Raw genomic sequence first — 113,913 nt, forward strand, 5'->3', positions numbered from 1 at the left:
CGAGCTTGGCCACACCCACGTGACACCTGAGCTTCCGTGCAGCCGCCAGTGCAGCCTTGAGCTGAGGTCTGCGGTCCAGTGCATCGGCTCCCTTGCCAGTCTCGACTTCCACGAACTCGCGGGCCACCTCGTATCCTTCAGCAGCAGCGAAGTGGGCGAGGCCTTGTCGCTGCGCCTCAATGCCCAAGCCAGAGCGGCCTTGGCTGGTGGTGCTGACGCGGATGTAGGTGATGAGAGGGGTCGTGGACACGTCGGAGGTCCTCCAGAGGCTGGTCTGTAAAGAACCTTATCGACCAATTAGATTTTATACAAGAAGATGTTATAAACCAATTCCTCGTATAGAAGAAACATCACACGCGCGGCCTCGACGACGAACATCCAAAGACGGCGCTGCTGGAATTGGCATAAACTAGCAAGTTACTGGCTCACTCTCGCAAGACCGCGCCTCGTTGCAGCCAGTAGTGACGCTCGGATACTGAGAGCCGCGGCGGGCTGGCGGCGGGCGGTAGTACAGAGGAGGCTGCAAAGCCTGTCCGTTCCTCCGTGGGCAAATGTACAACTAACGTCAATTCTATCGTCTACTGCACCAAACGGGTGATTTGCGAAGGGCAAGCCGGTGCGCATCGATCAAAAGCGTCTCGACGTTGCAATAGCCGCTGAACGGGTTTTCAACTTTTCGGAAGTTGAATGGCGACCCTGATCCCTAGCCTTGGCTACGCGCGCTTCGACAGCCGCGGTGAGTTGCGTCTAGCGGAGCGTCTTAAGGACTTCCTCGAAGACAACGCTGTAGTTTGGCATAACCTCCCGACAGGCCCACGCGGCCGCCATCCCGACTTCATCATCGCTCATCCGGCGAATGGCCTCCTGGTGCTTGAGGTGAAGGACTGGCGTCTTGAGACGATAGCTTCGGCAGACAAGACAAAGGTCGAGCTGCTGACTAGTCGAGGACTGGTGCGGGAGAGCAATCCTCTCGAGCAAGCTCGCAAGTATACACTTGATGTAGTGCGGACGCTGGAGCGGGATGGGCAATTACTCTTTCCGCCAGGTCATCGCTTCATGGGCCGATCCCTTCTTCCGTTCGGGTTTGGAGCCGTATTCACGAATATCACGCGGAGGCAGTTCGATCAGACCAATCTCAAGGAGGTGTTCGTCGAACATCTATGCGTATTCAAGGATGAAATGACGGAGGGCACTGACCCTGAAGAGTTTCGATCCAGATTGTGGCGAATGGTCTATCCGCGCCTCGGAGACCCCCTTTCGATGCCGCAGTTCGACCGGCTGCGTGCGCTGCTATTTCCCGAAATTCGCATACGGCAAATTGCTCTGCCTCTGGACGAAGCCGTGGTGCCCGATCAATCCGACCGGACACTTGCAGTTATGGACCTGCATCAGGAACAGATTGCGCGCAGCTTGGGAGAAGGGCATCGGATCATTCGCGGCGTCGCTGGATCGGGTAAGACGCTGATCCTTGCCTTTCGAGCTGAGTATCAGGCGCGTGCGGCAACAAAGCCAGTGCTCGTCTTATGTTACGCCAATGGCATTGCAGGGCGAATTGAGGATGTGATGCAAGCCCGAGGCGTAGAGAACCGGGTTCAGGTCCTCACCTTCCATGCGTGGTGTTACCGGATGCTCCGGACTTATGGGATTTCTGCTCCATCCGAGCGAGACTATCCGGATTACGCAGAGCGATTGGCGGCGAGCGTTTCAGAGGTGCTAAAGGCTGTTGATCAGGGACATATCCCAACGGAGCAATACGACGCTGTCCTCATCGACGAGGCCCACGACTTCGAACCGCAATGGCTCGCACTCGCGGCGAGGATGGTAAACCCCCGCACGAAAGCGCTGATGGTCGTCTATGACGATATACAAGCCATTTACAAGGGACGTGAGCGCCCGGTGTGGAGGCAACTTGGCATTGATGCGCAGGGCCGAACGACCGTGCTAAAGGTCAATTACCGCAACACTGCCCAAATCCTCGCATTCGCCCGACGCTTCGCTGCGGACGTGATCGGCGCTCCGGGTACAATAGCCGATGATGAGAACGCTATCCTACTGCCCGAAGACGCTGGTCGGCAGGGACTTACGCCAGAAGTGCGGCAGTGTGTGAGCATTGATGCAGAAGCTCACTGCATTGCAGAATGGTTTCTCGGACGGAAAAAGGCGGGCTACGAGTGGCCGCAGATGGCCTGCGTTTATCCGGAGCATTGGATCGGGGAGCGGGTCGCTCAGGTACTCGTCAAGCATCAAGTGCCGATCGACATAGCCAAGAACAACAGGAACAGAGTTTCGACGAAGCGTGTAGCGGTCCGGTTCTTGAGCATGCATAGCGCGAAAGGGCTCGAGTTTCCTTGCGTAGCTATCGCAGGGCTGGGCTTTCTCGGCCGCCACGGGGAACCGCTCGAGGAATGCGTTCGACTGACGTATGTTGGAGTTACTCGAGCCACCCACGAGGCGCTTCTGACGTACTCAAGCAAGTCGGCGCTGGTACAACGGCTGATCGCGTAGCCTTAGAGCCCCGACTTTGCCGAGCGCCACACAGTGGCCGAACGCTGATTGAGGTAGCAATCTCGAAGCAGCTAAGCTGATTGTCGTGTTGTTTCAGTGTTTTGCTAGCGTGCCGTTCGTCTCCCCTCGGGGGCGTTTCATTACCTACCCGTATTGGTGCCGCTCTTGCCACGACGGAGTATTGACCGGATCGGCTAGAGCAGTCGGGCAAAAGATTACTGAGCCACATCGTGTGCCTTGGGCGCCACAAACCCTTGCTTCCCGATTGCACCCTTTGCAAAATGCCGCGCAAAGGACATGGTTTGGCGATGGAGCAAGACCAACCAGGTCATGTCGGACGCAGGCTGGCTGCAATAGTAGCCGCTGACGTGGCGGGCTACTCGCGGCTCATGGGCCTCGACGAAGAGGCTACGCATGCACGCTACACCGCCCTCCTAAAGGACGCCATCGAGCCTGCAATCGCGGAGCACGGAGGCCGGATTGTCAAGAGCACAGGCGATGGGTTCTTGGCCGAGTTTCCGAGCGCTGTCGAGGCGGTTCGAGCTGCCATGCAATTCCAGACCCGCATCAAGGAACTAACGACAGCTGAGGCGGAAGACCGGCGGATCGTTTTCCGCGTGGGCGTCAATATCGGTGACGTAATCGTCGAGCCTCATGACATCTTTGGAGACGGCGTTAATATTGCAGCGCGGCTTGAGAGCATCTCAGAACCCGGTGGCATCTGCATCTCGTCTTCTGTCTACGACCAGGTTCGAGGCAAGGTCGGGGTTGAGTTCGCCGATCTGGGCGAGCAGAACCTCAAAAACATTGCTTGCCCGGTGAGGGTATATGCCGCAGGTCGGGATGGCGCTGGCCCGGTGACAAAGGGCGGCAGCACGACACCCAATCCATCTTCAGCGCCCCGCTTGTCCCTAGTGGTTCTGCCGTTCGCAAACATCGGTGGCGATCCCGAACAAGAGTACTTTGCGGACGGGGTGACCGAGAGCCTGACAACGGACCTATCGCGCATCAGTGGTGCGTTTGTGATTGCGCGAAACACCGCGTTCACGTTCAAAGGCAAAGCCTTGGATGTAAAGAAGCTAGGACGTGAGCTGAACGTCCGTTATGTGCTTGAAGGTTCATTGCAGCGAAGCGGCAACCGCCTTCGCGTGAACGTGCAGTTGGTTGACGCCGCCACAGGCAACCACCTCTGGGCCGAACGCTTTGACAAGCCTGTCGCCGATCTCTTTGACATGCAGGATGAAATCGTATCGAGGCTCGCCAACGCACTCGATGCCGAACTCGTTGCCGCCGAGGCGCTGCGAGCGAAGCATTTAGTGCATCCAGACGCGATGGATTTGGTTTTCCAGGGTAGAAGCTGCTTCAACAGGGGGCTAATCCCCGATTACATGACGCAAGCGCGGCGCTTTTTCGAGCAGGCCTTGGCGCTCGATCCCGAAAATATCGAGGCCATGGTCGGTTTGGCGCGGGTCGATCAGAACCTCGGCGCTTCCTTGATGACAGACGACCGGTCAGCGCAGCTTGCTGCGGCAGAGACAACCATAACCAAAGTGTTATTCCTCGCACCGAACCACGCTTCGGCTCACGCGATTTTGGGCTCCGTGCAAATATTTACGAAACGCGCAGCTCAGAGCATCGCAGAATTCGAGCAGGCTTTAGCGCTGGACCGCAATTTAGCCCGCGCTCATGCTCTTATCGGCCTCGCGAAGCTTTTTCTTGGTCGAGGCGAAGAAACCGAAGCTCACGTCAACGAGGCATTCCGCCTTTCTCCTCGCGACACCTTTGTTCCTGAATGGCTGATATACGTCGGCTTGGCTAAGGCGCAGCTCGGTGCCGATGCCGAAGCAGTCAGTTGGATGCGTCGGGGCCTCGATGCAAATCGAAACTATTCGATTGCGCATTTCTTTCTCGGGGCTGAACTGGCGCGGCTTGGCGAACTAGAGCAGGCGCGCACCGTGGTACAAGCAGGACTTGCGCTGGATCCGGACTTCACCCTTCACCGGTTCCGCACTAGTGGACCGGGAAACAAACGCCTCATTGAGGGAATGCGATTGGCCGGGGTTCCGGAAGGATAGCCTTTGTCATGTCAGACCCTATCGCAGTCAGCCGTAAGCTCGTCGCAGTCTTCGCAGCGGATGTCGAAGGCTACAGCCGCCTCATGGGTGCTGACGAGGTCGGCACGCTCAAGGGGCTGACCGAACGGCGCGCGATCCTCGACAGGATCATTGGGGAACACAGGGGCCGCATAGCGAACACGGCGGGCGATAGTGTACTTGCCGAGTTCGGGAGCGCCGTTGAGGCCGTGCAGTCCGCGGTGGAGGCACAGACCGCTTTGGCCGACGAGAACTCCACCATCGCACCGGACCGCCGTATCAGCTTCCGTATTGGAGTACACATCGGCGACGTGATGGTCCGGGCTGGAGACCTGTTCGGAGACGGCGTGAACATTGCGGCACGGCTACAGGCATTGGCGAAGCCGGGAGGCGTGTGTATCTCCGGGGCCACGTACGACCAGCTGCGCAAGGTCTTGCCGATGACCTTCGCGGACTTGGGCGATCAGCAGGTGAAGAACATCCTAGAGCCAGTCAGAGCCTATCGGGTGGGTACGCCGAGTGAAACGCGAGAGGCTGCCCCTGCGCGTGTTGCGGAGATTGAGAGCCCGCCTCGGTTGCCCGACAAGCCCTCCATCGCCGTACTGCCGTTCGAGAACATGTCCGGCGATCCCGAGCAGGAATATTTTGCGGACGGGATGGTCGAGGAAATAATCACAGCGCTCTCGCGGTTCAAATGGCTGTTCGTGATCGCCCGCAATTCGAGCTTCACGTTCAAAGGCAAAGCCGTCGATATCAAGGAAGTCGGACGCAGGCTCGGCGTGCGCTACGTCCTTGAGGGGTCGGTACGCAAGGCGTCGCAGAAAGTTCGCATCACGGGGCAGTTGATTGATGCAGTGACGGGCGCACACATTTGGGCGGACAGGTTTGAGCGTGACCTGACGGATGTTTTCGCTCTGCAGGACGAAGTCACGGTCGCGGTGGTCTCCGCCCTCCAGCCAAAATTGCTTCAAACAGAGATTGCAATGGCGGCGCGGCGGCGGCCAGAGGGCCTCACCGTATATGATCTTTATCTTCGAGCTAGGCAGCAATCTTACCTAACGACCCGCGAAGGGCTGGCCGAGACGATAAGGCTGGCTCATCGCGCTAGACCCGCGGTTCGCCTTTGTCGCGGCTCTGGCAGGTGTCTGTCACATGAACAACGTCCTTTGGGGCTTTTCCATCGATCCTCAATTGGACCGCAAGGAAGCAGTTCGGCTCCTTCGTCTAGCATTGAGCATCGACGATGGTGATCCGGAAACGTTAGCTTTGTGCGCATTCCAGGGATGGTGATCAGGTGTTCCAGGCGATGGTGATCACGGATTCCAGCGATCGTGATCAGATGCGGAGGCGAACACGACTGACGGGTTTATGTGTGCTGGAAATGGTCTCCTGGTCAAGGCTGGCGGGTTGGTTCGGAGATCGTTCCGGCGGTCCATGGGAGGGCCCCGTGCGCGGCGCGGAGTGCCCCCATGAGCGACGGAGCGACGCGCGCGGGAGGGGCCTGTGGGCCGGCGGGGCGATCGTGCGCGAGGTGCTCACGGTTTTTTCTTTTCGCCAGCCTGACGCCGTAGACTGTCGCCTTTGAGCTCGAGGCGGTGCGCATTGTGAATGATGCGGTCCAATATCGCATCGCCAAGGGTGGGATCGGCAATGACGTCGTGCCATTGCGACACGGGGACCTGACTTGTGATCAACAAGGATCCCTTGTCGTAGCGATCATCGACAATCTCGAGCAGATCGCGGCGCTGGTCGGCGGTGAGCGGTTCGGGTCCCCAGTCGTCAAGGATGAGGAGATTGACGCGCTCGAGCGCGGCGATCAGGCGCGCCAGACGGCCTTCGCCGCGCGCCTGGGCGAGATCGGCGAACAGGCGGGATGTTCGCTTGTAGAGGACGGAGAAGCCGTCGCGGCAGGCCTTGTTGCCGAGCGCACAGGCAAGCCAGGACTTGCCGGTGCCGGTTGGGCCGACGATGACCAGGTGGTTGGCCTCACGGATCCATTGGCAGGTGGCGAGGGTTTGGAAGAGCGAACGGTCAAGGCCGCGAGCGGTGCGATAGTCGACGTTCTCAATGGCGGCGGCTTGCCGGAGCTTGGCACTGGTCAAGCGGCGCGTGAGGCGGCGGTTGTCGCGGGCGGTGACCTCGCGATCGACGAGGAGGCCGAGCCAATCGGCGTGCGGCATCTCGGCCGCCTCGGGGTTGTTCTGCAGTTCAGTGAGGGTATCGGCCATGGCGGCGAGGCCGAGGGCGCGCAAGCGATCGACGGTGGGGTGAATAAGCATGCTGATCTCTCCTGATCAATTGTAGTAGCTGCGGCCACGGATGTTGGCGTGGAAGAGGATGGGCGCCTCCTCGGCGGGAGGCGCGGTTCTGTCGGTGCCGTTCTTGAGGATGGCGGCGACCGTTTTGTACGAGCGGGCGTTGAGCAGCAGGGCCCGGGCGCAGGCGGCGTCGACGCGTTCCTGGCCGTAGCGCTTGACCAGCCCGAGAATGCCGATCGCGGAGCGGAAGCCCTGTTCCGGATGCGGCCGCGACCGCAGGATGACGTCGATCAGGGTGTCGGCGTCGGGGCCGACCTTGGCGGCTTCGGAACGAATACGCTCATGGGTCCAGTCACGATAGCGGCGATGCGAACTCGGCATATGCTCGGCAATCGTGGTCGGGCGATGCGGCAAGGTGCTGCGCAGATGCGAGGCCACGCGCTTGCCACGGAGGAAGATCTCGACGGTCTTTTGGGTGATGCGAGCCTCGACCTCCTGATGCAAGAGGTTGTGAGGGACGCTGTAGTAATGCTTGGCGATCTCGACGTGATAATCGAGGTTGACCCGGCAGCGCTTCCACTCGGCATACTCGTACGGTTCATCCGGCAAGGGGGTGAGCGCCTGATGATCGAACTCTTCGAACAGATCGCGCCGACTTCGCCCCCAGCTCCGGAGAGGTCGATCGTTCAGCTCGACAAGGAGGCTGTGGATCGCCTCGTTGAGGGCGGCGAGCGAGAAGAAGCGGCGGTTGCGCAGACGCGCCAGAATCCATCGCCCGACGATTTGGACCCCGACCTCGACCTTGGCTTTGTCGCGCGGCCGATACGGCCGCGCCGGGACGATGGCGGTGCGGTAATGGCGGGCGAGATCGGCATAGGTCCGGTTGACCATCGGCTCGTGAAAGCAGGCCCGGGTGATGCCGGCCTTCAAATTGTCGCTCACCGTCTGCCGGGCCACACCGCCGAAAAAGGCAAAGGCCCGCACGTGCGAGGCGATCCAGTCCGGCAGGCTCTGGGTGAGGCTGGCCTCGGCGTAGGTGTAGTTCGAGGCGCCGAGCACGGCGACGAAGATCTGCGCGCTGCGCACCTCACCGGTGAGCCCGTCAACTACCTCCATGGTGTGGCCGGAATAGTCGACGAACAGCTTCTCGCCGGCGACATGGACCTGGCGCAGGGTCGGCTTGAGGCGGCCGGCCCATTCCTTATAGCGTTCGCAGAACCACGCATAGCTGAAGCTGTCGGAGTTTGCGTCGCAATACTCCTCCCACAACAGCATCAGCGTGACGTTCGGGCGCCGCAGCTCGCGATGCACGAGCGCCCAGTCCGGATGCGGACGCTCGTCGCTGGGCCGATCGGAAGGCGGCGGAAACAGGCGGTTCTCGAGCTGGACGTCGTCATCGAGCTCCGTTGGCAACGGCCAGGTCAGACCGGCGCGGCGGGCTCGGTTGACGTACTTACTGACCGTGCCCTGGGCCAGACCGAGGCTGCGGGCAACGGCGCGTTGCGACATGCCGACGCTGTAGTGCAGGCGTAGAACTTCGCGAATGTGGCGCATGGACAGTCTCTCTGTCGGCATCTCGATCCTCTGCGGTTGGGCAAAAGACCGAGCTACCCCGGTTGCAGACTGTCAGCGGTGGGCGCCTCCTGGTTGTCCCCGATCATGATCGCTGGAAATAGCGATCACGATCGGCTGGAAACGGTGATCACGATGCTCTGGAATGGGTGATCACGATGGCCTGGAATCGGTGATCACGATCGGCTGGAACGCGCAAGCTTTGGCGGCCGTAATCTCGGCATTCATGGTCGGCGATTGTGAGAGTGAGACCGAAATGGCTGACCGGGCAGTCGCGCTCAACCCCAATTCATTTAACGCATGGAGTTACAGAGGCTGGGTCTATCAAATTGCGGAGCTGCCGGAGGAAGCGATCCGGAGCTTTGAACGTGCCATTCGTATGAGCCCGGTGGACCCGCTGCTACCCCTGGTGTTTCTTGGGATGGGGGTGGCCTTTATTGAGCTTCGTCGGTTTGACGAGGCCATCGCCGTGGGGAAGAAAGCCCTGCGTCAGATCCCCTCCTTTGCGCCAGCTTACCGCGTTCTCGCGGCTGCATTCGCCCATCTCGGACGTGACGCGGAGGTGCGTGTGGCGGCGGCTCGTCTGCTTCAGGTCGATCCCGCCTTCACAATATCCGCGAGGATGGGTCGGCGCAGACAATCACACGTGAAGCTGACGATTGAGGGGCTTCGGAAAGCGGGGTTGCCCGAATGAGCCCGGTGTATCCCCTCGTCCCCTGTGGCGAGCACGCTGCCCTGTGAACCTCGGCGGCGGCTATCGGCTTGAAGGTGGTAGCAGGGAGTGGTAGCAATCAGCTTGCAGCAAGGCTGATTTGTTCTTGATTTTCAGTGCCTTCATCCGTTGCCCTTCGTCTCCCCTAGGGAGCGCCAGAAAATCAATAACTGATCTGCCGCGCGCAACGGGTAATGGTCCACCGACCACGGAGCGACCGTGTATAGACTTTTTTGAGGGCACAAGGCGCTGCGGTACGCACCCCGCTGCTCAGAAGGCTCAGCTTCCTCGCGAGCGATGGCTCGCCCACGCCGCTTCATTCGCAATTCGCAATCCCCAGAACCGTGGCGCGGCCAGACACAGTCGCTATTACGTGATGCGAGCGGACCTGGTTGCCTCGGAAGCGTTTGCAGGCCAACTGCCAACTCATGCCGCCTCTGGCAATCTGAACTGATGCAGCACGGGGAGGCCGGCCGGTTCAGGCTGGCGGGCTGCGCCGTTTCAAGAGATTAGAAGAAGGCAAGTAATCCCGGCGACCATGACGTCAAAGCCGGTCAATGCGACGAGGACAAAGGCTCGCTCGATGCTGTCCATGGACTTCCCCCACTCATACGCGCATTCCCAAGACGCGAGGCTACATTGCCGACGTGCCGAATCAATTCGATTGTCAACCTGCTGCACGCACGGGGCTGTGGATAGCGGGGGCAACGGCAGTGGCGAAGCAGTTTGGGGCCGCTAGAGTTTCTCGTCCTATCGTGGGGGAGACCCAGTCTGGTCCCGGTCGAAGTCCGGGATCAACGCCATCAGAACGAAAACGATAGTCCGCCAAGCGTTGATAGAAATCCGCTACTCATTGGCCGGTTTAGCTAGAGCGGTTCACGGATTTATTGAATCGGAAGGGATTCCGGGTCTGGGACGAATATGATTCAAGATGCTGGCTGGGCTGGAGGCCAGCATCCGATGGTCCGACCAATTTCCAACGATTTGCGTAAGCGTGCGGTATCCGCTGTTGCCAAAGGTGAGAGCTGCCGATCTGTGGCGGAACGGTTTGGCGTTGCTGTCTCGTCAGTTGTGAAGTGGTCACAGCGTTATCGAACGACCGGCTCGGTAGCGCCTGGCAAGATGGGTGGTCACCGCAAGCCTGTGCTTGATCCGCACCGCGCCTTCATCGTCGAGCGGATCACTCAGACGCCGCACCTGACGCTGCATGGTCTGAAGGCGGAACTGGCAGCCCGTGGGGTCAAGGTCTCACACAATGCGGTCTGGCTGTTCCTGCGCCGGGAAGGGCTGCGGTTCAAAAAAAACACTGTTCGCCCTCGAACAGGCTCGCGCCGACGTCTCTCGTAGGCGCTTGCGTTGGCGAGCCTGGCAGGCCGGGCTCGATCCGGGCCGGCTCGTCTTCATCGATGAGACCTGGATCAAGACCAACATGGCCCCTTTGCGAGGCTGGGGACCCAAAGGGGCGCGCCTGCGCGGCTTCGCTCCGCACGGTCACTGGCGTACCCTCACATTCCTCGGCGCGCTCCGCCATGACCAACTCACGGCACCCTGCGTCTTCGATGGCCCGATCAACGGTGAATGCTTCCGTGGTTACGTAAAGCACATTCTCCTGCCAACCCTGCGTGAAGGCGACATCGTCATTCTCGACAATCTCGGAAGCCATAAGTCGAAAGCCGTCAGGCAAATGATCAAGGCTGCTGGCGCCAGACTCTGGTACCTGCCGCCATACTCGCCCGACCTCAACCCAATCGAACAGGCCTTCTCCAAGATCAAACACTGGATGCGGCAAGCTCAGAAGCGCTCAATCGAGGAGACTTGGCGCCATATCGGTCACCTCGTCCAAGACATCCAGCCTCGCGAATGCGCCAACTACTTCGCCAGCGCCGGTTATGCTTCAATCAAAATGTGAAACGCTCTAGTGGCTGATAGCTTCCGAGAAAAGATGTTATCGGAAGTAATCTTCCGGATGTCCCCTTGTTCAGGAGTGAATGTCTGGAACGGGCGAAAAGCGCGGCAGAAAGCCGCGAAGTCCGGAGACTAGAGGTGGGGTAGCCGGCACGCCCACGGACCCGACAAAAACAGAACCCCGCCCCGGGTGACGGGGCCTGAAGGAGAGTTGGAGAACGCTGTCTTCGGTGTGAGAAGACGCTGTCCCGATACGCAAACCCGCCCGTTCCGGCTTGTGATGCTGTGCCGCGGCCGTTGGCGCGTGATGCGCATCACGGTGAAACTGAAACGGTGGCCTATTCTCGCGACAGGCTAGCAAAAATGCCTGCCTGAGTACCAACCATGGAGAATAGTGATGCCCAAAGTCATTCCAGCAGTATTCTTTCAGAAGCAACTAGACGGCGTTAAGTTTGACGCCCAGAAGCCCGAACGGCTCGAACTCTTCGAGAGCCACCTCCTCGAGGTAGCCGGAGGACTGAGCCAGGTCCGCCACGCAACCGGATCACGACTGACAATCGATGGGCCTGACGGTTCCGGTGGTCACACGACCTTTTCGGGTTCGGCCGGATGGGCGGATGTCATGCAGGCTGACGACTGCGCAGCCTAACGATCCGGCTTTCTGGACCAGTCCGGAAAGCCGGGGACGACTTCCATAGGAGAAGAGCCACCATGGAACCACGGATTGGGATCATAACGTACGGTGACGATCCACATGGCCATCTGATCAAGAAGAAGATCGGAGAGCAGCATGGAGTCTGGTGCTGCCTGATCCCAAGCGACGAGCTTGTACTCCGCGGGCGCCTGGAGTGGTCGTCGGACAGTGACGCACCAGCCCTTCTCCCGACCATGGATGGGCAGACCGTCGACGTCAGGACGCTGAACACGCTGTGGTACCGGCGCACGACCGTGAAACAGTTGCTGCCCGAGCACACTGACGCTGCCTATGAGCTGCCTATCTTTCGTGGCACCGAGAGAGTCCTCGAGGGCATACTCCTGAACGCCTTTCAAGGGCACTGGGTCAGTCATCCTCTTGCCACCCGCTTGGCGGAGAACAAGCTGGTGCAGCTACATGCCGCAAAGCGCGCCGGTCTCCGGATCCCAGCCACGCTCGTCAGTCAAGATCCAGTGCACATTCGCCGCTTTTGTGCGGCGCATCCGGGGGCGATCATCAAGCCCGTCGCGACGCCGCGTGGCGTCGAACTGGCGTCGACAGCAGTCGTCAGCCAGGAGCTGCTCGACAACGAGGAAACCCTGGCCCTGACGGCGTCGATCTACCAGGAGTGCATCCCAGGCACGCGCCACCTGCGCATCTCCGTCCTTGGCGAGCGCTGTGATGGTGCGCTCATCGAGGCCGAGGCACTGGACTGGCGGTTTGATCTCAATGTGCCCTTCAGTCCTTACCCGCTCGAGAGGCACCTCGAACAAAGGTTGCGCGACACCCTCCACGAGCTCGGTTTGGTCATGGGGATCTTCGACGTGAAGTTGACCGACGACGATGAGCCCGTGTTCCTCGAGGTCAACCCGCAAGGACAGTTTCTCTTCGTGGAGGCCCTGTGCGACCTGCCTCTCGCCGATATCTTCGCCGCCTTCCTTGTCGACCAGGCGAAGCAAGATGTGAGGTCTCGGCAGCGTTAGGCTCGTACGACGTACCCATACGACGGAGACCGCCTGAGTGATCCGCCACCGAGCGGGTAGCCCCGTCGTCTGAAAACAGATCGTGGTAGGTTGCGCGCCGCAGCGTCACCGCTGATGACGTGATCGAGTGAACCGCCTTGCATTTGCTCCGGCGCAACTTGCACTCACTCCGGCGCAAAATGAGCCACAGAGCGCCGTTGCCTCTGCGCCGCGCGATGGTGGCATGACGAGCGCATGGCCGGGCTCCCCTCGACGCCTGTTCGAGCGGCGATCGCGAGAGGAGCCTTGGCCGTACGTCCTGGCCCTATCCCTGGCCGCGAGTTCAGTGATGCGCCGAAACGCTCCTGACGGTCTCGGTGAGCATATCGCCCGACGCGGAATGGCCGATGTCACCCAGGCTGATGATGCCGACCATCCGCTTGCTCTTGTTGATTACCGGCAGCCTGCGGACCTGCAGCTTCTCCATGTGCTGCATCGCCTTGGCGAGGTCATCGTCCTCGCGGCAGCAATGGATGCCCTCGGTCATCACGTCGCGCGCCGTCGCGCGGCGGGCATCGAAGCTGTGGCTCGCGAGTCCTTTGCAGACGATATCGCGGTCGGTCACCATTCCGACCAGCTTGTCATCCTCGCCAATCGGAATGCAGCCGATGTCATGCGCCCGCATCAGCTTGGCAAGCTCGGAGATCGGAGTGTCGGGGCTGACCCAGTCGACACCCTTGTGCATCACGTCTTTGACTTTCATGGCGAGCCTCCGTTCGTGGTTTCAAGTGCGTAGATGCAACGCAGCGGCACCCCATCTTCAGAACTCCAACCCGACAAGCGCAGACACTCTCGCCATCCTGGGCAGAATGACGGTGACCTCGCGGCCAGAGTTCCCGCCCAATATCGTAAGGACAATGGGCTGTGTACAAAATCCTCAGTCATGCGCACTGAAGCGCCCGTGCCGTGCATTGGCCGTCAGGCGCGCAAACTGCGCGCGACCCATATGAAGCAGCGTTTCATGATCGCCGGCTTCCATGTAGATGTCCGGCTGTGCCTCGATGCTGTCGTCGACGATGATGTCCAATCCGTAGCATTTGCCGACGGCGGGAACTGCACCATGTGCGCAGTCGCGGAACAGCCGATTGATCTCGGTTTCATCGGCCATGTGGACATTGTCGCCGAGGCTTGTCCTCAGGTCCGACAGGCGGAGGTGATGCGATGCGGGCAGGACGGCCAGCATGTATCCGCCGTCGCGCCGCAATACGATACCCTTGGCGAGGCGGTCGCCAGAGATGTGGCATGCCTGCGCCGTTCGAGCCGACGTCATGCTGAGTTCGTGCGGGATCACCTCGTACTGGATGTTCTCAGCGGCGAGGTATTTCTGGAGCGTGGGAGCAATGGCCATGGCATCACCTCCGATGCTGAATGGAAACCATCCACCGTGAGGTCGACCCTGCAGACTCTCGCCATACGATGGGCGGCTGCCTGACTAGAGACCCAGCATAAGTCTTCCACCCGCAAGCTGCAATTCATTTCCCTTCGAAGCCGCAGCGAGCGTGCGCAGAAGCAGGCTTCGCCTGGCTCTGCGCCGGCGCTCTGTCACGCCGTCGTGCCTTCGATCGAACGGCGGATCACCCGTTGCACCTCCGCATTCGACAGAAACAGATCGTGGTTGATGATGCCCCAGCCTTCCTGGGAGGCATCGAGCACGCGTACACCGAGCTGCGCGATGGCGGCCTTCTCCGCGGCGCCGACCCTGGTCATTCCACCTGCGATTTGTCCCGACAGCGCAAGGGCCCGATCGTTCGTTGCGGCGATCACGGTAATCTTGCCGGCGAGCGGGCCGATGCGCTGGATGGCCGACGAGAACACGTCCATGTCGATATCGGGTGCGGCAAACACGACCGCACCGATCCTGCTCGTGACCGTGTCGCCGTATCGCGCATAGAGCTGACGCAGGCTTTCGAGGGTCAGCATGGTTCCCATGCTGTGCGCAACGATGTGCACGCGGCCGCCGCCTGGCGCCGACACGAGCGCAGAGAGCACGCGCTCGAAATCGTCGCGGGACCACATCGCGCTGTCGCGGTCATAGGCATAGTCGAACAGTCCTGCCTTGGAAGGCCAGGAGAATGCCACGGTCCGGCCGCGGAACTTGATCCCGTCGGAGAGATGAGCGGCATCCAGCACCGCCGTCTCGAATGTCTGCTTGAAGCCGTGCACGTAGATCAGCACGTCCCCTCCGCCGGCCTGCGCGGCGAGATCGCCAGCGTCGGCCGACACCGGTTCGATCCGATCAAGACGCCAATCGCCGAGGCCAACCGAAGCGAGAGAAAGACGGCTCTCGTCCGGAGCCACAAGCCTGGCCCGCGCGACCGTCATGCTCGTCGCCCGCTCCGGCCCAAACCAGGGTTTGGTGCGGCCGCCGCTGACGGGCTTGCGCGTGGTGGTGACAAGCAGCGTGGGGTCAACGGAGAGTGACGACGCGTCGAAGCGCGCGCCGGTCGCAGCGAGGCCAGCGCATCCGCCGAGCGCGAGGGCACTTCCTGCCGACACAAGTCCGCCGAGGAGCGCGCGGCGCGAAATGGAATGACGGGAGTCGCTTTGCAGAAGACGTTGGACGATCACACGGAACCCCAGGGAACTTGCCCACCGTAAGCCGCCCCGCCTGTCTCACTGAATGACAATGGGGGCGAGAAGACGGCGCAGCAGTTTCGCGGTCGGTTCCTGATCGTCGCGTCCGAAAAAAGCGCCAGATCAGTAGATGATTTTCAACGGAATGTAGTGCGCACCGAACGCGCAATGCCTCTGTGTGGCTCATCTGCTCAGCCCGACCGACGCCATTCATCCGCCGTCAGTAGTTCCAGCTCGGCGAAATAAGCCTCATTAGGGTCCTGATTGGGCTTCGCATCGACGTTGTCATCGCCTGATTTGATCTCGCGCATCAGCTCGTTCACGTGTCCCGCAAGCACCGAGCCGATCGCATGGATGGCTTCGTGACGATCGAGTCCTTCGGACATCAGTCGCTGCGCCGTGCTTCGCACCGGCAGCTTGGGATCGGCAATTTGGCTCTCGACGATCGCATGAAAGACAGCGTGCACTTTCTCCCGCGGAAGGCGGATTCCGGCGCGCCGATGGTACGCCATCACGAGATCGATCCGTTCCTCCTCGTCCAGCGCAACCCACAGATCCGGGTCTGGCTCTATCAATGGATCATACGCCAGCATCGCTTCTTCGTCCTGAAGCCCCGATCGGGCAACGTCCGGTGTCCGCATAATTTGGGGGAAACCGGATGACGGCTCATCCAGCCTTTGCGAGTAGAGGCAGCACTTCTTGAACTTCTTGCCACTGCCGCAGGGGCAGGGGTCGTTTCGTCCTACCTTGTGCGAATTTACCATGGCGAGCATCCGCGACAGAATTTGATTGGGTCACAAGACCCAAAGCAGCTTGGTTGGGCGGGCGGCTGGCCGGTCCGTATGGACAGCGGCAGAGACGCGGGGATGATTGCCGTCGGCGCAAGGCCATAATAGCCGGCCACCCGGTCCATCTTGTGAACCACCATGACGGCGGTAAAGGCCTCACGCAGGGCTCTTATGGGTGCCAGCTGGCGCCCGGTCTTCCCTGCGCCCCCCTTTTCGAAAGGGTATGAATCGAAACACAGCTCGGGCCAAATATGCCGCGAGGATGCGGGCGTACGCCGATTGGCGAATTGACGCAGCGGCGTTGTTGCGCTCCGGTCCCGATGCACGCCCTGCGTTCATCGGTCTCACGTGCAAGCATGCAGCATCGGCATCGGTGGTGGTGGTCGTTCTCCCCAGAATCTGCACTATGCGCGCCGACGTGCCTCCGGAGCTGTTGCCGGGCCTTCGGAGGTGTTGGCAATGGCTTTTCGGAGTGACGAGATGAGCGGTTTGGTGATCAGCGGCGGCCGGGTAGTGGATCCCGCGAGCGGGATGGATGCCATTGGCGATGTGGCGGTGGTGGACGGCGAGATCGTGGCCGTCGGCACGGGTCTCGGCGGCGCCGAGCGGGTGATCGACGCCGCCGGCCTGGTGGTCGCGCCCGGCTTCATCGACCTGCACGCCCATGGCCAGTCGATCCCGGCCGACCGCATGCAGGCGTTCGACGGCGTCACGACGACGCTTGATCTCGAGGCCGGCGTGCTGCCGGTCGGGTCCTGGTATGAGAGCCAGGCGCGGAAGGGCCGCGTGCTGAACTACGGCGCTGCCACCAACTGGGCCTTTGCCCGTATCGGCGCGATGACGGGCTCCAATGCCGAGAGCTCGCTGGAGGCGTTCGGCAACGCCATGCGCGACCGCCGCTGGATGGACAATGTCGCGACCGATGCGGAGGTATCAGGCATCCTCGATCGCCTCACCCGCGGTCTCAACGAAGGCGGCATCGGCATCGGCATCCTCAATGCCTATGCGCCGGGCGCCGGCGTGCAGGAGCTGACCGCAGTGTGCCAGCTCGCCGCGAAGCAGGGCGTGCCGACCTTCACGCACGTCGCCTTCATGTCGCGCATCGATCCCGAAAGTGCCGTGGAAGCGTATATCCGCCTGATCGGCTATGCCGGTGCCACCGGCGCCCACATGCACATCTGCCATTTCAACTCGTCGAGCAAGACCGACATCGCGCGCTGCCGCGTGCTGGTCGAGAAGGCGCAGGCGCAGGGTCTGCCGATCACGGTCGAGGCCTATCCCTACGGCACCGGCTCGACCGTGCTGGCCGCCGCCTTCTTCAGCGATCCCCAATTCGTCGAGCGCAACGGCACCGGTTACGATTCCGTGCAGCGCGTGACCGACGGCTACCGCTTCCACGACCGCGAGGAGCTATTGAAGGCGCAGGCCGAAGAGCCGTCCTCGCTGGTGCTCTGGCACATCCTGGACACCGAGCACAATGCACATCACCGCGACCTGCTCGACATGTCGGTGCTGTATCCCGGCGGTGCCATTGCCTCCGATGCGATGCCGTGGACGACCTCGGATGGCAAGACCTACACCGGCGATGCCTGGCCGCTGCCTGACGACGCCACCTCGCACCCGCGCTCGGCCGGCTGCTTCACAAAATTCATTCGTGAGTGGGTGCGCGAGCGCAAAGCCGTGTCGCTGCTGGAAGGCGTGCGCAAATGCGCGCTGATCCCGGCGGAGATTTTGTCGCAGAGCACGCCCGCGATGCGCGCCAAGGGCCGGCTTGCCAAGGACGCTGATGCGGACATCGTCGTGTTCGATTACGAAAAGCTCTCGGACCGTGCAACCTTCACGGCGATGAACCGCCCGTCGGAAGGAGTACGGCATCTGATCGTCAGCGGTCAGCCGCTGATCAGCGACGGTGTGCTGGATGTAACCGCGCGGCCCGGAAAACCCGTGCGCCGCCCCGTCGTCGAGAGCTGAGCCATGCCGGTCCCGGTTGTCCTGGTGACGGGCTTTCTCGGGGCCGGCAAGACCACGGTGGTGAACCATCTGCTCGCCCATGCGGATGGGCGACGGATCGCCGCCGTGGTCAACGATTTCGGCGCCATCAACATCGATGCGGAGCTGATCGCAGGCGCGAGCGACGGCGTGGTCAGCCTCGCCAATGGCTGCATCTGCTGCTCGCTCGAGGGCGATCTGCTCCGCACGCTTTCGACCCTGCTGCGGCGCGATCCCAGGCCCGAGTACATCGTCATCGAGACCAGCGGCGTCGCCGATCCCGCCGACATCGTGCGCAACCTGATGGACCCGGTGATCCTGCGCGAGGCGCCGCTGGAAACGGTGCTCTGTGTGCTCGACGCGGGGACTCCGCCGTCAGCTCTCGATGACGCGCTGCTGCGCTCGCAGTTGCGCGTCGCCGACATCGTGGCGCTCAGCAAGCTCGATCTGGCGGACGAGGGCGCAGCTGCGCGCATGCGCGAAGCCATCCGCGCGCTGCGCGTCCCCGGCGTGGTGGTCGAGGCGAACCACGGCGAGATTCCGTCTGCGCTATTGTTCCCCGCGGCCGTCGATCGCGCGCCAGCCCCGCGCGAGCCGGGACCGAAACGGCCGGCCGAGGAACGCTTCGAGACGCTGAGCTGGACCTCCGATCAGCCGATCTCGCTGCCGCGTTTGCAGCGGGCCATCAACCGGCTCGCACCCAGGCTCGCGCGCGCAAAAGGCCTGTTCGAGACCGTCGAGCAGCCCGGACGCTTGATGGTTTTCCAGTTCGCCGGCGGCCGCGCCACGCTCGCGCCGGGCGAGGCGCCGCGGGCAGGCGTGCCGCGGGTACGCATCGTCTTCATCGCCGAGCTCGGCGTGCTTTCGCAGGCCGAACTCGACGGGATCATGGAAGCGTGCGTTGCCGGCGGTTGAGGCGAGGCGGTAGGGTCAACCGCTTCCGCCGTCAGCCACCGCCTCTCCTCTTGTCGCGTCGATCCGAGACCTGCCAATGCCTCCAAATATCCCACCCGCCCCCGCTGATGCCGCCGCGCGCCGCGCCGCCAAGCCGGCCATCGTCTATCCGGCCGGGACGATGCCCGGGCCGGATATGGCCACGCTCGAAGCAGCCCGCCGTGCGGCGGTCAAGACGCACGAGCTCATCGTGCCGCCACGCGATGCCCGTGCCTTTCGCGTGGCGCGCGGCCAGTTCTTCCGCATCGTCAGCATCGAAGGCCCTCAGGTCGGCGACCTCAATCTCTGGAACGCGGACGATCTCTCCGAGCGCTTCTTCAGCGGCAAGACGCGGGCGCTCCATGGCACGCATGTCGGCATTGGCGACCGGCTCTGGAGCAATTTGCCCTATCTTCGACCGATGGCGACCATCAGTCACGATACGCTTGGCTGGTACGGCTTCGATGCGGACGGCGCCGGCATTCACGATGTGATCGGCACGCGCTGCGATCCCTATACAAATCTCCTGCTGAACGGCACGGCTTACGATTTTTGCTGCCACTCCAACCTGTCCCGCGCCCTCGCGACCGAATTGAAGGCGGATCCGGCCGCAGTGGAGCATCATGTGCACGACGTGCTCAACGTCTTCATGTGCACCGGCTTCACCAAGGACACGCACCACTATTTCATGAAGGCAAGCCCTGTCCGCCCCGGCGACTTCATCGAGCTCTTCGCGGAGATCGACCTGCTCGGCGCGTTGTCGGCCTGTCCCGGTGGAGACTGCAGCGCAACCCATTCCAGCGATGCCGCGGCATGCCATCCGCTCAAGATCGAAATCTTCGAGCCGGATCGAACGGCCCTGAAGGGCTGGACCTGGTCCGCGCCGAGCGCTTATCACCGTCACCACGGGGCGCACGCGGGAAGTTGAATTTCAGTGCGCAGCGCCTCTGCCTTCACGATCACCTCGCAGGCATGCGCAGTCCCCGTCGGCCCGGCAAGTTCACGCGAATTGCGCGATGCCGTTTCCGACCGACCAGTTCTCCTTGGGCGCGTCGAGCACGTTCACGAACACGTCCTCGGGCCGGATGCCCGGGCTTTCGCCGAGCAGCTCGGCGATCCGCCGATACAGCGCCTTCTTCTGCTCGGGCGTGCGCGAGGCGAACACGGTGATCTGGATCAGCACGGCATCCTCGCTGCGGCTGACGCCATAGGCATTGCCGCAGCGGAAGTTGGCGGGCGAAAGCTCGCTGATGGTCATGAATTCGTCGCCATCAGGCACGTTCAGCGCCTCGCGCATCGCGCGGTAGAGTCCGTCGAGAATCGCCCGGCGGTAGGTCTCCGGCTTTCCGGCGCGCATCGAGATGTGGAGGAGAGGCATCGTACGTTCCTCTGCATGCGGGCCCGCTCGGCCAGGCATCATCCGCGCCGCCGCCGGCTCATTGACGAAACGGGATATCAATCCCACTTTGTTTTTGACACGATGTCGAGAAACCATGTTTTTGACGTCGTGTCAAATATTTTGAGGAGCAGAGCTTGAGGCCGCGCGAGTTCGACCACGACGACGTCCTGCGCATCGCGTTCGACCAGTTCTGGCGCAAGGGCGTCCGCGGCACCTCGCTGTCTGACATCGCGCGCGACGCCGGCGTGCAGCGCGGCAGCCTCTACAATGCTTTCGGCAGCAAGGAAGCGCTGTTCCTTCACGCCTATGAGCGCTACGCGGCCGACTATCTGCTCGCCTTGCAAAAGGCGCTGGGGACGGGGTCCTTGCGCAAACGCCTCGCCGCCTTCTTCGACCTGACGATCACCAATTTCCGTTCCGGCTCGCCGCCGCGGGGATGTCCGACCACGCGCGGCCTGATGGAGCTCGGCGCGGCGGAAGGCGAGGGGTTGGATGAAGAGGCGCGCCAGGCCTTTGCGAGCCTCGTCTCCCGGATCACCGCGCTGGTTCAGGACACGTTGTCGGCGGGCGCGAGGCGTGGCGAGTTCAACGGCAATCCCGCAGCCGCCGCGCTGCACATCGTCACGGTGACGCGCGGCCTTGCCGTGCTCGAACGCGCCTACGGCGACGAAGCCCAACTGCGCAAGATAGCCGCGCACACGATCGATCTCGTGCTCGACAAGAAAGGAGGTTAGGTCTCAGCAGACCGCAAGCGCGTTGACTGCCCGCGTCGTCGCAATCTCGTTCTCGTCGCCGACGAACTGGCCGACGACCGATGCAAGTTCCATATCAGCCTTCCAATTCTTGCGAGCCCCGAGGGTTTTCTCCCGCATCAGTTTCAAGCTGGTCCTCATTGTCGGCATCAGCCTGCTCGGCATGGTCGTGCTGGCGCCGATCGCGCTTGCAACCTTGCGCGCGCAGATGATCGCCGATCGTCAGGCCAAGACTGTTCGTGGGTTTCGTCGACGTCGTCAACAAGCAGGGCGCTGGGACGCAGAAGCTGCAATCGCTCCTGGACGAGGTCAGCGCCTTCGTTGCGGGCGTGCGCGCGGCCTAGTATAGCGGGATGATGGGCCAAAACTCCGATCGGCGCGCGCGGATCCTCCTGATCAATCCGAACAGCAACGAGGCGACCACCACGATGATGGTGGCGATCGCAACGTCCGCTGCCGCCGATGCTTTCGATATCGTCGGTGCCACGGCAACGCGTGCGCCCGCGATGATCGTCTCGGCGGATGCGTTGGAGGCGGCCGCGTCGGAAGTCGAGGAGATCGCGCGTGCCAACAGCCGTGCGTGCGACGGCATCATCGTCTCCGCATTCGGCGATCCCGGTCTCGCCGGGATCAGGGCGGCGATGAAGCTGCCTGCCGCGGGCATCGGCGAATCCGCGATGCTGGAGGCCGCTGAGAATGGCCGCCGCTTCGGCGTGGCGACCACGACGCCGCTGCTCCAAGCAAAGATCGACGCATTGCCGGACATGCTGGGATTACGATCGCGCTACACTGGCACGCGCTTTGCCGACGGCGATCCCGAGGTGCTGATGCGCGATCCAGCGCGGCTGCGGGCGGCGCTCGCCGGCGCGGTCGAGGCCTGCATCGCGCAGGACGGGGCTGAAGCTGTGATCATCGGCGGCGGGCCGCTGGGCGAGGCGGCCCGCGAGCTTCAGCCGATGTTCGCCGTGCCTGTCATCGCGCCGATCCCGTCCGCCGTGCGGCGGATCATTCGTCTCGTCACGGCGTAACGTCTGGTTTTTCCGCGTCGCGGCATCGGCCGTGCCGCGGAAAACTGTTTTCCTTGACATGAACTCTGCCGTGCTCGACCTGTAACGAGGTCGGGCGACGCCACGTTGCGTGGCGTCGTGAAAAGAAGAAAGAGATGTGGGAAAGACGCCATGAGTGCAGGCCTCGACGAGAAGGACTACCTCGCCACCTTGCGCGGCCTGTGGGACAAGGCCTGGCCCAAGGGCATGCCGCGCTCGCCGACCTATCTGCACGGCGAAGTTCCCCTGACGGAATATCTGCGCGCCTGGGCGAAGCGCAGTCCCGATCGCCCGGCCGTGATCTTCTACGGGCACGTCACGACCTATGCCGATCTGGATCAGCAGAGCGATCGCTTTGCGGCGCTGCTGCAAGCGAAGGGCGTGCGCAAGGGCGATCGCGTCGCCGTCTTCCTGCCGAACTGCCCGCAATTCCACGTCGTCTTCTTCGGCATCTTGAAGCTCGGCGCGGCCCACGTCCCCGTCAGCCCGCTGTCGCGCGCCTTCGAATTGTCCTACGAGCTCAACGACACCCAGGCCGAAGTGATCGTGGCGCTGGACCAGCTCATTCCCGTCGTCGAGCAGGTGAGGGCAGAGGTAAATCTGCGCGAGATCATCGTCACCAGCCTTGCCGATGTGGTGCCGGCTGCGCCGGCATTCCCGACGCCGGACTCCATCCGCGCGCCGCGCATCGCGATCCCGGGCGCGACCGACCTGTTGCCGGCGCTCGCGGCACAGCAGGCGCCGAGGCCGCTGCCGCCGCCCGGCTTCGATGACGTTGCGGCGCTCAACTACACCGGCGGCACCACCGGGATGCCCAAAGGCTGCGTCCACACCCATCGCGACATGGTCTACACGGCCGCCGCCAATTACGGCATCTCGGTGCTGTCGGACGAGAGCAGCGTATTCCTGTCGTTCTTTCCCGAATTCTGGATTGCGGGCGAAAACTTCGGCCTGATCTTCCCGCTGTTCTCCGGCGCGACGCTGGTCCTGCTGGCGCGTTGGGACGCCGTCGGCGCCATGGCCGCCATCGAGAAATACAGGGTCACGATCACGGCGATGCCCGTCGATGGCGCGGTCGAGCTGATGGATCATCCGCGCTGGCGCGAATTCGACCTGACGTCGTTGAAACAAGTGCGCGTCGTCTCTTTCGTCAAGAAGCTCAACGCCGACTATCGCAAGCGTTGGAAGGACCTCACCGGCACGATCCTGATGGAGGCGGCCTGGGGCATGACGGAGACCCACACCTCCAACACCTTCACGTCAGGCTTCCAGGACGACGATTTCGATCTCAACAACCAGCCGATCTTCGTCGGCCTGCCGGTCCCCGGCGCCGAGTTCAAGATCACCGATTTCGAGACCGGCGCGCTGTTGCCGCTGGGCGCGGAAGGCGAGATCCGCGTGCGCACGCCGTCGCTGCTCAAGAGCTACTGGAACAAGCCGGAGGCGACCGCGGAATCACTGATCGATGGTTGGCTGCGCACCGGCGACATCGGCACCATCGACAGGGACGGCTTTCTGCATTTCCTCGGCCGCCGCAAGGAGATGCTGAAGGTCAAGGGCATGAGCGTGTTCCCGCCGGAGATCGAGGCGCTGCTCGGCCAGCATCCGAAGGTGCTGGGCTCCGGCGTCGTCGGGCGCGACGATCCTGACAAAGGGCAGGTGCCGGTCGCCTATATCCAGCTCAAGCCGGAGGCGGTCGGCACCATCTCCGCGGAGGACCTGTGCGCCTGGTGTGCCGAGCGCATGGCCGTCTACAAGGTCCCGGAAGTGCGTATCATCGAAGCCCTGCCGCTGACGGCGACGGGCAAGGTGAGGAAGCAGGACCTCGATCCAAATCTTCCTGCTGCTGTCTGAATGAGAGAGACGATGTCGTTCAAGAAGCTCCTGATCGCCAACCGCGGCGAGATCGCCATCCGCATCGCGCGCGCGGCGGCTGACGCCGGCATCGCGACGGTCGCGATCCATCCCGCCGACGATGCGCTGTCGCTGCATGTGCGCGTTGCCGACGAGGGGGTCGAAATTCCCGGACGTGGCGCGCGGGCCTATCTCGACATCGAGGCCGTGGTGAAGGCGGCGAAGGCTGCCGGCTGCGATGCCGTGCATCCCGGCTACGGTTTTCTGAGCGAGAACGCGGCATTCGCAAAAGCCTGCGCTGACGCCGGTATCACCTTCGTCGGGCCAAAGGCGTCCGCGCTCGAGCTATTCGGCGACAAGGTCGCGGCCCGGCAATTGGCAAAGCGCTGCGGCGTGCCGATCATCGCCGGTACCAGCGGGCCTTCCTCGCTGGACGAGATCACGGCGTTCTTCGCCTCGCTCGGCAGCAATGCGGCGATCGTGATCAAGGCGATGGCCGGCGGCGGCGGCCGCGGCATGCGCGTCGTCGAGAACGCTGCCGATCTCGCGGAGGCCTATGCGCGCTGCCAGTCCGAGGCCAAGGCTGCGTTCGGTTTCGAAGGCGTCTATGCCGAGCGCCTGATCCGGCAGGCGCGTCACATCGAGGTCCAGATCATCGGCGACCGCCATGGCGCCATCTCCCATCTATGGGAGCGCGAATGCACCATGCAGCGCCGGCACCAGAAGCTGGTCGAGGTCGCGCCGAGCCCGTCGCTGAGCGATCCCTTACGCGGTCGCATCATCGAGGCGACAAAGCAGCTGGCGACGGCGGCCTCTTACGACAATCTCGGCACCTTCGAGTTCCTGGTCGACGGCACGGCCGAGGACAGTTTCGCCTTCATCGAAGCCAATCCGCGGCTCCAGGTCGAGCATACCGTCACGGAAGAGGTGCTCGGCCTCGATCTCGTCCGCGCCCAGTTCGCCGTGGCCGCGGGAGCTTCGCTGGCATCCCTCGACCTCGCGCAAGGATCGATCCCGAAGCCGCGCGGCTATGCCATGCAGCTTCGCGTCAACATGGAGACGTTGGACGAGACGGGTGCCACGCATCCGACCGGCGGCGTGCTCGCCGTGTTCGAGCCGCCGTCGGGGCCGGGCGTGCGTGTCGATAGCTTTGGCTATGCCGGCTACAAGACCAGCGCCGCTTTCGACTCGCTGCTCGCAAAGGTCATCGTGCATACGCCGGGCGCGGCCTGGCATGACGTCGTTGCGAAAGCCTCGCGCGCGCTGCGCGAATTCCGGATCGACGGCGTCGTTACCAACATCGCATTCCTGCAGGCGGTGCTGGCGCATCCCGATTTCAGGACCAACCGCATCGCGACCGATTTCGTCGATCGCAACATCGCGAAGCTGGTCGAGGCGGCGGATGGTGCGGCGAGGCCGCTCTATTTTGCGGCGACGGAGCACGGCGGCGGTCACGGCGGGGAAGCTCACGTCGCGCAGATCGTGCCCGAAGGTGCGGTGATGGTCGCAGCGCCCCTGCAGGGCACCATCGTCACGGTCCAGGTGAAGCAAGGTGAGATCGTCCGTCCCGGCCAGCAGCTGGCCGTGATCGAGTCCATGAAGATGGAACACCTCGTCATGGCCGAGCAGGGCGGTCGGGTCATGAAGATCGTTGCCGGTGACGGCGTCACGCTGATGCATGGCGAAGCGATCATGTATCTGGAGCCGCTCGACGTCGCTGCCGATCATTCGGCGGCGGAAGCCGATGTCGATCTCGACCACATCCGCCCGGACCTTGCCGAGCTGATCGCGCGCCAGGCCAACACGCTCGACGAAAATCGCCCCGCCTCGGTCGAGCGCCGCCGCAACACCAACCAGCGCACCGCGCGCGAAAACGTCGCGCAGCTCGTCGATGACGGCTCGTTCGTGGAGTACGGGAGCCTGGCGATCGCGGCGCAGCGGCGCCGGCGCAAGCTCGACGACCTCATCAAGAACACGCCGGCCGACGGGCTCGTCATGGGCCTCGCCACGGTGAACGCGGAGAAGTTTGGCCCTGAGGGCGCACGCTGCATCGTCGTGGCCTACGACTACACCGTGCTCGCGGGCACCCAGGGCCACATGAACCACAAGAAGATCGACCGTATGCTGACGCTGGCGGAAGACTGGCGTCTGCCGCTGGTGTTTTATGCCGAAGGCGGCGGCGGCCGGCCCGGCGACACCGACCGGCTCGGCATGACCGGCCTCGACGGTCCCTCCTTCGTGCAGTTCGCGAGGCTCTCGGGCCTCGTGCCCGTCGTGGGCGTTGTCTCCGGCTATTGCTTCGCCGGCAACGCCGCGATGCTCGGCTGCTGCGACGTCATCATCGCCACCAAGAATGCCTCGATCGGCATGGGCGGCCCCGCCATGATCGAGGGCGGCGGGCTTGGCGTCTATCACCCGGCCGAGGTCGGTCCTGTCTCGTTCCAGTCGCCGAACGGCGTCATCGACATCCTGGTCGAGGACGAGGAGGAGGCGACGCGCGTCGCTCAAAAGTATCTGTCCTATTTTCAGGGCGCGGTGACGGAGTGGGAAGCCGCCGACCAGCGCCTGCTCCGCCGCGCCATCCCTGAGAACCGCCTGCGCGTCTACGACATCCGCAGCGTGATCGATCTCGTCGCCGACAAGGATAGCGTGCTGGAGCTGCGCCGCGACTACGGCGTCGGCATGATCACCGCGCTGATCCGAATCGAAGGAAAGCCGTTCGGCCTGATCGCCAACAATCCGCGCCATCTCGGCGGCGCCATCGACGCCGATGCCGGCGACAAGGCCGCGCGCTTCCTCCAGCTCTGCGATGCGTTCGACTTACCCGTCGTCTCGCTGTGCGATACGCCCGGCTTCATGGTCGGCCCGGAGGCCGAGAAGACCGCGATCGTGCGCCACGTCTCGCGGATGTTCGTCACAGGTGCCAGCCTCACCGTGCCGCTGTTCGGCATCGTGCTGCGCAAGGGATATGGCCTGGGGGCGCAGTCGATGATCGGCGGCGGCTTCCATGCCTCGTTCTTCACCGCGGCGTGGCCGACCGGCGAGTTCGGCGGCATGGGCCTGGAGGGCTATGTACGTCTCGGCTTTCGCAAGGAGATGGAGGCGATCGCCGATCCCGAGGAGCGCGAGACCTATTATCGCAACAAGGTCGCCGAGCTCTATGCCAACGGCAAAGCGGTCTCGATCGCCTCGGTGTTCGAGATCGACAACGTCATCGATCCCGCCGAGACGCGGCGGTGGATCATGGCGGGGCTCAGGTCGGTGCCGAAGCCGCCCGCGAGGACGGCGAAGAAGCGACCCTGCATCGACACCTGGTGAGGGCGGTGCAGCAACAGCTGTGTTCCCTATTCCCGATTGACATCCCCGCCCGCGGTGCCAGACTTTGCACAATAATACGCAGGGTGGAGACGTCCGCGATGGCCAGCCTTTCGGCCTCGAACCATGTCGCCCGTGTCTTGTCCGTCGCCAATCAGGTTACTGACCGCTTGGCCGACGTCGATGCCTCTTCGCGGATTGCCAATTCCTGGCGGCGCTGCCTGATCAGCCACAAGCTCGATCCCGCCCGCCAGGGCCCGCCGCAGACGCTGACGGAAGCCGAGATCCGTCATGTCGCCGAACCCATGGAGGAGACGATCAGGCTCGCCACGCCCGAGCTCGACGATCTCGCCCGTGTGCTGCGCGACGCCGGTTATTGCGTCAACCTAGCTGACGTGAACGCGACCATGCTGTTCAGCCGCCTGCCGGGCGAAGCCGACGCGAAGATGTTTCTGGACTGGAAGATCTACACCGGCTCCAATTTCGCAGAGGCCTTCGAGGGCACCAACGGGCTCGGGACTGCGCTCGCCGAGGAGAAGCCGATCCTGGTGCATCGCGACGAGCATTTTCGCGCGCAGTGGCACATGTTCTCCTGCGCCGTTGCGCCGCTGTTCGACCAGGCCGGACGGCTCACAGGTGCAGTCAACATCACGTCCTGCCGCGAGGATCTCGAGCGCGCCGCGCATCAGCTTGCGCTCGCAGTGACGATGGAGGCGACGCGGCGGATGGAGGGCGCGATCTTCCGCAGCCATTTCCGCAACGCCTGGATCGCAACCGTGCCCGGGGACGGCGGCAGCGGCGTCATCGCCTATGACGACGACCGCCGCATCGTCGGCGCCTGCCGCTCGGCGCGTGCGCTGCTCGGCCTCACCGATGGCCTGATCGCCTCCGGCATCGATCTGTCGCGCTACATCAGGTTCGATCATCACGGTGCACGCGGCACGGACGAGATCGTCGAGCTGCGCCGCGCCGACGGCAGTCCGCTGGGCCAGGGGCACGTCGTCCCGCCGATGCGTGCAAAATCGCATGCACCGCGCCGCGATGCGCCCGCCGACCGTTTCGACGCGCTGCACCGGCTCGCCGGTCGCGATCCCGGCCTGGTCAGAAGCGTAAAGCGGCTCCGAAGCATCGGCGATCACAATCTGCCGGTGCTGCTGCATGGCGAGACCGGTGTCGGCAAGGACGTGTTCGCCCGCGCCATCCACGCCGCCAGCAACCGCGCGCGCAACAATTATGTCGCGCTCAACTGCGCGGCGATGCCGGAAAGCCTGATCGATGCCGAGCTGTTCGGCTACGAGGCCGGCGCCTTCACCGGCGCGCGGCGCGAGGGCTCCAAGGGCCTGATCGTTCAGGCCGACGGCGGTACGCTGTTCCTCGACGAGATCGGCGACATGCCGATCGCGCTGCAGACGCGCCTCTTGCGCGTCCTGGAAAACCGCGAGGTCTGGCCGCTCGGCGCGCTGAAGCCTGTAGCCGTCGACATCCGCCTGATCAGCGCCACCCATCGCGACCTCGGCCGCATGGCCGAAGAGGGCGCCTTCCGCGCCGATCTCTATTTCCGCCTGCGCGGCATGGAGGTGCATCTGCCGGCGTTGCGCGAGCGCGCCGACCGCGACGACATCATCCGCCAGATCGCGCGCGAGGAGGCGCCGGATTGCCGCCTCTCGGACGAAGCCCGGTCGCTGCTTTCGGGCTATCCCTATCCCGGCAACATGCGCCAGCTCCGCCATGTGCTGCGGCTCGCCGGCTGCACGGCGGAGAACGGCGTGATCACCGATGCCGATCTCGATCTGCCGCCGTTCGGTGGGAGGGCAGAGCCGGATCTCGCGGCGGCCGAGCGCGCCACGATCGTGGAAGCTTTGCGCCAGCATGGCGGCCGCGTCACGGAAGCGGCCCGCGCGCTGAAGCTCAGCCGCGCGACGCTGTATCGGAAGATCAAAGTGATGAAGATCGAGACGGCGCAGTAGCCCTCAATCGCATGCGGGAGCGCTCTTCCCCTCTCCCCCCGTGGGAGAGGGTGGCTCGCCGCGATAGCGGCGAGACGGGTGAGGGGTCGTGTCTCCGCGAGTCACTGCCGTCCACGTGCGCGGTAGATACCCCTCATCCGGCGCTTCGCGCCACCTTCTCCCACGAGGGGAGAAGGAAAGGCACCGCGCTTGGAACGTAAACGCCCCTACGAAAAATCCGTCCAGCTCAGATGCCGGGCATCGAGGTCGCCGAGGCTGACCGTCTCGCGCATCTCCTGCGGCGTATGAAAATGGCCGCGCAAATAGACAAGCGGCTTGGCAGTATCCGCATGCGATACACCACGGACCTCGCCGACGAAGATCGAATGCGTTGTCGTCTCGAATTCCTGCGCCAGCACGCAGTCGAACGCGGCGACCGCGTCGGTCAGCACCGGCGCGCCGGTTGCGCCGCGCGTCCACTGGCCGAACGCGAACCGATCATCGCCGTTGACGCCCTTCTGGCCGCTGAAGGTCAGCGCCAGCATTGCGTGATCCTCGTGCAGGAAGTTGATCGCGAAGGCGCCTTCCGCCCGGATCCGCGCATGCGCGCTGGCGTTGCGGTTGACGCAGACGATGAGCGAGGGCGGATTGTCCGATAGCGAGCAGGCCGACGTCACCGTCAATCCGGTGCGCTTGCCGTGCTCGGCGCCGACCGTGACCAGCGCCACGGCGCCGGCACAATGGCGCATCGCCTGCTTGAAATCCTTGGCGTCAACCGACACGCGGAAATCTCCCAAATGAATGCGGGTGCGGCACGATCGCGCCGCACCCGTATCGGGTCAAGCCGCCTTCTTCGCGGAGCCGAGATGCGTCAGGCGCGGCATCACCTCGTTCTTCAGTAGTGAGAGCGAGTGGTGCCAGGCCTCGGCCTTGTGCTTGTAGTCGAAGCCGAACACCAGCAGCACGCCGAAGCCGCCGACCTCGTCGTAGATCTTCTCGATCTTCTCGGCGACCGTCGCGGGCGAGCCGACGATCCAGTTCCGTTTGGCACAATATTCGACCGTAACGTCGCTGTCGGGCACGTCGGGGGCATGCTTCAGATAATCCTTGAAGCCGAAATGGCCGAGCAGCGGCAGGAAGTACTCGTGCATCATCCGGCCCATCATGTCGCCGGTCGAGAGTCTCCAGGCCTCCTCGTCCGTGTCGGCAACGAACACCTCGCGCACCAGCCGCCAGTCCTGCCGGTTCGGCTTGCGCCCGGTCTTGGCCGCGCCGATCTCGACCGAGTCCCAGTGGCTGCCGACATAGGCCGGATTGAGGTTGAGGCTCATCGGGATGAAGCCGCGCTCGCCGGCGAGCTTCAAGGTGTCCGAGTTCTTCGACAGACCGGCGACGCCAATCGGCGGATGCGGCGCCTGCAGCGGCTTGATGTGCGGCTTGAGGAAGTCGAACATCGTGTCCGGCTTGGTCACCGTCCAGAACTTGCCCTTGTAGGTAAAGGGCGCGGGATCGGACCAGAGCTTCAGGATGATCTCCAGTGCCTCGCGGGTCATGTCGCGATTCTGGCCACTCATGCCGTCGACGTTGAACATCGCCCAGTCGCTCGGCAGGCCCGATGCGGCGACGCCGAAATTGAGCCGGCCTTCGGACATGTGGTCGAGCATCGCGACGCGGTTGGCGAGCTCGGCCGGGTGGTGATAGGGGAGCAGGAATCCGCCCGGCCCGATGCGAAGCTTCTTGGTCTGCATCAAGGCCTGCGCGATCAGGAGGTCCGGCGTGGGGTTGGGTTCCCAGGGCGCGGTGTGATGCTCGCCGACCCAGGCCTCCTGATAGCCGAGCTCGTCGAGCCAGCGCATGACCTGCAGGTCCCAGTCGTTTCCTTCCTTCAGGCCGCACTCCGGCGGATGCGAAGGCATCGTGAAATAGCCGATCTCCATGGAATTCCTCTCCACAATTGACGCGTCTTGTCGCGCGGTTCACGGATGTGAGTGGAGACGCTTGAGCAAGCGGTGTGCCAGCGCGTTTACGCCCCAGACCCGCGAGAAAACGCTGGTTTGCGGCGGCAATAGCCGATATCCCGGGGCGGATTTGCGAAGCGTTCGTCTCATTGTCGCGAGACGGCGTCTTGGCGGTGAGACGAGGATACGATGACCGAACCCGCCTATGTCGCGGTGGACTGGGGCACCAGCAGCTTTCGCCTGTGGCTGGTCGATCGCACCGGCCAGGTGCTGGCCGAGCGCCGCAGCGGCGAGGGCATGCTGGCCGCGGCGAAGACCGGCTTCGCTGCCGTGCTGCAATCGCATCTTGCCGCGGTCGAGGCACCCCCGCATCTGCCGGTTCTCGTCTGCGGCATGGCCGGCGCCAGGAACGGCTGGGTCGAGGCCGGCTATGTCGACGCGCCGGCGCCGCTCGCCGCCATCCTGAAGCAGGCCGCGCGCGTGCCGGGGGAAGCGCGCGACATCCGCATCCTGCCCGGCATCGCGCAGCGCGATGTCAAGGCGCCTGATGTGATGCGCGGCGAGGAAACGCAGTTGCTCGGCGCGATGGGTCTTCAGGGCGCCGGCGAAGCGCTGGTCTGCATGCCCGGCACGCATTCGAAATGGGTACGCGTGACTGATGGCACGGTCGCGCGGTTTTCCACCTTCATGACCGGCGAGCTCTTCGGCGTGGTCTCGCGCGAGACGATCTTGTCGCTCGCGGTTGCCAATGCTGATGTTGCCGAGGACGTTGCGAGCTTCAAGGCGGCGGTGAAAGCCGCGTTTGATGCACCGGCCTTTGCGGCGAACCTGCTGTTCGGCGCGCGGGCGCGGCAGCTGCTGTTCGGCGGCACGCCGGCCGCGGCCCGCGAAACGCTGTCGGGCACGTTGATCGGCGCCGAGCTGGCGGCGGGGCTTTCCGGCACCGTGCCGAAAGCCGGCATCACGCTGATTGCCGCGGGGCGTCTGGCAAAGCTGTACCGGCACGCCTTCGATGCCTTGTCGGTCAACGTGCAGCCGATCGATGCGGATGAAGCGGTCCGCCGTGGCCTGTCGATGGCGGCCGCGGCGATCTGGACGAAATAGAAGGACTTTTGCGATGAGCGTTCCCTTTCCCCCGATGCAGCGCCCGCTGGTCGCGATCCTCCGCGGCGTCAAGCCCGAGGAGGCCGAGGCGATCGTTGGCGTGCTGATCGAGGCCGGCATGACCGCGATCGAGATCCCCCTGAATTCGCCCGATCCGTTCCGCTCGATAGGGCTTGCCGCGAAGCTCGCGCCCGCCGGCGTGCTGATCGGCGCCGGCACCGTGCTGACCGCCGCAGACGTCGATCGCCTCAGCGATGTCGGCGGCCGGTTGATGGTTTCGCCCAATGTCGACACCGAGGTGCTGGCCCGCGCGCATCAGCGCGGCATGGTGACGTTGCCGGGCGTGTTCTCGCCGAGCGAGGCGCTGCTCGCGGCGCGCTCCGGCGCATCGGGCCTGAAATTCTTTCCGGCGAGTGTGCTCGGCGCCTCCGGCATTGCCGCGATCCGCGCCGTGTTGCCCGCGGGGGTAATGATCGCCGCCGTGGGCGGCGTCTCCGACCAGAATTTTGCCGAGTACATCAAGGGCGGCGTGACGGCGTTCGGGCTCGGCTCCAGCCTGTACAAGCCCGGCGTGAGCGCGGCGGACGTCGCAGCACGCGCGAAGGCGACTGTCGCCGCCTATGATCGGGCGATTACGAAAGACTGATGCCGCAATGAACTGGCCGTGATCCTCTCATTGCTTATTGTGCCGCATTGTGCCGCATTGTGTCGCGATGCTGATGCCTTGGCATCGTAGACACGCGACTTGCGACAGCAGGAGACCGACATGGCGATCAACAACGTGGCCGATCTGTTCGTGGCAACGCTCGAAGAGGCCGGCGTCAAGCGCATCTATGGCATCGTCGGCGACAGCCTGAACGCTCTGACCGAAGCGCTGCGACGTCGCGGCACCATAGAATGGATCCATGTCCGCCACGAGGAGGTCGCGGCATTCGCGGCAGCGGGCGAAGCCGAGATGACCGGAAGCCTTGCGGTGTGCGCCGGTTCCTGCGGTCCCGGCAATCTGCATCTGATCAACGGCCTGTTCGATGCGCATCGCAGCCGCGTCCCCGTTCTGGCGATCGCGGCGCAAATTCCGACGGCCGAGATCGGCGGCGGCTATTTCCAGGAAACCCATCCGCAGAACCTGTTCCGCGAATGCAGCCATTATTGCGAGCTGGTCTCGGATCCGAGCCAGCTTCCCTACGTGCTGGAGAACGCCATCCGCGCGGCGGTGGGCCTGCGCGGCGTCGCGGTCGTCGCCATGCCCGGCGATGTCGCCTTCCGCAGCCCGCCGAAGCGCGCGCTCTCGACGGCGCGCGGCCTTGCGCTGTCGGCACCGAAAATCGTGCCGCAGGCGGATGAGCTGAAGGCTCTGGCGGATCTCCTCAACGGCGCCGAGCGCATCACGCTGTTCTGCGGCCGCGGCTGCGCCGGCGCGCATGCGCCGTTGATGCTGCTGGCCGAAGCGCTGAAGAGCCCGATCGTGCATGCGCTCGGCGGCAAGGAGCATGTCGAATACGACAACCCTTACGACGTCGGCATGACCGGCTTCATCGGCTTCTCCTCCGGTTATGCCGCCATGCATGCCTGCGACGCGCTGGTGATGCTCGGTACCGATTTCCCCTACAAGCAATTCTTCCCGACCGACGCCAAGATTGCGCAGATCGACATCCGCCCGGAAAATCTCGGGCGGCGCTGCAGGATCGACCTCGGCCTCGTCGGCGACGTCAAACTGACCCTCGAGGCGCTGCTGCCGCTGCTCAAGACCAAGACGCAGCGCCGGCATCTCGACGATGCCATCGCGCACTACAGGAAGGCGCGGGAAGGTCTCGACTCGCTCGCCAAGGGGACGCCCGGCAGCAAGCCGATCCACCCGCAATATCTTGCAAAGGTCCTCAGCGACCATGCGAGCGACGATGCCGTGTTCACGGCCGATGTCGGCACGCCAACAGTGTGGGCCGCACGCTATCTCGACATGAACGGCCGGCGCCGGCTGATCGGCTCCTTCGTGCACGGGTCGATGGCCAACGCCATGCCGCAGGCGATCGGCGCGCAGGCCGCCCAGCCCGGCCGCCAGGTGATCTCGCTGTCGGGCGACGGCGGCTTCACCATGCTGATGGGCGATTTGATCACGCTGACGCAGATGAAGCTGCCGGTGAAGGTCGTGGTCTTCAACAACGGCGTGCTCGGCTTCGTCGCGCTGGAGATGAAGGCGGCAGGTTTCGTCGACACCAATGTCGATCTCGAAAATCCAGACTTCGCGGCGATGGCGCGCGCGATGGGCATCTTTGCCAAGCGCGTCGAGGACCCCGGCGAGCTGCCGGGCGCGATGAAGGAGATGATGGCGCACAACGGACCGGCACTGCTCGACGTCGTCACCGCCAAGCAGGAGCTGTCGATGCCGCCAACCATCACGGCCGAACAGGTCAAGGGTTTCAGCCTCTGGGTCCTGCGCGCCGTGATGAACGGCCGCGGCGACGAGGTGCTGGACCTCGCGAAGACGAATTTGTTGCCGCGCTAATTCCGGCGAGGCGGTTGGTTCACATCTCCCGAAGGGAGAGGTAGACACGGGCTGCGCCTTCCCTCAGCCCCGCTTCGCCGACGGCATGGGCAGCCGCTCGTGGCGGCGCTGGAAGCGCTGCCAGTGCAGCACGATGCCGATCAGCAGGGCCGGGACGAAGCCGAGCACGATCAGGAAATGCGGCAGCTCCTTCGGCGAGATGAAGGCAATGGCGATGTCCGAGATCAGCCAGACAGCGGCGAAGATCACCGCGAAATCCGTGCGCGGGCAGCGCAGATAATAGAACACCGCGGTGATGACGATGGCTGGCCCGATGGCGATGGCGATCATGACCGCCGTCAGCTCCTTCGGCGTCAGCGCGTCGAGCACCATCGAGGCGAGCAGCCAGATCGCAGCGAACATGGCGACGATGTCGATCGGATGCCGCAACCCAATACCTCTCGCAGGAACCGCACTATCGTTGTGGCCCGGCGCCCCCTCCGTCAAGGGAAAATACGCCTATTCCTCGTCACTTCCGGGCCTCGGCCGCAGCATGAAATGACCGAAGGCGGTGGCGATCGGCTTGTCCGCATCGTCCTGCCAGGCGCGCGCCTCGAAAGCGACGATGCGGCGGCCCTGCTTCACGATCGAGACATTGGCAAACGTATCGAGCGCGCGGCCGGAACGCAGATAGTTGACAGTGAGTCCGATCGGCTTGGGCGGCGCAGCCGCGCCGAGCTCGCGCGCGACCCCGATGATGGCCGTGGTCTCCAGGAAAGCACCGGTCATGCCGCCATGGATCGCGGGCAGGATCGGATTGCCGATGATCTTTGGCGAGAATGGCATGGTCAGCGTGCCGTCGTCGTTGAGGCGGATGCCGAGCGCGCGCGCGAACGGGCTGCGCGCGAACGGACCATCCGGATCCTCCGGCGCCTCCAGCGTCGGGACGCTGCGCGAATCCATCCGGCGGTCGGCGAGCATGTTGGTGCGGTTGGCGCCGATCATGAAGCACGCGGTCGCGGTCGCGACCGGATCGTCCTCGGACTCCTGATAGGCGGTTGAGCGCACGAAGGCGATCGAGCGCGTGGTGCGGTAGCAGACCGAATGCGCCTTGATGTCGAGGCCGGGCGTCGCCGGTTTCTGGTAGTCGATACGCAGATCGAGAGTTGCGATCGCGCGTGTGCCGTCGAGCGCGAGTTGCACCGCCATGCCGCAGCTCTCGTCCAGCATCGCGGTGACGACGCCACCATGCAGAACGCCGGTCTCGGTGTCGCCGACGAAGACGGGACGGTAGGGCAGGCGGGACCAGGCCTCGCTCGGCGCGAAGCGGTCGAGCTGGAGCCCGCTGATATGGCCGTAGTCGGAGCGGCGGCCCTTGATGGCCTCGGCGAGTTCCTCGAACGGGAGCGTGACAGGTTCAGTGGACATGGCGATGTTCTAGACCAGTGCCGGCCGCCGCGCAAAACTCGAGAACTCGCCTTGTCCGGGGATGCCTGTCGGGGCCGCTTTGGCCTCGACAGGGCCGCCCAAAGCAAGGATGGTGGGCACTTCGTTCGTCCAATGCCCGCAAGGAGCGCCCATGACCGACCCCGAGACACCCGGCACCACCCAGGGGCCCGTCACCATTTCGACCTCGAGCTCGGAGCGGGCGCCGATCATCTATTTCGACGGCGCCTCCTGCTTCGGCCATCACAATGGTGCGATCCAGATCGAGCTCGCCGCGAACCTGTTGATGCCAGTCGGCGCCGCCGTCAGGGTCGACGTGGTCCAGACTGCGCATCTGCGCTGCAGCGTCCCCGCGGCGCTGGCGCTGCGCGAAGCGCTCGACAAGGCGCTGGCGATGTACAAGCAGGGCCAGCAGCAGCCCGCGGAGGACATTCCGGCGGTGAAGAACTGAAGTCCGTCGCGCGGGATTCTCGCCGCGAAACGAGACCTCATCCTGAGGGCCCGCCAATGGCGGGCGTCTCGAAGGATGGCCGCAAGCGCACCGCCCTCCGAAGCGAAGAGCTTCGCCTCAGCTCACATGCACCTTCGGCTTCTTGCCGCCGTTCCACTTGCCGTCGAGCGCGCGCTCGATCTGGGCGGCGAGCTGCAAGAGCAAGCCGTCATTGGCCTGCTTGGCGATCGCCTGGATGCCGAGCGGCAGGCCGTGGTCCTGCGCTGCCATCGGCATCGAGATCGCGGGTATGCCGCAGAGATTGGCGAGCGGTGTGAAGGCGAAGAAGCGCCAGAGATTGCCGAACCAGTCGAGCACGTCGGGGTTGTCGGAGATGGTGAGATATTCCCTGGTGCCGACCTTCGGCGTCGGCAGCGCGGTGATCGGCGTCAGGATCACGTCCCACTGCTCGAAGAACGCGCCGAAGCCGCGTGAGGTCGTGTTGAACACGGCCTGCATCTTCGCCCGTTCGGCAAAACTGGTGTGACGGCCGGCCTCCCAGATCCGGATGTTCATGGGCTCGATCAGATCTTCCGGCGGCTTTTCCAGCCCGCGCGCGGCCAGCATGTTGGAGATCACCACCGCGAAATTCGAGACGTAGCAGGTGGTCTGCGCCGCGAAGGCGGCGCGGAAGTCCAGCTCGGGCAGCGCATAGTCGACGTGATGGCCGAGGCCTTCGAGGAAGCGGCCGGTCTTCTCCAGTTCAGTGGCGATCTCGGGCGTCGCGGTGTAATCGCCCCAGGTATGCGACAGCGCGATGCGAAGTTTTGTCGGATCGCGCTTGATCATCTCGGAATAGGGCTGCGCGGTGGTCCAGAACGGCATGAACTCGCCGGGGGCGGGCCCGCGGGCATGATCGACGAAGGCGGCGGTATCGCGGACCGAGCGCGACTGGCAGCCCTGGATCGAGACGAGGCCGGTGAGGTCAGACACGTGTGGCGCCAGCGAGAACACGCCGCGCGAGACCTTCAGACCGATATTGCCGTTGACGCCGGCGGGAATGCGGATCGAGCCGCCGCCGTCGGTCGCATGCGCGATCGGAACGACGCCCGCGGCGACCATCGCCGCACTACCCGCCGACGAGCCGCAGGTGGTATAGTCGGTATTCCAGGGATTGCGGGTGACGTAGACGGCGGGATTGTCGGCGGAGCTGCACACGCCGAATTCCGGCGTCGTCGTGCGACCGATCAGGTTGAGCCCTGCTTGCCGGAATTTACCGGTGAGGAACGTATCGGCAGCGGCGCGATTGCCGCGCATCAACAGCGAGCCCATCTCCTGGAGCCGGCCCTTCATGGTCGGTCCCAGATCCTTCATCAGGAAGGGCAGGCCTGCGAAGGGACCAGCGAGATTGGCGCCGTCCCTGGCCGGATCGGCGATCACGTCCTCGAACAGCTCGACCACGCCTGACAGTGCCGGATTGACCTTGGCGACGCCGGCGGCGGCCTGGCGCGCCAATTCCTTCGCGGTCAGCTCGCCCTTGCGGACGCGTGCCGCCAGCGCCACACCATCGTGCTGCGCCCATTCATTCCAGCTCATCGGCAACGTCATGAAGTCAAAATCCCCTTAAGATGCGGCGCCACCTTTTTCGCAACGGCCCGCGTGAATCAACTGAGCCGGCGCGAGGGGCAGGGTTGCGCCGGGCGGAGAGGTCGGGAGGGCCGGAGCTGCGGCCGTCTCAATCCGACAGTCGCGCGATCGCCGCAACCGGGCCGCCGCCCGCCGGCCCCTGATGCTCAGCGCCGCCGGAGACGTAGACCGTGCCGGTGCCGGCGAGGCCCGCGATCAGGCCGCCGACCGCAGCGCGAGCGTGGCGCGTCGAGCTGATGTCGGTGTCCTCGAGCATGGTGTGGCGAAAGCCGCGCACGCTGCCGTCGGGCGAGGCTTCCGCCTTTGCGAAGATGTTGACGAGCGCGCGGCCCGCGCTGGTTTGCGGCGCGACGCCAAGCCCCACGCCGTTCAATGCCGATAGCACCGCCGGGGCGTCGATCGCATCATCCATCACCGCATGTCCGATCTCGAACGCGCTCGCTGAGGTCGCCGAGTTGCCGAGCACGATGACGACATTATGCATCAGCTCGATCCCGGACGAGGTGGAGGCCACCTTGGAGAACAGGTCGTACCGGCGCAGCACGTCCTCGTCGCGGACGTCGGGGCCGATCTCACCGAGCGCGACCGCAACCCCGAGCGCGGAGGCGCCGCGCGAATAGGCCATCGAGCTGTAGGCGCTTGTGGTCGCCGTCTTGCTGCCGCGCGCATTGGCCGCCGCGACGCGCTCGCTGGTGAGCAGCGGGCATTTGATCTGCACGAAATGGACGTCGCCGGGCTCGGGGATGCCGGCGTCCGCCATCGCGGCCTTCACGGCCTTGGCCGTCTCCACGATCTGCGCAGAGCGCCCAAGCTCTTCGGGCAGGAAGTCCCGCGTCTGCGCCATGCCGATGCTCAGGCGCTTGCCGGACAGGCCGGCCGGGCGCTCGGCGTCGTGCCGTGTGAACACCGTGATGTGCGGGCTCAGCACGCCTTCAGTGCCGCCGGACATCACGAAGGCGATGCGCTGCTCGACCTCGTGCGGGGTGAGACCGAGTTGCGGCGCCAGCGCCGTGCACAGCGCGGCCACGGCGTACTCCCGGGTAAAATCGTTGACGCCGCCATTGCCCTCGGTCTTGCCGAGAATGGCGAGGATCGATTTCGGATCGATCGCGCCGGAGGCGATCATGGCCATGAGGCCGGAAACGTCGCCGGGGCCGGTGGTGGCGATTTTGAAGACGCCGACCGATGTGGTGCGCATGAGGAGTCCTTGGTTCGGTGGCCCGGCGGGGCTCACCAGCCGTGGAACGGGGGCGCGTGTCAAGGTGCAAGTGGTCCGTAGCCCGATGAGCGCAGCACAGCCGGAGCGGCGCGAATGTCAAGCCGGGTATCGCTCCGCTCACCCGGCCTGCAAGATCTCGCGTTGCCGACGGCCAAAACATCCGATCGGCGGGTCAACCCGCACGCGTGAAAATATTCGCCTTTACAGAATTTCTGATTTATCGCATTCTCTCGCCACCTCATCCCGGTCAGAGGGGCGTATCGCGATCGTCACGAACGCGGGGTGAGCCGTGGTGGACGCAAGGCCACACCGGCGCGAAGGGTTTTGCAGGGCGGGCAACCGTGAGCGAAATACCTCGCGCATACGACCGGTGTGATCGGCGTACGGTAAAATCGAGCCGTCCTGACGCCCGGGGTCTGTGCGTCAAGTCTTGTCGTGATGTGGCGGCCCAACCGGGTGCGCGCGTCAGTTATCGGCAAGGCGACGGGGGCAATAGTGCATCGCTGCCCGGGGAGAGCTCGGCATAAGCCGTAAAACCACTGCGCAGGGAAGGCCGGTTGTTTGGCCTCACCTGTATGCCGCCGTGCACATTCTTTGTACCACCTTCGCACCGTGGACCGTGGGTGCCCGGCCGGCACTCGGTCTTCCCTGCGCCCTCTGACAGAGGAGGGTGTCGTGACCAGGCAAAGCTCGGGCATATTCCGCCGCGAGGACGCGAAGGCGTGTCTGCGCGTTGAATGCCAGCTGAAAGAGCGGCGCGACTGCCTCGTACTCCGTCATTGCGAGCGCAGCGAAGCAATCCAGAGTCTTTCCGCGGTGGGATTCTGGATCGCGTCGCTGCGCTCGCAATGACGATCGTGGCGGCACCGGGCACTGTACCATACGCTTTCGGCGCTGCGCCGCGTGCGGGACACGAGAGCGCGGCCACAAATCGACCAATGTGGCGAGATCGCATCGATCCAGCAAAAAATCCTCTGTCGACGGTTGCGCGCCGCACCTTGATGAATCAACCTTGGTTGGTCCATAAGCGGCGTCCCGCGGCCGGGTTCGCCCTGCGTCGCGTGTTAGGATAGAGGGGTTCTCGCGTGGCAAATATCAACCAGAAGATTGCGCAGGAGCTTGGGGTCCGGGCGGAGCAGGTCGAGGCGGCGGTGACGCTGCTCGACGGCGGCGCCACGGTTCCCTTCATCGCCCGCTACCGCAAGGAAGCGACCGGTGCGCTCGATGACGCGCAATTGCGCACCCTGGAGGAGCGCCTGGTCTACCTGCGCGAGCTCGAGGATCGCCGCAAGGCCATCCTCGAATCGGTCCGCGAGCAGGGCAAGCTCGACGCCGCGCTGGAAGCCACCATCATGGCCGCGGACAGCAAGGCCCGGCTCGAAGACATCTACCTGCCGTTCAAGCCGAAGCGCCGCACCAAGGCCGAGATCGCCAAGGAAGCCGGCCTCGAGCCGCTCGCCAATCAGCTCCTCGCCGAGCCGGGCAACGATCCGAAGGTCGTAGCGGAAGGCTTCATCAATGCCGAGAAGGGCGTCGCCGATGCCGCCGCCGCGCTCGATGGAGCCCGCGCCATCCTGGTCGAACGCTTCGACGAGGACGCCGACCTGATCGGCGCGTTGCGTGAGGAGATGTGGACCAATGCACGCATGACCTCCAAGGTGCGCGACGGCAAGAAGACCGAGGGCGAAAAGTTCGCCGACTATTTCGATTTCTCCGAGCCGCTGACCAAGCTGCCGTCGCACCGCATTCTCGCGATGTTCCGCGGCGAGAAGGAAGAAATCCTCGACCTGCAGATTCAGCCCGACGCTGAGGCGCCGCCGCCGGGCGTGCCCAGTGCCTATGAACTCAAGATCATGAAGCTCTTCGGGATCGCCGACCTCAAACGTGCCGGCGACCGCTGGCTGCTCGACACCGTGCGCTGGGCCTGGCGCACCAAGATCCAGGTGCATCTCAACATCGACCTGCGCATGCGGCTGTGGAACTCGGCCGAGACCGAGGCCGTGCGCGTGTTCGCCTCGAACCTGCGCGATCTGCTGTTGGCGGCGCCCGCCGGCACCCGCGTCACCATGGGTCTCGATCCCGGCTACCGCACCGGCGTCAAGGTCGCCGTCGTCGATGCGACCGGCAAAGTGGTCGATACCACCGCGATCTATCCGCACGAGCCGCAGCGGCAATGGAACGAGTCGCTGGCGACGCTCGGCCGGCTCGCGATGAAGCATCGCGTCGAGCTGATCGCGATCGGCAACGGCACCGCCTCGCGCGAGACCGACAAGCTCGCGACCGAGCTGGTCAAGGGGCTCGCCGAGCTGAAGATGAACAAGATCGTGGTGTCGGAAGCCGGCGCGTCGGTCTATTCGGCCTCGGCCTTCGCCTCGGAGGAGTTGCCCGGCCTCGACGTCACGCTGCGCGGCGCGGTCTCGATCGCGCGGCGCCTGCAGGATCCGCTCGCCGAGCTGGTCAAGATCGAGCCGAAGGCGATCGGCGTCGGCCAGTATCAGCACGACCTCGGCCAGGCCAAGCTCGCCAAGTCGCTCGATGCCGTGGTGGAAGATTGCGTGAACGCCGTCGGCGTCGACGTCAACACCGCCTCCGCGCCGCTGCTCGCGCGGGTGTCGGGTGTCGGCTCCGGCCTTGCCCAGAGCATCGTCGCGCATCGCGACGCCAACGGCCCGTTCAAGTCGCGCAAGGCGCTCAAGGACGTGCCGCGGCTCGGGCCGAAGGCGTTCGAGCAGTGCGCCGGCTTCCTGCGCATCCTCGGCGGCGAGGACCCGCTCGATGCCTCCGGCGTGCACCCGGAAGCCTATCCCGTGGTGCGCCGGATTCTCGAAGCAACCAAGAGCGACATCAAGACGCTGATCGGCTCTGGCGAGCTCGTGCGCACGCTGAAGCCGAAGGATTTCGTCGACGAGACCTTCGGTCTGCCGACCGTCACCGACATCCTGCGCGAATTGGAAAAGCCCGGCCGCGACCCGCGTCCGGCGTTCAAGGCCGCGGTGTTCAAGGAAGGCGTCGAGGAGATCAAGGATCTCCAGAAGGGCATGATCCTCGAGGGCACCGTGACCAACGTCGCCGCGTTCGGCGCCTTCGTCGACATCGGCGTGCACCAGGACGGCCTCGTCCACATCTCGGCGATGTCGAAGAATTTCATCAAGGATCCGCGCGAGGTGGTGAAGCCCGGCGACATCGTCAAGGTGAAGGTGCTGGACTTCGAGGTCGCCCGCAAGCGCATCTCCCTGACCCTGCGGCTCGACGACGAGGTCGGCGCCAAGAAGGACGCCCCCGGCATGCAGCGGGACAACGGCTCGCGCAACCCGAGCCGCATGACCTCGTCCGCGCCGCGCAAGCAGGAATCTTCCAGCGGCGGCGCGCTTGCCGAAGCCATGCGCCGTGCCGCCGAGAAGAGCGGCAAGCGGGCGTGAGTCTTCAACCTCTCTCCGCTCTTTGCGGGGAGAGGCTAGCTGCTCGACGTATGGAGAACTCTCTCCACGTCGTCATTGCGAGCGCAGCGAAGCAATCCAGTCCGCCGCGAAAACGGTCTGTATTGCTTGAGCTCCGCTTCCTAACTTCCGCGTCAGAATCTGGCGCGTTTGTAAGTTGAAGGTGCCCGTCTCTTCCTCTCATCTCATCGTTCTGACGCGGCGACAATACCGCCGCGCAGCACGGAGGATGCTTCGATGGACAACAGGCTTCTCAAAGGCCTCACTGCGGTGACGGTCGCCGCGGTGATGGCGCTCTCCTCCCCAGTGCTCGCCCGTGGCGGCTTCGGCGGCGGAGGTCACGGCGGCTTCGGCGGTGGTGGCCACTTCGGTGGTGGCGGCATGCATGTCGGCGGTGGCGGCATGGGTGGCGGGGGCATGCGATTTGGCGGCATGGGCGGCGCCCATTTCGGTGGGGCCCGCTTCGTCGGTTCGCCAATGGCCGCTCGCGCCGCCATCGGCCCCCGGTTTGCCGGAGCTCCGCTGGCGACCCGCGCTGCCTTTGGACCGCGGTTTGCCGGCACGGGCTGGCACGGCAGGTCCTTCATCGGCCGCCACGCCTTCTTCCGGCACCACCATCGCTTCTTCTTCGGAGCACCTTTCATCTACGCCGGCTACTATGACGGCTGCTGGCGCAGGAGCTGGACGCCGTGGGGATGGCAATGGGTCAATGTGTGCGGAGACTACTGGTAGTCGCATCGCCGTACCGCACCATTGTCGCGATCGCCGCCGGGCAGTTCCGCTCAGCCCCGGAACGGGATAGTCTGGCGGCGATCGTCGCGCGGAGTTTTGCATGACCGGAGGTCACCGCCGCATCCTGGTCGTCGAGGACGATCCGGAAACCGCAGGCCAGCTCGTCGAGGAGCTGACGACCTCGGGCTACGACGTCGATCTCGCCGCCACCGGCCGCGAGGCCCTCAGCCACGGCGCCGCGCGCGACTATGCCGTGATCACCATCGACCGCATGCTGCCCGACATCGATGGCATCACCGTGATGCGCCAGTTGCGCGACGACGGCATCGCCGCGCCCTTCCTGATCATCTCCGCACTCGGCGAGGTCGACGATCGCGTCCGAGGCCTGCGCGCCGGCGGCGACGACTACCTGGTCAAGCCGTTCTCCTTCGTCGAGCTGCTGGCGCGGCTGGAGGCCCTCGGCCGCCGCAGCGACACCATCGCCAAGGAGACGCTGCTGCGCGTCGGCGACCTCGCCATCGACCTGATCGCACGCAGCGCCAGCCGCCGCGGCCGCAAGATCCCGCTGCTGCCGCGCGAATTCCAGCTGCTCGAATATCTCGTCCGCAACGAGGGCCGCGTCGTCTCCCGCGCCATGCTGCTCCAGCACGTCTGGGACCTGCATTTCGACCCCTCCACCAACATCATCGACGTCTATGTCGGGCGCGTTCGCCGCAAGGTCGATGACGCCCAGGCCTATCCGCTGATCCACACCATCCGCGGCATCGGATATTGCCTCCGTGCTCCTGGCTAAGACCCTGCGCTCCTCGACCTTCCGCCTGGCGCTGATGGCGATTGCGGCATTCGGGCTGATCGTCGCGGCGATCATGGCTTACGTCTATGTCGGAACGCTCGCCTATGTGGAGCGCCGGCTCGGCGCTGCCGTCGATCACGATGGCTTCACCGGCATGATCGAGCTCGCGATGGTCGCGGTCGCCGTGCTGCTCCTCGTCCTCGCCGGACTGGCGGCGGTGCTGGTGACACGGCGCACGGTCGGCCGGATCGAGGAGATCAACGCGACCAGCCGTGCCATCATGCAGTCCGGCCTCGACCGGCGCATTCCGCTGCGCGGCAGTCACGACGAGTGGGACCGTGTCGCCGAAAACCTCAACCAGATGCTCGACCGCATCGAGACGCTGATGGGCGAGGTCAAGCAGGTCAGCGACAATGTCGCTCACGATCTGCGCACGCCGCTGACGCGTATGCGCGGCCGGCTGGAGAAGGCCTATCACACCCCGCGCAACAGCGAGGCCGACGCGGCGCTGATCGGCGACACCATCGCCGATCTCGATGCCGTGCTCGGCATGTTCGCCTCCATCACGCGAATCTCTGAGATCGAGACCCGCGCACGCCGGAGCGCCTTTCGCGCGCTGAACCTGACCGAGATCGCCGGCGAGGTCGTCGAGCTCTACGACGCCGCCGCCGAGGAGGTCACAACCCGCCTCGGTCTCGATGGCGACCGCGAGGTGGCGATCACCGGCGACCGCGACCTGCTGTTCGACGCCGTCGCCAATCTCGTCGACAACGCGATCAAGCACGGCCGCAAGGGCGGGCAGGTGACGGTGACCTGCCGCAATGCCAATGGCGGCGCGGTGATCGCGATCGCCGACGATGGACCGGGCATTCCCACCGAGGCGCGCGATCACGTCTTCAAGCGCTTCTACCGGCTCGAGCAGAGCCGCTACACGCCGGGCAACGGCCTCGGGCTCAGCCTCGTCGCCGCCGTGGCGCGCCTTCATGGCGCCGAGATTGCGCTGCATGACAATGCGCCGGGGCTGACCGTGCGGCTCCAGTTTCCGCGTACCGGCCCCCAACTTGCATGATCGCACTGGTATCGAGTGGAAGTCCTGCAATGTCCCGCCTGCCAGACCTCGTCATCACCAACGCCCACACCCGCAGCCGCGAGGTCGTCGACATCGCCATCACCGATGGCGTGATCACCGCAATCGGCGGCCGGCCGGAGACTGGCGCCCAATCCTTCGTCGATGCCAAGGGCGGTCTGGTCACGCCCGCTTTCGTCAATCCGCATCTGCATCTCTGCAAGGTCTGGACCCTGCCGATGATGTCGGAGGCGGCATTGGAGGCCTATCAGGGCGGCGGCATGAGCGAGGCGGCCAAGGCGGTCGAGCTCGCCGCGGTGGTGAAGAACAACTATGACGCGTCCTGGATCGTCCCGAACGCGCGGCGCGCGGTGGCGCTCGCCGCGCTCCACGGCAATCTCCACATTCGCGCCTTTGCCGATGTCGACACCAAGGCGCGGCTCGAAGGGGTCAAGGCATTGCTCGCCATCCGCGAGGAGTTTCGCGGCATCGTCGATGTCCAGGTCGTGGCGTTCCCGCAGGACGGCCTGTTTCGCGAGCCCGGCGCGGCCGACCTGATGCGCAAGGCGATGACGCTCGGGGCCGACGTCGTCGGCGGTATTCCGTGGATCGAGCCCGATGAAGAGGACATGCGCCGCCATGTCGCGTTCTGCTTCGACCTTGCGGCCGAGCACGGAGCCGAAATCTCGATGCTGCTGGATGACGTAGGCGATGCCGATATGCGCACGCTCGACATGATGGCGCGCGCGGTGATCGCCCGCGGTGTTGAGGGCCGGGCGCTCGCGCATCACTGCCGGGCAATGGCGCTCTATCCCGAAAACTATCTGCGGGAGCTGAAGGCCTTGCTCGGAGAGGCCCGCGTCAGCGTCGTCAGCAATCCCCACACCGGTCCGCTGCATGCGCGCGTGAAGGAGCTCCTGGCCGCCGACATCAATGTCTGCCTCGGCCAGGACGACATTTCCGACGCCTACTACCCGCTGGGTCGCAACAACATGCTGGAAGTGGCGTTCCTCGCCTCGCATCTGCTCTGGATGACCGGGGGGAGCGAGTTCGAGACGCTGTATGACATGATCACCACGCGCGCGGCGGCGGCGATCAACCTCGAACGCTACGGTCTCGGGCTCGGCTGTGCGGCCAATCTGGTCGTGCTCGAGCAAGGCGATGTCACCGAGGCGCTGCGTTTCCACAGCCCCCCGCGCGTCGTCATCAGCCACGGCCGCATCGTCGACACCGGCCGCATGCGCCAGCTGGCGCAGATTGCCGCCGGCGATTGATCCACGCGGCTCACAGCTCGATCACGCCGCGGCGCGCCGCATGCGCGACGGCGTCGGTGCGGCCGGTGGCATCCAGCTTGTCGAGCAGCGAGCCGACATGGAATTTCACGGTGTGCACGGAGATGCCGAGCTGGCGCGCGATCATCTTGTTGGACGCGCCCTCGGCCATCAGCGCCAGCACGTCGAGCTCCCGCTGCGTCAAGGCGATGTCCTCGGGCATGCTGCGTGCATCGCGGGCGACGACCGCCGCGGCGGCCCGCTCGCCGGGGGCGGCGAGGCGAATCCCGCCGACATTGCCGAGCAGCGTCGTCAGGCGATCGGCCAGCGCTGGATCGTCGATCTCCAGCGCGAGCACGATCTCGCTGGTCTTGTCCGCGCTCACGCCTCCGGCCTCTCGCCGACCGTGACCTTGAAGCTGACCGGCTCGCCGGCGCGGCGCACCGCGACATCGACCACGGCTCCGACGCTCGTCGGACCCAGCGTGCGCGACAGCGCGCGCACGCCTGACAGTTTCTGGTCGTTGACCGCGACGATCACATCGCCCTGGCGGATGCCTGCCGCGGCCGACGGACCGGCCTTGTCGACATTCATCACCATCGCGCCGATGCCGTCGTCGAGCCGCACCGGCTGGAGCCCGAGGCCGAGATATCCGCGGGCGATGCGGCCGCGCGTCTCGAGTTGCGGAGCGATACGCTCGATCGTCGCGGTCGGAATGACGAGCACCCGCCGCGGCCCGAGCACGGCCATGCCAAAGGCGTCACCCGATGCGTCGAGCGCCAGGCCGCCCTGCTGGCTTTCGCGCAGGCGGACGTCCAGCTCGATCCGGGCATCGATGTCGCCCCCGCGCAGGGAGCGCCAGCTCTTGCCGGACGCCGATACCATTCCGAGCGCGGCGCTCGGCGTCTCGCGATGGGTGGCAACCACGATGGACAAGGCGCCGAGCGGCGGGACTGTGGTTGCGAGCTTGATAGGCGCGATAGCGGCCTCACTGCGCAGCAGCGCGATGTCGGTCGTGTGGTCGCGGCCGGCGATCGTGGCGGCGACCCGGCCGCCATCGGCGAGGCCGATCTCGACATCGCCCTCGTCGGCCAGTGCCTCGTCGGCGGTGACGATCAGGCCGCTCTTCCAGACGAAGCCGGTCGAGCGGGAGCGATGCGAATGCACGGTGACCACGGACGGCGCGGTGCGCGCCACCAATTCCGCGAGCGCGGACGACAGTGAGGACAGGGGACTGAGATCAGTCATGGCGGGCTCCTGTAAGTTGTCCTCAATCTGGGATGCCGCGGGCGATTGCGAAACTGGCCGGGTGGCCAGGAAACAGGCAGGCCCCCGTAGGACCACGGCCGACGAACATGTGATTGGGAGCGCCTCACGGGAACGTGTAGCAATCCCGAAATTGCGCCTATGGCCTCCAGTTTTCAGCGAGCCCCGACTGATGACCATCGACCTCACCCGCCGCACCCTGCTTCACCTCGCCGGTGCTACCTCGCTCGCGATGGCGGCCGCAGCCGCAGCGCGTGCCGAGGGCAACCCGCAGGGCGTCGGACCGACCTATGCCAGCCGCACGCCGATGCGAGTCGGCATGGTGACGCTGCGGGTCAAGAATCTGGATACGGTTGCCGACTACTACCGCGACGTGATCGGGCTCACCGTGATGGAGCGCTCGTCGGCCGCCGCGAAACTCGGCACGGGCGGCATCCCGCTGCTGGTGCTGGAAGCCCGTCCCGATGCCGCGATTGAATCGCGCAGCGCCGCCGGCCTCTACCACACCGCCTTCCTGATGCCGACCCGCAAGGACCTCGCGCGCTGGCTGGTCCACGCCGCCTCGCACCGGGTGAAGCTGTCGGGCTTTGCCGATCACCTCGTCAGCGAATCCGTCTATCTCGACGATCCCGAAGGCAACGGCATCGAGGTCTATGCCGACCGCGATCCCTCGCAATGGCAGTGGAGCGAGGGCAGCGTGAAAATGGCGACCGACGAGCTCAACATCCCCGACCTCTTGTCGCTGACAAATACGCGCGTGCCTGATTATGCCAAGGCGCCGGACGGAATGCGCGTCGGACACATGCATTTGCGGGTCGGCGATCTCGCGCAGGCCGAGAGCTTCTATCACGGCGCGATCGGTCTCGACCCGACCCGCAAGCGCAACGGCGCGGCCTTCCTGTCGTCGGGCCGCTATCACCATCACCTCGGCATGAATGTCTGGCAGAGCGAGGGCGCCGGCCAGCGCGACGATTCGACGACCGGCCTCGCCTGGTTCTCGCTGGTGATGGCGAAGCAGGAACTGCTCGCCGCTCAGGAAGAGCGTCTGCGCAAGCGCGGCGTGAAAGTCACGGCGCTCGCGGACGGCGTGGAGGCGATCGATCCCTGGGGCACGCGGGTACGCTTGCTCAAGGTTTGATCGCCCGGGCGGGCATTGCTAATAGCTCTGGGGTGCCAGCTTCCGGAGCCCCCGACATGTCCGAATTCCACGGCGTCTTTCCCTACCTCGTATCTCCCGTTGATGCCCACGGCACGGTGCGGACGAGCGTGCTCGCAAAGCTCTGTGACGACCTGATCGGCGCCGGCGTACATGGATTGACCCCGCTGGGCTCGACCGGCGAGTTCGCCTATCTCAATGCCGCGCAGCGCCGGACGGTCGTGCAGACCACGATCGAAGCCGCGAAGGGCCGTGTGCCGGTCGTGGCCGGCGTCGCCTCCACCGCGACCGCGGATGCGGTGGCGCAGGCGAAGGCCTATCAGAGGCTCGGCGCCGACGGCATCCTCGCGATCCTGGAGGCGTATTTCCCGCTCGCCGATGCCCAGGTCGAATCCTATTTCCGCGCCATCGCGGATGCCGTGGACATTCCCGTCGTCATCTATACCAATCCGCAATTCCAGCGCTCCGATCTCACCCTCGACGTGATCGCGCGCCTCGCCGAGCATCCGCGCATCGGCTACATCAAGGACGCCTCGACCAACACCGGCCGGCTGCTCTCGATCATGAACCGCTGTGGCGATGGCTTGCGCGTGTTCTCGGCCTCCGCCCATATCCCGGCCGCGGTGATGCTGATCGGCGGGCTCGGCTGGATGGCGGGCCCGGCCTGCATCATCCCGCGCCAGAGCGTTAGGCTGTACGACCTCTGCAAAGCCGGCCGCTGGGACGAGGCCATGACGCTCCAGTGCCGGCTGTGGCGCATCAACGAGGCCTTCGCCCGCTTCAACCTCGCCGCCTGCATCAAGGCGGGCCTGTCGACCCAGGGCTACGACGTCGGCGATCCCGTCCCGCCACAGGCCGCGCTGACGGCCGAAGCGCGCAAGGTCGTGGAGGCGGCGCTGAGAGAGCTGGCGTGATTGACATGCCGAATCCTTGGATATCCCGCCCAAAACCGCGGCTGGCATGCTCCTGATCGATCCGCTAAAAGGCAGCCCGCAATTTCGAAAAGACCCTGAGGACCCCACGGAATGAACATTCTTCCCGGCAATTTGCGTTTCGGAGCGGGCCAGCCCGTCAAGCGTTTGGAAGACCAGCGGCTGCTGACCGGGAAGGGACAATTCATTGACGACAAGGCGGAGGACGGCGCGCTGTGGTTGTACGTGCTGCGCTCGCCGCATGCGCATGCGAAGATCGTCTCGATTGACACCAGCTCTGCGGCCGCGATGCCCGGCGTGACCGCGGTCTACACCGGTGCCGACCTCGTCAGGGACGACATCGGCGCCATCCCGACCTTGAGCATCTTCAAGCGCCCCGACGGCAAGCCGATGACGGTGCCGCCGCGCCGCCTGCTCGCCCATGAGATCGTGCGCTACGCCGGCGAAGCGGTGGCGGCCGTGGTGGCTGCCTCCCGCGCGGAAGCGCAGAGCGCGGCCGAGGCGATCGTGATCGAATACGACGTGCAGCCCGCAGTGGTGGATCCCGTCGAGGCCGTAAAACCCGGCGCACCTGTGGTGTGGCCCGAGGCGCCCGACAACATCGTCGGCGCGATGTCATACGGCGATGCCGCCAAAGTCGACGAGGCATTCGCCAAAGCCGCGCACACGGTCGAGCTCGATCTCGTGAGCCAGCGCCTCGTGCCCTCCGCGATGGAGCCGCGCTCGACCATCGCCGAGATCGACAAGAAGACCGGCCGACTGCTGCTGCATGTGCAATCGCAGACTCCGGCCTCGACCCGCGACGTGCTGGCGGAAGCCGTGCTCAAGCGTCCCAAGGACAGCGTGCGGGTGCTGGTCGGCGACATCGGCGGCGGCTTTGGCCAGAAGACCAACCTGTATCCCGAGGACGGCATCGTCGCCTACGCCGCGACCAAGCTGAACAGGAAGATCCGCTGGCGCGGCGACCGCACCGACGAGTTCCTCGGGGGCACCCATGGCCGCGATCTGACCTCGACCGCCTCGTTCGCACTCGACGACAAGGGCAAGGTGCTGGCCTATCGCGTCAAGTCGATCGGCTGCACCGGCGCGTACTCGTCGGGTGCGGCCAACATCATCCCGCTGGTGCTCGGGCCGTTCGTGCAGACCGGCGTCTACGACCTGCCGCTGGTGCATTTCGAGGTGCAGTCGGTGATGACCCACACCGCGCCCGTCGGCGCCTATCGCGGCGCTGGCCGGCCCGAGGCGGTCTTCATCGTCGAGCGCCTGTTCGACGCCGCCGCGCGAAAAATCGGCATGGATCCGCGTGCGATCCGGAAAGCCAACTACATCAAGCCGACGCAGCTGCCCTACACCAACGCGGCGGGGCAGGTTTACGATTCCGGCGCCTTCGCCCACATGCTCGACCGGGCCGTGAAGCTCGCTGACTGGGACGGCTTTGCGGCGCGCAAGAAGGCCGCCAAGAAGAAGGGCCTGCTCTACGGCCGCGGGCTCACCTCCTATATCGAGTGGACCGGCGGCCGCGCCCACACCGAGAAGGTCAGCCTGCACGCGACCTCGCAGGGCCGCGTCGTGCTGCATTCCGGCACCATGGCGATGGGGCAGGGGCTGCAGACCACCTACACCCAGATGATCTCCGACTCGCTCGGCATTCCCGTCGACAAGATCGACGTCGTCCAGGGCGACACCGATCTCGCCATGGGTTTTGGCAGCGTGGGCTCGCGCTCGCTGTTCGTCGGCGGCACTGCCGTTGCGGTCTCCTCCAGCGATCTGATCCAGAAGGCGCGCGAGAAGGCGGCCAACGTGCTGGAGACCTCGGTCGAGGACATCGAGTACCAGGGCGGCATGCTCACCGTGGTCGGCACCGACCGCCGCATCAGCCTGTTCGACCTCGCCGAGAAGGAGAGCGGCGCCAAGCTCAGCGTCGATTCCGAGGGCGAGGTCGACGGGCCGAGTTGGCCGAACGGCACGCATATCTGCGAGGTCGAGATCGACCCGGAGACCGGCGTGTCCAAGGTCGTGCGCTACACCACGGTCGACGACGTCGGCGTCGCCGTCAACCCCATGCTGGTGACTGGCCAGATCCATGGCGGGGTCGCGCAAGGAATCGGCCAGGCGCTGTATGAAGGCGTCTCCTACGATGCCGACGGCCAGCTCCTCACCGCCAGCTACCAGGACTACTGCATCCCGCGCGCCGACGACGTTCCGCCGATCGTGGTGACGCTCGACGATTCCGCGCCCTGCCGCACCAATCCGCTCGGCGCCAAGGGCTGTGGCGAATCCGGCGCCATCGGCGGCCCTCCTTGCGTCACCAACGGGGTGATGGACGCGCTTGCCCAGCTGGGCATCACCCAGCTGAATACGCCGCTGACACCGCAGAAGATCTGGCAGGCGATCCGGGACGCGAAGGCGGCGGGTTAACACCACCATGTGCACCGTCGTTGCGAGCGCAGCGAAGCAATCCCAGATTCCGTCCGCGGAAAGATTCCGGATTGCTTCGTCGCAAGGGCTCCTCGCAATCGGTGGGGAGAGTCGTAGCCCTCAAATCCCCAGCATCATCTTCGCGATGATGTCGCGCTGGATCTCCGAGGTGCCGCCGAAGATGGTATAGGCTCGCCCGTTGAGATATTCCGGCACCACCGTCAGCATGTCCTCAGGCGTCGCCGGCTCGTGATTGAGCTTGTAGAGCGGGCGCATCGGCTCGACGGCAAGGGCGTCGTGGCCGATCACGTCGACCCCCAACCGCGTCACGGCCTGGCGGATCTCGCTGTTGCGCAGCTTCAGGATCGACGACACCGCACCGGGATTTTGCCCGGTCTGCAGCGCCGAAAGCACGCGCAGCTCGGTCATCTCCAGCGCGTCGATGTCGACTTCAACTTCCGAGATGCGGGTGGCGATGTCAGGGCTGTCGATCGCGCGCCCGGTCAAATCGGATGCAGCAAGATCGGCGATCGCCTTCAGCCCCTCGCGCAGCTTTGCCGAGGCAATGCCGGAGCCGCGTTCGAACTCCAGTAGATATTTGCCGTAGGTCCAGCCCTTGCCTTCCTCGCCGACGCGGTTGGCCACGGGCACGCGGACGTCGTCGAAGAACACCTGGTTGACCTCGTGGTCGCCGCCGATGGTGAGGATGGGTCGCGTGGTGATGCCCGGCGTCTTCATGTCGATCAGGATGAAGCTGATGCCGTCCTGCTGCCGCGGCCCGTCGCTGGTGCGCACCAGCGCGAACATGCGGTTGGCATGATGGGCATGCGTGGTCCAGATCTTGGTGCCGTTGATGACGTAGTCGTCGCCGTCGCGCACCGCGCGCGTCTTCAGCGAGGAGAGGTCGGAGCCCGAGCCCGGCTCTGAGTAACCTTGGCACCAATAGTCTTCACCCGAAAGAATTCGCGGCAGGTAGAAATTCTTCTGCTCGGGAGTGCCGAAGCCGATGATGACGGGCCCGACCATCTTCACGCCCATCACGTTGACATTGGGCACGCCGGCGCGTGCGCACTCGGTCTCGAAAATCCAGCGCTGCGCCGGCGTCCAGTCGGGACCGCCATATTCGACCGGCCAGCCCGGCGCGCCCCAGCCTTGCCTGTGCAGCGCGCGCTGCCAGGCCATGCCGATGTCGGGGTCGGAGAACACCGACGGCGTCAACGCGGCGGCGCGCTTCATCTCGTCCGTGAGATTCCTGGCGATGAAGCCGCGCACCTCGCTCTGGAAGGCGCACTCCTCGGCATTGAACGTGAGGTCCATGAGGCTCTCCCAGTGTCAGGCCGAGCGGCCGAGCTGCGCGTGGCGGGCATAGTGATGCGCGCTGCCGCCGAACAGCGTGTCGAAGGCGACAAGCCGCTTGAAATAGGCGCCGACCTCGAGCTCCTCGGTCACGCCCATGCCGCCATGAAGCTGGATCGACTGCTCGCCGACGAAACGCGCGCATTTGCCGATCTTCGCCTTCGCACCCGAGGCGGCGCGCGCGCGCTCGACCGGCGCCGTATCCACCTTCAACGCAGCCCGCAGCGCCATCGAGCGCGACTCGTCGACCTGCATCGCCATGTCGGCGAGGCGATGACGGATCACCTGGTTGGCCGAGAGCGGCCGGCCGAATTGTTTGCGGATCTTGGTGTATTCCAGCGTGGTATCGAGCAGCGTCTGCATGATGCCGACGGCTTCCGCACCAAGCGCCGCCATGGCGCGGTCGACGGCCCATTCGATCGCGGGCAGCGCGCCGTGTCCATCGCCGAGCAGGGCGTCTTCGCTCAGATGCACGTCAGATAGTTCGATGTTGCAGGCGTGCCCGCCGCCAAGGCGGGGATAGTCGCTGATGACGAGGCCAGGTGCGGTCGCCGGCACCAGGAAGAGCCCGATTCGCCCCGAGGGCCCGTGATGATCATGGATGAGCGCAGAGACGATGATCTCGTCGGCGGCGTGCCCGTCGAGCACGGCTATCTTGTGCCCGGCAAGGCGCCAGCCTTGCGCCGTCTTGTTGGCGGTGGTCGCAACCCTGGCGAGATCGAACCGCGCGGCGCGCTCGGAATGCGCGACGGCGAGCTTCAGTGAGCCGTCCGCAACCTTCGGCAGGAATCCCTGCTTCTGGGCTGCACTGCCGCATCGGTCGATCAGCGCCGCGCCCAGCACCACTGTTGCGACATAGGGCTCCGATACCAGCCCGCGCCCGAAGGCCTCCATCAAAATGCCGATCTCGACCGCGCCGCCGCCGAGCCCACCGAACTCTTCGGCGATCGGCAGCGCCAGCCAGCCGAGCTCGGCGAACTGCTTCCAGACATCAGGGCTGTAGCCGAGCGGATCGTTCGCCATCTTGCGGCGGTGGTCGGCATCGTAGCTTTCGGCCACGAAGCGCTCCGCGCTCTCGCGCAACAGCCGCTGCTCGTCACTGAGGGTCAGGTCCATCGCATTTACTCCGCGGCCGCCGGCGGCTTGCGCACCGAGGGATGCAGGCCGGATGGGTCGACGATCATGCCGAACTCCTGCAGATTATGAGCGTGACAGAGCTGATGCAGCGCAAAGGCCTGATCGATCGCGGCGGGCTGGCCCATGACGTCGACCGAGCGGTTCACGGCTTCCTTGGTCAGCTTCAGCGCGAAGGACGGCTTTGCCGCGATCCGGCGCGCCAGCTCCAGCACGCGCGCCGACAATTCCGCGCGCGGCACGACCTGGTTGACCATGCCGAGCTGGTGCGCCACCTCGGCGCTCCAGCTGTCGGCGGTGAACAAAAACTCCTTGGCCTTGCGCGGCCCGAGCTCCCAGGGATGCACGAACCATTCGACGCCGCAGACGCCCATGGTGACGACGGGATCGCAGAACTGCGCATCGTCGCTGGCGACGATGAGGTCGCAGGCCCAGGCCAGCATCAGGCCCCCGGCGATGCACTTGCCGTGCACCTCCGCGATGGTCGGTTTTGCCAGATTGCGCCAGCGCCGCGTGATCTGGAGGTAGATCTCCTGCTCGCGCGCGAAGCGGCCGTGGGCATTGGGTTCGGCGAAGCCGCCCCAATTTCCGATCGGCGGGAAATCGACGCCGGCGGCGTTCTTGCCGCCGGGACGCAGATCGTGGCCGGACGAGAAGTGCGGGCCGCTGCCGGCGAGAATGATGACCTTGACCGCATCGTCCTGCACCGCCGCATCGAAGGCGGCGTTGAGGTCGTAGGTCATTTGCAGGTTCTGAGCGTTGCGCGCCTCGGGCCGGTTCATCACGATCCGGGTGATCGCCGGCTCCGGCCGCTCCACGAGGATGGTCTCGAACGAGCTCATGGCGTTCCCCTTGGCGTTCCCTGGCGTTGATGGTCTTGTTGTGCCCGAGTTGACAATGTCGGCCGCTGATAGGCAAGAGGCTTGCGTCAGTCGGCCGCTTTTCGCGTTTGCAAGAGGTCTGGCGTCCCGCGCGCTCAATCTGGTAATTTGCGCCAGATTCCACCGGGAGAAATTTAATGCGCAAGATCCTCACCGTGCTGGCGGCGCTGGCCTCGCTGAGCCTCACCAATTGCGGCTACAACGCGATCCAGAGCGAGGACGAGCAGATCAAGGCCAACTGGTCCGAGGTCGTGAACCAGTATCAGCGCCGCGCCGACCTCGTGCCCAATCTCGTCAACTCGGTGAAGGGCTTTGCGCAGCAGGAGAAGGACGTACTGCTCGGGGTCACCAATGCCCGAGCCAAGGTCGGCAGCATCCAGGCAACGCCGGAGGTGCTGAACGACCCCGCAGCCTTCCAGAAATTCCAGGCCGCGCAAGGCGAGCTCTCCACCGCGCTCTCGCGCCTCCTGGTCGTCACCGAGAACTACCCGCAGCTGAAATCGGACGCGCTGTTCAAGGATCTGATGTCGCAGCTTGAGGGTACCGAGAACCGGATCACGGTGGCGCGCAACCGCTACATCAAGGCGGTGCAGGACTATAACGTCACCATCCGCTCGTTTCCGACCAATTTGACTGCGATGGCGTTCGGCTACAAGGAGAAGCCGAACTTCACGGTCGAGAACGAGAAGGAGATCTCGACCGCGCCGAAGGTGGATTTCAACCCGGCTCCCGCGCCGTCGAAGTAGCTGCGTTCGGCACAAATGCGCGCCACACCCACCGCCGTCATTCCCCGCGAAGGCGGGGAATCCAGTACGCCGCGGCTTCTCTGTAGTCCGCTGGCATCTCTGGAATACTGGATCGCCCGGTCCCGGCTCCGCCAAGGGCTTCGCCGGGCACTTGGTATTGGGCCGGCGAAGCGCCAGCGAAGACGGCAAGCCGGGCGATGACAGTGAACTTGTGGCGAACGATCATCGTATTCGCGCTGTTGCTTGGCTGGGCATTTCCCGCCTTCGCCGATGTCGCCGTTCCCCAGCTCACCGGCCGCGTGGTCGACCAGACCGGCACGCTCTCGAGCAGCGACGTCGCCTCGCTCACGCAAGAACTGCGTGACTTCGAGGCGCGCAAGGGCAGCCAGATCGCCGTCCTGATCGTGCCGACCACGCAGCCCGAGACGATCGAGCAGTTCTCGATCCGCGTTGCGGATGCCTGGAAGATCGGCCGCAAGAAGATCGACGACGGTGCGATCCTCATCGTCGCCAAGAACGACCGGCATTTGCGCATCGAGGTCGGCTACGGCCTCGAAGGCGCGCTGACCGACGTCACGTCGCGGCGCATCATCGACGAGATCATCACGCCGAAATTCAGGACGGGCGATTTTGCCGGCGGCATCAGCGATGGCGTCGAGCGCATGATGCGGGTGATCGACGGCGAGCCATTGCCCGTTCCTTCTCCCACCGTGAACTTCGGCAGCCTGGACGATCTCGCACCGCTGTTCATCGTGACGCTGTTCGTCTCGATCGGAATCGGCGGATTTTTTCGGGCCATGCTCGGGCGGCTGGTCGGATCATTGGCGACCGGGGGCATCATCGCCGTGCTGACCTGGCTCATTCTCGGCTCCGCTGCGCTAGCCATGGGGCTCGGTGCGCTCGGCTTCATCATTGGCTTCATCGCCGATCTGTTTTCGGCCATCACGCCCGGCATGGGCCGCTCGCGCGGCGGCTCCTGGTCGAGCGGCTCCTCGTCCGGCGGCTGGAGCAGCTCGTCAAGCGACAGCGGCAGCTTCAGCGGCGGTGGCGGCAGCTTTGGCGGCGGCGGCGCCTCGGGGAGCTGGTAGGACATGAGCCTCAAGCGTATTGCCAGACATCTCGTGCAGCACCATTGGCGGGTGAAGCAGATCTTCCCGCAAGCCGCGCTCGACCGCATTGAACAGGCGATCCGGCAGGGTGAGACCACCCATTCCGCCCAGGTCCGCTTCGTGGTCGAAGGCGCGCTCGACGGTCGCCCGCTGTTCCGCAACCAGCCGGCGCGCGAGCGCGCGATCGACCTGTTCTCGCATTTGCGCATCTGGGACACCGCGCACAACAACGGCGTCCTGATCTATCTCCTGCTGGCCGACCGCGACGTCGAGATCGTCGCCGACCGCGGCATCGACGCGAAGGTGGGCGCGGCGGGGTGGGAGACCATTTGCCGCGCGATGGAGGCCGAGTTCAGGTCCGGCCAGTTCGAGCGTGGGGTGATCGCCGGCATCGCGGCAGTGTCACGCGAACTGGCAAGGCATTTTCCTCCGCAAGGCCCGCATGCGAACGAGCTGCCGGATGCGCCGGTGGTGATGTAGTCCACCGCTCTAGCCACCATCATTGCGAGCGGAGCGAAGCAATCCAGAATCCCTCAGCGGAGACAGTCTGGATTGCTTCGCTGCGCTCGCAATGACGATGAGGATGCAGCGCGCTCCACTCTCTCACCGTCGCGCTCAGGCGCGAACACAGTGAGCCTCGAAGGGCGACGGCCCCGCTGCTGCCCGGCCGTTCATCCATCGAGGCTCTCCTTGCGGCACGTTGCGCCACAGGGTTCGCGCCTCAGAATGACGGGCGGGAATTGGGCTGTGTGGCGTCCATTGCGCCGCCGTTCATCTTGTCCCGATTACAAACTGTTTCACGCCCGCCACACCGGTTCCACGTTCCCGGCTCAATTCAGCCGCGGATGAGTTCCTAAAATTTCGGTAAGCGGGTCCGAAGGTAAGGATTTCGCAAGCAATGAAAGTTACCAAAAGGTCAATCCAGACTGGAGTATTTGAGCCGTGAGCGAACCAATGGCTGAGCAGGCTGCCCAGGATTCCGGTGCCGTCGAGGCCGCAGCGCCGCAGGCTGTCGCGGCGGCCGGGATCGAGGCCCCCTCGATCGCCCCCGACCACGAGGCGCCGCCGAAGCCCGAACCGATCAAAGTCGAGCCGCCAAGGATCGAGGTGCCGAAGTTCGAGGCCAGGGTTGAGCCGAAGGTCGAGACCAAGCCCGAGCCCAAACCCGGCAAGCTCATCGTCATGGCTCCCGCCGACCGCGCCTGGGAGCGCGAGGAGTTCGCTCCGCACGTGAAGGCGGACGAGCCGCGCGAGGCCGGCAGCAAGCGTCGCCTCTCGGCGATGGCCGCCGTGGTCGCGGTTGCCGCCTGCGTCGGTGCAATCAGCGGCGCGCTCGCGACCGCCGGCATGATGCACTTCGCTGTCCCGGCCGCCGCGCCGGTGCAGGTCGTCGACACCAGCGCGCTGGATGCGTCCGTCGCGCGGATCGATGCCGATCTCGTTGCGCTCAAGGCGAATGTCGAGCACTCCTCCAAGACCGGCCTCAGCCAGTTCAACCGGGCCAACGACCGTCTCGACAAGCTCGAGAAGGCGCAGGCCGAGCCGATGGCCAAGCTGGCAAGATTGTCCGAGACCGTCGACAAGCTTCGCGCCACGCCACCCGCTGCCCCCGCACAGGCCGCGGCAGTTCCCGCCCCCGCGAAGGAGACGACCGGCTCGATCTCGCCGGCGCAGGTTGCGACCGCTTCTGCCGTTCCGGCGCCCGTTCCCGCCGCGCCCAAGACCGAGGTCGGCCGTCTGCCGACGCTCGAAGGCTGGAGGCTGCGCGACGTCGCCAACGGCGGCGCGCTGATCGAGAGCCGCAACGGCCTCTATGAGGTCTATGCCGGCGATCCCATCCCCGGTGTCGGCCGCGTCGACGCGATCCGCCGCCAGGACGGCCGCTGGGTCGTCGTCACCACCAAGGGCCTGATCGTCGCACGCTGAGCGTTCGATATTCGACTTTCGAAAAGGCGCTTCACCTCGCTGTGAAGCGCCTTTTTGCTTGAATAGGCTCGCCCGCGCGGTGTTACCTGAGGCATGAGCCGGGCCTTGAGAATTGTCGTTGCTGTGGTCGCGTTGTTCGGCGGCGTCATGTCGCTCTGCGCGACCGAGACCGCGCAGCTCACGCGCGGCACGGCGATCACCGATCCCGGTCTCCTGCGCAAGCTCGACGAGCACGATGTGCTGACGATCTCGCGCCTGTTATGGCCGGAGCGCAACGCGAACTTTCCGCTGACGAACGATCTGCTGTTCTCGAGGTTGCCGCAGCTCAAGGACATTCCTGCCGCGGTCGACGCGGAGTTCGATCGCTACATCGCCCGGCAGAAAGCCGCCTGGCCGACCAAGACCATCGGCGTCGGCGAAGGCTTTGACGTGCAGCTGTTCGATCGGGCGGTGCTGAAATCCCCCAACACGCGCTTCGTACTGGCCGGCATCGTCAATCGCATGGATCGCGCCTATGTGTCGGAGGACTCCTGCGGCGAGATCCGCTTGATTTACCGGTTGACTCGCATCGATGCCGGGGCTGAAGGGGCCACGACGGCGACGCGCCTCCCCATGACGTTCAATCTGGTCATGAAGGCGCGCGACGCGCGCCAGACCGATGCGAGCGGCAGGCCGGTCAGTTGCGCCGAGGTCGCGCGGCGTTGGCTCGACAATGGCGACTGGCAGGGGCTGATCGGCGGCGGCTTCTATCCTTACGACGCGATGCTCGATCGCATCGAGACCAACATCCAGATCTCGATTGCACGGAAATCGGCGCTGCACGATTTCCGCTCCGACTATCTGCTGAAGGTCTTCAAGTACCACGCCACGACGAAGACGTTCGAGGAGTCCACGCTGGAGAACCAGATCGACCGCGACCGGATCCTTGCCGACAACGATCTCCGGCGCGATTTCAAGACCTGGCTGCTCGCGCCGGAAAATCTCCGCGAGTTCGATCGCGGCACAGTGCTGATCCCCGAGCAATTCCTCGCCAAGGCCGCGATAGTGCCGACGCCGACCGGCCTCGATGCTTCGCCATTGCAGCCGGAGTTCGGCATGATGCAAGGGGAAGAAAAAGGAGAGGGCAGAAGCGATCCCGTCTTCACCGACAACGACGTGGTCGGCGCGCTGAAGCAGGCGGCCGCGCGCGGGGACTTGCAGAACGTCCGCTCGGTCGCGGGCTTCCAGCGCCGTCTCAACGATGTCACCTGCGCCGGCTGCCACCAGACCCGAGGGATCGGCGGCTTCCATTTTCCGGGGGTGGATTGGCTCGCCGACAAGCCGTCCAATTCCACCATCGTGCCGGCCTCGCCGCATTTTGTCGGCGACCAGGTGCGCCGCCGCGACATCCTGACCGCGTTTGCCGCAGGGAAAAGCCCTGATTTCTCTCGCGGATTTGCCAGCCGGCCGCAGACCCGCGGCAGCGCGGAGCTGGCCGGCACCGAATATCAGGACGGCTGGGGCGCGCATTGTTCCCTGCAAGATGCAGGATCGCGAACGCGAGATGAGAGTTTTACGTCGTGGAGCTGTGCTACGGGCTTGACCTGTCAGGCCGCCGCGGCCTCGCGCCGCATCGGCATGTGCTTCATCAAGACGCATTAGGCCGCCTCCAACCTGGTTTGGATGACCCATGACGGACACGAGCGAAGCCAACAAGATGCGCAATCGCGAGATCGCGCGCAATGAGGAAGCCAAGCAGATCACCGGCAGCGCCCGCGTGAGCAGCTGGGCCGTCGCGGTGGTCGTGATCGTCGGCGGGATCCTGTTCACGCTCGGCTGGCTGGCGTTGAGGTAGCTTCTCTTCTCTCCCCGCAGGCGGGGAGAGGGGAAGAGAGCGTGCCTCACTTCACGTAATTCGTCATTCGTTTGCCCGGCAGCAACTCGTACGCCGGCTTCCAGCCGGGCAGCGCGGCCATGCGGCCAAGCCAGGCGTGGATGGCGGGATGACTCGTCGCGAAATCAAATCCGTGCTCATCACTCGGATAGTGCAGGTAGGCCATCATCGAGATGTCGACGACCGTCGGCTTCGTTCCGATCGCGAAGGCGTTGTGCTGGAGATGTCCGTCGAGAATGCCGAGGAAATCGTCGAGGCGCCGCCGGAAATGCTTCAGCACCTGCGGATCGTTCTTCTCGGTGAAGGCGCGCATGTAGCGATAGGTCGCCATGTAGCTGGTGAGCTTGTGGTTGTCCCAGAACAGCCAGCGCAGCAGCTCGAATTTTTCCTCCTCCGTCTCGGCGCCGAAACGGCCGTACTGCTCGGCGAGCTTCAAGAGGAGGGGCGCAGTCTGCGTCATCTTCACGCCGTCCACTTCGAGCACGGGAATCTCGCCCATCTCGTTGACGGACTTGCGCCACTCAGCCGTACGGGTGACGCCGCCGCCAAAGTCGGTCCATACCGGCTCGAACGTTTCGCCGCAAAGCGTCAGCATCAGCGCCAGCTTGTAGCTGTTGCCGGATTCGGGGAAGTAGTGCAGGCGGTAGAGCGGCATGGGATCTCGCGGCATTCATGAATTGCCGACTATTATAGCGGGATCGTCCCTCGCCGTCATTGCGAGCGCAGCGAAGCAATCCAGCAATGCATCCGCGCCGGGATTCTGGATTGCCCCGCTGCGGTCGCGATGACCGAGTTTGTCGAGCGCGCGCTCCTACCCCACCGCTCCCTTCGACCGCAGCTGCTTGATCGCCGCCTCGTCGTATCCCGCCCCGCGCAAAATCTCGTCACTGTGCTCGCCGACAGCGGGCGGCTTGCGCGGCTGCACCTTCTTGGCGCCGTCGACCCAGATCGGGCTGTTGATGGTGAGCATGGTGTCGTTCTCGAACGGCACCAGCACCTCGTTGTCGAGCATCTGCTTGTCGTTCGGGATGTCGTCGAGAATGGCGACGACGCCGAACACGAGGCCATTGCCGTCGAGGATTTTTCGCCATTCGGCGAGATCCTTCGTGGCGAAGGTCTCGTCCAGAATCCTGATCAGCTCGACCGAGCGGGCGTGGCGATCGGCCTTGGTGGCGAAGCGCGGATCATTGATCAGGTCTTCGCGTCCGAGGCATTTGGCCAGCGTCGGAAACTGCTTCTCCTCGTTCAGCAGCGACAGGATCAGCCAGCGGCCGTCCTTGCACTGGTAGTGATTGGCAACCGCGTTCAGCGCGCGCTCGCGCGGGCGCCGCTCGCCAAACTTGGCGCCGCAGAGCTTGGCCTGCGCCAGCACGCTCGCCGCCCACACGCCGTTCGCCATCAAATTGGAGGCGACATGCGAGCCCTTGCCGGTCTTCTCGCGCTGATACAGCGCCGTGACGATCGCGCTGTACAGGGCCATGGCGCAGGGGTGGTCGCCCATGCCGGCCACCGAGCGCGCCGGCGTGGTGTGGATGTCGGCGCGGACGAGGTCCATCAGGCCGGAGCGCGCCCAATAGGCGTTGCTGTCGAAGCCGGGCTTGTTGGCTTCCTCGCCCTTCTCGCCGTAGCCGGTGAAGGAGGCGTAGATCAGCCGGTCGTTGAGATGGGCGAGATGGTCATAGGTGATGCCGAGCTTGGCGCGCACCGGCGGCGGCATGTTGGTGATGAAGACGTCGGCTTCTTCGACGAGCTTGTAGAGCACGGCCTGCGCCTCGGGCTTTGCGAGGTCGAGCGCGATGCTCTTCTTGTTGCGGCCCTCGAGCAGCCAGGCGAAATTGTGCTCGCCGGTGGGATAACCGGGCAGGTTGGGCAGGTTGCGGTAGGGGTCCCCAGTGCCAGGCGGCTCGATCTTGATGACGTCGGCGCCGAAATCCGACAGCACGGTCGCGGCTGCGGGCGCTGCGATGAAGCTCGCGCAGTCCAGAACCTTCAGCCCTGCAAAAATGCCCTTTTCCATCGCGGCGTTGCTCCCTCGCTCTTGTCGTTTCCCGTGCGCTGGAATTGGCGCAGGCCAAGTCTTGGAGCATTAGACCGATGTTTTGCCGGGATGCAACGGCGCCCGGCGCAGGGCCTCACTCCTCCCCCGCAAGCAATGCCGCATTACCGCCGGCTGCTGCGGTGTTGATCGTCACGGTCTGCTCGGTCGCAAAGCGCGCGAGGTAGTGCGGGCCACCGGCCTTGGGGCCGGTTCCGGACAGGCCGTTGCCGCCGAACGGCTGCACGCCGACGACGGCGCCGATCATGTTGCGATTGACGTAGATGTTGCCGACCTGGACGCGCTCGATGATGGCCTCGATGGTGTCGTCGATGCGGGAGTGGACGCCGAGCGTGAGGCCGTAGCCGGTGCGCTCGATCGCCTGCAGCACGCGTTCGAGGTTCTCGGCGCGATAGCGCACCACATGCAGGATCGGGCCGAACACCTCCGCTGTGAGCTGGCCGGCGGCCCTGAGCTCGAAAATGTGCGGGGCGACGAAGCAACCCTCCGGAGCAGTGCCGGCAAAATGCAGCCGCGCCTCGCTCTTCATCCGCGCGACATGCGCATCGAGCCGTTGCTTGGCCTCGGCGTCGATCACCGGCCCGACATGGGTCGCGACCTCGGCGGGATCGCCGATTCTGAGCTCCCGCGCCGCGCCCGCGATCATCTCGATCATGCGGTCGGCGACGTCCTCCTGCACGAACAGCAGCCGCAGCGCCGAGCAGCGCTGGCCAGCGGAGCGGAATGCGGAGGTGACGACGTCGTCGGCGACCTGCTCGGGCAGCGCGGTCGCATCCGCGATCATGGCGTTGATGCCGCCGGTCTCCGCGATCAGCGGCACGATCGGCCCGTCCTTGGCGGCGAGCGTCCGGTTGATGCTGCGCGCGACCTCGGTCGAGCCGGTGAAGACGACGCCGGCGATATCCTGGTGCGCGGTCAGCGCGGCGCCGATGCGGCCGTCGCCGGTGACGAGATGCAGCGCGCTCCTGGGAATGCCGGCCTCGTGCAGCAGGGCGACCGCCTCGCGCGCGACGCGCGGGGTCTGCTCGGCGGGCTTTGCCACCACGCTGTTGCCGGCCATCAGTGCCGCCGTGACCTGGCCGAGGAAGATCGCCAATGGAAAATTCCAGGGCGAGATCGCGACGAAGACGCCGCGGCCGCGCAGGCCGAGCGCGTTGCTCTCGCCGGTTGGGCCGGGCATGGCGGCATCAACGCCGAACAACTTGCGGCCTTGCGCGGCATAATAGCGGCAGAAATCCGCGGCTTCGCGCAGCTCGGACAAGGCATCGTCGAGCGTCTTGCCGCCTTCGGCTTGCAGCAGCGCGATGAAATGCGCCCTGCGGCTCTCCAGCAGATGCGCGGCCTGCTCCAGCGCCGCCGCGCGCGTGCCCGCAGGCGTCCGGCTCCAGGCAGCAAAGCCTGCACGCGCTGCGGCGACTGCCGCATTGGCCTGCTCCGGCGTGGCGTCAGTGATCGGCTTGAGGTCGGCGGCCTCGGCCTTCACGTCCGTCAGCAACTGATCGAGCGCGGCGCGCGCGCCGAACTCGACGCCGCGCGAATTGCGCCGCTCCGGTGCGAACAGATCGCCCGGCAACGGGATCCTGGGATGCGCGGCCGCTTGCGGCCGGGCGATGGCATCTGCCGGCCGCTGCAACAGCGCCGGCACCGGCACGCGATAGTCGGCGGCCTGCGCCACGAAGGACGAGTTCGCGCCGTTCTCCAAAAGCCGCCGCACCAGATAGGCGAGCAGGTCGCGGTGGCTGCCGACCGGCGCATAGGTGCGGTAGGCGATATCAGGGTGGTCCTTGGCAAGCTGCTCGTACAGCGCCTCGCCCATGCCGTGCAGGCGTTGGAATTCGAAACCGCCGCTGCCGCCGGCCATCTCGAGCACCGTCGCGACCGTCAGCGCGTTGTGGGTGGCAAATTGCGGGAAGATGCGCGGCCGCAAGGCCAGCAGCTTCGTCGCGCAGGCGACGTAGTTCAGGTCCGTCATCGCCTTGCGCGTGAACACGGGGTAGCCGTCGAGCCCGCGCTCCTGCGCGCGCTTGATCTCGGTGTCCCAATAGGCGCCCTTGACCAGCCGCACCATCAGCTTGCGGTCATGCGCGCGGGCGAGCGCATCGACATAGTCGATCACCGCGCTCGCGCGCTTCTGATAGGCCTGGATTGCGAGGCCAAACCCGTCCCAGACCTTGAGCGAGGGATCGGCGAGCGTTGCCCCGATCACGTCGAGCGACAGCTCCAGCCGGTCGGCCTCCTCGGCATCGACAGTGAAGTTGAGGTCATAGGCCCTGGCACGCTGCGCGAGGTCCAGCAGCAGCGGCACCAGTTCGGCCATCACACGCTCGCGGCTGATCGCCTCAAAGCGCGGATGCAGCGCCGAGAGTTTGACGGAGATGCCGGGCCGGTCGGGCAGGGGATGGTTGCCGGCCGCCTTGCCGATCGTCTCGATCGCACTGGCATAGGCGTCGAAATAGCGTTTGGCGTCGGCAGCCGTGCGCGCGCCTTCGCCGAGCATGTCGAACGAATAGCGCGGCTTCTGGCCGGAGCGCGGGCGTCCCCGCTCCAGCGCCTGCTCGATGGTCTCGCCCAGCACGAAATGATTGCCCATCAGCCGCATCGCCTGGCGCGTGGCGGTACGCACGGCGGGGGCACCCAGTCGCTTCACCAGACGCCCGATGGTCCCGTCAGGCGTCTCCCCGGGCTGGATCACGCGCGCCGACAGGCCGAGCGCCCAGGCCGAGGCATTGACCAGGAAGGCCGTGGACTTGGTCTCGTGGTGGATGAAGTCGCCCTCGCCGAGCTTGTCCTCGATGAACTGGTCGGCAGTGCGCGCATCCGGCACGCGCAGCAGCGCCTCGGCCAGCACCATCAGCGCGAGGCCCTCCTTGGTCGAGAGCGCGAATTCCCGCAGCATGTCCTCGACGCCGCCGAGCCTGTCGTCGCGCTTGCGGATCGCCTCGATCAGCCGCGTCGCGGTGCGGTCGATCCGCGCCTCCTGCGGCGGGGACAGATGCGAGGCCGGCAACAGGCGCGCGGCGATCTCGGCATCGTCAGGGGCGTAGGGAGCTGTGAAGGGCGGCGGAAGGTTCGGCATGGCGTGTCCTGTGGGTGACATCAAGAATAAGGCCTGCGCTCCCGTAGTTCGATAGACAAATTAGCCGCTTTGCCTTAGGAAATGAAGAATAGAAACGCATTGGCCGTATAAGATATGGAACTAGACCGAATCGACCGGAAAATCCTCTGGATTTTGCAGGAAGATGGACGCATCGCCAACGTCGAACTCGCCGAGCGCATCGGCCTGTCGCCGACCTCGATCGGCGAGCGGCTGAAGCGCCTGCAGCGCGAGGGCTTCGTCGAGGGCTACGGCGCCAGGCTCAATCCGCACCGGCTCGGCCTCGGCTTGCTCGTGTTCGTCGAGGTGCTGCTCGACAAGACCACGCCCGACAATTTCGAGCGCTTCGCGCGCGCGGTGAAGCTCGCCCCTGAAGTGCTCGAGTGTCACATGGTTGCCGGCGGCTTTGACTATCTGGTGAAGGCGCGGCTTGCGGACATGACGGCGTATCGGCGCTTCCTTGGCGAGACCCTGCTGTCGATGCCCGGCGTGCGCGAGACGCGGACCTATGCGGTGATGGAAGAGATCAAGCGCGACGCACCGTTGCCGGTGGGTTAGCGAAATGCCGTCGCGATTGTCATTGCCGAGGCGTTGAATCCGTGGTTTTCGCGGGAAAAATAGCTATCCTCGCGCAATCGCAACGCCGGGTCGTCGAATGCACTGACCGTCTTCTAAATTCTTTTGGCCTCGCTCCCGGAGGTGATCCGGGAGGCAGCGAAACGCTGGCGGGCTTATACTTTGAGGTTCTCTGCGGAGGTCTTGCCCCGGTTTGCGATCTCTTCGTATTCAACCGTCTGTCCCTCGTTCAGGGTCGACAGACCGGCCTTCTGCACTGCCGAGATATGCACGAACACATCCTTGCCTCCCGACGCAGGCTGGATAAATCCATAACCCTTCGTCGGGTTGAACCACTTGACCGTACCTTTGGGCATCACGTCTTCTCCGCGGGTCTTCCTCCGAGATCGCGAACCGCCAGTCCCCGCCAACCGGCCGGTTCGGTCCTAACAGGATACGCGGAATGTGGCGGGCATGGTAGCTCAAACCACATCCCCCTTTCGCCGAATTCCGCTCAACTTAGCGGCGTTTTTGCCGGTTTTGCCCGTTTCGCGGTCAGTCGGCGCGTGCGCCGCGCGCCATCAGTCAATGGGTCGCGGTGCTGCCGCTGCCGGTCATTCTTCCTTCCCCTCCCCCGGAGGGCGCTCCAGGGGAGGGTAAGAAGAGCCCTACTCCTCGTCGTCCTTCTTCCGCAGCAGATCCGTCGCCAGATCCGACAGCTTCGGCGGCGGCAGCGCCGCGAAGGGCAGCGGCCGCGTCACGTCGATCGCGGCGAGGCCCAGCCGCGCCGTCAGCAGCCCGTTGAGCACGCCTTCGCCCAATCGCTGCGACAACTTGGCCGCGATGCCGTGGCCTAGCATCTGCTGCACCAGGCTGTCGCTCGCAGCCATGCCGCCGGTGATGGCGAGGTGGGCGACGACGTGGCGGAGCAGGCGGATCATGCCGAGCGCGCCGGGACGGCCGCCGTACAGATAGGCGAGCTGGCGGATCAGGCGCAGCGCGGCCATGAACACGAACAGCACGTCGATCGCCGCGCGGGGCGAGACCGCGGTGACGATTGAGACCTTTTGCGCCGCCGACGACACCAGCCGGCGCGCCTCGGCATCCAGCGGTGACATCAGTTCGCGCTCGGCGAGGCGGATCATGTCGGCGCCGTCGATGATCTCGCCGGCGTGGCTTTCCAGCGTGGCGCGGGCGCGCGCAAGCTGCGGATTCTGGTGCGCGATCTTCAGCAGATCCTGCACGATGACGCGGCTCTCCTTGCGGTCGTCGCTGGCAAGCACAGTGGCGGCGCGCTGATGCAGCTTCTCGATGGTCGCAAGCCGCGCCAGGCCAAAGGCCTCGCGGCCAATCACCACCGCGAGCGCGAGCGCGGTGACGAAGGCCAAGGAAACGCCAACGAAGCCGAGTGTTTCGCTGCGCGCAAACAGGTCCTCGATCAGATGCACGACGCCAAGCCCGGTGCCGAGCAGCGTCAATCCCGCAAGCCCCGACCAGAACAGCGTGCCCCACGGAAAGCCGCGCCGCGCCGGCAGCGCGGCTTGAACCGGCACCGGCAATGTCGATGGATCGGGCTCCGGCGTGATCTGGATCGTGGCGCGCGCGAGCCGGCTGGTCTCGTCGGCTTCGGTGACGACGACGCCGGGATCGTCGAGCCGGAACGTTGCCGGCCGCCGTGGCTTCGATCGGTCGTTCATGACAGCTTGTCTCCGATCAGGAACTGCAAGGCACGGTCGAGGCGGATATGTGGCAGTACGGGCTCGTCCGTTCCCTCGCATTCGAGCTTTGGCGGCCGGAAGCGCAGGAAGCGGAAATCGCTCTCCTCGGCAGCTTGCGTCGACAACCCTTGGAACGCGTCCCCGCCATTGAACAGCGGCTCGGGATCCAGCGGCAGATCGCCCGGAAAAGTCGCAACCTCGGTGTTGCCGTCGAAGAACTCGCCGCCGGCGCTCTCGCCCGCGGCGGGCGTTCCCAGGATCGACGGCAATTTGTCGCGGCCATGCGCCACCTGCGCCTCGCGCGTGGCGCGCACCGCAGCGAGCGCGACGACATCGATGGCCGCGCCGGTATCTTCTGCCCGCGCAACGGCACGCGAGACGACACGGCGCAGCACGGCCTCGAGTCGGTCGTGGCTGGAATGATGCAGATGATCCGCCTTGGTTGCCGCGAACAGGACGCGGTCGATGCGCGGCCGGAACAGGCTGGAGAGCAAGGTGCTGCGGCCGATGTTGAAGCAATCGAGAATGCCGGCGAGTGCGGCTTCGAGATCGTGCAGCGCCTCCGGGCCGGAGTTGAACGCGCCGAGCGCATCGGCCAGCACGATCTGGCGATCGAGCCGCGCGAAATGATCGCGAAAGAACGGCCGCACCACGACGTCCTTGTAGGCCTCGAAGCGCCGCACCATCATCGCCCACAGCGATCCCTCGGGTGCCTGTCTGCCCACGGGCACGTCGAGCGGCGCAAAGGTCAGCGCCGGCGTATCGGCGAGATTGCCCGGCATCAGGAAGCGGCCGGGCGGCAGCAGGCTCATGGCAAAACGCTCGTCGCGGCAGGCGCGCAAGTAGTTCGTGAAGAGTTTTGCGGCCGTCAGCGTCGCCTGTTCGTCCTCGGGTGCCTCGGGCTTGAGCGTTGCAAGATGCGCGAGCCATTCGCTCGCAAGATGCCCGCGCGGCGCCTCGCGCGACAGCGCCAGGCTCTCAGCGGACCATTGCTCGTAGCTCTTCTGCAGCAGCGGCAGGTCGAGCAGCCATTCGCCGGGATAATCGACGATGTCGAGCGTCAGCGTACGGTCGGCGCCGTTCGGGCGCTGGTAGTCGATGACGAGGCGGAGCTCGCTGATGTCGACGGTGGAGTTCGGCCAGCGCCGTTCCTCGACCAGCGCGCGCAGATGGTTCTCATAGGCAAAGCGCGGCACGGCATCATCAGGCTGCGGCGCCAGATGCGCCCGCGCGATCCGGCCCGAGGCATAGGCCTCGAACACCGGAAACCGCCCGCCACGCGTCAGTCCATGGATCAGCGCGGTGATGAATACGGTCTTACCGGCTCGCGACAGGCCGGTGACACCAAGCCGCACTGTCGGGTTGAAGAAATGCTCGCCAAAGTCGATCAGCGCCCGGGCCGACAGCCGCGCTTCCTCGACCATATCCTGGAAACTGAATGCCATATGAACGTGAGGGGGCTCGGGCGAGGGGTACGCAAATCGGATTAGTCACAAAAGTGGCAACTGGTTGAGGAAAATCAAGCTTTCATACTTCCACCGCCTTTGTCGGCAAATCAGCCGCTTGAACGACGCGCCGGTCCGAAAGACCCATATGAAGAGGGCATTGCCTTAGCCTTTGCGGATTGCCATGACCGTGTTCCAGCTGAAACAGTTCGCATCCTCTTCCGTCCACGCCGCTGCCGACGTGATCGGCTGGGATTACGACCGCGCCGAGCTGATCGCCGATGGCGTCGTCCACGCGATCGGCGTCCTCGGCGGCCTCATCGCCGCGATCGTGCTGGTGGTGCTGACGGCGGTCTACGCGACGGCGACCGACATCGTCGGCGTCTCGATCTACGTCGCCGGCCTGCTGTCGATGCTCGTGCTGTCGGCGACCTATAATCTCTGGCCGGTGTCGCCGGCCAAATGGCTGCTGCGGCGGTTCGACCATTCGGCGATCTATCTCATGATCGCCGCGACCTACACGCCGTTCATCCTGGAGGTGAAGGACAGCGTGTTCGCGCTGATGCTGCTCGCCGGCGTCTGGTGCGTCGCCATATCAGGCATCGGGCTGAAGCTGTTCTTCCCCGGCCGGTTCGATCGCGTCTCGGTCGGCATCTATCTGGCGATGGGCTGGAGCGGCGTGATGCTCTACGGTCCCGTGGTCAGGGCGCTGCCCGCGCTGGTGCTGGGCTTCATCCTTGCCGGTGGGCTGCTCTACAGCTTTGGCGTGATCTTCCATGCCTGGCGGCGGCTGCGCTTCCAGAATGCGATCTGGCACGGCTTTGTCTTGGCCGGCGCGGCATGCCATTATACCGCTGTGCTCGGCCTCGTGTTGAGCTGAGCAGAACCGACGACGCGGAATAAGCGGCGCGGTATAAAGCGGTACAAGACACGACGAGAGGAGACGTCGCATGAAGGTGACCGGCAAGGTCGTGGTCGTCACGGGCGGCGCAAATGGCATCGGCAAGGCGCTGTGCGAGGCCTTTCACAAAGCGGGCGCCGCCAAGGTCGTCGTCGCGGACATGGACGCCGCCAATGCAAGGGCGGTCGCCGCGATGGTCGATGGCGCGGCGTTCAAATGCGACGTCGCGCAGGAAAAGGACATCGCCCACGTCATCGAGGAGACCGAGCGGCAGTTCGGCCCGATCGAACTGTTCTGCTCCAATGCCGGCATCGGCGGCGGCTTCGATCCGATGTCGGTGAATGCCGGCGGCGCTTCCGACGAGCCCTGGCAGCGCAGCTGGGCGATCCACGTCATGGCCCACGTCTATGCGGCGCGGCATCTCGTCCCCCGCATGAAGGCGCGCGGCGGCGGCTATTTCCTCAACACGATCTCGGCTGCAGGCTTGCTCTCGCAGGTCGGCAGCCCCGCTTATTCGACGACGAAGCACGCCGCCGTCGGCTTTGCCGAGAACCTCGCGATCTCGCACAAGGCCCACAACATCAAGGTCTCGATCCTCTGCCCGCAGGGTGTCGACACCAACATGCTGCGCTCGATCCCCAAGGGACCGCAATCCGGCGACGGCGATCTCACGCCGGAGCAGGTGGCGAGGGACGTGCTCGCTGGCCTCGAGCAGGAGACATTCCTGATCCTGCCGCACCCCCAGGTACTCGGCTACATGCGCAAGAAGACCGAGAATTACGACCGCTGGATCGGCGGTATGGCCAAGATCCAGGCGAAGATGCGCGAGGAGTTCGGGAAGTGACCGTCAGGTCATCCTGTTTGAGGCACCCTTGCGCCAAGCATTCCGCCGTCGTCCCGCCGAAGGCCGGGACCCATAACCACAGGGAGTAGTTTGGCGAAGACGGGTCGTTACCCTTCCCGCGGTCCTGATGCCCGTGTTGATCGATAGATCACGCGGTGTGGGTCGACCCCGGATGTCGCTGCGCTCATCCGGGCTACGGCACTACACGTACCCTAATGCTTCTGCCCGTAAAGCACCGGCACCGCGGAATCCACGACGACTTCCACCAAGCTCGTCCCTTCGAACGCGATTCCGCGCTTCAGCGCCTTGCCAAGCTCGGCCGCCTTGCTCACCCGCACCGAATGACACCCCATGCCTTCGGCGATCTTCACGAAATCGATCCCCGGCAGTTCCAGTCCCGGCACGTTCCGCACCTGCATCACCTGGCTGAACGAGCGCATGGCGCCGTAGCCGGAATTGTTGATGACGACCACGGTGAGCGGCAGCTTGCGCTGCGCGGCGGTCCACAGCGCCTGGATCGAATACATCGCCGAGCCATCGCCGATCAGGCAAACCGTGCGCTGCTTCGGCTTGCCCAGCGCCATGCCGACCGCGGCAGGCAAGGAATAGCCGAGACCGCCGCTCGCCATCGTGTAAAAGCTGTCCTGGCCGCGCATCGGCAGGAATTTTTGCATCGCCGGCCGGTGCGAGGGCACTTCCTCCACCAGTGACGCGCCGTCGGGCATCGCCTGCGACAGCGAATGCAGCAGGAATTCCACCGGCAGCGGATCGGCCGCCTGCGGCGCCGGCGGCAGCGTGCGGCCTTTCGGCGTGGCGCGCCTGCTCTCCGGCAACAGATCCAGCAGCAGGCTCAGCGCCGGCTTCATCGTCGCGATGATGCTGGTGCCGACCGGCGTCACCGCCGCTGCATCGGGATCGTCGGTGATCTGAAAAATCGTTGCGCCGCCATCGAAAATCGCGGCATGCCCCTCGACGTGGAAGGTGAAGACCGGCGCGCCGACGACGACGAGGAGGTCGTGCTCCCGCAAGGCGTCGGACAGCTGCGCCGGCGAGGCATGCAGGAACCCTGAGAATTGCGGATGCCGCTCCGGAAACGAGCAGCGCGCCGAGAACGGGCTGACCCAGACGCTGGCCTTGGCCTTCTCGGCCACGCGCACCATCAGGTCGACCGCGCCGGCGCGGTCGACGCCTGGGCCGACGACGAGCGCAGGGTATTTTGCCGAATCGAGCGCTGTGACCAGCGCCTTCATCGCGTCAGGCTCGGGCCCGATTTCGCGGCTGACCTTGCGCGCCTCGATGGGTGCGCATGCATGTGCCCAATCATCGATCGGGATCGACACGAAGGTCGGCCCGCAGGGCGGCTGCATCGCGGTGTAATAGGCGCGCGCGATTGCGGCCGGCACGTCCTCGGCCCGCGCCGGCTCGACGCTGTATTTGACGTAGGGCCTCGGAAATTCCGAGGCGCGCTCGGCATAGAGGAACGCCTGCAGGGGGAGGATCGAGCGGGCCTGCTGACCCGCGGTGATCACCAGCGGGGTCTGGTTGCGGTGCGCGGTGTAGATGTTGCCGAGGGCGTTGCCGACGCCGGCCGCCGAATGCAGGTTGACGAAGCCGGCATTGCGCGTCGCCTGTGCGTAGCCGTCGGCCATGCCGACCGCGGACGCTTCCTGCAGCGCCAGCACATAGTCGATGTCGTGGGGCCAGTCGCTCAGGAACGGCAGCTCGGTTGAGCCAGGATTGCCGAACACTTTTGTGATGCCGAAGGCGCGCAGCAGGTCGAGCGTCGCCTGCTTGACGGTGACGGACTTGCTGCCGGTCTTGCCGTTCTTGGCCATGGTCTCCGTCCCCTTGTTGTTTATCGAAAATAGCAGCCCCACCCGTCATTGCGAGGAGCTTGCGACAAAATTGCGTAGCAATTTTGAGCTGATGCGACGAAGCGATCCAGAGCCGCTCCGGAAAGATTCTGGATTGCTTCGCTACGCTCGCAATGACGAGGAGGAAACAGCGGCGGCTACCACACCGCCGTGCCCTTCATCGTCGGCTGCCCCTCGGCATTCGCGGTCCACAGCTCCATGCTCTCGCCGCCGTCATTGGCGTTGACGGAGAACTCCGTCCCTTCGAACAGCGGCTGAAGCCCGCGATAGCTGAACTTCTTCGGCGCCTTGCCGCCGTGCAGCTTTGCCGCCATCTCGATGATCAGCGCCGCCTGCAAGGGACCGTGGAAGATCAGGCCCGGATAGCCCTCGACCTTGGTGACGTAGTCGCGGTCGTAATGGATGCGGTGGCCGTTGAAGGTCAGCGCGGAATAGCGAAACAGCAGCACGGGATCGGAGACGTGTGTCTCCCGGTGCTGCGCCTTCGGCGGCGTAGGCGGCGCCTTGGCGCTCGCGGGCGCGCTGCTCGTCATCTCGCGATAGACGATGTCCTGCCGCTCGCGGATGGCGGTGCCGCGTGGCGAGGAGATACTGTGCTCGACCGAGACGAAGCACAGCGTGCCGGTCGAGCCCGTCTTCACCTGCACATCGGCAATGCGCGAGGTGCGGGTCGATTCATCGCCGACCCGAAGCGGCTGCAGGAATTCGATCTCGCCGCCGGCCCACATCCGGCGCGGCAGCGGCACCGGCGGCAGGAAGCCGCCGCGGGTGGGGTGGCCGTCGGGCCCGAGCATCGACATCGGAAACACCGGCTGCGCCAGGCACCAGTGCACCGTGAATGGCGCGGCATCGCCCTTTTTGGGCTCCCCGACCTCCTGGAACAGCGTCGCGCGCAGGCCCCTCACGAGCTGCGCGGTGACGATGTCGGTGGCTTCCGTGCTGCGGCCGATCCATTGCCTGAGATGATCGATGTCGAGCTTCTCGGTCATGACGCCTCGCTCTGTTACTTCTTGGCTGGTTTCTCGCCGATCGCCGGCACCGCGCCATAGCTGCGCGTCTCGCCGACGACGATCGGCGCCGGCGCGGGATAGCTGACGCGGCCGTTCGGCGTGTCGACCTCGATGCGGCGAAGATGCGGATGGTTGGTGAGGTCGGCCATGGTGTTGACCTCGGCAAAGGCGATGTCGGCATCCGACAGCCGCTTCAAGACCTCATCGCGGGTCATCTTGCCGAAAATGTCGGCGACCGTCTTGTCGGTGAAGTCGCGGTTGCGCACGCGCTCGACCATGTTGGCGACGCGCGGATCGCTGGGCAGATCGGGCTGATCCAGCACCTTCGCGCACAGCGTCTTCCATTCGCGTTCGCTCTGGATCGAGATCAGGATGTCCTTGCCGTCCTTCGAGGTGAACACGCCGTAGGGCGCGATCGAGGGATGGCGCAGGCCCATGCGCTTCGGCGGATTGCCGGCCTCCGCGTTGAGCAGCGGCACGGTGCACCAGTCTGCCATCACGTCGAACATGGAGATGCGGATATCGGCCCCCTTGCCGGTGCGCCCGCGTGCGATCAGCGCCTCCAGGATCGCCGCGTGCGCAGTCGCGCCGGTCGCAACATCCACGATCGACATGCCGACGCGCGAGGCGCCGTCAGGATTGCCGGTGATCGAGGCGAGCCCGCTCTCGGCCTGGATCAGCAAATCATATGCCTTGCGATGCGCGTAGGGACCTTCGTCACCATAGCCCGTGATTGTGCACGAAATCAGCTGCGGATAGTCCTTCAAAAGCCGCTCGCGCGAGAAGCCGAGCTTGTCCATCGAGCCCGGCTTGAGGTTCTGGATGAGCACGTCGGCGCTGGCGATCAGCTTCTCAAGCTCGGCGCGGCCTTCTTTCGTGGCGAGATCGACCACCGCCGACTGCTTGCCGCGGTTGAGCCAGACGAAATAGCTGCTCTGGCCCTTGGCCGCCGCGTCATAGCCGCGGGCAAAATCGCCCTCGGGCCGCTCGACCTTGATCACCTCGGCGCCGGCATCCGCCAGACGCGAGGAGCAGAACGGTGCCGCCACCGCCTGCTCGACCGCAATCACCCTGATCCCGTCAAGTGCTCCCATGGCGTGACCTCAGTACGAACGCGGCATGCCGAGCACATGCTCGGCGACGTAGGACAGCACGAGGTTGGTCGAGATCGGCGCCACCTGGTAAAGCCGCGTCTCGCGGAATTTGCGCTCGACGTCGTATTCCTCGGCAAAGCCGAAGCCGCCATGGGTCTGGATGCACGCGTTCGCCGCTTCCCAGGACGCATCCGCCGCCAGCATCTTGGCCATGTTGGCCTCGGCGCCGCAGTCGAGCCCGGCCTCGTATTTGCGCGTCGCCTCCTTCACCATCAGCTCGGCCGCGCGCATCGAGGCGTAGGCCTTGGCGATCGGGAACTGGATGCCCTGGTTCTGGCCGATCGGCCGGCCGAAAACGCTGCGCTCCTTCGCGTAGTTGGTCGCCTTCGCAATGAACCATTTGGCGTCGCCGACGCATTCGGCGGCGATGAGGATGCGTTCGGCATTCATGCCGGAGAGGATGTAGCGAAAGCCCTTGCCTTCCTCGCCGATCAGGTTCTCGGCCGGCACCTTCATGTCGGTAAAGAACACTTCGGTGGTGGCGTGGTTCATCATGGTGCGGATCGGGCGAATCTCAAGGCCATTGTTCTTGGCCTCGCGCATGTCGACGATGAAAACGGAGAGGCCATCCGTGCGCTTCTTGGCCCGCTCCTTCGGCGTGGTGCGCGCCAAGAGCACCATCAGATCGGAGTGCTCGGCGCGGCTGGTCCAGATCTTCTGGCCATTGACGATGTAGCTGTCGTTGCCTTCCTTGCGCGCAAAGGTCTTCAGCGACGAGGTGTCGGTGCCGCTGGTCGGCTCGGTGACGCCGAAGGCCTGCAGGCGCAATTCGCCGCTCGCGATCTTCGGCAGGTACTTAGCCTTCTGCTCGGCATTGCCGTGCCGCAGCACGGTGCCCATCGTGTACATCTGGGCATGGCAGCCGCCGCCGTTGCACCCCGCGCGCTGGATCTCCTCCAGGATCGCAGCCGCAGCCGACAGCTTCAGCCCCGCGCCGCCATACTCTTCCGGGATCAGCACCGAGAGATAGCCGGCCTCTGTCAGCGCATCGACGAAAGCCTTCGGGTACGCCATCTCGCGATCGAGCTTGCGCCAGTATTCGCCGGGAAACTGCGCGCAGAGCTTTGCGACGGCCTCGCGGATGTCGGCGTGATCTTCGGTGTGGTGTTCTTCACTCATGGCGTTTCCCAATTGTAGCGGCACTCAAGATAACGCCGGCCCATCCTCTGGCGTTGAGAAAACATCGCCAGCCCCCTATGCTCATTTGTTATAGCGTATGGAGTAGCCTTCCAGGATTGGCAAGCATGGATTTCCGGCAGCTCAGGACCTTCAGTTGCGTGGCGGAGCTCGGCAGCCTCTCCAAGGCTTCCGACACGCTGCGCGTGGCGCAGCCGGCGCTCTCCCGGCAGATCAAGCTCTTGGAACACGAGCTGCGCACCGAATTGTTCACCCGCAACGGGCGCGGCATGGTGCTGACCGAGGCGGGGCGGCTGCTGCTCGCGCGCACCTCCGGCATCGTGCGGCAGATCGACCAGATCCGCGACGACATCCAGTCGGCCAAGGGACCGCCGTCGGGGCAGGTCGTGCTCGGCCTGGTTCCGACCGTGAGCTGCGTGCTGTCGGCGCGTTTTGCGCGGCGCTGCGTCGAGAAATTTCCCGGCATCTCGCTGCGCATCGTCGAGAGCTACAGCGGCCATCTGGTCGAATGGCTGCATCGCGGCGAGATGGACCTCGCCATCCTCTACGGCCGCTCGGCCGATCTGCATCTCAACGTGCAGAGCCTCGGGCGCGACAACATCGTCGCGGTCGGCCCGCGCGGCTGCGGTCTCGCGCGCAAGAAGAGCGTCGACATCGGCTGGCTGCTGCGGCAGCGGCTGGTGCTGCCCAGTCATTCCCACGGTCTTCGCGCGCTGATCGAGCACGCCGCTGCCCAGCGCAAGATCAAGCTCGACGTCCAGCTGGAAGCGGATTCGTTCCGCGTGCTGACGAGCCTCGTCGAGGAAGGCCTCGGCTTCGCGCTGCTGCCACCCTCGTCGGTCCATGGCGAGGTCGCGGAGGGGCGGCTGGAAACCACCGCCGTGTCCAAGCCGATGACGCGCGAGCTCATTTTCGCTTCTCCGATCGACCGCCCGGCCTCGACGGCCTCGCTCGCCATCACCGCGCTCCTGCGCGAGGAGGTCGCCGCCTGCCGCAAGGAAGGGGTGTGGGACATCAAGTTGAGTTGACCTTTCTTTGCCTCTCCCCGCTTGCGGGGGAGAGGCCGGAATTTTCGGAGCAAATTCCGGGTGAGGGGGGCCTCCGCGAGTCCAACTGTCGCCGTCCCCGTGAAAACTCCCGTTCACCCCAACCCTCTCAGCGCGAGCGAAGCACGTCGCGCCCCCGCAAGCGGGGCGAGGGGGCGCAGGGAGCGCTGCAGTGAATGCTTAGGGCAGCAGCACGCAGCCCGCACTTCGCATTCGGCGCGAGCTGTCATGCCGGAATTCTATAGCTGGCGGTTGCCGCGCCTGCCACTGCGGGCGTGACGAGCAGGTGCGTCCAAGACCTCGTCATTGTGAGCGCAGCGAAGCAATCCAGAAATCCCTCCACGGCGACAGTCTGGATTGCTTGGTCGCAAGGGCTCCTCGCAATGACGGAGGATAGAGTTATCCCGGAATCCTCACCGGCAGTGACTCATATCCCTTGATGAAGCTCGAATAGATCCGCTTGGGCTCGCCCACCACCTCGATCCGGTCGAAGCGCTTCAGCATCTCCTCCCACACGATGCGCAGCTGCAGCTCGGCGAGGCGCATGCCAACGCAGCGGTGGATGCCGAAGCCGAAGGAGAGGTGGGTGCGCGGGCGCGGGCGGTCGATGATGAAATCGTTCGGCCTGTCGAACGTCTCCTCGTCGCGGTTGCCGGAGACGTACCACATCACCACGCGGTCGCCCTTTCTGATGTGCTTGCCGCCGATCTCGGTATCGGCAAGCGCGGTGCGCCGCATATGGGCCAGCGGCGTCTGCCAGCGGATCACCTCCGGCACCATGGAATCGATCAGTTCAGGGTTGGCGCGCAGCTTGTCGTACTGCTCCGGGTTCTCGTTCAGCGCCAGCACGGATCCGGTCATGGTGTTGCGCGTGGTGTCGTTGCCGCCGACGATGAGCAGGATGATGTTGCCCATGAGGTTGTCGGGGTCCATGTGGCGCGTGGCGTCGTTATGGGCCATCAGCGATAGCAGGTCGTTGCGCGGCGCCGAGTTGACGCGCTCGTTCCAGAGCTTGGACATGTAGGCGTAGCATTCGTCCATCTCGCGGCGGCGCTCCTCGGCGGAGGCGACGATGCCGCTCTTGGGCAGCGCGGTGGAGACGTCGGACCAGCGCGTCAGCTTGCGCCGCTCCTCCCACGGAAAATCGAACAGGGTCGCCAGCATCTGCGTCGTCAATTCGATCGAGACCCGCTCGACGAAATTGAAGGTCTCGTTGCGCGGCAGATTGTCCAGCACGGTCTGCGATCGCTGGCGGATCAGCTTTGCCAGCTCGTCGAGGTGTGTCGGCGTGAACATCGGTGACACCGTCTTGCGCTGCGCCGAATGCCGGGGCTGGTCCATCGCGATGAAGCTCGGCCAGTCGTAGCCTTCCGGCACGTCTCGGATCGAGATGCCGCCGAGCGTGGAGTCCGAGGAGAAGATGCCGTGATTGGTGTCGACATGCATGATGTCGTTGTATTTCACCACCGACCAGTACGGCTCGATCGGCGCATTGGTGCAGTAATGCACCGGCTCTTCCTTGCGCAGCCGCTCGAACCACGGCCACAGCGTGTCGTCCTGGAACAGCCGTGGCGCGCCGGGGTGGAATTGCGACAACGGCGTCGCATAGGCCTCCTCGCGCGCCCGGCGCATGCGTTCGGCCTTGTCCACGTTAACCGGCGCTTGGATGTTCATCGTCGTGGCTCCAGTGTTGCTGCTCAACCTCTCCCGCTTGCGGGCGAGGTCGGCGCGTAGCGCCGGGTGAGGGTCCTATCCTCTTGGGGGTTCTCGCCCGCGGAGATACCCTCTCCCCAGCCCTCCCCCGCAAGCGGGGGAGGGGGCGCAGCTTCCTCGTGGATATCGTTTGGGGTCATCTTGCTGCCAATCTACGCCGCAATCTTCACCGGCAACGCCTCGAGTCCCTTCACGAAACTCGAATAGACCCGCTTCGGTTCGCCGACCACGTCAATATGGTCGAAGCGCTTCAGAATCTCTTCCCAAATGATCTTGAGCTGGAGTTCGGCGAGCCTGAGGCCGACGCAGCGGTGGATGCCGAAGCCGAACGAGAGATGCGTGCGCGGGCGGGCGCGGTCGATGATGAAATCGTAAGGTTTCTCGATCGCCTCTTCGTCGCGGTTGCCCGAGACGTACCACATCACGACCTTGTCACCTTTCTTGATCTGCTTGCCGCGGAACTCGAAATCGGAGAGCGCGGTGCGGCGCATATGCGCCAGCGGCGTCTGCCAGCGGATCACTTCGGGCACGAAACTGTCGAGCAGAGCAGGATTCTCGCGCAGCTTGCGATATTGCGCCGGATGCTGGCTCAGCGCGAGAAGCGAGCCCGACATGGTGTTGCGCGTGGTGTCGTTGCCGCCGACGATCAAGAGGATGAGATTGCCGAGGAAGTTCTTCGCATCCATGTCGCGCGTCGCGGCGCCATGCGCCATCATCGAGAGCAGGTCGCTCTTCGGCGGTTGCTCGATACGCTCCTTCCAGAGGCGGGAAAAATAGGCCGCGCATTCCGTCAGCTCGGCCTGCCGCTCATCTTCGGTCGCGACCAGGCCGTCGGGCCCGGGAATGGTGGTGGCGATATCGGACCAGCGCGTCAGCTTGCGGCGGTCCTCCCACGGGAAGTCGAACAGCACCGCGAGCATCTGCGTGGTGAGCTCGATCGAGACGCGGTCGACCCAGTCGAACACCTCGCCGCGGGGAAGATTGTCCAGGCACTCGGCCGAGCGCCTGCGGATGTTGATGGCGAGATTGTCCAGATGTGTCGGCGTGAACATCGGCGCAACGGTCTTGCGCTGGGCGGCATGGCGGGGCGGATCCATCGAGATGAAGCTCTCGCGGCGGAGGTCAGGGTCGATGTCGCGGATGGTGATGCCGCCGAGTGCGGAGGCCGAGGAGAACACCGCATGGTTGGTCTCGATCTCCATGATGTCGTTGTAGCGCGTCACCGACCAGTACGGGCCGAACATCGAGTCCTTGCAGTAGTGCACGGGATCTTCCCGGCGCAGCCGATCGAAATAGGGCCAGAACGTATCGGTCCTGAACAGTTCCGGATCGCCCGGATCGAATTGCTCCAGCGGCAATGTCAACGCGCGCTCGCGAAGTGCGTCGAGCTGGGACGCGTTCTCGATGGTACCATGCATGACCGTTCTCCCTGGCATTCTTCCGCGCGTCTTTCTTGAATTCTGCGCTGCGGTATTTGATTTGCAATTACAGCCGGTTGTCTGCGCCGGAGCAAGGGAGAGTTTTGCCACATCCAACCCTTGCGAGGGGGGCAGCGGGACATCGCCAGCGTGACCTGCCGCACGCCGTTCGTCATGAAATCATGCAAGAAAATCGAATGGAAACGGGGTAAATCGAACCCGCCCATCTTGGGGATCGACCAATCTCTGATCTATAAGTTTGCCCCCCACAGGTCCGCACCCCGAGGTTGCCGCCGTGAACGACATGCAATGGGCCCCCATCGGCTCCGAACCGGTCCCGCCGCCGTTGCCGCCGACCCGGGTGGATTTCACCGGCATTCGGTCCGGATTCTTCAACATGGTCGCCAAGGGTGCCATGCTGGAGCTCGTCACCTTCGGTTTCTACCGGTTCTGGCTCGTCACCGACGTCCGCCGTCATCTCTGGTCGAACACCGCGATCGACGGCGATGCGGCCGAATATACCGGTCGCGGCAAGGAGCTGCTGGTCGGCTTCCTGTTCGCGCTCGCGATCCTCGTGCCGATCTATCTGGCCTACTTCCTCATCGGCATCGAGTTCGAGCGCTGGCAGGGCTTTGCCTCGACGCCGCTGTTCATCAGCTTCTACGCTTTCGGCCAGTTCGCGATCTTCCGCGCGCGGCGCTATCGCCTGACCCGCACGGTCTGGCGCGGCGTGCGGTTCTGGATGGACGGTTCGGGCTGGGCCTATGCGTTCCGCGCCATGGCGTGGGGCTTGCTGGTGTTCCTGACCCTCGGCCTGGCGCTGCCCTGGCGCGAGGCTTCACTCGAACGTTACAAGATGCGGCACACCCATTTCGGTGATTTGCGCGGCGATTTCGAAGGCAATGGCTGGACCTTCTTCAAGCGCGGCTGGTGGCTGTGGCTGCTGAGCCCGATCGCGCTGATCATCTTTCCGCTCGCGCCGTTCTTCTATGCCGAGTTCAAGGCGCGCGAGTGGCGCTGGTGGCTCGACGGCATCCGCATCGGCGGCGTCAGCCTGTCCTCGGAGCTTCCGCACAATGCGTTCTACGGCCTGTACTGGAAGGTGATCGGCTGGTGGGTGCTGCTCTCGATGATCTTCGGCGCCTATCTCGCCGGCGCCACCGCGCTCGTCCTCCAGCTGAGCGGTCTCTCGGCCGAGCAGCTGTTAGGATCCGGCGATCCCGCGAGGAGCATCCCGATGCTGGTGATCATGGTCATCGGTTACTTCGCGCTCGCCCTTGCCGTCAATATCGTGATGCGCGTCTATCTTCAGCGCGATCTGTGGGCCAGGGTGCTGGAGACCGTCCAGGTGAACAACATCGGGGCCGCCGCGGATGTGCGCGGCAGCGGCGAGCTTGCCAGCGCGCTCGGCGAAGGCTTTGCCGACGGGCTCGATGTCGCGGGATTCTGAGCTGTGAGTGATGTGTCCACCGAGGCCCTAGCGCAGTTCGCGAAGCCGACGATCTTCTTCGACGGCGTATCCAGCCGCAGGCGGCAGGTGACGCTGACGCTCGGTGATACGCTCGAGATCGTCGAGGAGGGCGGAACGCCCGTCCGCTGGGCCTATGCCGATATCCGCCGCGCCGACAGCCCGGCGGGGATTTTGCGCCTGGCCTCGACCTCCGCGCCGCCGTTGGCACGGCTCGAGATCCGCGACGCCGTGCTCGCTGCTGACGTGGCCGTCCGCTGCCTGCGGCTCGACGAGCACCAGACCTCGCGGCGCGGTATCGCGAAGATCGTCGGCTGGTCGGTGGCGGCAGCCGCCTCCATCGTCTGCGTCGTACTGTTCGGCGTGCCGCTCGCCGCCGACCGTCTCGCGCCGCTGGTGCCGAAACCGGTCGAACGGCGCATTGGCGATGCCGCCGAGGTGCAGATGAAGACCATCTTCGGCCGCAGCTCCTGCGAAGATCCCGCGGGTAAGGCCGCCTTCACCAAGCTCGTCAATCGCCTGCGCGACGCTGCCGGCCTCGACGACGATTCCATGACGGCAGGCGTGCTGCCGACCGCGGTGCCGAACGCGTTCGCGCTGCCCGGCGGCAAGGTGTTCGTGCTGAAGGGCCTGCTCGACAAGGCCGAGAGCCCGGACGAGATCGCCGGCATCCTCGCCCACGAGCTCGGCCATCTCAAGCATCACGACAACATGCGCGGGCTGATCTACAACGGCGGCACCTCGTTCCTGATCGGCCTGTTGTTCGGCGACATCACCGGCTCGTCCGCGGTGATCTTCGCCTCGCGCAGCGTGGTCGAGGCCTCCTATTCGCGCGAGGCCGAGACCGCGGCCGACACCTTCGCCATCGAGATCATGCACAAGCTCGGCCGTTCGCCGAAACCCGCGGCCGAACTGATGTTCCGCATCACCGGCAAGGAAGGCGGCTCGGGTCTGACGAATATCCTCGCCAGCCATCCGCTGACCGAGGACCGGCTCGCGCGCATGACGAAGGAAGATCGCCCCGCGAGCGGTCCGTCGCTGCTGACCGACAAGGAATGGCAGGCGCTGAAGATGATCTGCGGCAGCGGGAAGGTTTAGCTATCGCGTCCCGTAAGCGCGATCGCCGGCATCGCCGAGGCCGGGCAGAATGAAGCCGTTCTCGTCGAGCCCCTCGTCGACCGCCGCCGTCCAGATCGGCACGTCAGGATGCAGGCCGCGCAGCCGCTCGAGGCCTTCCGGAGCTGCGATCAGGCAGGCCAGGCGAATGTCCCTGGCGCCGCGCTCCTTCAGCCGGTCGATCGCGGCGACGGCCGTGTTGGCGGTGGCGACGACAGGCGTCACCACGATCGCGAGGCGCTCGCCGAGGTCCGATGGCGATTTGAAGAAATACTCGACCGCGGCAAAACTCTCCGGTTCACGGTACAGGCCGATATGCGCGACGCGCGCGGTCGGCACCAGGTCCATCATGCCGTCGACGAAGGTGGTGCCGGCGCGCAGCATCGGCACGAACACCAGCTTCTTGCCCGCGATCTTGGCCGAGTGCATCGTCGCCAGCGGCGTCTCGATGACGGTATCCGCGAGCGGCAGGTCGCGCGTCACCTCGTAGCACAGCAGCATGCCGATCTCCTTGATCAGCTCGCGGAACGACTTGGTCGAGATGGACTTGTCCCGCACCAGCGTCAGCTTGTGCTGCACCAGCGGATGATCGACGATCGTGACGCCTTCCATGATCGGATGCTCTTGCTTTTCCCTTCTCCCCTTCTGGGAGAAGGTGGCGCGAAGCGCCGGATGAGGGTCGTTTCCGCGAACTCCAATGAGAGAGGTGTCCGCGGAGACAACCCCTCACCCGCCTCGCTTGGCGAGGCACCCTCTCCCACAAGGGGACAGGGTTCAGAAAACCGTGCCGTCGCTGATCACCTTGAGCGGGGGCGAACCATCGGGGCGGCGCGCAAACGCGATGGCGCGGCCGGCGGCCCAGGTGCCACCTTCGAGGATGCTGGCGAGCGGCAATCTCTCCGGCGTGCGGCCGAGCTTGGCGCGAACGAGTTCGGCAAGACGATCGAGCAGCGCAACTGTCAAGGCGCGCCATTCCACGACCAGCAGGGAATCCACCGCATGCGCACGCTCGGCGTCCGCGGCATCGCGCAGGCGCAGCACCTGATGATCGACGAACAGGCCGCCATTGCGGTATTCGGCAAGCCCCGTGAGCCCGTCGATGTCGGTGACGGCAAGTCCGGCGCGCTGCAGCGGCTCGATCAACGAGTAGCTCAGCCATTGTGACAGCTTGTGCAGCGGCACGAGCCCTGCCGTACCGTCGTGCGCCTTGATCGCCGGATGCCGCCAGCAATCGCCGAGCGGGACGCCCGCGAGCTCGAGCCGCGACGGCCAGATCGGCCCGAGCTGGTTCAGCACCGCAGACAGGATCGCGGGCGCAGCGACGCGACCGCCGATGGCTTGCGCGGCGATATGATCGAACAGCCCGCCCGGCCGCGGCGTGTCGTGCAGGCCGAACACGTCCGCACGTTCCGAGACCTGCTTGCCCAGGCGCCGCAGCAGGTCGGTACGTCCCTCGAGTCCGAGCAGCGGATTGGCGTCGCTGACCTGAAAGGCGGAGGTGAGGGAGGCGAGGGGCAGTTTTGCCAGCACATCCGCATCGGCCCTGAACGGCGCGCGGGCATCGTGTGAAAACAGGCCGCTCGCGAACATGTCGAGGCTTGCAATCGCAAGCCCCTCGGACCGGCCGATGGCTTCGCCCGTCACCGCATCGCGGTAGCGCCACGCAGCGCCGGCGCCGGCATCGAGCAGTACGCTGACGATCGCAAGGTCGAACTCGGCGCGCGTCCGCGCTGCGCGATCCGGCCATGATGCGGCGTCCGCAAGCTGGCCCCAGCGATCGACGCCGCCAAGCACGAAGTGCCGCCACCGCGCGTGGAAGGGAACATCCAGCGCCGGATAGGCTTTTCGCGTGACGGCCAGCACGGCGTCCGCAACGCCATCCATGCGGTCGAGATCGATGGTGAAATGTTTAAGCCCGCCAGCAAGGCCGAGCTCGAGCATCTGCCCAGCGCGCGCGCGAACCGCTCCTGCGCGGAGCAGGGAGCGGGCCTGTTGTTCCAAAGCGTCCGCCATCGCGCGATCAGTATTTTTCCAGCGAGCGGCCGACCACGCCGTTGACGTCCTTCTCGGGCGCGATGTCGGTCGAGTAATAGCCGGCGGCCTTCTTCGCGGCGATCTCGACATAGGCGTCGGCGGGGATCAGCTCCGGCGGGATCGGCACGCGCTCGACGATGTCGATGCCCTGCGAGGTCAGCGCGTCGTACTTCATGTCGCTCATCGACAGGAACCGGTCGATGCGCTTGAGGCCGAGCCAGTGGATGGTGTCCGGCATGAGCTGCTGGAAGCGCGCATCCTGGACGCCGGCGACGCATTCGGTGCGCTCGAAATAGGCCGCGGCGGCATCGCCGTCCTCCTGGCGTTTGCGCGCGTTGTAGACCAGGAATTTGGTGACCTCACCGAGCGCGCGGCCCTCTTTCCGGTTGTAGACCACGAGCCCGAGCCCGCCCTCCTGCGCGCCGCGCGCGGATTCCTCGATGCCGTGGATCAGATAGGGCCGGCAGGTGCAGATGTCGGAGCCGAACACGTCGGAGCCGTTGCACTCGTCATGCACGCGGCAGGTGATTTTTGTGCGATGGTCCGGCAGTTTCGTCACATCGCCGAACAGATAGACTGTGGTGCCGCCGATCGGCGGCAAGAAAACCTTCATGTCCGGGCGCGTCACGAGCTCGGGGAACATGCCGGCGGTCTGCTCGAACAGCGTGCGGCGCAGCTCGGTCTCGCCGGTGCCGAAACGTTCGGCAAGGCCGGGCAGGTACCAGACCGGATCGATCGCGATCTTCACCACCGAGACGCTGCCATTGGCATGCACCACCTCGCCGTCGGCGCGCAGCCGCTTGGTCGCCAGCGCCTCGCGGATCTCCGGCAGGTCGAGGCGCGCCCGCGTCACCGCGATGCTCGGGCGGATGTCGGCGCCCTCGGCGATCTCCTGGCGGAAGTTTTCGGCGACGAGATGCCCCCAGGGATCGAGCGCGACAATCTTTGCGGGATCGCGCCACTGCTCGAACGGTCCGATGGTCGCGGCCGGAAAGGTGTTGGTGAGATCGGGCCGCCTGATGGGATCGAGCGCGCCGGCCGACACCGCGAGCGCCCGGTACATCGCGTAGGACCCGCCATGGCTGCCGATCACGTTGCGATCCCCGGCGCGCGACACCGTGCCGATGATCGGGCCGCGGGCGCGCGCGTCGGTGGCGCCCCAATGGATCGGAAAGGCGGCCTTCCGGCCCGGCTCCGGATGGGAGGTCAGGCGGATGTGGTCGGTACGGTTCGCGCGGCTCATGTCCAGGCTCCCAAAAAGCCAACGGCCCGCCGCTTGGACGGGCCAGGCTCGCTGGCGTTGCCGGTGCAGACCACCGGCGACGCAAGCTCAATCCAACATATTGTAGCGGCGAGGCACCACAGACAAGTTAATCGTGGCGCGCGGCCAGCGGCGTCCTCCTGCTCGTCCGGATCGACGAAAAGCACCCAAATGCGCCTTATATCTATGTAATTGTTGGAATTTTGGAAGGGGTGTCGCTGCGCCCCCGAAACAGGCGGCTGGATAAAAGCTGCATATTCGGACATATCGACCGGATCGCCCGGAGACCGCCAATGCCCACAGCAGCCTACATCGACCCCCGCAATGGAAAGCTCTATCCCCTCGACCAGCCGCGCTGGTGTTCGGACGAGCGCACGCCGCTGCTGGTGACGCCGGGGGCGGGGCTCTCGCGCGATGACATCGATGGCCGGACGCGCTCGCTCTGGCGCTACCGGGCGGCGCTGCCGGTCGAGATCGCAAAGCCGATCTCGCTCGGCGAAGGCTGCACGCCGCTGGTCCAGCAGGCCTGGGGCGAACTGCGCCCGTTGTTCAAGCTCGAATGGTTCAACCCCACCGGCAGCTTCAAGGACCGCGGCTCGGCGGTGATGCTGTCGTTCCTGCGGCAGATCGGCATCACAGCCATTCTGGAGGACTCGTCCGGCAATGGCGGCTCCTCCATGGCAGGACTGGGTGCAGCCGGCGGCATGCGGGTGAAGATCCTGGCTCCGGCCTCCACGTCACCGGCCAAGATCGCGCAGGTGCGCGCTTACGGCGCGACGGTGCAGCTGGTCGAGGGGCCGCGCGAGGAATCGGAAGCCGAAGCCATCCGCCAATCGAGCCAGACGTTTTACGCCAGCCACAATTGGCAGCCGTTCTTCCTCGAAGGCACCAAATCGCTCGCCTATGAAATCTGGGAAGACCTCGGCTTCCGTGCCCCCGACAACGTCATCATGCCCGTCGGCGCCGGCAGCAGCCTGTTGGGCTGCGCCTTCGGCTTCCGCGAACTGGTGAAAGCCGGGCAGATATCGAAGCTGCCGCGCCTGTTCGCGGCACAGCCGCAGAATTGCTCGCCGGTCGATGCGAGCTTCAAGGCCGGTGTCGACACCCCCGTCGCGCGCGAGGTGAGCAAGACCATTGCGGAGGGCACCGCGATCAAGAACCCCCTGCGCCTGCGCGAGATCATTGCAGCCTTGCGCGAGAGCGGCGGCGGCACCGTCGCGCTCACCGAGGACGAGATCGTCGCCGCGCTACGCCGCCTCGCGCGGCAGGGCCTGTTCGCCGAGCCGACCAGCGCGAGTGCCGCCGCGGCGCTGGACAAACTGTCCGCGGCTGGATCGATCAAGGCGAACGAGACCACGGTCGCGGTCCTCACCGGCACGGGTCTGAAAGCCGCAACCACCGTCGCCGACCTCGTGCAGTAGGCGCACGACGCGCCGCACTTATCCTCCCCTGGAGGGCTCTCCAGGGGGGAAGAGAAGGCGCCTAGGCGGGCTTCCGCTTTTTGAACTCCCCCGCCAGCACGCGCCACTGGAACAGCGGCGAATCCTTCGGCGGCGACAGCTCCGGGGTCCAGCCGGTGAGCTTCTCGATCACATAGGTGTCGGTCACAACGCCGCGCCAGCGGCGCTCGACTTCGCCGAGCGGCTCGCGTTTTGCCGGGATATTCTCCCATAGCGACGACCGGTTGTCCGGCGTGCGCCCGACATAGATTCCCGCATGTCCCCTGATCTTGTCCATGCCGGGATCGCGGAAATCCTGGAAGCGGCCGCGCTCGTTGATCTCGATGACGGGCACGCGGCCCCGGAACAGCCAGCGCATCATGGCGTAGGTGCGATAGTCCGTGGTGGCGATCCAGGTCGCGCCTGTTTCGTCGAGGGCGGCCTGCGCGCGCGCGGCAACCTGCTCGTAGCCGGCCTCGGCGCCGATCGGATCGATCTTGCCGAGCAGATTCCAGGGCGCTGCGACGTAATAGAGGAATACGATGACGACGAAGGCGATGCCCGAGACGATCGCCGTCTTCGCCCAGAACGGGCTCGACCGGATCATCCGCGCCGACCATTTTTCACGCGGCAGCATCACGAGGTTCACGGCCGCAGAGGCAAAGCCCACCGGCCACATGAACATCGGCCAGGTGTCGCCGACCCGGAGCGTCAGCGACTTCACCAGGAAATAGAAAAACGGCACCAAGACTGCGGTCGACAGCAGGATCGCGACCGGATCGCGCGTGCGATAGCCTCGCCACGCGGTCAGCACGAGCCCTGTCAGCACCACCGGCAGCATGACGAAGCCGACGAGGCCGAATTGCAGACCGATGTAGTCGCCGACCGTCCGCAGCGAGATGCCATAATTGGTGGTGGCGCGCACGCCCTGGAAGCGGATCGAGGCCCAATCGTGCTGCACGTTCCAGATCGAGACCGGCGAGAACACCGCGAGCGCAACCAACACGGCGAGATAGGGGTAGGGGCTGCGCAACCAGCGCCGGCGCCAGTCCGGCACCAGCAGAAAGGCGGCAACCGCCGGCGCGAACAGGATCGCGGTGAATTTCGACAGCATCGCGAGGCCAGCAAACAGGCCGGCCATCAGCCACCAACGGCCGTCGCCGCTCTGCGCCAGCCGCACCAGGGACCATATCATCGCAACCGCGAACGGGATCATGGCGACGTCAGGCGCGACCTTGGCCATCAGCAGGCCGTAATAGAGCGCGGCCTCCGGCATCAGCACGGCGAACACGACCGCGCGCACATCGTGCGTGAGGCGGCGGACGATGTCGGCGAGCAGCAGCTGCGTCACCAGCATCGCGACGATGCCGCCGAAGCGCACCCCGAGCGTGGTGTCGCCAAAGATCGCGGTTCCGAAACGGATCAGCCAGGCGATGCCGGGGGGATGATCGAGGAAGCTGAGCGCCGCCTCCTTGGACCAGGTCCAGTAATAGGCCTCGTCCGTGCGCAACTCGAGCGCGGAGGCATAGACGATGCGAAGCAGCGTCATCGCCGCGATGACCAGCACGGCTACGAGGATGAGACGGCGCTCGGCGCCGTCTGGCTTCTCGGAGATGTCGCGAGCGATCGTCACGGGCGCGCTTTTCCCCGACTTGGGAGGGGGAGTCAATGTAGGCCAGGCTCTCTCCGCGAGTCGTCCCGGCCTGGCGCGGCTTTGGGCGCGCTTGTCCGGGACGACGGCGGAGGGTGACCGCAAGTGCGCGCGCATGTGATCGGGCTAGCTGTCCGCGGGGGGAATTAAACGCTACGCTGGCTGTTCTTCTCCATGAACTGATACAACCGAATCATGGCCACCGCTTCCGTCCACATGCCCGAACTCGTCCGCACGACCAGCGTGCGACAGGTGCGGCTCGTCTGCGGCATCATCCTGTTCTCCTATGTGGTCAGCCATTTCCTGAACCATGCGCTCGGCAACATCTCGGTCAACGCCATGGGGGCCGGTGTCTACTACCACGTGTTGTTCTGGCAGTTCCTGCCTGTTGCGATCGTGTTCTACACGGCGGCGCTGACCCATATGGGGCTCGGCGTCTACGCGCTGTATCAGCGCCGGCAGTTCCGCTGGAAAACCATCGAGCCGCTGCAGCTCGTGCTGGGCCTGAGCATCCCCGCCCTCGTCATGACGCATGTGATCGGCGTGCGGCTCGGCCACACGCTGTACGGACATCAGAAGCTCTATCCGCAGGAGCTCTATCTGTTCTTCATCGGCTCGCCCGGCCGGCTCTGGCAGATGACGATCCTGCTCCTGATCGCCTGGGTGCACGGCTGCATCGGCATCTATTTCTGGCTTCGCCTGAAGCGGTTCTTCACGCGCGCGGCGCCCTATCTGCTCGCGGCTGCCGTGCTGATCCCGACGCTGTCGCTGCTCGGAATCTACCAGGGCGGCCGCAGCGTCGAGCTCGACGCCGACGACGGGGAATGGCGTACGCACAATCTCACGCGTCGCCAGCTCGGCTCGGTCGCCGAAGCCAATACGCTCGACCGCATCGCCGCCGGCCTTACCGTCGGTTATTTCGGATTGCTGGGACTGGCGCTGGCGGCGCGCGGCGTGCGGGCCTGGCGCGAGCGGCGCGGCGGCATGATCGCGCTCTCCTACGGCAACGGCAAGACGGTGCGCGTGCCAAAGGGCCTCTCCGTGCTGGAAGCGAGCCTGCGCCACAACGTGCCGCATGCCAGCGTCTGCGGCGGCCGCGCCCGCTGCTCGACCTGCCGCATCCGCATCATCGGCGACCATGGCGCCTTGCCCCGGCCGTCGCAGCGCGAGGCCTTCGTGCTGGCCCGCGTCGGCACCGCCGATCCCTCGATCCGGCTTGCGTGCCAGCTGCGTCCGGAATGCGACCTCTCCTTCTTCCAGCTCTTCACGCCCCACACGCAGGCGGCGGACGGCCAGGCCACGACGCCGGCGCGCGTCGGCCAGGAGCGCTATCTCGTCAGCCTGTTCGTGGACATGCGCGGCTCGACGCAGCTCGCCGAGAAGCGGTTGCCGTTCGACACCGTCTTCATCGTCAACCGTTTCCTCGGCGCGGTCTCGCAAGCCGTGATCGAGAATGGCGGCCAGCCGAACCAGTTCGTCGGCGACGGCATGCTGGCGCTGTTCGGGCTGTCGACGGATCCGCAAGAGGCCTGCCGCCAGGCGCTGAAGGCTGCCAGCGGCCTCGCTGCAAACATCGACGAGTTGAATCAGCTCCTCAGCCACGATCTGCGCGAGCCGATCCGCTTCGGCATCGGCATTCACGGCGGCGAGGTCATCATCGGCGACATCGGCTACCGCGATCACATCGTGTTCACGGCCCTCGGCGACGCCGTCAACGTCGCCGCCCGCCTGCAGGACATGACCAAGTCTCTGGCCTGCGAGGCGATCGTCTCCGAGGAAGTGCGCCGCACCGCCGGCCTTGCCGACGACGCCCTGCCGCAGCAGGAGGTCGCGATCCGCGGCCGCGACGAGCCGATGGCCGTGCGCGTGGTGGCGGATGCGCGGGAGCTGGCAGCGCTGGTCGATCGCGGCGCCCGGGTGGCGGCGTGATCTTTCACCTCTCCCCGCTTGCGGGGCGAGCGAAGCTCGTCCCGCCCCCGTAAGAAACGGGCGAGGGAGCACACCACCGTCGCTGCTGGTGCTCGGCAATGTCGATACGAGCGTAAACACAGCTTGCTGCGACGCAGCGACATGGACCTTCTGCGAAAGCACGAATTGACTTCATCCGAGTCGTTGCGACAGATGAGCGCGGGATCGCGGTGATGACCGCCGGTCCAACGAAAAGCTCCGGGAGGAGACCACATGTTCGATCGACGCGACCTGCTCACAGGAGCGGGGCTTGCCGCCATGGCGGCCACACTGAATTCCACCAGGGCGCTGGCCCTGGACACCGTGACCCTGCCCTTCGCCAATGGCGAGCGGCCGCTGGTGAAATATCCGCAGAAGCGGCCGATGATCGGGCTCACCAGCCGTCCGCCGCAGCTCGAGACGCCGTTCGCGGTATTCAACGACGGCCCGCTCACGCCGAACAACGCCTTCTTCGTGCGCTACCACCTCTCCGACCTGCCCTACAATCTCGACCCCGATAAGTTCACGCTGGAGGTCAAGGGCAAGGTCGACAAGCCGCTGAAACTCTCGCTCAGAGACATCAGAAAGATGAAGGCGACCGAGATCGTCGCCGTCAACCAGTGCTCCGGCAACAGCCGCGGCTTCTTCGAGCCGCGCGTCGCCGGCGGCCAGCTCGCCAATGGCGCGATGGGCTGCGCACGCTGGCGCGGCGTGCCGCTGAAGGCCGTGCTGGAGATGGCGGGCGTGCAGAGCGGCGCCAAGCAGGTCACATTCAACGGCATGGACGGTCCGGTCAGCGACAAGACGCCCGACTTCATCAAGGCGCTCGATATCGATCACGCCACCGATGGCGAGGTGATGCTGGCCTATGGCATGAACGGCGAGGACCTGCCGTTCCTCAACGGCTTTCCGCTGCGCCTGGTCGTGCCCGGCTCTTATGGCACTTACTGGGTCAAGCACCTCAACGAGATCACCGTCATCGACAGCGTCTATGACGGCTTCTGGATGAAGTCGGCCTATCGCATTCCCGATACGCCGAACAACGCCATCGAGCCGGGCACCACGCCGAAGGCGACGATCCCGATCAACCGCTTCACGATCCGATCCTTCATCACCAGCGTCCCTGATGGCGCGAAGCTGAAGGCGGGAGCTGTGACCCTGCGCGGCATCGCCTTCGACGGCGGCAAGGGAGTCAAGAACGTCGAGGTCTCCACCGACGGCGGCAAGACCTGGACGAGCGCGAAGCTCGGCAAGGATCTCGGCAAATACGCGTTTCGCGAATGGAAGCTGCCGGTGAAGCTCGCGGCCGGCGCCGTTGAGCTCAAGGTCCGCGCCACGGGCAACGGCGGCGAGACCCAGCCCGATACGCCGCGCTGGAACCCGGCGGGTTACTTGCGCAACGTCGTCGAAACCGTTCGCGTCAGCGTGGCCTGAGAGGGAGAATGATCATGCAGCGCACCGTTCTGATCTCCGCCACGCTCGTCCTCGCCGCCGCGATGGGTTCGGCGCTCGCAGCGCCGGTCAACTACAAGACCCCCGACGAGGTCGCTGCGTTCAAGCCCGGGCCCAATCTCGAGGTGGTGCAGGGCAATTGCACCGCCTGCCACTCGACCGACTACATCAACACCCAGCCGCCGATGAAGGACAAGAAGGCCTTCTGGCAGGCCGAGGTGACCAAGATGATCAAGGTCTATGGCGCCCCGATCGACGACGCCGATGTCAGCAAGATCGTCGAGTATCTGGCCGCGACGTATTGAGGGACGCCACGCGGCTTCTCTCACCCTCTCCCTCCAGGCCCTCCTGGGGAGGGTAAGTGCGCCTCACTCCTTCAGATCATTCACCCGCTTCACCCACGCACGCACGTCTGCGAGCACTTGCGGCAGCACGGCCTGGACCTCCGGCACAGTCATGCCGGGCTTGATTCGGGGATCGTAGAGCAAATTGAGGATGTACTGGTCGTAGACGTCGAAATAGCCCATCGAGACGTTGTCGTTGAACATGGTCCAGGGCACGCTTGTGGTGTCGTTGATCGGCCCAAGCGATTGCAGGAGTTCCTCATAGGCGCAGTCGAGGAAGGTGAAATCGCCGTTGTCGACGGTGAGGATGACGTCGGAATGTTCGATCTCGAAATTGTCGTTCTTGCGGAAGCCGGAGAGGCATTGCGGATCGAGCGAGGAGCGGATCTCCCGGGCTTTCTCCAGGCCATAGAAGCTGGTGAGGGTGCGGAAGAAGTCGCGGTCGCGCACCAGCTTCACCCGCACATTCGCCGCCTCGCTGCTGTCGATCATGCCGATGTCGAGATGCTGCACGCGCAAGCCGATGTCGGCGACGACTTTTGCCAGCTGTGTCTTGCGGTCGGCGCGATCGCTCTCGGCGAACACGCGCACCGGCCCGTCGAACTTGCGAATGCGGTCGACGCGGCCGGCGAGGTGGTATTCGGCGCCGAACGCGGTCTTGAGAAAACCCTCGACGATCTCGTTGTCGGTAAAGCTCTTCTTCTCGACGCGCTGGCGTGACGCGATCGCGGGGAGTTCGCCCGCGGCCGCCATGGTAGCGGTGTCAGGGACGCAGATGAGCGCTGCGAGCGCCAGCAGGGCGATGCGAAGGGCAGCCGAGGGCAGGTCCAATGCGCTCATCGTTGCCCAACGCTGCCGTATTCGCGCCGCGCGCACAAGACCGCAAATTCACGCGACCTGCAGGTTCCTGCTGTGGCCGTTCGGTCAGTTGTTCAGCACCACCACGGTGGTACCGACCGAGACGCGGCTGTAGAGGTCGGTGACGTCCTCATTGGTCATGCGGAAGCAGCCCGAGGAGACCGCCTGGCCGATCGTCTCCGGCTCGTTGGAGCCGTGGATGCGGTAGAGCGTCGATCCCAGATACATCGCGCGGGCGCCGAGCGGATTCTCGATGCCGCCCTTCATGTGGCGCGGCAGGTCGGGCCGGCGGGCCAGCATCTGCGACGGCGGCGTCCAGTCCGGCCATTCCTTCTTGGCCGTGATCTTGTGCACGCCGCCCCAGCGGAAGCCGTCGCGGCCGACGCCGATACCGTAGCGCAGCGCCTGGCCGTTCCGGAGCACCAGATACAGCCGGCGTTCGGCGGTGTTCACCACGACCGTGCCGGGGGCGTAATGGCCGTTGTACATGACGGTGGAGCGGGGGATCGGGCCCGAGCCGCCGCCGAAGAAGCTCGAGCCGCCGCGGAAGAAGCTCGGGCCGCCGCCCATGATGTCGCGGGAGTCGAACTCCTCGGCGAATGCGCCGCCGGCCGTGGCGGTCAAAAGTGCGATGGCGGCAATCGGCGCGGCAAAAAACCGGATCATTGTCTCCCCCGGAAAAAATCGATTCAACGAACGTCAGAGGCCATATTTGCGAGGGTTTCGCAAGCCACGCCCCCGTGAGGAACCCCATGCTTAATGAACGGCGTTACCAATCGGCAACTCCGCCAGTTTGCTAACGACCCGTTCCGATCCCATCGGAACGGGTCGTTAGCCAAACCGACGCATCGCTACGCGGGGCAGGGCCGCGATGCCCCCTATTGCTTTGACGAGGCCTTGCGAACAATGATTGATCGGACGGATCACTCGAAATTGCCGGTTGCGGGAGCAAAAAGAATGAACGGTGCGGAAAGCCTGGTGCGGACGATGGTCAAGGGTGGGGTCGACGTCTGCTTCACCAACCCCGGCACCTCCGAGATGCATTTTGTCGCGGCGCTCGACCGCGTTCCCGGCATGCGCTGCGTGCTCGGCCTGTTCGAAGGCGTGGTGACGGGCGCGGCCGACGGCTATTACCGCATGAAGGGCCTGCCGGCCTCGACCCTGCTGCATCTCGGTCCCGGCCTCGCCAACGGCCTTGCCAACCTGCACAACGCCAAGAAGGCCAATTCCGGCATCGTCAACATCGTCGGCCAGCATGCCGTCTACCACATCGACTACAACGCGCCGCTGACCTCCGACATCGAGGGCCTGGCCCGGCCGATGTCGTCCTGGGTCCGGACCTCGCCGAATTCCAAATCCGTCGCCGCCGACGGCGCCGCGGCGATAGCCGCCGCCAAAAGCGCGCCGGGGCAGATCGCGACCCTGATCCTGCCCGCCGATACCGCCTGGAACGAGGCCGAGGGCATCGCCGAGGTGCCGGCCGAGCAGCAGCGCGCCAGCTATTCGCCGCAGGCGGTCGAGCGCGCCGCCAAGATCCTGCATGGCGACGGCGAGGGCACGCTGCTGCTGATGACCGGCAGTGCCCTGAGCGAGCAGGGCCTGGCGCTGGCCGAGCGCATCGCGGGCAAGACCGGCTGCACGGTGATGGGGCCAACCTTCCGCCCGAAGATGGCGCGCGGCCGCGGCCGCTTCTCGATCGACCGCATCCACTACGTGATCGAGAACGCACTGCCGATGCTGGCGAAGTTCCGTCACATCGTGCTGGTCGAGTCAGACGATCCCGTGGCGTTCTTTGCCTATCCGAACAAGCCGAGCATGCTCAAGCCCGAGGGCTGCGAGGTGCACCGCATGACCTCCTGGGGCGAGAATTCGGTCGCGGCGCTCGAGGCGTTGGCCGGTGCCGTGAAGGCGAGCGCCAGGGATGTCAAGCCGCAGGCCTTGGCTGAACTGGTCAAGCCGACCGGCGCGCTGAATTTCGCCTCGATCGCGCAGGCGATCGCCTGTGCGATCCCCGAGAACGCGATCATGGTCGACGAGTCGCTGACCACCGGTCGCGGCTTCTTCCCGCCGACCGCGGCGGCGGCGCCGCACGACTGGCTGCAGAACATGGGCGGCTCGATCGGCTTCTCGACGCCGCTCTCGATCGGTGCTGCGATCGCCTGCCCGGACCGCAAGGTCATCACCATGGTCGGTGACGGCAGCGCGATGTACACGATCCAGTCGCTGTGGACGCAGGCGCGCGAGAACCTCGACATCGTCACCATCGTGTTCGCCAACCGCATCTACCAGATCCTGCGCGGCGAGTTCGACAATGTCGGCGCCGGCGAACCCGGCCAGCGCGCCAACGACATGCTTCGCCTCGACCGTCCGACGCTCGACTTCGTGGCGCTGGCCAAGGGCATGGGCGTCCCCGGCCGTGCCGTCACCAATGCCGACGAGTTCAACAAGGCGCTGGCTGAGGCCGTCGCCGAGCCCGGCCCGCGGTTGATCGAAGTCCAGATGTAGGTCTGCACTTTACCTCTCTCCGCTCTTCTGCGGGGAGAGGTCGGATCGCGCAGCGATCCGGGTGAGGGGCAAGGCAGGCCGCGAACCCACGCAAAGATCTAGTCGTCCGTGAAGAGTGGCTAAGCGATTGAGCTAGAATCGCATTTGTCGTTGTGGACTGTTTTGCGTTTGCAGGGGTTTGATGCTTCGGGCGTCGGAACCTTGCAATTTCATTTTCAGATTCCGTCGAATCGCCAACCATGATTCCGTCATCACATCGGAGGTGGCGATGCGACCGAAGAAGCACAGGACGACGGGATCGGGCGATCTGTTCCGGGCCAGGCTGGACCAAATCATCAATATGAAGCACGAGCTGGTTCAGCTCGCCGGCAAGGTCGATTGGGACTGGATCGACGGCGAGATCGCGCCGCTCTATAGCGAGAATGGTCGGCCCGGGATCGCGAGCCGCTTCATGATCGGGCTGTTGCTGCTCAAGCACATTTACGGGCTGTCCGATGAGGGGGTGTGCGAGCGCTGGGTCCACGACCCATATTTCCAGTACTTCACCGGCGAAGAGTTCTTCCAGCACGCATTCCCGCACGAGCGCTCGGACCTGAGCCACTGGCGCAAGCGGCTCGGCGACAAGCTGGAGCTGTTGCTGGCCGAGAGCTTGCGGGTGGCACACGAGGCCGGCGCGTTACGCAGCCAGGACATCAAGCGGGTCACAGTCGATACCACCGTGCAGCCGAAGGCGATCACCTTCCCGACCGATGCCAAGCTCTTGCACGCGGCGATCAAGGGGCTCAACCGTCTGGCGAGGAAGCACGGGGTCAAGCTGCGGCAGTCCTATCTGCGCATTGCCAAAACCGCGACAATGATGGCGGGACGCTACGGCCATGCCAAGCAATTCAAGCGGCATCAGCGGCAGTTGCGCATCCTGCGCAGCCGACTGGGCCGGATCATCCGCGATATCCGCCGCAAGATCGAAGGTCAGGCTGTGCTTGAGAACACGTTCGCCCTCCCGCTCAGCCGGGCCTCGCAGATCCGCTCGCAGCAGCAGCGCCAGCGCGGCTTCAAGCTTTATTCCTTCCACGCCCCGGAGGTGGAGTGCATCGGCAAGGGCAAAGCAGCCGCGCCTTACGAGTTAATGGCATGGACCACGCCCGCTCTCAGCGGCAACGTGCAGCCCGGCGGGGGGCAGCAGCAGGAGCGCAAGCCATGTCGAATACGAACCTTGTCACAATCGGCATCGATCTCGGGAAGAACACATTCCACGTCGTCGGTCTCGATGCCACAGGCGCAATTACGCTACGCAAGAAGCGGTCGAGAAATCAGCTTGACCAGTCGCTGGGCAATATTCCGCGTTGTCTGATCGGAATGGAGGCGTGTGCAGGCGCACATCATCTGGGGCGCAGGCTCGAGAAATTAGGCCATCAAGTACGGCTCTTGCCGGCGCAGTACGTCAAACCATACCTCAAGGGTCACAAGAATGACTTTCGGGATGCTGAAGCGATCGCCGAGGCCGCTCAGCGGCCGACAATGCGGTTCGTTCCAGTGAAGTCAGCCGAACAACTTGATTTACAGGCACTACACAGAGTTCGCAGTCGATTGGTGACGCAGAGAACGGCGGTCATCAATCAAATCCGGGGCTTTTTGCTTGAGCGAGGGCTACCAGTGCGGCAGGGAGCGGCAGCACTCCGACTGGCACTTCCTCAGATTCTCTCAGCGCCAAACGACAACTTATCGCCTCGCGTGATCCAGCTCATTCAGGACTTGGCCGAGGACTGGCGCTATCTCGACCGACGGGTCGCGTCAATGACGAAAGAAATCGACGAACTCGCTGATCAAGATCCACACTGTCGCCGCCTAATGAGTGCGCCCGGCGTCGGGCCGATCATCTCAAGCGCGATGGTCGCCGCCATCGGAACCGGTGATGCCTTCCATAAAGGCCGAGACTTTGCAGCATGGCTTGGTCTGGTACCAAAGCAAATCTCGACCGGCGATCGAACCATTCTCGGGCGCATATCGAGGCGCGGTAATCGGTACCTGCGAACGCTGTTTATTCAAGGTGCCAGAGCCGTACTTCTGCAGCGTCAGAGTTGGCCTCGGCATGGCTTCGCAGCCTGGTTAGAGGCAGCGTCGAAGCGGCTCCACTCCAATGTCTTGGTTGTTGCCCTGGCCGCAAAACTTGCGCGCATGGCCTGGAGCATGCTCGCAAAGGGCCGTGACTACGACGCCAACCTCCTGGGCCGCACCGCATAAGAAACAGGGGCGGAAAGGAAAATCCAAGGTCGGGATCAGAAGGCACAATAACCCGCCGAGGTTTGCGAGACGGAAAGGACGAATGGAGAAACGGCTCCACCGACACTTCTGAAGCCTGGTTCGACTCCATGGCCCTTCTTGAGGCCGGCGAGTTATTGAGGACAGAAGTGAGCGGATATCCATGATGGCTCGGGGCAACAGCCCCAAATTGAAGCCGGATAGATTGGCGCAAACCGCTTCATCCCTTTGTCGATTCCTCTTGCAACGCGGGCGTGGTCCATAGATCGGCGTCAAAGCCTCCATCGTCACCAACAACCGCCGTTCTCCCGGGGGCCTGTTCGTGCTGCACGCCAGGGCGCTACCCGATAACCCGTACGACGGTCACACCTTGCGGGACGTCATCGACCGCACCGAGACACTCACCGGCTGCGCGATCGAGCGGGCCTATGTCGACAAGGGATACCGCGGCCACGACGCACAAAATCCCCGACGGATCTTCATCTCCGGCCAGAAGCGCGGCGTCTTCGGTGTCATCAAGCGCGAGCTGCGCCGCCGCTCCGCCATCGAACCCATCATCGGACACCTGAAGGCCGATGGTCACCTCGGCCGCTGCCACCTCAAAGGCCGCGCCGGCGATGCGGCTAACGTCATCCTCTCAGCCGTGGGCCACAACTTCCGCCGCATCCTCGCCTGGCTCAGAGAACTCTTGTGCCTCATCCTGCTCCAGCTATGGCGCACGTTCGGCCGTCCCGCCCCGCTCAATTCGCCTTCTTAACGGACGACGATCTATCCGACTCGCACGCGGCGCGCGTTCGACCTATCATTGCAACCGAATTTGCCGAGACGGCCTCTCACCCCACCCTCTCCCCGTAAGAACGGGGCGAGGGAGCGAGAGACCGGACGGGATGCACGAGGTTCGAGATGGGCCCGGAGGCACGATGCAGGCCGAGCTGAACAAGGTGATCGCGGCGCTCCGGGACTTCTACGCCCACGAAGGATTTTTGTTCGAGAAGGACATCGGCGAGCGCGCGATCACGCATCGTTTCGCCGTCTATCTGGAGCGGCAGTTTTCCGGCTGGGCCGTGGACTGCAATTACGACCGGCTCGGCGAGCGCACGCTGCATCTGCCGCACGGCACCATCATCTCGACTGACGATCATCTGGGCAAGTCGATCTACCCCGACGTCGCCGTGCATCAGCGCGAGATTCCCAACAACCTGCTCACGGTCGAGATCCGCAAGGCAAGCAATCACACGCCGCTGGAGCACGACCAGCACAAGCTGCGGGCGCTGACCGACGTGCATGTCTGGTTTCCCTACTGGATCGGCGTGCTGCTGGTGCTGGACAAGCAGCATGTGACGATGTCGGAAGTCTATGTCAGCGGCGCCGTCGACGACCCGCTGTCGCTCTGGTTCGCGACGCGCCTTGCGGAGAACGGCCTCGGGGCCGCGCATTAGGGTGCTTGCTCATCAATGTCAGATTCGGGACGAAGCGGAAGTCGTCTGGCTCCGCCAACATCGACTGCTTATGGATCAGGCCGCTGATCGCCGCGATCGTGGCCTGAGGTCGGCCCAGTTTTGGCTTTAAGACTGACGGCCTGTAAGGCCGTTTTTACACGGCCAAGACCCGAAGCGGTCTTTCACCGGCCTGGTAACGACGTCACGCGGATATGCCATGGTAAACCGTTCTGACCGGAGTCGGCGCCGCAAAACGCATGGCGCACCCTTGAAATGGCGCTCTAGGCCTTTTGTAGAACCTGATCGGAGGTGCCGTCCGATCGGCCCGACTGGCGAACTGTTTGGAGAGGGACCATTCCGCATGGCCAACGACGGTCACATTGCTCAGCTTTTGAAGGGAGTGCGTGCCTGGGTGCAGATCGGAAGTGCCGCAGACGGGCCGCAACTTCGCCTCATTGCGGACGTCGCCGGCTGTGAAATAAGCCCGCTCGTCATCGATTTACTGGGTCTGGGTTCGGGACGGGACGTTCGCCCGTGAACTGCACGATGTTCAGGCGAGCGCGAAATAGAGGCGTCCATTCCTGAATCTGTGTTTCTCTTACGAATCCGAAGACGATTGGTATTAGTGTTGGGTCGGGTCGGGTCGATTTGGTGGGGATTCAGTGCGTGTAACAAGTCATGGCCATCCTTTTCGTCGCGGCAGTATCCACTGGGCTGTCATTGCCACCCTTGCCGTGATCCTGCCCGGCTGCGCCACCCGGCCTGGCCCGGAGGTATTGACCCCGGTTGCGATCGCGCCTGGCGTCAGGACCTTGCAGGTCTACGTGGCGACCACCCGCGAACGGCAAAGTCGGTCAGAAAACGTGTTCACGGCGGACCGTGCGAACGCACTCAACTTTGCAAAATTTGCCATATCGGTCCCACCCAACCACAAGCCCGGCGAAATCGAGATGCCGACCAATCCTTCCGATCCGCAAACCAGCTTTGCAGTCGTGGATCAGGCCGTGATGAGCGAAGCCGATTTCCAAAAAGCCGTCGCCCCGCAAAGAGCCGACCGACGCAAGAAGCAGAAAGTTTTTGTTTTCGTGCACGGGTTCAACAATAACTTTCAAGAGTCCCTGTTCCGGCTGGCCCAGTTGCAGGCCGATGCCAAAATTGACGGGATACCGATCCTATTCTCGTGGCCGTCGCAAGCCCAGGTCGCTGCCTATGCAACGGACCAGGACGCGGCGAGCTATTCGCGTGATTATTTGATGACGTTCCTGACGATGCTGACCCGTAGTCCCGAGGTCGGAGACATTCTCGTCGTCGGCCACAGCATGGGCGCCAAGTTGACCGCGGACGCGTTGCAGCAGCTTCGTGCCGAAGGAAAGAATCAAGTGATTGCGCGGTTGGGTCGTGTTGTGTTGGCGGCTCCCGACATCAACGCGCAGACATTCCGCGCCCAGGTACAAGCTATCGGCCCGCTTAAGCCGCCGTTGCTGGTGCTGGTCTCCAAGGATGATGGTGCGCTCCAACTGTCTAGTTTTATAAGCGGCAGCCGGGTTCCTCGCATAGGAGCTTTGGATGTCAACAACCCGGTTGTGCAGGAGGCGGCTCTAGAGGCCAAAGTGCAGGTTGTCGACATTTCTCAACTCGAATCCCGTGACGGCATGAAACATGACCAGTTCGTCAGCGTTGCCGTGCTCTATTCGCGAATGCAGCAAACCATGCCTAGCCGAACCTCGGCTGGTACGTTTGTCTTGAACGGAGACAGCGCCACGCTCCAACCGGTAGCCAGCGGAAGACAGGCGCTTGCTCAGTGAAGGCCTACGCAAAGTTAGCGTGCAAGTTGGGCATGGTTTGGTCCAACGGGTGTTGGACAGACACTTCAAGGCGATCATTCCGTTTCAGTAGCGGCGCTAGTTCGTGGCCCGTTTGGTCCCTTTGAACCGCAGGGCGATGTCGCCTGTTGGCCCCAAGGCCGACATGATGCATCTCATTTTCAATGTCGCCTTTCAAGAGAAGACGGGACGCGACTAGTGAGTACACAGAAGCCGCCCGCGTGACGCGAGCGGCCTCCTCATCATCTTCCGTGGCGCGCTCAGTGCAGCGGATCGCCCTGGCCGAGCGCGTAGGCGACGAGGTCCTTCAGCGCGAAGGCAGAGCCAGTCACCGGCGTCCATTGCGGGTCGAGCGATAGCACCGAGGAATTGTCGCCGAACAGCATGCCGAGGAAGACCTCGGCCACGATGCGGCCGCCGACGGGGCCGAGCTGCGGCGTGTTGATTCCGCCTGCCGGTGCGCCGGTGGCAGGGATGGCCACGGCGGTCTGGAATTGCCGCGCCTCGGCCAGGATGTAGGTCCACAGCGGGCAATTGCCGGCGAACACGCCGTTCGCGATCGTCGCGATCGGCACCTGCGGATCGCCAGGGCCCGGCTCGTCGACGGCCTTGCCGATGACGATCTGATCGTCGGTCAGCGGCGTCAGGTTCATCGCCCTGGCGACGGCCTGGCCGGAGGGCAGGCCGAGCCGCCAGCCGCGCTCGAGATTGCGCAGCGCCAGCGACGCCGGATTGGACGCCACCTCCGGCGGCAGCTTGCGCAGCGGATCGACCAGCGATGTGTCGATGCGATAGGCGAACTGCAGTCGCCGTTTGTTGTCGGGATTGGTGTCGTCGTCCTCGACGCCGTAGGGCCGCGTGTCGAGATCGATGAAGCGGCCCCAGTCGATGGCGCGCCCCGGGCCCATGGCACGGAAGCCGGTCAGCGCGTTCCTGTCTGGATTGTTCGGATCGGGGAAGATCTGCAGCAGCATGTTGTCCGCGTCGTTCAGCCGGTAGCCGGGGCGGATCATGGAGTGCCCGAGCCGGTAGGCCGCGACCGAGAACTCGACCGGCATGAACGGATAGGTCTTCCAGTGATAGTGGGCGAGCTTGCTGCGGTCGTAGCGCCCTGCGGTCTTCAACTCGTCCAGCACGCTGGCGTGGACGATGCGCGGCAGGAAATCGTTCAGCACGACGTATTGATAGTGGAAGCGGGCGCGCTGCTGCACGTCCTCGAACGACAGGCTGTCATTGTCGTCGACCATGCGGTTGTGGAAGCGCAGCATCAGGGCCTGGAACTGCGAGACGATGCTGTTCTCGTCGTTGCGGGGATCGCCGATCAGCGCGCGGCCCTTGAAGCGTGGCAGGTCGTTGGTGTCGGCGACGCCCGTGCCGCTCAGCTTCTCGCCGAGGCGGAACTTGTTGCCGTCATACATGTAGGGCTGGTCGTTCGGCCCGCGGCCATAGACGTTGTCCAGATCGAACGACGGCGTGCGGAAGTCGACGAGCCCGTCGGGATCCTGCTGCTTGGTCAGCGAGCTGACCGGATCGAAGGTGATGTCGTGATCGACGAACTGGCCGAAATAAGTGTAGAGCGCGGGGATGCCGCTCTCCTCGGCGTCTGGCCCATCCTTGGGCGCGTCGAACGTGCCGACCATCTTGTCGGCGAGTGCCGACAGGTTGGCGACATTGTCGGCGTCGTTCGCGCCGAATTTTGCCGGACTGAGCTTGCGAAACATGCGGCCGAAGCGGCCTTGCGAAAGCGGCGAACGGGTTGCGTTCAATCCGCGCGGAACAATTGCGTGGCGGCTGCTCATTGAAAATACCTCCCTGAAAAAGTCACGACGGAGCGAATAAAGCTAAAGTTGTTCGCAATAGAATATGCAGGCAAAGCTAGATCAGGGATTTTGGCGCGCCACAAGCCGCAGCTTCACATCGTGCGCGATGTCGACGCTGTTTCGAAGCGGAGGGGGGCGAGCAAGCCGCGGCTGCGCTTTGCAAATTTGTCCCGGAGCGATGACGAGATAACATTCTCGTCATCGGTGCGCGCGAGCCGGGGGAGGCGATGTCTACTCGCCGCGCTGGCGGCGCGGCCGATCGTCTTCGCGTGAAAATTGTGGCGGCGCGCGCGTGGTCGCGCGCACGCCGCAATCATGTCAGTAGTAACGCTGCTGCCAGAACGCGTAGCGCGGATTGACGCCGCAATAGGCCGTCGTACCGGAGGCGGAGGCCTGGCATTGCTGATAGGTCGCGAACTGGCAGTTGCCGGGATAGCCCCAGATGCGGCCCTGCAGGCAATATCGGTCGTTTGCAGGCTGCGCCTGGGCAGCCGGGGAAGCTACGGCGATCAGCGCTGCGAACGATGCGAGGGCGAGGATGGTGCGACGCATTTCAGTCTCCTTCGAGAACGGGGGGAGGAGGAACACCGGCTCAATCTGCGTGTTCCGTGACTTGTCCGACACATTGCCGTGCACGTTTTGGTGTCCGCAGCGGGCGCTGCGTTCAACATGCGCCTATGATGGGCCAAGCCGCGGTGAGCAATGTGATCTCGGCCACAGTTCATCTGGCCTCTCGTCGGCGGAGTTGTGTGAGCGGGCTTGCACGCGCCACTCCCGAAAGCCTACGCTTTTCCTCATTCGGGTCAGCCCAGGTTTTGGAGGTTCTGATGCAAAGGTCATATTTGCTGGCTGCGGCAGCAGCGCTGGCGCTTCTTGCGCAATCATCGCTCGCGCTGGCGCAGAGCGCACCCGCCGCCGACGGGACCGCTGCGCCTGCGGCGACAGCCACCGCACCAGCCACGGCGACAGCGCCGGCCGCCACTACCGACACCAGCCAATCATCCGACTCCAAGAAGAGCGCATCGAAGAAGCCAGCGAAGAAGAAGATGACCCGGCAGCAGGAGATCGATCATTCGATCGACAGCGGCACCGTGCCCGCGCGCTACCGCAGCTCGGTCCCGAAGCAGTACCAGCAATATATTCCGTTCGAGAAGCAGTAACGGATTGCGGAGGTGACGTGATCAGAATTCGCGCCGCTGCCGCGGCCCATCCTTCGAGACGCCCGCTTCCAGCGGGCCCTCAGGATGAGGGCGGTCGACGCGGCGGCAATTTCAACGGTACCGATGCTGCTTAGCCTCATCATGAGGAGACCGCAAAGCGGTCGTCCCGAAGGACGAAGCGCGCAAGACCGCCGCCGAAAAGCGAAATGCCCCCGCTGCCCTGGGAAAGACGGCTCGGCGGAGGCCGGCCGCAGATCCATTGTGGCGCTCTGCCGGAGCGGTGCTAAGGTAGGCCGAGGCCGAAGGGAGTACCGGGGGGCGTAATGAGCGACGACGTGAAGGATGCTGGCCTCATGGCCATGATCAGCAGCATCCTCGGAGGCAACAAGCGCGCAGAGATCGTTGCTCCGCCACCGCTCACCGAGGTTCCACCGACGGCCCCGACGAATGGATTCGAGCCCGTTCCGGCATCCACCCCCGAGGCCGAATCGCCCAAGCCCGATGCCGCGTCCGATGCCGCACCGGCTGCAGCCAAGACGGCCGAACCGGCCGTGAAGGTCGCCACGACGCCGGACGGCAGGCAGTTGCTGCCCGCGGAAGCGATTGCCGATCTCGTGCTCGGCGAACTTCGCAAGATGGAGGATTTTCCCGCGACCGGCGCCTCGGTCACGGTCTACGGTTACCGGCACTGGAACGCGATGATCACGTTCGCGCCGTTCTCCACCAGCTTCCAGAACGCGACGCGGTTCCGCCGGGCGATGCCGGATCTCGTCGTCAAGCTCCGCCGTTTCGTCGCACTTGAGATATAGTCGTGGTCCTCGATGTTGCCGCGCAGGCGTCACCATCAGGACAGCGACAGGATTCTTGAATTGAGCGTTGCCTTTACCAAGGAAGAAAGCGCCGAGACCGCGTCCGAGACGCTGTTGCCGGATCGTCCGATCTCGCCGCATCCGAATCTCGTGACGGAAGCCGGGCTCAAGGCCCTGCAGGCGCAGCTTCAACAAGCGCGGGAGGCCTATGAGGCCGCACAAGCCATCGACGACGTCAACGAGAAGCGTCGGCAGTCGGCCGTGCCCTTGCGCGACGCCCGCTATCTGACCGAACGGTTGCGCACGGCGAATGTGATGCCGGATCCTGTCACCACCGACATCGTCGCCTTCGGCAGCACGGTGACCTTCCGCCGCACCGACGGACGCGTGCAGACCTACCGCATCGTCGGCGAGGACGAAGCCGATCCGAAGGCCGGCTCGATCTCGTTCGTCTCGCCGGTGGCGAGGTCGCTGATGGGGAAGGCGGTGGGGGACGTCGTCGGGACGGGCGCGCAGGAGATCGAGATCGTATCGATTGCGTAAGATCGCTCCCGCCGCGTCCGTGAAACGAAGCCTGACGGTTGAATGAGGCGGTTTCTGTCGGGAGCACCGCCGTTCTACGCGCTGGCAGGACTTGCCATGTGATGTACCTCGTCCTGTGCAGGACGAGCCTCTTGGACTTGAACGCCGTCGTGCAGAGTGCGACCGGTTCACCGTGGTTTCCGGCCTTCATGTTCGTCTGCGTGCTGCTGGAGTCGGTCTTCCCGCAAGATCAGGAAGGGGTCCTGCAGCAGGCGGTGAGACGGCGCAGACCCGGGACCGCGAAGTCCCGGGCATTCGAGTCCGGCGCTGAAGCGCCGGCTAAGGACTGGAAACATCGTCCGCGTCTTGGCGCGTTGACAACGCCTTCGGGGAAGGAAATAGTTTATGCTTAAAACAATAGTCGGTTCGAGCCGCGTTGGCAGATGCGATCGCTGGTTCTGGAGAGAACATGCCGGCCGCCCGAACCGACACCGACCTTGCGGAGCGACAGATGGGCTCACCGGCAAAGACAATCTCCCGCGACTGGCTGGACTGGCCGTTCTTCGAACCGCGTCATCGCGCAACTTGCGACGCGCTGGACCGCTTCGTCGCGCAGGGTGGACTTCAGGCTGCCGATCACCGCGACGTCGATGGCGCCTGCCGCAAGCTCGTGCGCGCGCTTGGCGCGGAGGGGCTGCTCGATTGCGCGGTCGCGGCGCCGGATGGCGACGTGGCGAGCATCGATTCCCGCTCGATCTGCCTGTCGCGTGAGACGCTGGCCTATGCCGATGGCCTCGCCGATTTTGCCTTCGCCATGCAAGGGCTCGGATCCGGCGCGATTGCGCTTGCCGGCTCGGCGGAACTGCGACATTCCGTGCTGCCGCAAGTCCGTTCGGGCGAATGGCTGGCGGCATTCGCGCTTTCGGAGCAGGAGGCCGGCTCCGATGTTGCGGCGATGACCTGCACGGCACGCCAAGACGGCGATAGTTATGTTCTGAACGGCGAGAAGACCTGGATCTCCAACGGCGGCATCGCGGACGTCTACACGCTGTTTGCCCGGACCGGTGAGGCGCCCGGCGCGCGCGGCATTTCCGCGTTCGTCCTGTTTCCGGACGACCCGGGCTTCAGCGTTGCCGATCGCATCGACATCATCGCGCCGCATCCGCTGGCGACGTTGCGCCTGGACAATTGTCGGATTCCGAGCAGCCGGCGGCTCGGGGCGCCCGGTGCAGGCTTCAAGATCGCGATGCAGACCCTCGACATCTTCCGCGCTTCGGTTGCTGCAGCCGCGCTCGGCTTTGCCAGACGTGCGCTGGAGGAGGCGCGAGTGCACGCCCAGACACGGCGCATGTTCGGGGCGACGCTGTCGGATCTCCAGCTCACCCAGGCCGCGCTCGGCGACATGATGACTGAAACCGACGCCGCGGCGCTGTTGACCTATCGTGCCGCATGGCGCCGCGACGTCCAGAAGCTTCCCACCACGCGTGAGGCTGCGATGGCAAAATTGTCCGCCACCGAGACCGCCCAGCGGGTCGTCGACCGTGCGGTGCAGATGTTTGGCGGACGCGGCGTGCGCAAGGGCGAAATCGTCGAAAGCCTGTATCGCGAGGTCCGCGCCCTTCGAATCTACGAAGGGGCGACCGAGGTCCAGAAGCTGATCGTCGCGCGCGAGCTGCTCAAGCCGCGCTAAAGCGCGATGAGACCGGGATGAATCGTCGTCGCGCTCCAGGTTGTGTTTGCGCATGACGTTCAGCCGGGCGGACCTCCGCGTGCGGAGCTACCGCATCGTCGGCGAGGACAAAGCCGATCCGAAGGCCGGCTCGATCTCGTTCGTCTCGCCGGTCGCGCGCTCGCTGATCGGAAAGACCGTGGGCGATGTCGGGGGGCGGGTGCGCAGGAGATCGAGATTCTGGCGATCGAGTAGGCATGCCGTCCGCGCATCCGGGAAGGGCGGAAGCGTCCTCCACGGTCACGCATAATCGCCTCCCGTGCTTGCTGCGAGTACACGGCTCGAATGCGCGCTGCCCCGGGGCGTCGTCGGACGGTCACCTTAATCCGTCGGCGCCGGGTGTCGAACCTCAACGATCAAGGCGGAAATCGCTCCACGGGCTGGACGGGCGCTTGGACCTCGGTCCGACGTTGCCCACGAATTGACCGATCGTAAAATGTGTTTGACCGTTTGGTCAAAAATGGCACGCCGCTTGCTTGTTGAACGGCCTGTTCAGCAAGGAGTCGGAACAATGAGCGGATCGCATGCCAACCCGCCCGTCGTCGTCATCACGGGCGCCCATCCGAAGCTCTACAACCACGACCTCGGGCCGACCGCGCGAGAAGGCAAGACCTGGGGGGCTTTCAGCATCTTTGCGATGTGGATGTCCGACGTGCACTCGGTGGGGGGCTACACCTTCGCGGCCAGCCTGTTCTTCCTGGGGTTGACGGGCTGGCAAGTCCTGCTCTCGATGGTGATCGGCATCTCCGCGGTCTACGTCTTGATGAACCTGATCGGCCGCCCTTCTCTGAAGTATGGTGTGCCGTTTCCGGTGGTGGCCCGTATGTCCTTCGGGGTCATGGGCGCCAATCTTGCCGCCTGTTTGCGCGGCATCGTCGGGATCGTGTGGTATGGGGTGCAAACTTATTTCGCATCCAAGGCCGTTCAGGTTCTCGTGCTGACTTGGTTTCCGGGCGCGGTGTCGTTGACCCAGAACGGCATCGCCGGCCTGTCGACGCTCGGCTGGCTCAGCTTCGGCTTCATGTGGGTGTTTCAGCTCCTGATCTTCCTCAATGGCATGGAGACGATTCGGAAGTTCATCGATTTCTGCGGACCGGTCGTCTACGTCGTAATGTTCGCGCTGGCGATCTGGATCCTGGCGCAGACCGGCACCTCCAGTCTCGACTTGCAGCTCAGTCCGCCTGCCGGGGGAGCGACGGCCGGCCATATGGCGAATGCCGCGATGCTGATCGTGGCCTATTTCGCCGCGCTGCTGCTCAATTTCGGCGACTTTTCGCGGTTCGCCCGCGACGAGAAGGCAATGAAGCTCGGCAATTTTCTCGGGCTCCCGGTCAACTTCATCGTCTTCGCCGTCATCACCGTCGTCGTGACGGCCGGCACCGTGCAGGTGTTCGGCCAGGCGATCATGGACCCCGTCTTGATTGTCGAAAAGATCGGCAACCCATGGATCGTCGCCTTGGGATCGATCACCTTCATCGTTGCAACGATGGGCATCAACATCGTCGCCAATTTCGTTTCCCCTGCCTACGACATCTCCAATCTCAATCCGGAACGCATCAATTTCCGGACCGGTGGGCTCATCACCTCGATCCTATCGGTCATGGTCTGTCCCTGGCTCTTCGTATCAAGCCCTCAAGCGATTACGATCTTCGTCGGCATTTTCGGCGCCATTCTAGGCCCGATGTTCGGCATCATGGTGAGCGACTATTATCTTGTTCGTAAGCAGCACGTCGTCGTCGAGGATCTCTACACCATGTCCTCCTCCGGCTCGCTCTACTTCGAGAACGGCTGGAATCGCAGAGCGCTGATCGCTTTGGTGTTGTCCGGCGCGGCCTCGATCGGTCTCTCCTTGCTCGGCGCCTACAAGGTCATTCCCAATATCGGCGACTGGGGCTGGTTGGTCGGCGCAGGTCTCGGAGCCGTGCTGCACCTCGTGCTCATGTCGCGCGAGATGCGGGTTGCGTCCGTGCCGGCGGAGTGACTGTTCTTCACCAGAAAGGCGGCCTTGCTTCGAGGCCGCCTTTCGCATGTTCGGATGCCCTATAACGATTGCCGCTCCGGCGCGGATGCCAGCGCCCGAAGCAGGGCCGCCACGTAGTGCCGGGAGCGATCACGCGCATCCGCCGTGCGTTCGGGACGCATGCTGACGATAGCGTCCCGCAGGGCTTGCAACGTGGTCATCTCCGGCACCAGTCGCGCGGTGAATTGCGCTGGTGTCATCGGCTTGGCGACGGCACCGGGGGGCTCGACCAGGAAAAGTACGCCGTCCACGAGCTCCATTGCGCGATCGAAGTAACGGGAGTTCACGACGGTCCAGGCCTGCGCTACGCTGGGATCGGCGAGATAGGCCGCGACGTCGGCGGCGACGAGCGCGTGCATCTGCTTGACTCGCGTGCGCAGTCGGGCGATCTCGGCCACCCGTTCGGCATCGGGCGGTTGGCCGGTGTGCAAGGGCACGATGAGCTGCGAGCCGAGCCGGCCGGCGACGTCGCGCAGCTCGGTGATGAGCGTCGCCACCTGCACCATGCTGGCGGCGGCGGGATCGGCGGCCACGATCTGATCTCCGAGGTCGCCGACGAGAGCCTGCACGGGATCGATGGCGCTGAACATGCCTTCGATCGCAAGCTGAAGCCCCTCCGCACTGCGCTCTGTCCGAGGTTGGGCGATGATCGCGTCCACGCCGCGCCGTGCGCGACGGAGATCCGAGCGGATGACGTCAAGCTGCGCAAGGAAGTCGCGCGAGCGTTGATCCTTGCCTGCAAGGAGGGCCGACAGGATCGCGATGGTATCATCGACCTCGGTCCGCGCCGCCCGCAGCGCGCCCGTGAATGGTTCGTCCCCTGCCGCCTCGGTCATCGCACTGTTGGCTGGACCGCGTTCTGCGGAAATCCTGCTCATGACCAGCAGCGCGGCATGGAAGCGCCGGAAACTGAGCGGATCGACGTCTGGGGTGAGAGGCTGAGACCCACCGCTCCAGAAGAGATGCGCGGCGAAAGCCAGAGCTCCGAGGATGGCCGGTGCGGCGAGATACGGGAGCAGGCGTCTCATGTTCGTTCATATCCTCATCGACAGCCGAAACGTTTCCCTCGCGGCAGGGCCGGGAGCAGCAACATTCAGGTTGCACTCAGATATAAAACGATCGTTCAAGAGTCTATAACGATCGGTCAAAAGACGAAAGGTCAGGGTCGGGAGCCCAAAATGTGAAAGGCTCGAAGTGCCATCCGCGAGCACACACGCCGGCACAGGTATGCAGGCGCAGACAATTGCCCGGTCAATAGGCAGAGAGGCGCGCAGGGTGCGGGTTCGCGGCCCCCCGGTTCAGGGGCAAATGTCTTCGATGCCGACAATTGGCACTGAGCCGGGCGTTCAGCCGGCCTTGGGGTTGGACGCTGCCGCGGCGCCGGCGGCAGAAAAACCAAGCCCGCCGAGCACGAGCTGTACGATCGTGGCTTTGGCTGATGCGTAGTCGGCCTCTTCCAGCTGCCGCTTGCGCTTCATGATGGCCATCTGGCTGGAAAAATCGGCGTAAGCCTGAGTCATGGCCCAGATGCAGAAGAACAGATCGGCCGCGCTGATCGGCCTGATGGCTCCGCGCGCGGCCAGCGCCTCGATCGTTTTGATCTTCTCGTGCAGCAGTGGCGTCGAGACCTTTTCGATGAAATTGCCGATGAAAGGTGCCCCGCTGATGATTTCGTTGGCGTAGATCCGCGACAGATGGGGGTGATCCCGCGAGAAATCGACCTTCCTGTGGATGTAGCGCACGAGAACGGTCTCGATGTCGGTGGTGGCGTCGAGGGACTCCATGTCCCGCGCCCATTTGTTCATCGCCCGTTCGAGGATCGCGCGGTACAGATCCTCCTTGTCCTCGAAGTAGTAATAGATGTGGGCCTTCGCCACGGAAGCCTTCTTGGCGATGAGCGCGGTCGTCGCTCCGCGGAAGCCGAAATGTCCGAACACGAACTCGGCGGCATCGAGAATCTTTTCCTCGATATCCGGGGCCGGCGCAGCGGCCCTGCGGCCGCCCTTCGGCGCGCGGCGGATGCGAAAGTGCGTTTTGTTCGTTGCTTCCGCCGGCATGAGATTTCCGGAAATACGGCCGCTCGAGCGGCAGGCTGATTCAGCTGAGTTACATGACAACCTCCTTGCACGCAATTGGCCCTTGGATCGCTGCGGAAGGGCCGTTCCTTCGCCCGGCCCGTCAATCGTTGATTCGGAAAACGCGCAGCGGCATAACCCGTTGATCCGGCTTGGGTCGGCTACTGTGCATGGGGTTGTTTTCGAGCTTTGGAGGAGGCAGTTGCCAGCAGCGACGGCGCGAGGATCGCCGATAACTTCTCGCTCGGGGCAATGGATGGTGGGCGCACAAGGGATCGAACCTTGGACCTCTCCCGTGTGAAGAGTTTCGGAAGGCTCTACCTGCAGTAAACGAGACGGAATGTTGCGCGTTTTGGGCTATCCGGGAGAGGGTTCGTTTCCCCTCGTTTCCCCGGAGTAAGCCCAGTGCCCCGTTTGCGTTTTAACGACCTCCTCCTCGAACAGCTGCGGTACGACCGTAAGCAGGCAGCGCCCAGCG

Annotated in this window: 95 protein-coding genes and 3 pseudogenes (2 of these 98 only partly in view); 57 read left to right on the top strand and 41 right to left on the bottom strand. The window is 64.7% G+C overall.

The window, feature by feature from the left end:
* A protein-coding gene (locus tag ACRQ5Q_RS06100; RefSeq protein ID WP_439396489.1) for a recombinase family protein crosses the window boundary here: on the bottom strand, window positions 1-250 show its 5' portion. It extends 422 nt beyond the left edge of the window; the window shows 250 of its 672 coding nt (coding positions 1-250); the start codon lies at window positions 248-250; its stop codon lies beyond the left edge, outside the window.
* A 437-nt stretch (window positions 251-687) separates the two neighbouring features.
* Between ACRQ5Q_RS06100 and ACRQ5Q_RS06105 the strand changes: the two genes are divergently transcribed.
* The 3 genes from ACRQ5Q_RS06105 to ACRQ5Q_RS06115 all read left to right on the top strand — a co-directional run bounded on the left by ACRQ5Q_RS06105 (window position 688) and on the right by ACRQ5Q_RS06115 (window position 5,848).
* Window positions 688-2,505 (top strand): DEAD/DEAH box helicase, encoded by a 1,818-nt coding sequence (locus tag ACRQ5Q_RS06105; RefSeq protein WP_439396490.1) that lies wholly within the window; start codon window positions 688-690, stop codon window positions 2,503-2,505.
* 308 nt (window positions 2,506-2,813) lie between these two features.
* Window positions 2,814-4,580, top strand: coding sequence for an adenylate/guanylate cyclase domain-containing protein (locus ACRQ5Q_RS06110; RefSeq protein WP_439396492.1), 1,767 nt, complete (start codon window positions 2,814-2,816; stop codon window positions 4,578-4,580).
* A gap of 8 nt (window positions 4,581-4,588) precedes the next feature.
* Window positions 4,589-5,848, top strand: coding sequence for an adenylate/guanylate cyclase domain-containing protein (locus tag ACRQ5Q_RS06115; RefSeq protein ID WP_439396494.1), 1,260 nt, complete (start codon window positions 4,589-4,591; stop codon window positions 5,846-5,848).
* Between the two features lie 285 nt (window positions 5,849-6,133).
* Here ACRQ5Q_RS06115 and istB read toward each other — a convergent pair whose 3' ends face one another.
* Together istB and istA are read right to left on the bottom strand one after the other, a co-directional pair.
* Window positions 6,134-6,877 carry an IS21-like element helper ATPase IstB gene (gene istB / locus ACRQ5Q_RS06120; protein ID WP_439392912.1) on the bottom strand — a complete coding sequence of 248 codons (744 nt, stop codon included), beginning with the start codon at window positions 6,875-6,877 and terminating at the stop codon, window positions 6,134-6,136.
* Between the two features lie 15 nt (window positions 6,878-6,892).
* Window positions 6,893-8,431 (bottom strand): IS21 family transposase, encoded by a 1,539-nt coding sequence (gene istA / locus ACRQ5Q_RS06125; RefSeq protein WP_439392910.1) that lies wholly within the window; start codon window positions 8,429-8,431, stop codon window positions 6,893-6,895.
* Window positions 8,432-8,573: 142 nt separating this feature from the next.
* On the opposite strand from istA, the gene ACRQ5Q_RS06130 reads away from it, so the two are divergent.
* The 4 genes from ACRQ5Q_RS06130 (at window position 8,574) to ACRQ5Q_RS06145 (ending at window position 12,722) form a co-directional block, all read left to right on the top strand.
* The gene (locus ACRQ5Q_RS06130) at window positions 8,574-9,122 is read left to right on the top strand and encodes a tetratricopeptide repeat protein (RefSeq protein ID WP_439396496.1); all 549 of its coding nucleotides are present in this window, start codon (window positions 8,574-8,576) and stop codon (window positions 9,120-9,122) included.
* Window positions 9,123-10,100: 978 nt separating this feature from the next.
* Window positions 10,101-11,049 (top strand): IS630 family transposase gene (locus tag ACRQ5Q_RS06135; RefSeq protein WP_439368321.1). Its coding sequence is split into 2 segments (ribosomal slippage): window positions 10,101-10,436 and window positions 10,438-11,049, totalling 948 coding nucleotides; the frame shifts between segments, so codons are not numbered across the junction.
* Between the two features lie 393 nt (window positions 11,050-11,442).
* Complete coding sequence (locus ACRQ5Q_RS06140; RefSeq protein ID WP_439370878.1) at window positions 11,443-11,694, top strand: hypothetical protein; 252 nt, start codon at window positions 11,443-11,445, stop codon at window positions 11,692-11,694.
* Between the two features lie 62 nt (window positions 11,695-11,756).
* Complete coding sequence (locus ACRQ5Q_RS06145; protein WP_439396497.1) at window positions 11,757-12,722, top strand: ATP-grasp domain-containing protein; 966 nt, start codon at window positions 11,757-11,759, stop codon at window positions 12,720-12,722.
* Window positions 12,723-13,044: 322 nt separating this feature from the next.
* Here ACRQ5Q_RS06145 and ACRQ5Q_RS06150 read toward each other — a convergent pair whose 3' ends face one another.
* From ACRQ5Q_RS06150 to ACRQ5Q_RS06165, 4 genes are all read right to left on the bottom strand, one after another.
* Window positions 13,045-13,464: a CBS domain-containing protein gene (locus ACRQ5Q_RS06150; protein WP_439396498.1), complete on the bottom strand. Its 420-nt coding sequence runs from the start codon at window positions 13,462-13,464 to the stop codon at window positions 13,045-13,047.
* Window positions 13,465-13,638: 174 nt separating this feature from the next.
* On the bottom strand, window positions 13,639-14,109 hold the full coding sequence (locus ACRQ5Q_RS06155; RefSeq protein WP_439370874.1) for an aminoacyl-tRNA deacylase: 471 nt from the start codon (window positions 14,107-14,109) through the stop codon (window positions 13,639-13,641).
* A gap of 194 nt (window positions 14,110-14,303) precedes the next feature.
* The gene (locus tag ACRQ5Q_RS06160; protein ID WP_439396499.1) at window positions 14,304-15,329 is read right to left on the bottom strand and encodes an alpha/beta hydrolase; all 1,026 of its coding nucleotides are present in this window, start codon (window positions 15,327-15,329) and stop codon (window positions 14,304-14,306) included.
* A 197-nt stretch (window positions 15,330-15,526) separates the two neighbouring features.
* Complete coding sequence (locus ACRQ5Q_RS06165) at window positions 15,527-16,099, bottom strand: SEC-C metal-binding domain-containing protein (RefSeq protein ID WP_439396500.1); 573 nt, start codon at window positions 16,097-16,099, stop codon at window positions 15,527-15,529.
* A 504-nt stretch (window positions 16,100-16,603) separates the two neighbouring features.
* On the opposite strand from ACRQ5Q_RS06165, the gene ACRQ5Q_RS06170 reads away from it, so the two are divergent.
* The 3 genes from ACRQ5Q_RS06170 (at window position 16,604) to ACRQ5Q_RS06180 (ending at window position 19,973) form a co-directional block, all read left to right on the top strand.
* Complete coding sequence (locus tag ACRQ5Q_RS06170; RefSeq protein ID WP_439396502.1) at window positions 16,604-18,094, top strand: amidohydrolase family protein; 1,491 nt, start codon at window positions 16,604-16,606, stop codon at window positions 18,092-18,094.
* Between the two features lie 3 nt (window positions 18,095-18,097).
* Entirely contained in the window at window positions 18,098-19,027 is a 930-nt protein-coding gene (locus tag ACRQ5Q_RS06175; RefSeq protein WP_439370868.1) for a CobW family GTP-binding protein, read from the top strand.
* 76 nt (window positions 19,028-19,103) lie between these two features.
* Window positions 19,104-19,973 (top strand): urea carboxylase-associated family protein, encoded by an 870-nt coding sequence (locus ACRQ5Q_RS06180; protein ID WP_439370867.1) that lies wholly within the window; start codon window positions 19,104-19,106, stop codon window positions 19,971-19,973.
* Window positions 19,974-20,045: 72 nt separating this feature from the next.
* Here ACRQ5Q_RS06180 and ACRQ5Q_RS06185 read toward each other — a convergent pair whose 3' ends face one another.
* Window positions 20,046-20,423 carry a tautomerase family protein gene (locus tag ACRQ5Q_RS06185; RefSeq protein ID WP_439370865.1) on the bottom strand — a complete coding sequence of 126 codons (378 nt, stop codon included), beginning with the start codon at window positions 20,421-20,423 and terminating at the stop codon, window positions 20,046-20,048.
* Window positions 20,424-20,578: 155 nt separating this feature from the next.
* Between ACRQ5Q_RS06185 and ACRQ5Q_RS06190 the strand changes: the two genes are divergently transcribed.
* The 5 genes from ACRQ5Q_RS06190 (at window position 20,579) to ACRQ5Q_RS06210 (ending at window position 29,378) form a co-directional block, all read left to right on the top strand.
* Window positions 20,579-21,178: a TetR/AcrR family transcriptional regulator gene (locus tag ACRQ5Q_RS06190; protein WP_439370864.1), complete on the top strand. Its 600-nt coding sequence runs from the start codon at window positions 20,579-20,581 to the stop codon at window positions 21,176-21,178.
* 374 nt (window positions 21,179-21,552) lie between these two features.
* Window positions 21,553-22,224: an aspartate/glutamate racemase family protein gene (locus tag ACRQ5Q_RS06195; RefSeq protein ID WP_439399694.1), complete on the top strand. Its 672-nt coding sequence runs from the start codon at window positions 21,553-21,555 to the stop codon at window positions 22,222-22,224.
* Window positions 22,225-22,374: 150 nt separating this feature from the next.
* Entirely contained in the window at window positions 22,375-24,096 is a 1,722-nt protein-coding gene (locus ACRQ5Q_RS06200; RefSeq protein ID WP_439396503.1) for an AMP-binding protein, read from the top strand.
* A gap of 12 nt (window positions 24,097-24,108) precedes the next feature.
* The gene (locus tag ACRQ5Q_RS06205) at window positions 24,109-27,414 is read left to right on the top strand and encodes a carboxyl transferase domain-containing protein (protein WP_439396505.1); all 3,306 of its coding nucleotides are present in this window, start codon (window positions 24,109-24,111) and stop codon (window positions 27,412-27,414) included.
* Window positions 27,415-27,512: 98 nt separating this feature from the next.
* Window positions 27,513-29,378 carry a sigma-54-dependent Fis family transcriptional regulator gene (locus ACRQ5Q_RS06210; RefSeq protein ID WP_439370861.1) on the top strand — a complete coding sequence of 622 codons (1,866 nt, stop codon included), beginning with the start codon at window positions 27,513-27,515 and terminating at the stop codon, window positions 29,376-29,378.
* 206 nt (window positions 29,379-29,584) lie between these two features.
* Here the strand turns inward: ACRQ5Q_RS06210 and ACRQ5Q_RS06215 are convergent, their stop codons facing one another.
* A complete protein-coding gene (locus tag ACRQ5Q_RS06215) occupies window positions 29,585-30,139 on the bottom strand; it encodes a flavin reductase family protein (RefSeq protein WP_439396507.1) in 555 nt (184 codons plus the stop codon).
* A 57-nt stretch (window positions 30,140-30,196) separates the two neighbouring features.
* Window positions 30,197-31,294 (bottom strand): LLM class flavin-dependent oxidoreductase, encoded by a 1,098-nt coding sequence (locus tag ACRQ5Q_RS06220; RefSeq protein ID WP_211413171.1) that lies wholly within the window; start codon window positions 31,292-31,294, stop codon window positions 30,197-30,199.
* Between the two features lie 210 nt (window positions 31,295-31,504).
* On the opposite strand from ACRQ5Q_RS06220, the gene ACRQ5Q_RS06225 reads away from it, so the two are divergent.
* From ACRQ5Q_RS06225 to poxB, 3 genes are all read left to right on the top strand, one after another.
* Window positions 31,505-32,419 carry a 2-dehydro-3-deoxygalactonokinase gene (locus tag ACRQ5Q_RS06225; RefSeq protein WP_439396509.1) on the top strand — a complete coding sequence of 305 codons (915 nt, stop codon included), beginning with the start codon at window positions 31,505-31,507 and terminating at the stop codon, window positions 32,417-32,419.
* 13 nt (window positions 32,420-32,432) lie between these two features.
* Complete coding sequence (locus ACRQ5Q_RS06230; protein WP_439370855.1) at window positions 32,433-33,065, top strand: 2-dehydro-3-deoxy-6-phosphogalactonate aldolase; 633 nt, start codon at window positions 32,433-32,435, stop codon at window positions 33,063-33,065.
* A 120-nt stretch (window positions 33,066-33,185) separates the two neighbouring features.
* Window positions 33,186-34,922 (top strand): ubiquinone-dependent pyruvate dehydrogenase, encoded by a 1,737-nt coding sequence (gene poxB / locus ACRQ5Q_RS06235; protein WP_439370854.1) that lies wholly within the window; start codon window positions 33,186-33,188, stop codon window positions 34,920-34,922.
* A gap of 63 nt (window positions 34,923-34,985) precedes the next feature.
* Here the strand turns inward: poxB and ACRQ5Q_RS06240 are convergent, their stop codons facing one another.
* Window positions 34,986-35,351: a hypothetical protein gene (locus ACRQ5Q_RS06240; protein ID WP_439370850.1), complete on the bottom strand. Its 366-nt coding sequence runs from the start codon at window positions 35,349-35,351 to the stop codon at window positions 34,986-34,988.
* A 69-nt stretch (window positions 35,352-35,420) separates the two neighbouring features.
* Window positions 35,421-36,329, bottom strand: a complete 909-nt coding sequence (locus ACRQ5Q_RS06245; RefSeq protein ID WP_439396511.1) for a PaaI family thioesterase — start codon at window positions 36,327-36,329, stop codon at window positions 35,421-35,423.
* Between the two features lie 151 nt (window positions 36,330-36,480).
* Between ACRQ5Q_RS06245 and ACRQ5Q_RS06250 the strand changes: the two genes are divergently transcribed.
* Window positions 36,481-36,798, top strand: coding sequence for a hypothetical protein (locus ACRQ5Q_RS06250; protein WP_439370847.1), 318 nt, complete (start codon window positions 36,481-36,483; stop codon window positions 36,796-36,798).
* A 117-nt stretch (window positions 36,799-36,915) separates the two neighbouring features.
* Here ACRQ5Q_RS06250 and ACRQ5Q_RS06255 read toward each other — a convergent pair whose 3' ends face one another.
* Both ACRQ5Q_RS06255 and ACRQ5Q_RS06260 read right to left on the bottom strand, forming a co-directional pair.
* Window positions 36,916-38,385 carry an amidase gene (locus tag ACRQ5Q_RS06255; protein ID WP_439396512.1) on the bottom strand — a complete coding sequence of 490 codons (1,470 nt, stop codon included), beginning with the start codon at window positions 38,383-38,385 and terminating at the stop codon, window positions 36,916-36,918.
* A 127-nt stretch (window positions 38,386-38,512) separates the two neighbouring features.
* Window positions 38,513-39,622 carry a ring-opening amidohydrolase gene (locus ACRQ5Q_RS06260; RefSeq protein ID WP_439396514.1) on the bottom strand — a complete coding sequence of 370 codons (1,110 nt, stop codon included), beginning with the start codon at window positions 39,620-39,622 and terminating at the stop codon, window positions 38,513-38,515.
* Window positions 39,623-40,318: 696 nt separating this feature from the next.
* On the opposite strand from ACRQ5Q_RS06260, the gene ACRQ5Q_RS06265 reads away from it, so the two are divergent.
* The 6 genes from ACRQ5Q_RS06265 (at window position 40,319) to ACRQ5Q_RS06290 (ending at window position 46,945) form a co-directional block, all read left to right on the top strand.
* Window positions 40,319-40,495, top strand: a complete 177-nt coding sequence (locus ACRQ5Q_RS06265; RefSeq protein WP_439370819.1) for a hypothetical protein — start codon at window positions 40,319-40,321, stop codon at window positions 40,493-40,495.
* 233 nt (window positions 40,496-40,728) lie between these two features.
* Window positions 40,729-43,062 (top strand): Tex family protein, encoded by a 2,334-nt coding sequence (locus ACRQ5Q_RS06270; RefSeq protein WP_439396516.1) that lies wholly within the window; start codon window positions 40,729-40,731, stop codon window positions 43,060-43,062.
* A gap of 255 nt (window positions 43,063-43,317) precedes the next feature.
* Window positions 43,318-43,812 (top strand): hypothetical protein, encoded by a 495-nt coding sequence (locus tag ACRQ5Q_RS06275; protein ID WP_439370816.1) that lies wholly within the window; start codon window positions 43,318-43,320, stop codon window positions 43,810-43,812.
* Between the two features lie 100 nt (window positions 43,813-43,912).
* A complete protein-coding gene (locus ACRQ5Q_RS06280) occupies window positions 43,913-44,605 on the top strand; it encodes a response regulator transcription factor (protein ID WP_183246543.1) in 693 nt (230 codons plus the stop codon).
* On the top strand, window positions 44,592-45,674 hold the full coding sequence (locus tag ACRQ5Q_RS06285; RefSeq protein WP_439396518.1) for a sensor histidine kinase: 1,083 nt from the start codon (window positions 44,592-44,594) through the stop codon (window positions 45,672-45,674). Before ACRQ5Q_RS06280 ends, ACRQ5Q_RS06285 begins: the two co-directional genes overlap by 14 nt.
* A gap of 29 nt (window positions 45,675-45,703) precedes the next feature.
* A complete protein-coding gene (locus tag ACRQ5Q_RS06290; RefSeq protein WP_439396520.1) occupies window positions 45,704-46,945 on the top strand; it encodes an amidohydrolase family protein in 1,242 nt (413 codons plus the stop codon).
* A 10-nt stretch (window positions 46,946-46,955) separates the two neighbouring features.
* Here the strand turns inward: ACRQ5Q_RS06290 and ACRQ5Q_RS06295 are convergent, their stop codons facing one another.
* Together ACRQ5Q_RS06295 and ACRQ5Q_RS06300 are read right to left on the bottom strand one after the other, a co-directional pair.
* Window positions 46,956-47,327, bottom strand: a complete 372-nt coding sequence (locus ACRQ5Q_RS06295) for a response regulator transcription factor (RefSeq protein ID WP_439396522.1) — start codon at window positions 47,325-47,327, stop codon at window positions 46,956-46,958.
* Window positions 47,324-48,190 (bottom strand): S1C family serine protease, encoded by an 867-nt coding sequence (locus ACRQ5Q_RS06300; protein WP_439370810.1) that lies wholly within the window; start codon window positions 48,188-48,190, stop codon window positions 47,324-47,326. The genes ACRQ5Q_RS06295 and ACRQ5Q_RS06300 overlap by 4 nt, the downstream gene beginning before the upstream one ends.
* 190 nt (window positions 48,191-48,380) lie before the next feature.
* Here ACRQ5Q_RS06300 and ACRQ5Q_RS06305 point away from each other — a divergent pair, with 190 nt between their 5' ends.
* From ACRQ5Q_RS06305 to ACRQ5Q_RS06315, 3 genes are all read left to right on the top strand, one after another.
* Window positions 48,381-49,346, top strand: coding sequence for a VOC family protein (locus ACRQ5Q_RS06305; protein WP_439396523.1), 966 nt, complete (start codon window positions 48,381-48,383; stop codon window positions 49,344-49,346).
* Window positions 49,347-49,402: 56 nt separating this feature from the next.
* On the top strand, window positions 49,403-50,278 hold the full coding sequence (locus tag ACRQ5Q_RS06310) for a dihydrodipicolinate synthase family protein (protein WP_439370807.1): 876 nt from the start codon (window positions 49,403-49,405) through the stop codon (window positions 50,276-50,278).
* Between the two features lie 111 nt (window positions 50,279-50,389).
* On the top strand, window positions 50,390-52,714 hold the full coding sequence (locus ACRQ5Q_RS06315) for a xanthine dehydrogenase family protein molybdopterin-binding subunit (protein ID WP_439396525.1): 2,325 nt from the start codon (window positions 50,390-50,392) through the stop codon (window positions 52,712-52,714).
* Between the two features lie 120 nt (window positions 52,715-52,834).
* Here ACRQ5Q_RS06315 and ACRQ5Q_RS06320 read toward each other — a convergent pair whose 3' ends face one another.
* From ACRQ5Q_RS06320 to ACRQ5Q_RS06330, 3 genes are read right to left on the bottom strand one after another with little or no spacing between them, the layout of a single operon-like run.
* Window positions 52,835-54,031 carry an acyl-CoA dehydrogenase family protein gene (locus tag ACRQ5Q_RS06320; protein WP_439396526.1) on the bottom strand — a complete coding sequence of 399 codons (1,197 nt, stop codon included), beginning with the start codon at window positions 54,029-54,031 and terminating at the stop codon, window positions 52,835-52,837.
* 15 nt (window positions 54,032-54,046) lie between these two features.
* Window positions 54,047-55,186 carry an acyl-CoA dehydrogenase family protein gene (locus ACRQ5Q_RS06325; protein ID WP_439370804.1) on the bottom strand — a complete coding sequence of 380 codons (1,140 nt, stop codon included), beginning with the start codon at window positions 55,184-55,186 and terminating at the stop codon, window positions 54,047-54,049.
* A 5-nt stretch (window positions 55,187-55,191) separates the two neighbouring features.
* Window positions 55,192-56,046 carry an enoyl-CoA hydratase gene (locus ACRQ5Q_RS06330; RefSeq protein WP_439370803.1) on the bottom strand — a complete coding sequence of 285 codons (855 nt, stop codon included), beginning with the start codon at window positions 56,044-56,046 and terminating at the stop codon, window positions 55,192-55,194.
* A gap of 176 nt (window positions 56,047-56,222) precedes the next feature.
* Here ACRQ5Q_RS06330 and ACRQ5Q_RS06335 point away from each other — a divergent pair, with 176 nt between their 5' ends.
* The 6 genes from ACRQ5Q_RS06335 to ACRQ5Q_RS06360 all read left to right on the top strand — a co-directional run bounded on the left by ACRQ5Q_RS06335 (window position 56,223) and on the right by ACRQ5Q_RS06360 (window position 61,700).
* Entirely contained in the window at window positions 56,223-56,831 is a 609-nt protein-coding gene (locus tag ACRQ5Q_RS06335; RefSeq protein ID WP_439370802.1) for a LemA family protein, read from the top strand.
* A gap of 197 nt (window positions 56,832-57,028) precedes the next feature.
* Window positions 57,029-57,919 carry a TPM domain-containing protein gene (locus ACRQ5Q_RS06340; RefSeq protein WP_439396528.1) on the top strand — a complete coding sequence of 297 codons (891 nt, stop codon included), beginning with the start codon at window positions 57,029-57,031 and terminating at the stop codon, window positions 57,917-57,919.
* Window positions 57,920-57,922: 3 nt separating this feature from the next.
* A complete protein-coding gene (locus ACRQ5Q_RS06345; protein ID WP_439396530.1) occupies window positions 57,923-58,420 on the top strand; it encodes a TPM domain-containing protein in 498 nt (165 codons plus the stop codon).
* A gap of 474 nt (window positions 58,421-58,894) precedes the next feature.
* Window positions 58,895-59,866 carry a hypothetical protein gene (locus ACRQ5Q_RS06350; protein ID WP_439396532.1) on the top strand — a complete coding sequence of 324 codons (972 nt, stop codon included), beginning with the start codon at window positions 58,895-58,897 and terminating at the stop codon, window positions 59,864-59,866.
* Window positions 59,867-59,959: 93 nt separating this feature from the next.
* Window positions 59,960-61,507: a hypothetical protein gene (locus tag ACRQ5Q_RS06355; protein ID WP_439396534.1), complete on the top strand. Its 1,548-nt coding sequence runs from the start codon at window positions 59,960-59,962 to the stop codon at window positions 61,505-61,507.
* A gap of 28 nt (window positions 61,508-61,535) precedes the next feature.
* Window positions 61,536-61,700 carry a hypothetical protein gene (locus ACRQ5Q_RS06360; RefSeq protein ID WP_439370793.1) on the top strand — a complete coding sequence of 55 codons (165 nt, stop codon included), beginning with the start codon at window positions 61,536-61,538 and terminating at the stop codon, window positions 61,698-61,700.
* Between the two features lie 46 nt (window positions 61,701-61,746).
* Here ACRQ5Q_RS06360 and ACRQ5Q_RS06365 read toward each other — a convergent pair whose 3' ends face one another.
* The 3 genes from ACRQ5Q_RS06365 to putA form a co-directional block, all read right to left on the bottom strand.
* The gene (locus ACRQ5Q_RS06365; RefSeq protein ID WP_439396536.1) at window positions 61,747-62,394 is read right to left on the bottom strand and encodes a glutathione S-transferase family protein; all 648 of its coding nucleotides are present in this window, start codon (window positions 62,392-62,394) and stop codon (window positions 61,747-61,749) included.
* 156 nt (window positions 62,395-62,550) lie between these two features.
* A complete protein-coding gene (locus tag ACRQ5Q_RS06370) occupies window positions 62,551-63,756 on the bottom strand; it encodes a CaiB/BaiF CoA transferase family protein (protein WP_439370790.1) in 1,206 nt (401 codons plus the stop codon).
* A gap of 115 nt (window positions 63,757-63,871) precedes the next feature.
* The gene (putA, locus tag ACRQ5Q_RS06375; RefSeq protein WP_439396537.1) at window positions 63,872-66,871 is read right to left on the bottom strand and encodes a bifunctional proline dehydrogenase/L-glutamate gamma-semialdehyde dehydrogenase PutA; all 3,000 of its coding nucleotides are present in this window, start codon (window positions 66,869-66,871) and stop codon (window positions 63,872-63,874) included.
* A 114-nt stretch (window positions 66,872-66,985) separates the two neighbouring features.
* On the opposite strand from putA, the gene ACRQ5Q_RS06380 reads away from it, so the two are divergent.
* On the top strand, window positions 66,986-67,447 hold the full coding sequence (locus tag ACRQ5Q_RS06380) for an Lrp/AsnC ligand binding domain-containing protein (protein ID WP_439370787.1): 462 nt from the start codon (window positions 66,986-66,988) through the stop codon (window positions 67,445-67,447).
* Window positions 67,448-67,620: 173 nt separating this feature from the next.
* Here ACRQ5Q_RS06380 and ACRQ5Q_RS06385 read toward each other — a convergent pair whose 3' ends face one another.
* From ACRQ5Q_RS06385 to ACRQ5Q_RS06395, 3 genes are all read right to left on the bottom strand, one after another.
* On the bottom strand, window positions 67,621-67,821 hold the full coding sequence (locus ACRQ5Q_RS06385) for a cold-shock protein (RefSeq protein WP_027527932.1): 201 nt from the start codon (window positions 67,819-67,821) through the stop codon (window positions 67,621-67,623).
* 291 nt (window positions 67,822-68,112) lie between these two features.
* Entirely contained in the window at window positions 68,113-69,141 is a 1,029-nt protein-coding gene (locus ACRQ5Q_RS06390) for a YcjF family protein (RefSeq protein ID WP_439370786.1), read from the bottom strand.
* Complete coding sequence (locus ACRQ5Q_RS06395; protein ID WP_439370784.1) at window positions 69,138-70,607, bottom strand: YcjX family protein; 1,470 nt, start codon at window positions 70,605-70,607, stop codon at window positions 69,138-69,140. The genes ACRQ5Q_RS06390 and ACRQ5Q_RS06395 overlap by 4 nt, the downstream gene beginning before the upstream one ends.
* Window positions 70,608-70,791: 184 nt before the next feature.
* Between ACRQ5Q_RS06395 and trhA the strand changes: the two genes are divergently transcribed.
* Window positions 70,792-71,487, top strand: a complete 696-nt coding sequence (gene trhA, locus ACRQ5Q_RS06400) for a PAQR family membrane homeostasis protein TrhA (protein WP_439370782.1) — start codon at window positions 70,792-70,794, stop codon at window positions 71,485-71,487.
* Window positions 71,488-71,557: 70 nt separating this feature from the next.
* On the top strand, window positions 71,558-72,352 hold the full coding sequence (locus tag ACRQ5Q_RS06405) for an SDR family oxidoreductase (RefSeq protein WP_439370781.1): 795 nt from the start codon (window positions 71,558-71,560) through the stop codon (window positions 72,350-72,352).
* A gap of 212 nt (window positions 72,353-72,564) precedes the next feature.
* Here ACRQ5Q_RS06405 and mdlC read toward each other — a convergent pair whose 3' ends face one another.
* The 4 genes from mdlC to ACRQ5Q_RS06425 all read right to left on the bottom strand — a co-directional run bounded on the left by mdlC (window position 72,565) and on the right by ACRQ5Q_RS06425 (window position 77,509).
* Complete coding sequence (gene mdlC / locus ACRQ5Q_RS06410) at window positions 72,565-74,187, bottom strand: benzoylformate decarboxylase (RefSeq protein WP_439370779.1); 1,623 nt, start codon at window positions 74,185-74,187, stop codon at window positions 72,565-72,567.
* Window positions 74,188-74,363: 176 nt separating this feature from the next.
* Window positions 74,364-75,215 (bottom strand): FAS1-like dehydratase domain-containing protein, encoded by an 852-nt coding sequence (locus tag ACRQ5Q_RS06415; protein ID WP_439370778.1) that lies wholly within the window; start codon window positions 75,213-75,215, stop codon window positions 74,364-74,366.
* A 14-nt stretch (window positions 75,216-75,229) separates the two neighbouring features.
* Window positions 75,230-76,330 carry a CaiB/BaiF CoA transferase family protein gene (locus ACRQ5Q_RS06420; protein ID WP_439396539.1) on the bottom strand — a complete coding sequence of 367 codons (1,101 nt, stop codon included), beginning with the start codon at window positions 76,328-76,330 and terminating at the stop codon, window positions 75,230-75,232.
* A gap of 9 nt (window positions 76,331-76,339) precedes the next feature.
* The gene (locus tag ACRQ5Q_RS06425) at window positions 76,340-77,509 is read right to left on the bottom strand and encodes an acyl-CoA dehydrogenase family protein (protein ID WP_439370776.1); all 1,170 of its coding nucleotides are present in this window, start codon (window positions 77,507-77,509) and stop codon (window positions 76,340-76,342) included.
* Between the two features lie 125 nt (window positions 77,510-77,634).
* Here ACRQ5Q_RS06425 and ACRQ5Q_RS06430 point away from each other — a divergent pair, with 125 nt between their 5' ends.
* Entirely contained in the window at window positions 77,635-78,555 is a 921-nt protein-coding gene (locus tag ACRQ5Q_RS06430) for a LysR substrate-binding domain-containing protein (RefSeq protein WP_439370774.1), read from the top strand.
* Window positions 78,556-78,972: 417 nt separating this feature from the next.
* Here ACRQ5Q_RS06430 and ACRQ5Q_RS06435 read toward each other — a convergent pair whose 3' ends face one another.
* Together ACRQ5Q_RS06435 and ACRQ5Q_RS06440 are read right to left on the bottom strand one after the other, a co-directional pair.
* Complete coding sequence (locus ACRQ5Q_RS06435; RefSeq protein ID WP_439370773.1) at window positions 78,973-80,247, bottom strand: cytochrome P450; 1,275 nt, start codon at window positions 80,245-80,247, stop codon at window positions 78,973-78,975.
* A gap of 191 nt (window positions 80,248-80,438) precedes the next feature.
* Entirely contained in the window at window positions 80,439-81,704 is a 1,266-nt protein-coding gene (locus ACRQ5Q_RS06440; RefSeq protein ID WP_439370771.1) for a cytochrome P450, read from the bottom strand.
* Between the two features lie 295 nt (window positions 81,705-81,999).
* On the opposite strand from ACRQ5Q_RS06440, the gene ACRQ5Q_RS06445 reads away from it, so the two are divergent.
* Window positions 82,000-83,154: a YjgN family protein gene (locus tag ACRQ5Q_RS06445; protein WP_439396541.1), complete on the top strand. Its 1,155-nt coding sequence runs from the start codon at window positions 82,000-82,002 to the stop codon at window positions 83,152-83,154.
* Between the two features lie 3 nt (window positions 83,155-83,157).
* Window positions 83,158-84,270 (top strand): M48 family metallopeptidase, encoded by a 1,113-nt coding sequence (locus ACRQ5Q_RS06450; RefSeq protein ID WP_439370768.1) that lies wholly within the window; start codon window positions 83,158-83,160, stop codon window positions 84,268-84,270.
* Here the strand turns inward: ACRQ5Q_RS06450 and upp are convergent, their stop codons facing one another.
* The 3 genes from upp to ACRQ5Q_RS06465 form a co-directional block, all read right to left on the bottom strand.
* Window positions 84,271-84,900, bottom strand: a complete 630-nt coding sequence (gene upp, locus ACRQ5Q_RS06455) for a uracil phosphoribosyltransferase (protein ID WP_212348577.1) — start codon at window positions 84,898-84,900, stop codon at window positions 84,271-84,273.
* A 162-nt stretch (window positions 84,901-85,062) separates the two neighbouring features.
* Window positions 85,063-86,301: a URC4/urg3 family protein gene (locus ACRQ5Q_RS06460; RefSeq protein WP_439396543.1), complete on the bottom strand. Its 1,239-nt coding sequence runs from the start codon at window positions 86,299-86,301 to the stop codon at window positions 85,063-85,065.
* Between the two features lie 7 nt (window positions 86,302-86,308).
* Window positions 86,309-87,565 (bottom strand): GTP cyclohydrolase II, encoded by a 1,257-nt coding sequence (locus ACRQ5Q_RS06465; RefSeq protein ID WP_439396545.1) that lies wholly within the window; start codon window positions 87,563-87,565, stop codon window positions 86,309-86,311.
* Between the two features lie 311 nt (window positions 87,566-87,876).
* Here ACRQ5Q_RS06465 and ACRQ5Q_RS06470 point away from each other — a divergent pair, with 311 nt between their 5' ends.
* Entirely contained in the window at window positions 87,877-89,004 is a 1,128-nt protein-coding gene (locus tag ACRQ5Q_RS06470; protein WP_439396547.1) for a threonine synthase, read from the top strand.
* 61 nt (window positions 89,005-89,065) lie between these two features.
* Here the strand turns inward: ACRQ5Q_RS06470 and ACRQ5Q_RS06475 are convergent, their stop codons facing one another.
* A complete protein-coding gene (locus ACRQ5Q_RS06475) occupies window positions 89,066-90,571 on the bottom strand; it encodes a glycosyltransferase family 39 protein (protein ID WP_439399696.1) in 1,506 nt (501 codons plus the stop codon).
* 297 nt (window positions 90,572-90,868) lie between these two features.
* On the opposite strand from ACRQ5Q_RS06475, the gene ACRQ5Q_RS06480 reads away from it, so the two are divergent.
* The 3 genes from ACRQ5Q_RS06480 (at window position 90,869) to sorB (ending at window position 94,377) form a co-directional block, all read left to right on the top strand.
* Window positions 90,869-92,602, top strand: coding sequence for an adenylate/guanylate cyclase domain-containing protein (locus ACRQ5Q_RS06480; RefSeq protein ID WP_439396549.1), 1,734 nt, complete (start codon window positions 90,869-90,871; stop codon window positions 92,600-92,602).
* 252 nt (window positions 92,603-92,854) lie between these two features.
* Window positions 92,855-94,054 (top strand): SorA family sulfite dehydrogenase catalytic subunit, encoded by a 1,200-nt coding sequence (gene sorA, locus ACRQ5Q_RS06485; protein ID WP_439396551.1) that lies wholly within the window; start codon window positions 92,855-92,857, stop codon window positions 94,052-94,054.
* Between the two features lie 14 nt (window positions 94,055-94,068).
* Window positions 94,069-94,377, top strand: a complete 309-nt coding sequence (sorB, locus tag ACRQ5Q_RS06490; protein WP_439370757.1) for a SorB family sulfite dehydrogenase c-type cytochrome subunit — start codon at window positions 94,069-94,071, stop codon at window positions 94,375-94,377.
* 63 nt (window positions 94,378-94,440) lie between these two features.
* Here sorB and ACRQ5Q_RS06495 read toward each other — a convergent pair whose 3' ends face one another.
* Both ACRQ5Q_RS06495 and ACRQ5Q_RS06500 read right to left on the bottom strand, forming a co-directional pair.
* Window positions 94,441-95,256 carry a DUF2927 domain-containing protein gene (locus ACRQ5Q_RS06495; protein WP_439396553.1) on the bottom strand — a complete coding sequence of 272 codons (816 nt, stop codon included), beginning with the start codon at window positions 95,254-95,256 and terminating at the stop codon, window positions 94,441-94,443.
* 84 nt (window positions 95,257-95,340) lie between these two features.
* Window positions 95,341-95,940 (bottom strand): L,D-transpeptidase, encoded by a 600-nt coding sequence (locus ACRQ5Q_RS06500; RefSeq protein WP_439370755.1) that lies wholly within the window; start codon window positions 95,938-95,940, stop codon window positions 95,341-95,343.
* A 291-nt stretch (window positions 95,941-96,231) separates the two neighbouring features.
* Here ACRQ5Q_RS06500 and ACRQ5Q_RS06505 point away from each other — a divergent pair, with 291 nt between their 5' ends.
* The 6 genes and pseudogenes from ACRQ5Q_RS06505 (at window position 96,232) to ACRQ5Q_RS06530 (ending at window position 103,282) form a co-directional block, all read left to right on the top strand.
* Complete coding sequence (locus tag ACRQ5Q_RS06505) at window positions 96,232-97,779, top strand: acetolactate synthase large subunit (protein WP_439396555.1); 1,548 nt, start codon at window positions 96,232-96,234, stop codon at window positions 97,777-97,779.
* Window positions 97,780-98,047: 268 nt separating this feature from the next.
* A pseudogene (locus ACRQ5Q_RS06510) lies at window positions 98,048-98,953 on the top strand (IS5 family transposase); the annotation flags it as partial.
* A gap of 23 nt (window positions 98,954-98,976) precedes the next feature.
* Window positions 98,977-100,020 carry an IS110 family transposase gene (locus tag ACRQ5Q_RS06515; RefSeq protein ID WP_128944741.1) on the top strand — a complete coding sequence of 348 codons (1,044 nt, stop codon included), beginning with the start codon at window positions 98,977-98,979 and terminating at the stop codon, window positions 100,018-100,020.
* Window positions 100,021-100,306: 286 nt separating this feature from the next.
* Window positions 100,307-100,795: pseudogene (locus tag ACRQ5Q_RS06520) on the top strand (IS5/IS1182 family transposase); the annotation flags it as partial.
* Window positions 100,796-100,958: 163 nt separating this feature from the next.
* Window positions 100,959-101,477 (top strand): hypothetical protein, encoded by a 519-nt coding sequence (locus ACRQ5Q_RS06525; RefSeq protein WP_439370752.1) that lies wholly within the window; start codon window positions 100,959-100,961, stop codon window positions 101,475-101,477.
* Between the two features lie 662 nt (window positions 101,478-102,139).
* Complete coding sequence (locus ACRQ5Q_RS06530; RefSeq protein WP_439370749.1) at window positions 102,140-103,282, top strand: alpha/beta hydrolase; 1,143 nt, start codon at window positions 102,140-102,142, stop codon at window positions 103,280-103,282.
* A 278-nt stretch (window positions 103,283-103,560) separates the two neighbouring features.
* Here ACRQ5Q_RS06530 and ACRQ5Q_RS06535 read toward each other — a convergent pair whose 3' ends face one another.
* Both ACRQ5Q_RS06535 and ACRQ5Q_RS06540 read right to left on the bottom strand, forming a co-directional pair.
* Window positions 103,561-105,099 (bottom strand): peroxidase family protein, encoded by a 1,539-nt coding sequence (locus tag ACRQ5Q_RS06535; protein ID WP_439396557.1) that lies wholly within the window; start codon window positions 105,097-105,099, stop codon window positions 103,561-103,563.
* A gap of 339 nt (window positions 105,100-105,438) precedes the next feature.
* Window positions 105,439-105,672: a DUF3551 domain-containing protein gene (locus ACRQ5Q_RS06540; RefSeq protein WP_439396558.1), complete on the bottom strand. Its 234-nt coding sequence runs from the start codon at window positions 105,670-105,672 to the stop codon at window positions 105,439-105,441.
* Window positions 105,673-105,947: 275 nt separating this feature from the next.
* Here ACRQ5Q_RS06540 and ACRQ5Q_RS06545 point away from each other — a divergent pair, with 275 nt between their 5' ends.
* The 6 genes and pseudogenes from ACRQ5Q_RS06545 to ACRQ5Q_RS06570 all read left to right on the top strand — a co-directional run bounded on the left by ACRQ5Q_RS06545 (window position 105,948) and on the right by ACRQ5Q_RS06570 (window position 111,321).
* Window positions 105,948-106,280, top strand: coding sequence for a hypothetical protein (locus ACRQ5Q_RS06545; RefSeq protein ID WP_439396560.1), 333 nt, complete (start codon window positions 105,948-105,950; stop codon window positions 106,278-106,280).
* Window positions 106,281-106,603: 323 nt separating this feature from the next.
* A complete protein-coding gene (locus ACRQ5Q_RS06550) occupies window positions 106,604-107,089 on the top strand; it encodes a hypothetical protein (RefSeq protein WP_439396562.1) in 486 nt (161 codons plus the stop codon).
* Between the two features lie 60 nt (window positions 107,090-107,149).
* Complete coding sequence (gene greA, locus ACRQ5Q_RS06555) at window positions 107,150-107,632, top strand: transcription elongation factor GreA (RefSeq protein ID WP_439370741.1); 483 nt, start codon at window positions 107,150-107,152, stop codon at window positions 107,630-107,632.
* Window positions 107,633-108,122: 490 nt separating this feature from the next.
* Entirely contained in the window at window positions 108,123-109,301 is a 1,179-nt protein-coding gene (locus ACRQ5Q_RS06560; RefSeq protein WP_439399698.1) for an acyl-CoA dehydrogenase family protein, read from the top strand.
* A 52-nt stretch (window positions 109,302-109,353) separates the two neighbouring features.
* Window positions 109,354-109,535 (top strand): annotated as a pseudogene (locus ACRQ5Q_RS06565) (GreA/GreB family elongation factor); the annotation flags it as partial.
* A 316-nt stretch (window positions 109,536-109,851) separates the two neighbouring features.
* Window positions 109,852-111,321, top strand: a complete 1,470-nt coding sequence (locus ACRQ5Q_RS06570) for an NCS1 family nucleobase:cation symporter-1 (RefSeq protein ID WP_439396564.1) — start codon at window positions 109,852-109,854, stop codon at window positions 111,319-111,321.
* Window positions 111,322-111,380: 59 nt separating this feature from the next.
* On the opposite strand, the gene ACRQ5Q_RS06575 is transcribed toward ACRQ5Q_RS06570, so the two are convergent.
* Both ACRQ5Q_RS06575 and ACRQ5Q_RS06580 read right to left on the bottom strand, forming a co-directional pair.
* Window positions 111,381-112,388, bottom strand: coding sequence for a hypothetical protein (locus ACRQ5Q_RS06575; RefSeq protein ID WP_439370737.1), 1,008 nt, complete (start codon window positions 112,386-112,388; stop codon window positions 111,381-111,383).
* Between the two features lie 318 nt (window positions 112,389-112,706).
* Window positions 112,707-113,417 carry a TetR/AcrR family transcriptional regulator gene (locus ACRQ5Q_RS06580; protein WP_439396566.1) on the bottom strand — a complete coding sequence of 237 codons (711 nt, stop codon included), beginning with the start codon at window positions 113,415-113,417 and terminating at the stop codon, window positions 112,707-112,709.
* Window positions 113,418-113,840: 423 nt separating this feature from the next.
* Between ACRQ5Q_RS06580 and ACRQ5Q_RS06585 the strand changes: the two genes are divergently transcribed.
* Window positions 113,841-113,913, top strand: partial view of a tyrosine-type recombinase/integrase gene (locus ACRQ5Q_RS06585; protein ID WP_439396568.1) — the beginning only. The gene runs 1,133 nt beyond the window's last position; 73 of the gene's 1,206 nt are visible here — the first part of the coding sequence; it begins with the start codon at window positions 113,841-113,843; the stop codon falls past the right edge of the window.

The sequence above is a fragment of the Bradyrhizobium sp. PMVTL-01 genome (genome assembly GCF_051861855.1).
Taxonomy (GTDB): domain Bacteria; phylum Pseudomonadota; class Alphaproteobacteria; order Rhizobiales; family Xanthobacteraceae; genus Bradyrhizobium.

Bases quoted from the DNA above. Each gene is read 5' to 3' on its own strand.
- ACRQ5Q_RS06575 (WP_439370737.1), bottom strand. From the start codon at position 112,388: ATGAGACGCCTGCTCCCGTATCTCGCCGCACCGGCCATCCTCGGAGCT.
- ACRQ5Q_RS06470 (WP_439396547.1), top strand. From the start codon at position 87,877: ATGCCCACAGCAGCCTACATCGACCCCCGCAATGGAAAGCTCTATCCC.
- ACRQ5Q_RS06560 (WP_439399698.1), top strand. From the start codon at position 108,123: ATGGGCTCACCGGCAAAGACAATCTCCCGCGACTGGCTGGACTGGCCG.
- trhA (WP_439370782.1), top strand. From the start codon at position 70,792: ATGACCGTGTTCCAGCTGAAACAGTTCGCATCCTCTTCCGTCCACGCC.
- ACRQ5Q_RS06330 (WP_439370803.1), bottom strand. From the start codon at position 56,046: ATGAGCTCGTTCGAGACCATCCTCGTGGAGCGGCCGGAGCCGGCGATC.
- ACRQ5Q_RS06230 (WP_439370855.1), top strand. From the start codon at position 32,433: ATGAGCGTTCCCTTTCCCCCGATGCAGCGCCCGCTGGTCGCGATCCTC.
- ACRQ5Q_RS06175 (WP_439370868.1), top strand. From the start codon at position 18,098: ATGCCGGTCCCGGTTGTCCTGGTGACGGGCTTTCTCGGGGCCGGCAAG.
- ACRQ5Q_RS06180 (WP_439370867.1), top strand. From the start codon at position 19,104: ATGCCTCCAAATATCCCACCCGCCCCCGCTGATGCCGCCGCGCGCCGC.
- ACRQ5Q_RS06360 (WP_439370793.1), top strand. From the start codon at position 61,536: ATGACGGACACGAGCGAAGCCAACAAGATGCGCAATCGCGAGATCGCG.
- ACRQ5Q_RS06405 (WP_439370781.1), top strand. From the start codon at position 71,558: ATGAAGGTGACCGGCAAGGTCGTGGTCGTCACGGGCGGCGCAAATGGC.
- ACRQ5Q_RS06515 (WP_128944741.1), top strand. From the start codon at position 98,977: ATGTCGAATACGAACCTTGTCACAATCGGCATCGATCTCGGGAAGAAC.
- sorB (WP_439370757.1), top strand. From the start codon at position 94,069: ATGCAGCGCACCGTTCTGATCTCCGCCACGCTCGTCCTCGCCGCCGCG.
- ACRQ5Q_RS06395 (WP_439370784.1), bottom strand. From the start codon at position 70,607: ATGGCATTCAGTTTCCAGGATATGGTCGAGGAAGCGCGGCTGTCGGCC.
- ACRQ5Q_RS06250 (WP_439370847.1), top strand. From the start codon at position 36,481: ATGACCGACCCCGAGACACCCGGCACCACCCAGGGGCCCGTCACCATT.
- ACRQ5Q_RS06220 (WP_211413171.1), bottom strand. From the start codon at position 31,294: ATGGAGATCGGCTATTTCACGATGCCTTCGCATCCGCCGGAGTGCGGC.
- ACRQ5Q_RS06465 (WP_439396545.1), bottom strand. From the start codon at position 87,565: ATGAGCCGCGCGAACCGTACCGACCACATCCGCCTGACCTCCCATCCG.
- ACRQ5Q_RS06130 (WP_439396496.1), top strand. From the start codon at position 8,574: ATGGGTGATCACGATGGCCTGGAATCGGTGATCACGATCGGCTGGAAC.
- ACRQ5Q_RS06420 (WP_439396539.1), bottom strand. From the start codon at position 76,330: ATGGGAGCACTTGACGGGATCAGGGTGATTGCGGTCGAGCAGGCGGTG.
- putA (WP_439396537.1), bottom strand. From the start codon at position 66,871: ATGCCGAACCTTCCGCCGCCCTTCACAGCTCCCTACGCCCCTGACGAT.
- ACRQ5Q_RS06225 (WP_439396509.1), top strand. From the start codon at position 31,505: ATGACCGAACCCGCCTATGTCGCGGTGGACTGGGGCACCAGCAGCTTT.
- ACRQ5Q_RS06290 (WP_439396520.1), top strand. From the start codon at position 45,704: ATGTCCCGCCTGCCAGACCTCGTCATCACCAACGCCCACACCCGCAGC.
- poxB (WP_439370854.1), top strand. From the start codon at position 33,186: ATGGCGATCAACAACGTGGCCGATCTGTTCGTGGCAACGCTCGAAGAG.
- ACRQ5Q_RS06335 (WP_439370802.1), top strand. From the start codon at position 56,223: ATGCGCAAGATCCTCACCGTGCTGGCGGCGCTGGCCTCGCTGAGCCTC.
- ACRQ5Q_RS06275 (WP_439370816.1), top strand. From the start codon at position 43,318: ATGGACAACAGGCTTCTCAAAGGCCTCACTGCGGTGACGGTCGCCGCG.
- ACRQ5Q_RS06165 (WP_439396500.1), bottom strand. From the start codon at position 16,099: ATGGTAAATTCGCACAAGGTAGGACGAAACGACCCCTGCCCCTGCGGC.
- ACRQ5Q_RS06580 (WP_439396566.1), bottom strand. From the start codon at position 113,417: ATGCCGGCGGAAGCAACGAACAAAACGCACTTTCGCATCCGCCGCGCG.
- ACRQ5Q_RS06305 (WP_439396523.1), top strand. From the start codon at position 48,381: ATGACCATCGACCTCACCCGCCGCACCCTGCTTCACCTCGCCGGTGCT.
- ACRQ5Q_RS06535 (WP_439396557.1), bottom strand. From the start codon at position 105,099: ATGAGCAGCCGCCACGCAATTGTTCCGCGCGGATTGAACGCAACCCGT.
- ACRQ5Q_RS06150 (WP_439396498.1), bottom strand. From the start codon at position 13,464: ATGAAAGTCAAAGACGTGATGCACAAGGGTGTCGACTGGGTCAGCCCC.
- ACRQ5Q_RS06115 (WP_439396494.1), top strand. From the start codon at position 4,589: ATGTCAGACCCTATCGCAGTCAGCCGTAAGCTCGTCGCAGTCTTCGCA.
- ACRQ5Q_RS06415 (WP_439370778.1), bottom strand. From the start codon at position 75,215: ATGACCGAGAAGCTCGACATCGATCATCTCAGGCAATGGATCGGCCGC.
- ACRQ5Q_RS06570 (WP_439396564.1), top strand. From the start codon at position 109,852: ATGAGCGGATCGCATGCCAACCCGCCCGTCGTCGTCATCACGGGCGCC.
- ACRQ5Q_RS06385 (WP_027527932.1), bottom strand. From the start codon at position 67,821: ATGCCCAAAGGTACGGTCAAGTGGTTCAACCCGACGAAGGGTTATGGA.
- ACRQ5Q_RS06350 (WP_439396532.1), top strand. From the start codon at position 58,895: ATGGCTGAGCAGGCTGCCCAGGATTCCGGTGCCGTCGAGGCCGCAGCG.
- ACRQ5Q_RS06260 (WP_439396514.1), bottom strand. From the start codon at position 39,622: ATGCGCACCACATCGGTCGGCGTCTTCAAAATCGCCACCACCGGCCCC.
- upp (WP_212348577.1), bottom strand. From the start codon at position 84,900: ATGGAAGGCGTCACGATCGTCGATCATCCGCTGGTGCAGCACAAGCTG.
- ACRQ5Q_RS06140 (WP_439370878.1), top strand. From the start codon at position 11,443: ATGCCCAAAGTCATTCCAGCAGTATTCTTTCAGAAGCAACTAGACGGC.
- istA (WP_439392910.1), bottom strand. From the start codon at position 8,431: ATGCCGACAGAGAGACTGTCCATGCGCCACATTCGCGAAGTTCTACGC.
- ACRQ5Q_RS06315 (WP_439396525.1), top strand. From the start codon at position 50,390: ATGAACATTCTTCCCGGCAATTTGCGTTTCGGAGCGGGCCAGCCCGTC.
- ACRQ5Q_RS06430 (WP_439370774.1), top strand. From the start codon at position 77,635: ATGGATTTCCGGCAGCTCAGGACCTTCAGTTGCGTGGCGGAGCTCGGC.
- ACRQ5Q_RS06435 (WP_439370773.1), bottom strand. From the start codon at position 80,247: ATGAACATCCAAGCGCCGGTTAACGTGGACAAGGCCGAACGCATGCGC.
- ACRQ5Q_RS06205 (WP_439396505.1), top strand. From the start codon at position 24,109: ATGTCGTTCAAGAAGCTCCTGATCGCCAACCGCGGCGAGATCGCCATC.
- istB (WP_439392912.1), bottom strand. From the start codon at position 6,877: ATGCTTATTCACCCCACCGTCGATCGCTTGCGCGCCCTCGGCCTCGCC.
- sorA (WP_439396551.1), top strand. From the start codon at position 92,855: ATGTTCGATCGACGCGACCTGCTCACAGGAGCGGGGCTTGCCGCCATG.
- ACRQ5Q_RS06340 (WP_439396528.1), top strand. From the start codon at position 57,029: ATGACAGTGAACTTGTGGCGAACGATCATCGTATTCGCGCTGTTGCTT.
- ACRQ5Q_RS06170 (WP_439396502.1), top strand. From the start codon at position 16,604: ATGAGCGGTTTGGTGATCAGCGGCGGCCGGGTAGTGGATCCCGCGAGC.
- ACRQ5Q_RS06185 (WP_439370865.1), bottom strand. From the start codon at position 20,423: ATGCCTCTCCTCCACATCTCGATGCGCGCCGGAAAGCCGGAGACCTAC.
- ACRQ5Q_RS06110 (WP_439396492.1), top strand. From the start codon at position 2,814: ATGGAGCAAGACCAACCAGGTCATGTCGGACGCAGGCTGGCTGCAATA.
- ACRQ5Q_RS06425 (WP_439370776.1), bottom strand. From the start codon at position 77,509: ATGAGTGAAGAACACCACACCGAAGATCACGCCGACATCCGCGAGGCC.
- ACRQ5Q_RS06540 (WP_439396558.1), bottom strand. From the start codon at position 105,672: ATGCGTCGCACCATCCTCGCCCTCGCATCGTTCGCAGCGCTGATCGCC.
- ACRQ5Q_RS06105 (WP_439396490.1), top strand. From the start codon at position 688: ATGGCGACCCTGATCCCTAGCCTTGGCTACGCGCGCTTCGACAGCCGC.
- ACRQ5Q_RS06245 (WP_439396511.1), bottom strand. From the start codon at position 36,329: ATGTCCACTGAACCTGTCACGCTCCCGTTCGAGGAACTCGCCGAGGCC.
- ACRQ5Q_RS06195 (WP_439399694.1), top strand. From the start codon at position 21,553: ATGGGCCAAAACTCCGATCGGCGCGCGCGGATCCTCCTGATCAATCCG.
- ACRQ5Q_RS06480 (WP_439396549.1), top strand. From the start codon at position 90,869: ATGGCCACCGCTTCCGTCCACATGCCCGAACTCGTCCGCACGACCAGC.
- ACRQ5Q_RS06300 (WP_439370810.1), bottom strand. From the start codon at position 48,190: ATGACTGATCTCAGTCCCCTGTCCTCACTGTCGTCCGCGCTCGCGGAA.
- ACRQ5Q_RS06370 (WP_439370790.1), bottom strand. From the start codon at position 63,756: ATGGAAAAGGGCATTTTTGCAGGGCTGAAGGTTCTGGACTGCGCGAGC.
- ACRQ5Q_RS06440 (WP_439370771.1), bottom strand. From the start codon at position 81,704: ATGCATGGTACCATCGAGAACGCGTCCCAGCTCGACGCACTTCGCGAG.
- mdlC (WP_439370779.1), bottom strand. From the start codon at position 74,187: ATGGCCAAGAACGGCAAGACCGGCAGCAAGTCCGTCACCGTCAAGCAG.
- ACRQ5Q_RS06355 (WP_439396534.1), top strand. From the start codon at position 59,960: ATGAGCCGGGCCTTGAGAATTGTCGTTGCTGTGGTCGCGTTGTTCGGC.
- ACRQ5Q_RS06495 (WP_439396553.1), bottom strand. From the start codon at position 95,256: ATGAGCGCATTGGACCTGCCCTCGGCTGCCCTTCGCATCGCCCTGCTG.
- ACRQ5Q_RS06365 (WP_439396536.1), bottom strand. From the start codon at position 62,394: ATGCCGCTCTACCGCCTGCACTACTTCCCCGAATCCGGCAACAGCTAC.
- ACRQ5Q_RS06545 (WP_439396560.1), top strand. From the start codon at position 105,948: ATGCAAAGGTCATATTTGCTGGCTGCGGCAGCAGCGCTGGCGCTTCTT.
- ACRQ5Q_RS06200 (WP_439396503.1), top strand. From the start codon at position 22,375: ATGAGTGCAGGCCTCGACGAGAAGGACTACCTCGCCACCTTGCGCGGC.
- ACRQ5Q_RS06345 (WP_439396530.1), top strand. From the start codon at position 57,923: ATGAGCCTCAAGCGTATTGCCAGACATCTCGTGCAGCACCATTGGCGG.
- ACRQ5Q_RS06155 (WP_439370874.1), bottom strand. From the start codon at position 14,109: ATGGCCATTGCTCCCACGCTCCAGAAATACCTCGCCGCTGAGAACATC.
- ACRQ5Q_RS06475 (WP_439399696.1), bottom strand. From the start codon at position 90,571: ATGACGCTGCTTCGCATCGTCTATGCCTCCGCGCTCGAGTTGCGCACG.
- ACRQ5Q_RS06210 (WP_439370861.1), top strand. From the start codon at position 27,513: ATGGCCAGCCTTTCGGCCTCGAACCATGTCGCCCGTGTCTTGTCCGTC.
- ACRQ5Q_RS06500 (WP_439370755.1), bottom strand. From the start codon at position 95,940: ATGATCCGGTTTTTTGCCGCGCCGATTGCCGCCATCGCACTTTTGACC.
- ACRQ5Q_RS06460 (WP_439396543.1), bottom strand. From the start codon at position 86,301: ATGGCGGACGCTTTGGAACAACAGGCCCGCTCCCTGCTCCGCGCAGGA.
- ACRQ5Q_RS06505 (WP_439396555.1), top strand. From the start codon at position 96,232: ATGAACGGTGCGGAAAGCCTGGTGCGGACGATGGTCAAGGGTGGGGTC.
- ACRQ5Q_RS06390 (WP_439370786.1), bottom strand. From the start codon at position 69,141: ATGAACGACCGATCGAAGCCACGGCGGCCGGCAACGTTCCGGCTCGAC.
- ACRQ5Q_RS06525 (WP_439370752.1), top strand. From the start codon at position 100,959: ATGCAGGCCGAGCTGAACAAGGTGATCGCGGCGCTCCGGGACTTCTAC.
- ACRQ5Q_RS06325 (WP_439370804.1), bottom strand. From the start codon at position 55,186: ATGGACCTGACCCTCAGTGACGAGCAGCGGCTGTTGCGCGAGAGCGCG.
- ACRQ5Q_RS06320 (WP_439396526.1), bottom strand. From the start codon at position 54,031: ATGGACCTCACGTTCAATGCCGAGGAGTGCGCCTTCCAGAGCGAGGTG.
- ACRQ5Q_RS06255 (WP_439396512.1), bottom strand. From the start codon at position 38,385: ATGACGTTGCCGATGAGCTGGAATGAATGGGCGCAGCACGATGGTGTG.
- ACRQ5Q_RS06310 (WP_439370807.1), top strand. From the start codon at position 49,403: ATGTCCGAATTCCACGGCGTCTTTCCCTACCTCGTATCTCCCGTTGAT.
- ACRQ5Q_RS06280 (WP_183246543.1), top strand. From the start codon at position 43,913: ATGACCGGAGGTCACCGCCGCATCCTGGTCGTCGAGGACGATCCGGAA.
- ACRQ5Q_RS06145 (WP_439396497.1), top strand. From the start codon at position 11,757: ATGGAACCACGGATTGGGATCATAACGTACGGTGACGATCCACATGGC.
- ACRQ5Q_RS06380 (WP_439370787.1), top strand. From the start codon at position 66,986: ATGGAACTAGACCGAATCGACCGGAAAATCCTCTGGATTTTGCAGGAA.
- ACRQ5Q_RS06550 (WP_439396562.1), top strand. From the start codon at position 106,604: ATGAGCGACGACGTGAAGGATGCTGGCCTCATGGCCATGATCAGCAGC.